The 110,717-nt window shown below is 71.2% G+C and carries 113 protein-coding genes and 3 pseudogenes (2 of these 116 running past the window's edge); 71 read left to right on the top strand and 45 right to left on the bottom strand.

Annotated features, from left to right (window positions below):
- On the top strand, positions 1–550 hold the final stretch of the coding sequence (locus tag JAP66_RS04300) for an MFS transporter (protein ID WP_307849430.1). The gene continues 920 nt to the left of window position 1, outside the view; only the last 550 of its 1,470 coding nucleotides appear in the window; the start codon falls outside the window, past its left edge; it ends in the stop codon at positions 548–550.
- Between the two features lie 392 nt (positions 551–942).
- On the opposite strand, the gene JAP66_RS04295 is transcribed toward JAP66_RS04300, so the two are convergent.
- Positions 943–1,695, bottom strand: coding sequence for an SIR2 family NAD-dependent protein deacylase (locus JAP66_RS04295; protein WP_199430231.1), 753 nt, complete (start codon positions 1,693–1,695; stop codon positions 943–945).
- 103 nt (positions 1,696–1,798) lie between these two features.
- Here JAP66_RS04295 and JAP66_RS04290 point away from each other — a divergent pair, with 103 nt between their 5' ends.
- Positions 1,799–3,733, top strand: a complete 1,935-nt coding sequence (locus tag JAP66_RS04290; protein ID WP_199430230.1) for an acyl-CoA dehydrogenase family protein — start codon at positions 1,799–1,801, stop codon at positions 3,731–3,733.
- Positions 3,734–3,800: 67 nt separating this feature from the next.
- Here JAP66_RS04290 and JAP66_RS04285 read toward each other — a convergent pair whose 3' ends face one another.
- The 4 genes from JAP66_RS04285 to JAP66_RS04270 form a co-directional block, all read right to left on the bottom strand.
- Entirely contained in the window at positions 3,801–4,460 is a 660-nt protein-coding gene (locus JAP66_RS04285; protein ID WP_199430611.1) for a DedA family protein, read from the bottom strand.
- A 135-nt stretch (positions 4,461–4,595) separates the two neighbouring features.
- Positions 4,596–5,603: a lipoyl synthase gene (lipA, locus tag JAP66_RS04280; protein WP_199430229.1), complete on the bottom strand. Its 1,008-nt coding sequence runs from the start codon at positions 5,601–5,603 to the stop codon at positions 4,596–4,598.
- Between the two features lie 37 nt (positions 5,604–5,640).
- The gene (locus tag JAP66_RS04275; protein ID WP_199430228.1) at positions 5,641–6,597 is read right to left on the bottom strand and encodes an oxidoreductase; all 957 of its coding nucleotides are present in this window, start codon (positions 6,595–6,597) and stop codon (positions 5,641–5,643) included.
- 40 nt (positions 6,598–6,637) lie between these two features.
- Entirely contained in the window at positions 6,638–7,180 is a 543-nt protein-coding gene (locus JAP66_RS04270) for a hypothetical protein (protein ID WP_199430227.1), read from the bottom strand.
- Between the two features lie 129 nt (positions 7,181–7,309).
- On the opposite strand from JAP66_RS04270, the gene JAP66_RS04265 reads away from it, so the two are divergent.
- A complete protein-coding gene (locus JAP66_RS04265; protein ID WP_199430226.1) occupies positions 7,310–7,900 on the top strand; it encodes a TetR/AcrR family transcriptional regulator in 591 nt (196 codons plus the stop codon).
- Between the two features lie 9 nt (positions 7,901–7,909).
- Positions 7,910–8,845 carry an LLM class F420-dependent oxidoreductase gene (locus tag JAP66_RS04260; protein ID WP_199430225.1) on the top strand — a complete coding sequence of 312 codons (936 nt, stop codon included), beginning with the start codon at positions 7,910–7,912 and terminating at the stop codon, positions 8,843–8,845.
- Positions 8,846–8,860: 15 nt separating this feature from the next.
- Here the strand turns inward: JAP66_RS04260 and lipB are convergent, their stop codons facing one another.
- The 5 genes from lipB to lpdA (JAP66_RS04235) all read right to left on the bottom strand — a co-directional run bounded on the left by lipB (position 8,861) and on the right by lpdA (JAP66_RS04235) (position 14,567).
- Positions 8,861–9,601 carry a lipoyl(octanoyl) transferase LipB gene (gene lipB, locus JAP66_RS04255; RefSeq protein WP_199430224.1) on the bottom strand — a complete coding sequence of 247 codons (741 nt, stop codon included), beginning with the start codon at positions 9,599–9,601 and terminating at the stop codon, positions 8,861–8,863.
- Between the two features lie 10 nt (positions 9,602–9,611).
- On the bottom strand, positions 9,612–10,247 hold the full coding sequence (locus JAP66_RS04250) for a phosphatase PAP2 family protein (protein WP_199430223.1): 636 nt from the start codon (positions 10,245–10,247) through the stop codon (positions 9,612–9,614).
- Complete coding sequence (locus tag JAP66_RS04245) at positions 10,244–11,128, bottom strand: TIGR01777 family oxidoreductase (RefSeq protein ID WP_199430222.1); 885 nt, start codon at positions 11,126–11,128, stop codon at positions 10,244–10,246. Before JAP66_RS04245 ends, JAP66_RS04250 begins: the two co-directional genes overlap by 4 nt.
- A 67-nt stretch (positions 11,129–11,195) precedes the next feature.
- Positions 11,196–13,139 (bottom strand): 2-oxoglutarate dehydrogenase, E2 component, dihydrolipoamide succinyltransferase, encoded by a 1,944-nt coding sequence (gene sucB, locus JAP66_RS04240; RefSeq protein ID WP_199430221.1) that lies wholly within the window; start codon positions 13,137–13,139, stop codon positions 11,196–11,198.
- A gap of 54 nt (positions 13,140–13,193) precedes the next feature.
- The gene (lpdA, locus tag JAP66_RS04235) at positions 13,194–14,567 is read right to left on the bottom strand and encodes a dihydrolipoyl dehydrogenase (protein ID WP_199430220.1); all 1,374 of its coding nucleotides are present in this window, start codon (positions 14,565–14,567) and stop codon (positions 13,194–13,196) included.
- A gap of 179 nt (positions 14,568–14,746) precedes the next feature.
- On the opposite strand from lpdA (JAP66_RS04235), the gene JAP66_RS04230 reads away from it, so the two are divergent.
- Entirely contained in the window at positions 14,747–15,130 is a 384-nt protein-coding gene (locus tag JAP66_RS04230; protein ID WP_199430610.1) for an oxidoreductase, read from the top strand.
- Positions 15,131–15,134: 4 nt separating this feature from the next.
- On the opposite strand, the gene JAP66_RS04225 is transcribed toward JAP66_RS04230, so the two are convergent.
- A complete protein-coding gene (locus JAP66_RS04225) occupies positions 15,135–16,202 on the bottom strand; it encodes an SMI1/KNR4 family protein (protein ID WP_199430219.1) in 1,068 nt (355 codons plus the stop codon).
- Entirely contained in the window at positions 16,199–17,704 is a 1,506-nt protein-coding gene (locus JAP66_RS04220) for a leucyl aminopeptidase (RefSeq protein ID WP_199430218.1), read from the bottom strand. The genes JAP66_RS04225 and JAP66_RS04220 overlap by 4 nt, the downstream gene beginning before the upstream one ends.
- Before the next feature lie 108 nt (positions 17,705–17,812).
- Here JAP66_RS04220 and JAP66_RS04215 point away from each other — a divergent pair, with 108 nt between their 5' ends.
- The gene (locus tag JAP66_RS04215; protein WP_199430217.1) at positions 17,813–18,751 is read left to right on the top strand and encodes a hypothetical protein; all 939 of its coding nucleotides are present in this window, start codon (positions 17,813–17,815) and stop codon (positions 18,749–18,751) included.
- On the opposite strand, the gene JAP66_RS04210 is transcribed toward JAP66_RS04215, so the two are convergent.
- Positions 18,736–19,047, bottom strand: coding sequence for a hypothetical protein (locus tag JAP66_RS04210; RefSeq protein ID WP_199430216.1), 312 nt, complete (start codon positions 19,045–19,047; stop codon positions 18,736–18,738). The genes JAP66_RS04215 and JAP66_RS04210 overlap by 16 nt on opposite strands.
- Positions 19,048–19,168: 121 nt before the next feature.
- On the opposite strand from JAP66_RS04210, the gene JAP66_RS04205 reads away from it, so the two are divergent.
- Complete coding sequence (locus tag JAP66_RS04205; protein WP_199430215.1) at positions 19,169–20,287, top strand: branched-chain amino acid aminotransferase; 1,119 nt, start codon at positions 19,169–19,171, stop codon at positions 20,285–20,287.
- 49 nt (positions 20,288–20,336) lie between these two features.
- Here JAP66_RS04205 and cobT read toward each other — a convergent pair whose 3' ends face one another.
- Genes cobT through JAP66_RS04190 form a run of 3 tightly spaced genes read right to left on the bottom strand, consistent with a single transcriptional unit; the run spans position 20,337 to position 22,600 of the window.
- Positions 20,337–21,371 (bottom strand): nicotinate-nucleotide--dimethylbenzimidazole phosphoribosyltransferase, encoded by a 1,035-nt coding sequence (gene cobT, locus JAP66_RS04200; protein WP_199430214.1) that lies wholly within the window; start codon positions 21,369–21,371, stop codon positions 20,337–20,339.
- A gap of 9 nt (positions 21,372–21,380) precedes the next feature.
- Positions 21,381–22,334 carry a sugar-binding transcriptional regulator gene (locus JAP66_RS04195; protein WP_199430213.1) on the bottom strand — a complete coding sequence of 318 codons (954 nt, stop codon included), beginning with the start codon at positions 22,332–22,334 and terminating at the stop codon, positions 21,381–21,383.
- Complete coding sequence (locus tag JAP66_RS04190; RefSeq protein WP_199430212.1) at positions 22,334–22,600, bottom strand: HPr family phosphocarrier protein; 267 nt, start codon at positions 22,598–22,600, stop codon at positions 22,334–22,336. Before JAP66_RS04190 ends, JAP66_RS04195 begins: the two co-directional genes overlap by 1 nt.
- Before the next feature lie 130 nt (positions 22,601–22,730).
- On the opposite strand from JAP66_RS04190, the gene srlA reads away from it, so the two are divergent.
- The 10 genes from srlA to JAP66_RS04140 all read left to right on the top strand — a co-directional run bounded on the left by srlA (position 22,731) and on the right by JAP66_RS04140 (position 30,894).
- Positions 22,731–23,378 carry a PTS glucitol/sorbitol transporter subunit IIC gene (gene srlA, locus JAP66_RS04185; RefSeq protein ID WP_235998750.1) on the top strand — a complete coding sequence of 216 codons (648 nt, stop codon included), beginning with the start codon at positions 22,731–22,733 and terminating at the stop codon, positions 23,376–23,378.
- Positions 23,375–24,427 (top strand): PTS glucitol/sorbitol transporter subunit IIB, encoded by a 1,053-nt coding sequence (gene srlE / locus JAP66_RS04180; RefSeq protein ID WP_199430211.1) that lies wholly within the window; start codon positions 23,375–23,377, stop codon positions 24,425–24,427. The genes srlA and srlE overlap by 4 nt, the downstream gene beginning before the upstream one ends.
- Positions 24,428–24,435: 8 nt before the next feature.
- Positions 24,436–24,810 carry a PTS glucitol/sorbitol transporter subunit IIA gene (locus tag JAP66_RS04175; protein ID WP_199430210.1) on the top strand — a complete coding sequence of 125 codons (375 nt, stop codon included), beginning with the start codon at positions 24,436–24,438 and terminating at the stop codon, positions 24,808–24,810.
- Positions 24,807–25,202 carry a transcriptional regulator GutM gene (locus JAP66_RS04170; protein WP_199430209.1) on the top strand — a complete coding sequence of 132 codons (396 nt, stop codon included), beginning with the start codon at positions 24,807–24,809 and terminating at the stop codon, positions 25,200–25,202. The genes JAP66_RS04175 and JAP66_RS04170 overlap by 4 nt, the downstream gene beginning before the upstream one ends.
- Positions 25,203–25,377: 175 nt before the next feature.
- Positions 25,378–26,685: an NAD(P)H-dependent oxidoreductase gene (locus tag JAP66_RS04165; protein ID WP_199430208.1), complete on the top strand. Its 1,308-nt coding sequence runs from the start codon at positions 25,378–25,380 to the stop codon at positions 26,683–26,685.
- Positions 26,685–27,653, top strand: a complete 969-nt coding sequence (locus JAP66_RS04160; protein ID WP_199430608.1) for a thiamine pyrophosphate-dependent dehydrogenase E1 component subunit alpha — start codon at positions 26,685–26,687, stop codon at positions 27,651–27,653. The genes JAP66_RS04165 and JAP66_RS04160 overlap by 1 nt, the downstream gene beginning before the upstream one ends.
- The gene (locus JAP66_RS04155) at positions 27,653–28,666 is read left to right on the top strand and encodes an alpha-ketoacid dehydrogenase subunit beta (RefSeq protein WP_199430207.1); all 1,014 of its coding nucleotides are present in this window, start codon (positions 27,653–27,655) and stop codon (positions 28,664–28,666) included. Before JAP66_RS04160 ends, JAP66_RS04155 begins: the two co-directional genes overlap by 1 nt.
- A complete protein-coding gene (locus JAP66_RS04150; protein WP_199430206.1) occupies positions 28,660–29,778 on the top strand; it encodes a dihydrolipoamide acetyltransferase family protein in 1,119 nt (372 codons plus the stop codon). The genes JAP66_RS04155 and JAP66_RS04150 overlap by 7 nt, the downstream gene beginning before the upstream one ends.
- Before the next feature lie 7 nt (positions 29,779–29,785).
- Positions 29,786–30,547, top strand: coding sequence for an IspD/TarI family cytidylyltransferase (locus JAP66_RS04145; RefSeq protein ID WP_307849428.1), 762 nt, complete (start codon positions 29,786–29,788; stop codon positions 30,545–30,547).
- Positions 30,548–30,555: 8 nt separating this feature from the next.
- Positions 30,556–30,894: a hypothetical protein gene (locus JAP66_RS04140; protein WP_199430205.1), complete on the top strand. Its 339-nt coding sequence runs from the start codon at positions 30,556–30,558 to the stop codon at positions 30,892–30,894.
- A 51-nt stretch (positions 30,895–30,945) separates the two neighbouring features.
- On the opposite strand, the gene JAP66_RS04135 is transcribed toward JAP66_RS04140, so the two are convergent.
- Both JAP66_RS04135 and JAP66_RS04130 read right to left on the bottom strand, forming a co-directional pair.
- The gene (locus JAP66_RS04135) at positions 30,946–31,941 is read right to left on the bottom strand and encodes an aldo/keto reductase family protein (RefSeq protein ID WP_199430204.1); all 996 of its coding nucleotides are present in this window, start codon (positions 31,939–31,941) and stop codon (positions 30,946–30,948) included.
- A gap of 67 nt (positions 31,942–32,008) precedes the next feature.
- On the bottom strand, positions 32,009–32,668 hold the full coding sequence (locus JAP66_RS04130; protein WP_199430203.1) for a DUF3043 domain-containing protein: 660 nt from the start codon (positions 32,666–32,668) through the stop codon (positions 32,009–32,011).
- 171 nt (positions 32,669–32,839) lie between these two features.
- Between JAP66_RS04130 and JAP66_RS04125 the strand changes: the two genes are divergently transcribed.
- The gene (locus tag JAP66_RS04125; protein WP_199430202.1) at positions 32,840–33,217 is read left to right on the top strand and encodes a HesB/IscA family protein; all 378 of its coding nucleotides are present in this window, start codon (positions 32,840–32,842) and stop codon (positions 33,215–33,217) included.
- Positions 33,218–33,277: 60 nt separating this feature from the next.
- Here JAP66_RS04125 and JAP66_RS04120 read toward each other — a convergent pair whose 3' ends face one another.
- Positions 33,278–33,445: a hypothetical protein gene (locus JAP66_RS04120; RefSeq protein ID WP_199430201.1), complete on the bottom strand. Its 168-nt coding sequence runs from the start codon at positions 33,443–33,445 to the stop codon at positions 33,278–33,280.
- 109 nt (positions 33,446–33,554) lie between these two features.
- Between JAP66_RS04120 and JAP66_RS04115 the strand changes: the two genes are divergently transcribed.
- The 3 genes from JAP66_RS04115 to JAP66_RS04105 all read left to right on the top strand — a co-directional run bounded on the left by JAP66_RS04115 (position 33,555) and on the right by JAP66_RS04105 (position 35,970).
- Positions 33,555–34,544 carry a carbohydrate kinase family protein gene (locus tag JAP66_RS04115; protein ID WP_199430200.1) on the top strand — a complete coding sequence of 330 codons (990 nt, stop codon included), beginning with the start codon at positions 33,555–33,557 and terminating at the stop codon, positions 34,542–34,544.
- 150 nt (positions 34,545–34,694) lie between these two features.
- The gene (locus JAP66_RS04110; protein ID WP_199430199.1) at positions 34,695–35,480 is read left to right on the top strand and encodes an IclR family transcriptional regulator; all 786 of its coding nucleotides are present in this window, start codon (positions 34,695–34,697) and stop codon (positions 35,478–35,480) included.
- A gap of 37 nt (positions 35,481–35,517) precedes the next feature.
- Positions 35,518–35,970, top strand: coding sequence for a CoA transferase (locus JAP66_RS04105; RefSeq protein ID WP_199430606.1), 453 nt, complete (start codon positions 35,518–35,520; stop codon positions 35,968–35,970).
- Between the two features lie 9 nt (positions 35,971–35,979).
- On the opposite strand, the gene asnB is transcribed toward JAP66_RS04105, so the two are convergent.
- On the bottom strand, positions 35,980–37,908 hold the full coding sequence (gene asnB / locus JAP66_RS04100) for an asparagine synthase (glutamine-hydrolyzing) (RefSeq protein WP_199430198.1): 1,929 nt from the start codon (positions 37,906–37,908) through the stop codon (positions 35,980–35,982).
- 168 nt (positions 37,909–38,076) lie between these two features.
- Here asnB and ctaC point away from each other — a divergent pair, with 168 nt between their 5' ends.
- On the top strand, positions 38,077–39,024 hold the full coding sequence (gene ctaC / locus JAP66_RS04095) for an aa3-type cytochrome oxidase subunit II (protein WP_199430197.1): 948 nt from the start codon (positions 38,077–38,079) through the stop codon (positions 39,022–39,024).
- A gap of 68 nt (positions 39,025–39,092) precedes the next feature.
- Complete coding sequence (locus JAP66_RS04090; RefSeq protein WP_199430196.1) at positions 39,093–39,512, top strand: cytochrome c oxidase subunit 4; 420 nt, start codon at positions 39,093–39,095, stop codon at positions 39,510–39,512.
- Here the strand turns inward: JAP66_RS04090 and JAP66_RS04085 are convergent.
- On the bottom strand, positions 39,509–40,345 hold the full coding sequence (locus JAP66_RS04085) for a DMT family transporter (RefSeq protein ID WP_199430605.1): 837 nt from the start codon (positions 40,343–40,345) through the stop codon (positions 39,509–39,511). The genes JAP66_RS04090 and JAP66_RS04085 overlap by 4 nt on opposite strands.
- 181 nt (positions 40,346–40,526) lie before the next feature.
- On the opposite strand from JAP66_RS04085, the gene JAP66_RS04080 reads away from it, so the two are divergent.
- Positions 40,527–41,489, top strand: coding sequence for a GlxA family transcriptional regulator (locus JAP66_RS04080; protein WP_199430195.1), 963 nt, complete (start codon positions 40,527–40,529; stop codon positions 41,487–41,489).
- A gap of 32 nt (positions 41,490–41,521) precedes the next feature.
- On the opposite strand, the gene trpD is transcribed toward JAP66_RS04080, so the two are convergent.
- The 3 genes from trpD to JAP66_RS04065 form a co-directional block, all read right to left on the bottom strand.
- Positions 41,522–42,574, bottom strand: coding sequence for an anthranilate phosphoribosyltransferase (gene trpD, locus JAP66_RS04075; protein ID WP_199430194.1), 1,053 nt, complete (start codon positions 42,572–42,574; stop codon positions 41,522–41,524).
- Between the two features lie 2 nt (positions 42,575–42,576).
- Positions 42,577–42,987: a hypothetical protein gene (locus tag JAP66_RS04070; RefSeq protein ID WP_199430193.1), complete on the bottom strand. Its 411-nt coding sequence runs from the start codon at positions 42,985–42,987 to the stop codon at positions 42,577–42,579.
- 65 nt (positions 42,988–43,052) lie between these two features.
- On the bottom strand, positions 43,053–43,487 hold the full coding sequence (locus tag JAP66_RS04065) for a ribonuclease E inhibitor RraB (RefSeq protein WP_372448938.1): 435 nt from the start codon (positions 43,485–43,487) through the stop codon (positions 43,053–43,055).
- Between the two features lie 65 nt (positions 43,488–43,552).
- Here JAP66_RS04065 and ctaE point away from each other — a divergent pair, with 65 nt between their 5' ends.
- The 4 genes from ctaE to qcrB are packed head-to-tail and all read left to right on the top strand — an operon-like array spanning position 43,553 to position 47,889.
- The gene (ctaE, locus tag JAP66_RS04060; protein WP_199430192.1) at positions 43,553–44,182 is read left to right on the top strand and encodes an aa3-type cytochrome oxidase subunit III; all 630 of its coding nucleotides are present in this window, start codon (positions 43,553–43,555) and stop codon (positions 44,180–44,182) included.
- A 56-nt stretch (positions 44,183–44,238) separates the two neighbouring features.
- Positions 44,239–45,066: a cytochrome bc1 complex diheme cytochrome c subunit gene (gene qcrC, locus JAP66_RS04055; protein ID WP_199430191.1), complete on the top strand. Its 828-nt coding sequence runs from the start codon at positions 44,239–44,241 to the stop codon at positions 45,064–45,066.
- Positions 45,067–45,070: 4 nt separating this feature from the next.
- Complete coding sequence (gene qcrA, locus JAP66_RS04050) at positions 45,071–46,225, top strand: cytochrome bc1 complex Rieske iron-sulfur subunit (protein ID WP_199430190.1); 1,155 nt, start codon at positions 45,071–45,073, stop codon at positions 46,223–46,225.
- Positions 46,222–47,889 carry a cytochrome bc1 complex cytochrome b subunit gene (gene qcrB, locus JAP66_RS04045; RefSeq protein WP_199430189.1) on the top strand — a complete coding sequence of 556 codons (1,668 nt, stop codon included), beginning with the start codon at positions 46,222–46,224 and terminating at the stop codon, positions 47,887–47,889. Before qcrA ends, qcrB begins: the two co-directional genes overlap by 4 nt.
- Before the next feature lie 79 nt (positions 47,890–47,968).
- Here the strand turns inward: qcrB and JAP66_RS04040 are convergent, their stop codons facing one another.
- Both JAP66_RS04040 and JAP66_RS04035 read right to left on the bottom strand, forming a co-directional pair.
- Positions 47,969–48,253, bottom strand: a complete 285-nt coding sequence (locus JAP66_RS04040; protein ID WP_199430188.1) for an Lrp/AsnC family transcriptional regulator — start codon at positions 48,251–48,253, stop codon at positions 47,969–47,971.
- Between the two features lie 80 nt (positions 48,254–48,333).
- Entirely contained in the window at positions 48,334–50,037 is a 1,704-nt protein-coding gene (locus tag JAP66_RS04035; RefSeq protein WP_199430187.1) for a DEDD exonuclease domain-containing protein, read from the bottom strand.
- 125 nt (positions 50,038–50,162) lie between these two features.
- Between JAP66_RS04035 and JAP66_RS04030 the strand changes: the two genes are divergently transcribed.
- The 6 genes from JAP66_RS04030 to JAP66_RS04005 all read left to right on the top strand — a co-directional run bounded on the left by JAP66_RS04030 (position 50,163) and on the right by JAP66_RS04005 (position 57,485).
- Entirely contained in the window at positions 50,163–51,002 is an 840-nt protein-coding gene (locus JAP66_RS04030) for an endonuclease/exonuclease/phosphatase family protein (protein ID WP_235998749.1), read from the top strand.
- A gap of 68 nt (positions 51,003–51,070) precedes the next feature.
- Entirely contained in the window at positions 51,071–52,447 is a 1,377-nt protein-coding gene (locus tag JAP66_RS04025; protein WP_199430186.1) for an NYN domain-containing protein, read from the top strand.
- 155 nt (positions 52,448–52,602) lie between these two features.
- On the top strand, positions 52,603–54,420 hold the full coding sequence (locus tag JAP66_RS04020) for a D-alanyl-D-alanine carboxypeptidase family protein (protein ID WP_199430185.1): 1,818 nt from the start codon (positions 52,603–52,605) through the stop codon (positions 54,418–54,420).
- Positions 54,421–54,494: 74 nt separating this feature from the next.
- On the top strand, positions 54,495–54,737 hold the full coding sequence (locus JAP66_RS04015) for a hypothetical protein (RefSeq protein WP_372448937.1): 243 nt from the start codon (positions 54,495–54,497) through the stop codon (positions 54,735–54,737).
- A gap of 460 nt (positions 54,738–55,197) precedes the next feature.
- On the top strand, positions 55,198–56,250 hold the full coding sequence (locus JAP66_RS04010) for an NlpC/P60 family protein (RefSeq protein ID WP_199430184.1): 1,053 nt from the start codon (positions 55,198–55,200) through the stop codon (positions 56,248–56,250).
- Positions 56,251–56,324: 74 nt separating this feature from the next.
- Positions 56,325–57,485, top strand: a complete 1,161-nt coding sequence (locus JAP66_RS04005; protein ID WP_199430183.1) for a glycosyltransferase family 4 protein — start codon at positions 56,325–56,327, stop codon at positions 57,483–57,485.
- 25 nt (positions 57,486–57,510) lie between these two features.
- Here the strand turns inward: JAP66_RS04005 and JAP66_RS04000 are convergent, their stop codons facing one another.
- A complete protein-coding gene (locus tag JAP66_RS04000) occupies positions 57,511–58,167 on the bottom strand; it encodes a nucleoside/nucleotide kinase family protein (protein ID WP_199430182.1) in 657 nt (218 codons plus the stop codon).
- 78 nt (positions 58,168–58,245) lie between these two features.
- Between JAP66_RS04000 and JAP66_RS03995 the strand changes: the two genes are divergently transcribed.
- The 7 genes from JAP66_RS03995 (at position 58,246) to JAP66_RS03970 (ending at position 66,028) form a co-directional block, all read left to right on the top strand.
- Positions 58,246–59,472: a cytochrome P450 family protein gene (locus JAP66_RS03995; RefSeq protein WP_199430601.1), complete on the top strand. Its 1,227-nt coding sequence runs from the start codon at positions 58,246–58,248 to the stop codon at positions 59,470–59,472.
- Positions 59,473–59,482: 10 nt separating this feature from the next.
- Positions 59,483–60,763: an adenosylmethionine--8-amino-7-oxononanoate transaminase gene (locus JAP66_RS03990; RefSeq protein WP_199430181.1), complete on the top strand. Its 1,281-nt coding sequence runs from the start codon at positions 59,483–59,485 to the stop codon at positions 60,761–60,763.
- Positions 60,764–61,055: 292 nt separating this feature from the next.
- Entirely contained in the window at positions 61,056–63,338 is a 2,283-nt protein-coding gene (locus JAP66_RS03985; protein WP_199430180.1) for a bifunctional SulP family inorganic anion transporter/carbonic anhydrase, read from the top strand.
- A 45-nt stretch (positions 63,339–63,383) separates the two neighbouring features.
- Positions 63,384–64,106, top strand: coding sequence for a dethiobiotin synthase (gene bioD / locus JAP66_RS03980; protein WP_199430179.1), 723 nt, complete (start codon positions 63,384–63,386; stop codon positions 64,104–64,106).
- A 79-nt stretch (positions 64,107–64,185) separates the two neighbouring features.
- Entirely contained in the window at positions 64,186–65,214 is a 1,029-nt protein-coding gene (bioB, locus tag JAP66_RS03975; RefSeq protein ID WP_199430178.1) for a biotin synthase BioB, read from the top strand.
- Positions 65,211–65,432 (top strand): biotin synthase auxiliary protein BsaP, encoded by a 222-nt coding sequence (gene bsaP / locus JAP66_RS31980; RefSeq protein ID WP_235998748.1) that lies wholly within the window; start codon positions 65,211–65,213, stop codon positions 65,430–65,432. The genes bioB and bsaP overlap by 4 nt, the downstream gene beginning before the upstream one ends.
- A 44-nt stretch (positions 65,433–65,476) precedes the next feature.
- Entirely contained in the window at positions 65,477–66,028 is a 552-nt protein-coding gene (locus JAP66_RS03970) for a DUF2567 domain-containing protein (RefSeq protein WP_307849427.1), read from the top strand.
- A gap of 68 nt (positions 66,029–66,096) precedes the next feature.
- Here JAP66_RS03970 and JAP66_RS03965 read toward each other — a convergent pair whose 3' ends face one another.
- Entirely contained in the window at positions 66,097–66,810 is a 714-nt protein-coding gene (locus JAP66_RS03965) for an LON peptidase substrate-binding domain-containing protein (RefSeq protein WP_199430177.1), read from the bottom strand.
- A 9-nt stretch (positions 66,811–66,819) separates the two neighbouring features.
- A complete protein-coding gene (locus JAP66_RS03960) occupies positions 66,820–67,527 on the bottom strand; it encodes an NUDIX hydrolase (RefSeq protein WP_210769708.1) in 708 nt (235 codons plus the stop codon).
- 80 nt (positions 67,528–67,607) lie between these two features.
- Between JAP66_RS03960 and nadA the strand changes: the two genes are divergently transcribed.
- The 3 genes from nadA to nadC are packed head-to-tail and all read left to right on the top strand — an operon-like array spanning position 67,608 to position 71,106.
- Entirely contained in the window at positions 67,608–68,615 is a 1,008-nt protein-coding gene (nadA, locus tag JAP66_RS03955; protein WP_199430175.1) for a quinolinate synthase NadA, read from the top strand.
- A complete protein-coding gene (locus JAP66_RS03950; RefSeq protein WP_199430174.1) occupies positions 68,612–70,255 on the top strand; it encodes an L-aspartate oxidase in 1,644 nt (547 codons plus the stop codon). The genes nadA and JAP66_RS03950 overlap by 4 nt, the downstream gene beginning before the upstream one ends.
- The gene (gene nadC, locus JAP66_RS03945) at positions 70,252–71,106 is read left to right on the top strand and encodes a carboxylating nicotinate-nucleotide diphosphorylase (protein ID WP_307849426.1); all 855 of its coding nucleotides are present in this window, start codon (positions 70,252–70,254) and stop codon (positions 71,104–71,106) included. Before JAP66_RS03950 ends, nadC begins: the two co-directional genes overlap by 4 nt.
- Positions 71,107–71,112: 6 nt before the next feature.
- Here nadC and JAP66_RS03940 read toward each other — a convergent pair whose 3' ends face one another.
- Complete coding sequence (locus JAP66_RS03940) at positions 71,113–71,994, bottom strand: type VII secretion protein EccE (protein ID WP_199430173.1); 882 nt, start codon at positions 71,992–71,994, stop codon at positions 71,113–71,115.
- 135 nt (positions 71,995–72,129) lie between these two features.
- On the opposite strand from JAP66_RS03940, the gene JAP66_RS03935 reads away from it, so the two are divergent.
- A complete protein-coding gene (locus JAP66_RS03935; protein WP_235998747.1) occupies positions 72,130–72,768 on the top strand; it encodes a LuxR C-terminal-related transcriptional regulator in 639 nt (212 codons plus the stop codon).
- A 32-nt stretch (positions 72,769–72,800) separates the two neighbouring features.
- On the opposite strand, the gene JAP66_RS03930 is transcribed toward JAP66_RS03935, so the two are convergent.
- The gene (locus JAP66_RS03930; protein WP_199430171.1) at positions 72,801–73,607 is read right to left on the bottom strand and encodes a carbon-nitrogen hydrolase family protein; all 807 of its coding nucleotides are present in this window, start codon (positions 73,605–73,607) and stop codon (positions 72,801–72,803) included.
- A 48-nt stretch (positions 73,608–73,655) separates the two neighbouring features.
- Between JAP66_RS03930 and hisD the strand changes: the two genes are divergently transcribed.
- From hisD to JAP66_RS03910, 4 genes are read left to right on the top strand one after another with little or no spacing between them, the layout of a single operon-like run.
- Positions 73,656–74,981 carry a histidinol dehydrogenase gene (gene hisD / locus JAP66_RS03925; protein ID WP_199430170.1) on the top strand — a complete coding sequence of 442 codons (1,326 nt, stop codon included), beginning with the start codon at positions 73,656–73,658 and terminating at the stop codon, positions 74,979–74,981.
- Positions 74,978–76,075, top strand: a complete 1,098-nt coding sequence (locus JAP66_RS03920) for a histidinol-phosphate transaminase (protein WP_199430169.1) — start codon at positions 74,978–74,980, stop codon at positions 76,073–76,075. The genes hisD and JAP66_RS03920 overlap by 4 nt, the downstream gene beginning before the upstream one ends.
- On the top strand, positions 76,072–76,674 hold the full coding sequence (gene hisB, locus JAP66_RS03915; RefSeq protein ID WP_199430168.1) for an imidazoleglycerol-phosphate dehydratase HisB: 603 nt from the start codon (positions 76,072–76,074) through the stop codon (positions 76,672–76,674). The genes JAP66_RS03920 and hisB overlap by 4 nt, the downstream gene beginning before the upstream one ends.
- Positions 76,675–76,833 carry a CG2302 family histidine operon protein gene (locus tag JAP66_RS03910; protein ID WP_199430167.1) on the top strand — a complete coding sequence of 53 codons (159 nt, stop codon included), beginning with the start codon at positions 76,675–76,677 and terminating at the stop codon, positions 76,831–76,833.
- A 15-nt stretch (positions 76,834–76,848) separates the two neighbouring features.
- On the opposite strand, the gene JAP66_RS03905 is transcribed toward JAP66_RS03910, so the two are convergent.
- On the bottom strand, positions 76,849–79,026 hold the full coding sequence (locus tag JAP66_RS03905) for an MMPL family transporter (RefSeq protein WP_199430166.1): 2,178 nt from the start codon (positions 79,024–79,026) through the stop codon (positions 76,849–76,851).
- 209 nt (positions 79,027–79,235) lie between these two features.
- On the opposite strand from JAP66_RS03905, the gene JAP66_RS03900 reads away from it, so the two are divergent.
- Entirely contained in the window at positions 79,236–79,808 is a 573-nt protein-coding gene (locus JAP66_RS03900; RefSeq protein WP_199430165.1) for a TetR/AcrR family transcriptional regulator, read from the top strand.
- 132 nt (positions 79,809–79,940) lie between these two features.
- Here the strand turns inward: JAP66_RS03900 and soxR are convergent, their stop codons facing one another.
- From soxR to JAP66_RS03880, 4 genes are all read right to left on the bottom strand, one after another.
- Positions 79,941–80,402: a redox-sensitive transcriptional activator SoxR gene (gene soxR, locus JAP66_RS03895; RefSeq protein ID WP_199430164.1), complete on the bottom strand. Its 462-nt coding sequence runs from the start codon at positions 80,400–80,402 to the stop codon at positions 79,941–79,943.
- A gap of 39 nt (positions 80,403–80,441) precedes the next feature.
- On the bottom strand, positions 80,442–80,636 hold the full coding sequence (locus tag JAP66_RS03890) for a hypothetical protein (protein WP_199430163.1): 195 nt from the start codon (positions 80,634–80,636) through the stop codon (positions 80,442–80,444).
- A gap of 83 nt (positions 80,637–80,719) precedes the next feature.
- A complete protein-coding gene (locus JAP66_RS03885) occupies positions 80,720–81,883 on the bottom strand; it encodes a mandelate racemase/muconate lactonizing enzyme family protein (RefSeq protein ID WP_199430162.1) in 1,164 nt (387 codons plus the stop codon).
- Positions 81,880–82,929 (bottom strand): LacI family DNA-binding transcriptional regulator, encoded by a 1,050-nt coding sequence (locus JAP66_RS03880; protein ID WP_199430161.1) that lies wholly within the window; start codon positions 82,927–82,929, stop codon positions 81,880–81,882. Before JAP66_RS03880 ends, JAP66_RS03885 begins: the two co-directional genes overlap by 4 nt.
- 142 nt (positions 82,930–83,071) lie before the next feature.
- Here JAP66_RS03880 and JAP66_RS03875 point away from each other — a divergent pair, with 142 nt between their 5' ends.
- The 11 genes from JAP66_RS03875 (at position 83,072) to lpdA (JAP66_RS03830) (ending at position 94,947) form a co-directional block, all read left to right on the top strand.
- Positions 83,072–83,956, top strand: a complete 885-nt coding sequence (locus tag JAP66_RS03875; RefSeq protein WP_199430160.1) for an ABC transporter permease — start codon at positions 83,072–83,074, stop codon at positions 83,954–83,956.
- Between the two features lie 21 nt (positions 83,957–83,977).
- Entirely contained in the window at positions 83,978–84,997 is a 1,020-nt protein-coding gene (locus tag JAP66_RS03870) for an ABC transporter substrate-binding protein (RefSeq protein ID WP_199430159.1), read from the top strand.
- A gap of 47 nt (positions 84,998–85,044) precedes the next feature.
- Complete coding sequence (locus tag JAP66_RS03865; RefSeq protein WP_199430598.1) at positions 85,045–85,839, top strand: ABC transporter ATP-binding protein; 795 nt, start codon at positions 85,045–85,047, stop codon at positions 85,837–85,839.
- 20 nt (positions 85,840–85,859) lie between these two features.
- On the top strand, positions 85,860–87,020 hold the full coding sequence (locus tag JAP66_RS03860) for a Gfo/Idh/MocA family protein (RefSeq protein ID WP_199430158.1): 1,161 nt from the start codon (positions 85,860–85,862) through the stop codon (positions 87,018–87,020).
- Between the two features lie 151 nt (positions 87,021–87,171).
- Positions 87,172–90,306 (top strand): ThuA domain-containing protein, encoded by a 3,135-nt coding sequence (locus tag JAP66_RS03855; protein ID WP_235998745.1) that lies wholly within the window; start codon positions 87,172–87,174, stop codon positions 90,304–90,306.
- Entirely contained in the window at positions 90,303–91,148 is an 846-nt protein-coding gene (locus JAP66_RS03850; protein ID WP_199430156.1) for a sugar phosphate isomerase/epimerase family protein, read from the top strand. Before JAP66_RS03855 ends, JAP66_RS03850 begins: the two co-directional genes overlap by 4 nt.
- A 39-nt stretch (positions 91,149–91,187) precedes the next feature.
- On the top strand, positions 91,188–92,147 hold the full coding sequence (gene pip, locus JAP66_RS03845; RefSeq protein ID WP_235998744.1) for a prolyl aminopeptidase: 960 nt from the start codon (positions 91,188–91,190) through the stop codon (positions 92,145–92,147).
- 78 nt (positions 92,148–92,225) lie between these two features.
- The gene (locus JAP66_RS31975; RefSeq protein WP_235998743.1) at positions 92,226–92,633 is read left to right on the top strand and encodes a nitroreductase family deazaflavin-dependent oxidoreductase; all 408 of its coding nucleotides are present in this window, start codon (positions 92,226–92,228) and stop codon (positions 92,631–92,633) included.
- Between the two features lie 21 nt (positions 92,634–92,654).
- On the top strand, positions 92,655–92,828 hold the full coding sequence (locus tag JAP66_RS03840; protein ID WP_199430643.1) for a hypothetical protein: 174 nt from the start codon (positions 92,655–92,657) through the stop codon (positions 92,826–92,828).
- Entirely contained in the window at positions 92,798–93,526 is a 729-nt protein-coding gene (locus tag JAP66_RS03835) for a lysophospholipid acyltransferase family protein (protein WP_199430597.1), read from the top strand. Before JAP66_RS03840 ends, JAP66_RS03835 begins: the two co-directional genes overlap by 31 nt.
- Before the next feature lie 20 nt (positions 93,527–93,546).
- Positions 93,547–94,947 (top strand): dihydrolipoyl dehydrogenase, encoded by a 1,401-nt coding sequence (gene lpdA / locus JAP66_RS03830; protein WP_199430155.1) that lies wholly within the window; start codon positions 93,547–93,549, stop codon positions 94,945–94,947.
- A gap of 143 nt (positions 94,948–95,090) precedes the next feature.
- Here the strand turns inward: lpdA (JAP66_RS03830) and JAP66_RS32875 are convergent, their stop codons facing one another.
- The 4 genes from JAP66_RS32875 to JAP66_RS31965 all read right to left on the bottom strand — a co-directional run bounded on the left by JAP66_RS32875 (position 95,091) and on the right by JAP66_RS31965 (position 96,007).
- Entirely contained in the window at positions 95,091–95,210 is a 120-nt protein-coding gene (locus JAP66_RS32875; protein ID WP_307849425.1) for an AMED_5909 family protein, read from the bottom strand.
- Between the two features lie 210 nt (positions 95,211–95,420).
- Positions 95,421–95,639 (bottom strand): hypothetical protein, encoded by a 219-nt coding sequence (locus tag JAP66_RS03820; RefSeq protein WP_199430154.1) that lies wholly within the window; start codon positions 95,637–95,639, stop codon positions 95,421–95,423.
- 6 nt (positions 95,640–95,645) lie between these two features.
- Positions 95,646–95,864: a hypothetical protein gene (locus tag JAP66_RS31970; RefSeq protein ID WP_235998742.1), complete on the bottom strand. Its 219-nt coding sequence runs from the start codon at positions 95,862–95,864 to the stop codon at positions 95,646–95,648.
- Positions 95,858–96,007 carry a hypothetical protein gene (locus JAP66_RS31965; RefSeq protein WP_235998741.1) on the bottom strand — a complete coding sequence of 50 codons (150 nt, stop codon included), beginning with the start codon at positions 96,005–96,007 and terminating at the stop codon, positions 95,858–95,860. Before JAP66_RS31965 ends, JAP66_RS31970 begins: the two co-directional genes overlap by 7 nt.
- 138 nt (positions 96,008–96,145) lie before the next feature.
- Between JAP66_RS31965 and JAP66_RS31960 the strand changes: the two are divergent.
- Both JAP66_RS31960 and JAP66_RS03805 read left to right on the top strand, forming a co-directional pair.
- Positions 96,146–96,888, top strand: a pseudogene (locus JAP66_RS31960) (DUF5919 domain-containing protein).
- A gap of 8 nt (positions 96,889–96,896) precedes the next feature.
- Positions 96,897–97,367 carry an NUDIX hydrolase gene (locus JAP66_RS03805; protein WP_199430152.1) on the top strand — a complete coding sequence of 157 codons (471 nt, stop codon included), beginning with the start codon at positions 96,897–96,899 and terminating at the stop codon, positions 97,365–97,367.
- Here JAP66_RS03805 and JAP66_RS03800 read toward each other — a convergent pair.
- Together JAP66_RS03800 and JAP66_RS03795 are read right to left on the bottom strand one after the other, a co-directional pair.
- Complete coding sequence (locus JAP66_RS03800) at positions 97,360–97,722, bottom strand: site-specific integrase (protein ID WP_199430151.1); 363 nt, start codon at positions 97,720–97,722, stop codon at positions 97,360–97,362. The genes JAP66_RS03805 and JAP66_RS03800 overlap by 8 nt on opposite strands.
- Before the next feature lie 591 nt (positions 97,723–98,313).
- Positions 98,314–98,916 carry a GAF and ANTAR domain-containing protein gene (locus tag JAP66_RS03795; protein WP_307849424.1) on the bottom strand — a complete coding sequence of 201 codons (603 nt, stop codon included), beginning with the start codon at positions 98,914–98,916 and terminating at the stop codon, positions 98,314–98,316.
- Positions 98,917–99,524: 608 nt separating this feature from the next.
- On the opposite strand from JAP66_RS03795, the pseudogene JAP66_RS03790 reads away from it, so the two are divergent.
- Positions 99,525–100,216: pseudogene (locus tag JAP66_RS03790) on the top strand (IS5 family transposase).
- An 84-nt stretch (positions 100,217–100,300) separates the two neighbouring features.
- On the opposite strand, the gene JAP66_RS03785 reads toward JAP66_RS03790, so the two are convergent.
- On the bottom strand, positions 100,301–101,575 hold the full coding sequence (locus JAP66_RS03785) for an ATP-grasp domain-containing protein (protein ID WP_199430150.1): 1,275 nt from the start codon (positions 101,573–101,575) through the stop codon (positions 100,301–100,303).
- A 975-nt stretch (positions 101,576–102,550) separates the two neighbouring features.
- Between JAP66_RS03785 and JAP66_RS03780 the strand changes: the two genes are divergently transcribed.
- From JAP66_RS03780 to JAP66_RS03760, 5 genes and pseudogenes are all read left to right on the top strand, one after another.
- Positions 102,551–102,793 carry a DUF3311 domain-containing protein gene (locus JAP66_RS03780; protein WP_199430149.1) on the top strand — a complete coding sequence of 81 codons (243 nt, stop codon included), beginning with the start codon at positions 102,551–102,553 and terminating at the stop codon, positions 102,791–102,793.
- Positions 102,793–104,250, top strand: a complete 1,458-nt coding sequence (locus JAP66_RS03775) for a sodium:solute symporter family protein (RefSeq protein ID WP_199430148.1) — start codon at positions 102,793–102,795, stop codon at positions 104,248–104,250. The genes JAP66_RS03780 and JAP66_RS03775 overlap by 1 nt, the downstream gene beginning before the upstream one ends.
- A gap of 93 nt (positions 104,251–104,343) precedes the next feature.
- Positions 104,344–105,108, top strand: a pseudogene (locus JAP66_RS03770) (acyl-CoA carboxylase subunit beta); the annotation flags it as partial.
- A 46-nt stretch (positions 105,109–105,154) separates the two neighbouring features.
- The gene (locus JAP66_RS03765; RefSeq protein ID WP_199430147.1) at positions 105,155–105,739 is read left to right on the top strand and encodes a helix-turn-helix domain-containing protein; all 585 of its coding nucleotides are present in this window, start codon (positions 105,155–105,157) and stop codon (positions 105,737–105,739) included.
- A gap of 53 nt (positions 105,740–105,792) precedes the next feature.
- A complete protein-coding gene (locus tag JAP66_RS03760; protein WP_199430146.1) occupies positions 105,793–106,662 on the top strand; it encodes an LLM class F420-dependent oxidoreductase in 870 nt (289 codons plus the stop codon).
- Here the strand turns inward: JAP66_RS03760 and JAP66_RS03755 are convergent.
- Positions 106,647–107,930 (bottom strand): hypothetical protein, encoded by a 1,284-nt coding sequence (locus JAP66_RS03755; RefSeq protein WP_307849423.1) that lies wholly within the window; start codon positions 107,928–107,930, stop codon positions 106,647–106,649. The two genes, JAP66_RS03760 and JAP66_RS03755, sit on opposite strands and share 16 nt — an antisense overlap.
- The gene (locus tag JAP66_RS03750; RefSeq protein ID WP_199430145.1) at positions 107,897–108,712 is read right to left on the bottom strand and encodes a class I SAM-dependent methyltransferase; all 816 of its coding nucleotides are present in this window, start codon (positions 108,710–108,712) and stop codon (positions 107,897–107,899) included. The genes JAP66_RS03755 and JAP66_RS03750 overlap by 34 nt, the downstream gene beginning before the upstream one ends.
- Positions 108,713–108,930: 218 nt before the next feature.
- Here JAP66_RS03750 and JAP66_RS03745 point away from each other — a divergent pair, with 218 nt between their 5' ends.
- Positions 108,931–110,352, top strand: coding sequence for an ArnT family glycosyltransferase (locus tag JAP66_RS03745; RefSeq protein ID WP_235998778.1), 1,422 nt, complete (start codon positions 108,931–108,933; stop codon positions 110,350–110,352).
- 196 nt (positions 110,353–110,548) lie between these two features.
- Positions 110,549–110,717 carry the 5' end (the start) of a sugar ABC transporter ATP-binding protein gene (locus tag JAP66_RS03740; protein ID WP_199430595.1) on the top strand. 1,319 nt of this gene lie beyond the right edge of the window, so only the first 169 of its 1,488 coding nucleotides appear in the window; it begins with the start codon at positions 110,549–110,551; its stop codon lies off the right edge, out of view.

Raw genomic sequence — 110,717 nt, 5'->3', positions numbered from 1 at the left:
TTACACACCCCTGCAGTCGGGGCTCGCGGTGACGCCGTTCGCCCTCGGCTCGGCCATTTCCGCCGTGATCGCGGGCAGGCTGGTCGCGCGCTGGGGCCGCCGGATCACCGTGGCCGGGCTCTGCCTCGTCGCACTCGGCCTCGGCGCCGTGGCCACGGTGGTGCTGTTCGTGCCTGCCGGCAACATCGGCTTCGCGGTGGCCGGGCCGCTGCTCGTCGCCGGCGTGGGCGGCGGGATGGTCATCTCGCCGAACACCACGCTGACGCTGAACCGGGTGCCGACCCGGATGGCCGGGGTGGCGGGCGGCGCGCTGCAGACCGGCCAGCGGATCGGCACCGCGATCGGCGTCGCCGTACTCGCCTCCGTGTTCCACGCTCGTGTCGCCGGTGCGGCACAGGACTACCGGGCGGCGCTGTCACTGGCCATGCTGTGCTCGGTGGGTTTCGTCGCCGTCGCGCTCGTTCTCGCCGCCCAGGATGCCCGCCGCATCACCCGGCGAATCGCAGCCGATTCGTCACGAGGAGTGACAGCGGTTGGTCCATTAGAGTGACGTTGTCGCGAAACAACTGGCGCTACGCAGAGCGACCGAGTAGACCTGGTAATTGCCTTCGATGAGGGATTTTCGCTACCGAGCGTGGCGATACGGTGAAGATTTCGGGGATGGAGTCGGCAACCGTAGCGTCGCGTGTCGTATCTGAAAGCCGAGCGGGCCAGATACCCAGCGTCACCCTCACGAGTGTATTGCCGACGGCCGCGGGGGATCGATCGGTGAGGCCGTGAGCGTGGTGCCGGACGCGGCGCCGCGCCATCGGGGGCGCCACCCGGGTGGGTCCGGAAGGCAGGGGCCGGACCCTCCCGGGTTTCTTTCCTGGGCACGCGCCCGAATGTGGCATCGGGTGCGCTGAACGCGACGAATGCCGCTTCGGGTGCGCTGGACCGGGCTCACACGAGTGCGGGAAGGACCTCACCGAGCGGGCCGCGCAGGACGGCGGCCGCCTGGTCGTCGTACGGGGTCTCGGATGCGTTGCACACCACCACGGTCGCGCCCGCGCTCGCGGCAAGGCCGACCAGGCCGGCCGCCGGGTGCACGGTGAGCGAGCTGCCCGCGACGAGCATGAGGTCACAGGCCTGCGCGTGCTCCTTCGCGCGGTGCAGCACCTTGGCGTCGAGCGCCTGGCCGAACGAGATCGTGGCCGACTTGAGGATGCCGCCGCAGAGCAGGCACGGCGGGTCGGTCTCGCCCGCGGCCACCCGGTCGAGGGCCTCCCGCATGTCGCGCCGGTCGCCGCAGCCCAGGCACACCGTGTCGAACATCGTGCCGTGCAGCTCGACGACCCTTTCCGGAGCGGAACCGGCCCGCTGGTGCAGTCCGTCGATGTTCTGCGTGACGATCGCGGCGAGCCGGCCCGACCGCTCCAGCTCGGCGAGCGCGTGGTGTGCCGCGTTCGGCCGGGCCGCCCAGCCAGGATGCCGTACGCGTGCCTGCCAAACCTCCTCCCGGACCTGCCTGCTGCCGACATAGGCGCTCAGGTTGGACATGCGCTCGGCGCCGGGGTTCTTCGTCCACACGCCGTTCGGCCCGCGGAAGTCCGGGATACCCGAGTCGGTCGACACGCCGGCGCCGGTCATCGCCACGATGTGCCCGGCGCCGGTGACCAGCTCGCGGGCGCGGCGCAGCTCCTCGGCGGAATCCATGCCTCCATGATGCAGCGGACCGCGATGGGTTTCGGATCCCCTACCGTTGAGTAACACTGGTCACATGGCCGTGTGAAGCCGAGCCGACTCGAGGAGGAGTCCGATGGCGGACCAACCGCAGGTAACGGAGAAGGAAGCCAGGGCGGTCGCCGAGGAGGCGAGGGAGAGCGGCTGGCAGAAGCCCTCGTTCGCCAAGGAGCTCTACCTCGGCCGCTTCCGGATGGATCTGGTGCATCCCCATCCCCGCTCGACCGCCGAGGACTCGGGCAGGGCCGAGAAGTTCCTCACACGGCTGCGGGAGTACTGCGAGACCCTCGACCCGGCCGTGATCGAGCGCGAGGCACGCATCCCGGACTCCTACGTGAAGGGGCTCGCTGAGCTGGGCTGCTTCGGCATCAAGATCCCCGAGGAGTACGGCGGGCTGGGGCTCACGCAGGTCGCGTACAACCAGGCGCTGATGCTGGTCGGCTCGGTGCACTCGACGCTGAGCGTGCTGCTGTCGGCGCACCAGTCGATCGGGGTTCCCGAGCCGCTGAAACTGGCCGGCACGCCGGAGCAGAAGGCGAGGTTCCTGCCGCGCTGCGCGAAGGGCGCGGTGTCGGCTTTCCTGCTCACCGAGCCCGACGTCGGCTCCGATCCCGCGCGGCTGGCGAGCACCGCCGTGCCGACCGAGGACGGCGGGGCGTACGAGCTGGACGGCGTGAAGCTGTGGACCACCAACGGTGTCGTCGCCGAACTGCTCGTCGTGATGGCCCGGGTGCCGAAGAGCGAGGACCACCGTGGCGGCGTCACCGCGTTCGTGGTCGAGGCCGACTCGCCGGGCATCACCGTCGAGCGGCGCAACGAGTTCATGGGCCTGCGCGGCATCGAGAACGGCGTGACGCGGTTCCACAAGGTGCGGGTGCCCAAGGAGAACGTCGTCGGCGGCGAGGGCAAGGGCCTCAGGATCGCGCTCGCCACGCTGAACACCGGCCGCCTCTCGGTGCCCGCCGCGTGCGCGGGGGCCGCCAAGTGGTGCCTGAAGATCGCCAGGGAGTGGTCCGCCGAGCGGGTCCAGTGGGGCAGGCCCGTCGGGCGGCACGAGGCGGTGTCGAACAAGATCTCGTTCATCGCGGCCACGGCGTACGCACTGGAGAGCGTGGTTGAGCTTTCCGGGCACATGGCCGACCAGGGGCGCAACGACATCCGGATCGAGGCCGCGCTCGCGAAGCTGTGGGCCAGCGAGATGTCCTCTCTCGTCGCGGACGAGCTGCTGCAGATCCGCGGCGGCCGTGGGTACGAGACGGCGGCGTCGCTCGCCGCGCGCGGGGAACGGGCCGTGCCCGCCGAGCAGGTGGTCCGGGACCTGCGGATCAACCGGATCTTCGAGGGCTCCACCGAGATCATGCACCTGCTCATCGCCCGGGAGGCCGTGGACGCGCATCTGTCGGCCGCCGGTGAGCTCGCCGACACCGAGGCCGACGTCCGGAGCAAGGCACGGGCGGCGGTCAAGGCCAGCGGGTTCTACGCGAAGTGGCTGCCGCAGCTCGTCACCGGCAAGGGCCAGGTGCCCACGAACTACCGCGAGTTCGGGCCGCTCGGCACGCACCTGCGCTACGTCGAGCGCGCCGCGCGCAAGCTGGCTCGCTCCACGTTCTACGGGATGGCCCGCTGGCAGGCCGGTCTCGAACGGCGGCAGGGCTTCCTGTCGAGGATCGTGGACATCGGTGCGGAGCTGTTCGCGATGTCGGCGAGCTGTGTGCGCGCCGAGATGCAGCGCGGCGACGACGCCAGGGAAGGGGAGGCGGCCTACGAGCTCGCCGACGCGTTCTGCCGCCAGTCGCGGCTGCGGGTGGAGGCGCTGTTCGAGGCGCTGTGGAACAACACCGACGACGTCGACCGCAAGGTCGCCGGCCGCGCGCTCGACGGCCGCTACACCTGGCTGGAGCAGGGCATCCTCGATCCGAGCGAGGGCACCGGCCCGTGGATCGGGGACTGGCGCGAGGGCGCCTCGGACGTCGAGAACGTCGCCCGCCGCTACCTGCCGTCCACGAAGTAGCGGAAACCGCAGGTCAGACCTCGTGAGTGCGTAGCCGAGTCAGAACTCGGGTACGCACTCACGAGCGTCAGCCGTGCGGGGTGAGGGGTTCGGACCCGGCCTCCTCGTCGTCGCCCCGGCCGAGCGTCTTCTTGCGCTTGTAGCGGACCAGGAGGTAGACGGCGACCGCGGCGAGCAGCCCGACCACGATCATGCCGCCGGTGTTCAGGACACCCTCGACACGCCGGGCGGCCTCGCCGAGCGCGGCACCGATGCTGATGTGCAGCAGCGACCAGCTCGCCGCCCCGGCCACCACCGCGGGCAGGAACTTGCGGTAGGGCAGCCCGGACGTGCCCGCGGCCGCCGGGGTTAGTGTCCGCACCACCGGCAGGAACCGGGCGAAGAACACCGCCCACGCGCCTCGCCGGCGCAGGATGCCCGTCGCCTTGTCCCAGGCGTCGGTGCCGTAGCGCTGGATCAGCCGGGTCTCGCGCAGGCGCGGGCCGAACCTCCTGCCGATCGCGTACCCGATCGAGTCACCGACCCCCGCGCAGACGGTGACCACCGCCCACAGCACGAGGAACCGCGGCACGCTGGTGGCGGTGGTCGCGGCGATCAGCAGACCCGACTCGCCCGGCGCGATGAACCCGAGCCCGATGGTGCATTCGAGCAGCACCAACGTGCCGGTCGCGCCCACAAGCGCGGGCTGCGGCAGGCTCTGCAACCAGTCGAGCACATCCGTCACCAGTGCCACGAGCGTCCCCTTGCTCCTCGTCCCCCGTGGCCGAACCGGACCACGCCGAAGACCACGCTACGACGGACACTAGCGGCCGCGCACCGCCCGGACGTCAGGGCTCACCCCTGACTTTCGTCGCCGCGGCGCTCACGCCTGCCGGGCGAGCACGCTGCTGGCCTCCTGTGCGGCCGGCGCCGCGGCGGCGAGGTGGGAGAGGTTCTCCGGCAGCGGCTCGCCACGGTGCGCCTTGGTCTGGGCGAAGAGCTTGCCTGCGCGGTAGGAGGAGCGGACCAGCGGCCCGGCCATCACCCCGGCGAACCCGAGTGCCTCCGCGGCCTGGGAATGCTCGACGAACTCCTCGGGCTTGACCCACCGGTCCACCGGGTGGTGCCGCACCGAGGGGCGCAGGTACTGCGTGATGGTCAGGATCTCGCAGCCCGCCTCGACCAGGTCGCGCATCGCGGGCTCGACCTCGTCCGGCGTCTCGCCCATGCCGAGGATCAGGTTCGACTTGGTCACCAGCCCGGCCTCGCGGGCGCGGGTGAGCACGTCCAGCGAGCGCTGGTAGCGGAAACCGGGCCGGATCCGCTTGAAGATCCGGGGCACCGTCTCGACGTTGTGCGCCAGTACCTCCGGGCGGGCGCCGAACACCTCGGCGAGCTGGGCCGGGTCGGCGTTGAAGTCCGGGATCAGCAGCTCCACGCCGGTGCCCGGGTTCAGCGCGTGGATCTGGCGGACGGTCTCGGCGTAGAGCCACGCGCCACCGTCGTCGAGGTCGTCGCGCGCGACACCGGTGACGGTCGAGTAGCGCAGCCCCATCGCCTGCACGCTCTCGGCGACCTTGCGCGGCTCACTGGTGTCGAGCGCGGCCGGCTTGCCGGTGTCGATCTGGCAGAAGTCGCAGCGCCGGGTGCATTGGTCGCCACCGATGAGGAAGGTCGCCTCCCGGTCCTCCCAGCATTCGTAGATGTTGGGACAGCCGGCCTCCTCGCACACGGTGTGCAGACCCTCGCGCCGCACCAGTCCCTTGAGCTCGGTGAACTCGGGGCCCATGCGCGCGCGCGTCTTGATCCACGACGGCTTCTTCTCGATCGGTGTCTCGCTGTTGCGGACCTCGAGCCGCAGCAGCTTCCGACCATCAGGCGCAACAGTCACGGGCCCCAGCCTACGCCCGGGCGCTCGCGGAACGACACTACGCGGGATTGGGGGTGATCCCGGTCAACTTCGCGGTCAGCTCCCACAGGCGGGCGCCGAGCTCGGCGTCCAGCGCCGGCGGCAGCGGCCGGGTGACGACCGGGTGACCGCGCGCACCGCCGAACGCGCCCGGCCCGATGTAGTCGCCACCACCGACGCCGGGCGCGGTGGCGGCGAAGAGCTGGGGCAGGGTGCCCATCCGGGTGCTCTGGGCGAACAGCAGCTCGCCCATCCGGGTGCCCGCGATCATCGCGCCCCGCAGTAGCGGATTGCCGTACGAGCGCGCCATGGCCGCGGCCAGCCCGGACTCGGTGTAGCCGGGATGGGCGGCGACGCTGATCAGCGGCTCGTGCGCGGCCCGCAGCCGCCGGTCCAGTTCGAGGGCGAACACCTGGTTGGCCAGCTTGGACTGGCCGTACGCCGCGACGGGGTTGTAGGGACGGCGTTCGAAGTTCGGGTCGTCCGGGTCGAGCCTGCCCGCGCGGGCGGCCATGCTCGACACGGTGACGACGCGGGCACCGCTGCCGCCTCGCAGAGCGGACATGAGCAGCCAGGTCAGCGCGGCGTGCCCGAGATGGTTGGTGCCGAACTGGGTCTCGAAGCCGTCCTTCGTGGTGCCCTTCGGTGTGCCCATGAGCCCGGCGTTGTTGACCAGGATGTCGAGTGAGTCGCCGGTGAGCTCGCGCACCCTGCTTGCCGCGTCGAGCACCGACGCCAGGTCGGCGAGGTCGAGCCGGACGAGCTCGGGCCGGGTTCCCGCCCGTTCGGCGACCTCGCGCAGGGCCCGCTCGCCCCGTTCGGCCGACCGGCAGGCCAGCAGCACCCTGGCGCCCTTCTCCGCCAGCACCCGCGCGGTGCGCAGGCCCAGTCCGGAGTTCGCGCCCGTGACCAGCACCGTGCGGCGCGTCTGGTCGGCGATGTCGCTCTCGGTCCAGTTACCTGTGCGCGCAGCCATGCCGTCAGCTAACTACACGTGTGTGGCCGGTGCCAGTGGCTCAGCCCGTCGGCGCCAGCCGCCGCAGCAGCTGCCCGACCGGGTTCGCCCGCCTGTCCGGGGCGTGCCGGGCGGTCTGGTTGCGCAGCAGTGCCTCGAACGCCTCGCCGATCCTGGTCACCTCGTCGCGCGGCTCGTTCGGCTCGGCGAGGCCCGCCGTGACGGCGAGCATCCGCAGCTCCGCATCGTGCATCGGCCGCAGTGCCGGGTGGTGCGGCAGGTGCGCCTCGAGCACGGCGTGCAGCGTCGGGTGGTCGCGGACGGCGCCGTGCCATGCCCGGGCCACCGCGTCGACGTGGTCGCTCTCCCCGCCGCCCGGCACGTCGTCGGCGTCCTCCGGGCCCGCGACCTCGGCGCGCAGGTACCCGCCGAGCACCTGGGTCCACTTGTAGTGCAGTGCGCGCAGCAGGTTCTCCTCGGTGCCGAAGGCCCGTTCGGCCCCCTCGACCTCGGCGAACGGCAGTGGGGCGCCGGGTGCGCGCCGCGCCTGCCGCAGTACGGCTTCGATGATGTCGCGCCGCTGATAGTAGTCGTTCCAGCTCATGGCCTGATCCCCTTCCGTGACCCGGGTCATACCAACGGTTTGCGGCATACTCCCGGTACGGACCTGACACGCCAAACATACCACCGGTATGGCCGGTGCAAACGGCGTAGAGTTGTGAGGGTGGTGACAATGAGGTCCAGGCGAGAGGACTATTCCGAGTCCACGCGTTCCGCCTTGGTCGACAGCGCTGTCAAGCTGTTCACCAAACGTGGCTACGCCGGCACTTCCCTCGACGAGATTGCCAGGCGAGCAAGAGTCACAAAAGGTGCGCTCTATCACCACTTCAGCGGCAAGCAGGCGCTGTTCGAGGCGGCGTTCGACGCGGTGGAAAGCCGGGTTTACGGTCGCCTGGACAAGATCCTGCGCGGGGATGAACCACCCTGGGATCGCGCATTGCGGGGACTGCGGGAATTCATCTCCAGCTGTCTGGATCCCGCTTATCAGCGGATTGCCGTGCACGAGGCGCCCGTCGTGATGGGCTGGCAACGGTGGCGGGAGGCGGAGGACAGGTACAGCTTCGGGCTGATCCGGTCGAGCCTGCAGGACCTGATCGACGCGGGCGAGGTGGACAGCGTGCCGGTCGAGGTCACCTCCCGGCTGCTGTTCGGCGCGCTCTCCAGCGCGGCCACCGAGATCGCCAGCTCGTCCGAGCCGGAGAAGGTGGGCGCGCAGATCGAGGAGGTCATCGTGCACCTGCTGCACCAGGTGCGCCGCCGGTAGGCTGCCGGCGTGGAACTGAGGATCTTCACCGAGCCCCAGCAAGGGGCGGGCTACGACGACCTGCTGCGGGTGGCGAAGGCCACCGAGGACGCCGGCTTCGACGCGTTCTTCCGCTCCGACCACTTCCTGAAGATGGGATCGGTGACGGGCCTGCCGGGCCCGACCGATGCCTGGATCACGCTGGCGGGCCTCGCCAGGGAGACCTCGCGGATCCGGCTCGGCACGCTCGTGACGGCTGCGACCTTCCGGCACCCTTCGGTGCTGGCCATCTCCGTGGCTCAGGTGGACCAGATGTCCGGCGGCCGGATCGAGTTCGGCCTCGGCACGGGCTGGTTCGCCGACGAGCACACCGCCTACGGCCTGCCGATGCCCGAGCTGCGCGAGCGCTTCGACCTCTTCACCGAGCAGCTGGAGATCATCACCGGGCTGTGGGCAACGCCGGAGGGGCAGGCGTTCTCCTTCGACGGCGAGCACTACCGGCTGGCCGAGGCGCCCGGGCTGCCGAAGCCCGCGCAGCGGCCGCGGCCGCCGGTGATCATCGGGGGCACGGGCAGGAAGCGCACGCCGGAGCTCACCGCGCGGTTCGCCGACGAGATCAACGTGCCGTTCAACGACATGGACACCGCGCTCGCCCAGTACGAGCGGGTCGCCGACGCCGCAAGGGCGGCCGGGCGGAACCCGGACGAGATCACCCGCTCGGCCGCGCAGGTGGTGGCCATCGGCCGGGACGAGCCGGAGCTGGCCCGGCGGGCGGCCGCGATCGGGCGGGACGTGGCGGAACTGCGGGAGAACGGCATCGCGGGCACCCCCGCGGAGGCTGTCGACAAGATCGGCCGATGGCGCGAGAAGACCGGTATCTCACGCCTGTACCTGCAGGTCCTCGACCTGGCCGACCTCGACCACCTCGACCTCATCGCCGCCGAGGTCGCCCCCCACCTCCGCTAGCCGCGAGAAGCGAGGTCAGGTCTGGAGGGCGAAGGTGACACCGGGGGCGGCGGGCTGCTCCGGGCGGGGTAGCCAGCGGTCCTCGGTCACCGGCAGCTCGCCGTCCAGCGCGGCCAGCACGGCGTCGCGGGCGAGCGGCAGCACGTCGGCCACCGTGACGTCGCGACCGAGCTCGGCCGCCAGCGACGTCACCCCCGCGTCCCGGATCCCGCACGGCACGATCTTGTCGAACGCCGTGAGGTCGGCGTCGCAGTTGAGCTCGAAGCCGTGCATGGTGACCCCCCGCTGCACGCGGATGCCGATCGCGGCGATCTTGCGCTCCGGGCCGCGGTCGTCGGCGGGCAGCCAGACGCCGCTGCGGCCCTCGACGCGCCCGGTGTGCACGCCCAGCCGCCCGCACACGCTGATCAGCGCCTCCTCCAGCCGCCGCACGTACTGCACCACGTCGATCGGGTCGCCGAGCTTCACGATCGGGTAGCCGACCAGCTGGCCGGGCCCGTGCCAGGTGATCTTGCCGCCGCGGTCCACGTCGATCACCGGGGTGCCGTCGGCCGGCCGGTCACCCGGCTCGGTGCGCTTGCCCGCCGTGTACACGGAAGGGTGTTCCAGCAGCAGCATGGTGTCCGGCCCGTGGCCGTCCGCGCGGGCGTCGACGTAGCGGCGTTGCAGGTCCCATGCTTCGAGGTAGTCGATGACCCCGATCTCGCGGACATCGACGGGATCGGCGGTGGCACGGCAGGAAGCGGTCGCAGTCACGTCCCCGAGGTTACGCCGCGCGGCGACCGGCCGGAACCGGATCCGGCGCGGGCAGTAGCCGCAGCGCGGCGCCGGCGAGCAGGCCGACGCCACCGACGGCGAGCACCGCGCCGACCGTGTCCGTCAGCCAGTGCACCCCCAGCGCCATCCGGCTGACGGCGCACAGGGCCGTCGCCACGCACGCGGCCCATGCGGCCCGCCGGACGAGCCGGCGGGCCAGCCACAGGCACAGCACGACCACGACGAACCCGGTGCTCGCCACGGACACCACATGCCCGCTCGGGTAGGCGAAGTCCACGTACTCGCGGGGCCGCTCCCGTTCGAACAGCGGCTTGAACGTGAAGCTGGTGCTCCGGCACAGCGCCAGCAGGAGCAGCAGCCGCAGCAGCAGGCCCGCCCTGGCCCGCGCGGCGCGCCGCCACAGTAGCCAGGCCACCACCAGCAGGCTCACCCCGAGCAGTACCGGCAGTACCGGCCCGAGCACGGCGCTCACCCCCGCGGCGACATCGCCCAATGGGCCTCGCCAGCGGTCCTCCAGCGTGCCGGCGACCGCGGCATCCGGCCGGGCGGGCGCACCGTGCACGACCAGGCCGAGTGCGACGAACGCGCTGAGCAGCAGCCCGCCGAGCAGCACGTACCGCTTCACAGCACCGCGGCCAGCGCCTTGTCGAGGTCGGTGTGGGCGAAGGTGAACCCGGCGCCCGGCAGCGCGCGCGGAACCGCCCTCGGTCCGCTCAGGATCATCTCCTCGGCCGCCTCGCCGAGCACCACCCGCAGCGCAGGGCCCGGCACCCACCACGGGGCCGGCCGGTGCAGGGCCCGTCCCAGCGCACGGGTGAACTCCGCGTTGGTGACCGGGTTCGGCGTCGCGAGATTGACCGGCCCGGAGACCGCTTCGTGCTCCAGCGCGAACCGGATGGCGGCCACCTGGTCGGGCAGGCTGATCCACGGGAAGTACTGCCTGCCGTCGCCGAGCCTGCCGCCGAGGCCGAGCCGGAACAGCGGTTTGAGCGGCCCGAGCAGGCCGCCCCTGCCGGAGAGGACGGGTGCGGTCCGCAGCAGCACCACACGCGCGCCGCCCCGCGCCGCGGAGGTGGCGGCCTCCTCCCACGCGACGCACAGCTCGGCGAGGAAGCCCTCGCCGGCCGGGGCGGACTCGTCGACCTCGCGGTCGCCGGTGTCGCCGTAGTAGTTGATGCCCGACGCGCTCAGGAACACCGGCACGCCGTGCTCGGCGGCCGCCTCGGCGAGCACTTCCGTGGGCTCCAGCCTGCTGTCGGTGAGCACCTGTTTGCGGGCACCGCTCCAGCGCCCTGACGCCAGTGCCGCGCCGCACAGGTTGACGACCGCGTCCACGCCGTCGAACGCGCCGTCGTCGATCCGGCCGGCCGGCGGGTCCCAGCCGCGCTCGTCACCCCCGCGCGGTGCCCGGCGCACCAGGCGGCGCACCTCGTGGCCCGACTCCCGCAGCCCGGACACGAGCGCATTGCCGATGAGACCGCTGGAGCCGGCGATGAGGACCCGCATGGCGACACTCTATGTGCGCGAAGGGGCGCCCGCCGTCCGGCGGGCGCCCCTTGCGTTTTGCCGGTGCCTACAGGCCCAGCTCGTCCTCGAAGTTGCCCTCTTCGAGCCGGTTCTTGATCGTGGTGAGGAACCGGCCCGCGTCGGCACCGTCGACCAGCCGGTGGTCGTAGGTGAGTGGCAGGTAGGCCATCGAGCGGATGGCGATGGTGTCGCCGTCGCCGTCGCTGATCACCACCGGCCGCTTCACGACCGCGCCGGTGCCGAGCATCCCGGCCTGCGGCTGCACGATGATCGGGGTGTCGAACAGCGCGCCGTTGCTGCCGATGTTGGTCACCGTGAACGTGCCGCCGGTGAGCTCCTCCGGCTTGACCCTGTTGGTGCGCGCCCGCTCCGCGAGGTCGGCGATGCGGTGCGCGAGCCCGGCGAGGCTGAGCTCGCCCGCGTCGTGGATCACCACGGAGAGCAGCCCGCGCTCGGTGTCCACGGCGATGCCCAGGTGCACGGCGCCGTGGTAGGTGATCTCCTTGGTCTCCTCGTTGTAGGACGCGTTGACGTTCGGGTGCTGCTTGAGCGCCTCGACCGTCGCCTTCGCGAAGAACGGCAGGAACGTGAGGTTGACGCCCTCGCGTTCGCGGAACGCCGCCTTCGCCCGCTGGCGCATCCGGGCGATCTTGGTGACGTCCACCTCGTGCACCTGCGTCAGCTGCGCGGAGACCTGCAGCGACTCCTTGGTCTTCTGCGCGGTGATCTGCCGGATCCGGCTGGCCTTCTGGACGGTGCCGCGCAGGGCCGCCTTCTCCGAGTCCGACACGGCGGGCCGGGCGCTGGGGGCGGACGGCGCGGAAGGTGCGGAAGGTGCGGACGGCGCCTCGGCCGGCCGCTCGGCGGCGGCCGGTGCGGGCTCCTGCTCCTTCTTCTGCTTCTCCTCGACCGCCGCGAGCACGTCCTGCTTCCGGATGCGGCCGCCGACGCCCGTGCCCCGCAAGGTGCCGAGGTCGATGTCGTGTTCCGACGCCAGCTTGCGCACCAGCGGTGTCACGTACGGGGCACCCGCACCGTCCTGAGCGGACGGCTCGGCCGCGGCGGCGGGCTCCGGCTGCTGCTGGGGCTGCTCCTGAGGCTGCCGCTGTTGCGGCGGCTGCTGCTGGGGCTGAGCCTGGGCCGGCGCGGGGGCCGGTTCCGGCTGCTGCGTCTGCTGCTGGGGAGGGGCCTGCGGCGCGGGCTCCTCGGCCGGTGCCTGCGGCTGCGGCTGCTGCTGGGGCTGCTGGGGCTGTTGCGGCTGTGCCGGCGCGGCCGCCTGCGCCCCGGGCTGGCCGATCACGGCGAGCCTGCCGCCGACCTCGACGGTCTCGTCCTCGCTCGCGCTGATCTCCAGGATCGTGCCGGCGACGGGGGAGGGCACCTCGGTGTCGACCTTGTCGGTGGAGATCTCGAGCAGTGGCTCGTCCACCTCCACGGTGTCGCCGACCTGCTTCAGCCAGCGGGTGACGGTGCCCTCGGTGACGCTCTCCCCGAGTTCGGGCAGGTTCACCGGGGTGCCCTCGGCCTGGCCGCCGCCCTCGGCAGGCGCCTGCTGCTGCGCCGCGGGCTCCGGCTGCTGCTGGGGCTGAGCCTGGGGCTGGGGCTGGGGTTCGGCCTGCGGCTGCTGCTGGGGCTGCTGGGGCTGCTGCTGCTCCGGCTGGGCCTGCTGCTCCGGCTGCTGCTGGGGCTGGGCCTGCTCCTGGGACGGTGCGGGGGCGGCCGGTTGCGCGCTCGCGCCACCGCCACCACCGGACCCGTCGTCGATCACGGCGAGTTCCGCGCCGACCTCGACCGTGTCGTCTTCGCGTGCCACGATCTTCTGCACCGTGCCGGCGACGGGGGAGGGCACCTCGGTGTCGACCTTGTCGGTGGAGATCTCGAGCAGTGGCTCGTCCACCTCCACCGTGTCACCCTCCTGCTTCAACCACCGGGTGACGGTGCCCTCCGTGACGCTCTCACCGAGCTCCGGCAATGTGACGGAGTACGCCATCGTTCGCTGACTCCCTTGACTGTGTCTGGTGTGGTCTGGTTCTGCGCCGCGCTGCTAGCCGTGCACGTGCAGCGGCTTGCCGGCCAGCGCGAGGTGCGCTTCGCCGAGAGCCTCGGTCTGGGTCGGATGGGCGTGGACAAGCGGGGCGACATCCTCGGGGAAGGCCTCCCAGTTGTAGATGAGCTGCGCCTCGCCGATCAGCTCGCCGACGCGGTCGCCGACGAGATGCAGACCGACGACCGGCCCGTCCGGTGCCTTGACCAGCTTCACCCCACCGGAGGTCTTCAGGATCTGGCTCTTGCCGTTGCCGGCCAGGTCGTAGGTGAACGTGGTGACGTCCGAGCCGTACTTCTCCTTGGCCGCGGTCTCGGTGAGCCCCACGGAGGCGACCTCCGGGTGCGAGTAGGTGACCCTGGGGATCCCCGCCTCGTCGATCGGGGTCGGGTTCAGTCCCGCGATCTCCTCGGCCACGAAGATGCCCTGCTGGAAGCCGCGGTGCGCGAGCTGCAGGCCGGGCACGATGTCGCCGACCGCGTAGACGTTGTCCAGGTTCGTGCGCAGCCGCTCGTCGGTGGGCACGAACCCGCGGTCCATCCGCAGCCCGGCCTCGTCGTAGCCGTGGCCCGCGGTGTTCGGGCCGCGGCCGACGGCGACCAGCATCAGGTCGGCCTCCAGCGTCTCGCCGGATTCCAGCGACACGCTCACGCCCTTGTCGTCCTGCTTGGCGCCGGTGAACCGCACACCTGTCTTGAAGGCGATCTTGCGCTTGCGGAACGCGCGTTCGAGCTGCTTGGACGCGAACTCGTCCTCGTTGGGCACGAGCCGCGGCAGTGCCTCGACGATCGTGACCTCGGCACCGAAGGAGGCCCAGACGCTGGCGAACTCGACGCCGATCACGCCGCCGCCGAGCACGACGACCTTCTCCGGGATGTAGTCGAGGTTGAGGGCGTCCTCGCTGGCGATGATCCGGCCGCCCAGGTCGAGGCCGGGCAGCGTCTTCGAGTACGAGCCCGTGGCCAGCAGGACGTTCTTGCCGGTGTACCGGGTGCCGTCGACGTCCACCGAGGTGCCGCCGGCGAAGGTGCCGGTGCCCTCGACGTAGTTGATCTTGTGCGCCTTGGTCAGTCCCTGCAGCCCCTTGTAGAGGCGCGAGACGATCGTGTCCTTGTACTTGTTGACCCCGGCGATGTCCACACCCTCGAGGACGGTCTTGACACCGAACTGCTCGCCGTCGCGGGCCGAGTCGGCGACCTCGGCCGCGTGCAGGAGCGCCTTGGTCGGGATGCAACCTCGGTGCAGGCAGGTGCCGCCCAGCTTGTCCTTCTCGATCAGGGTGACGGAAAGGCCCAGCTCGGCCGCGCGGAACGCCGCGGCATAGCCGCCCGATCCGCCACCGAGGATCACTAGGTCGGCGGAGGTGTCGGTCACTTGTCAAACTCCTCGGCTGGCAGTGGCGATCGTGTACACGGGCGCCGTGGGTGCGCTCATCACACCTCATCTTGTCACTACGTCTGACAGGCTTGCGACCTAGTGCTCGTGTGCGGGCACACACGCCGCCGGTCCCCGGGATAATGATCGGGAAGCCCGTGAGAGGAGACGTGATCGACGTGGGGTTGTTCGACGCGCTGCGAGGCAGACGCAAGGGCGGCCGTAAGGGTAGCGGCAAAGGTGGCGGCAAGCCGGGGACGCTGCGGCAGGCGAGCGACGCCGACACCCGGCATCTGGACGAATGGGCAGGTCAGCGCCGGGGTGTCGAGGCATTCGTCGAGCCGCGCACCGCGGTCACCGAGACCACCGTGGTGCTGGTCGCCCACGACGGTGAGTGGACGCGGCGGCGGATCGGCAGCCTGGAGGCCGCCCAGCGCTTCGGCAAGAAGAGGTCGATGCCGGTCTACGAGGTCGCCAAGACCGGTTACCCACAGCGGATGCGCGACTACACCGAACGGCAGCGGATCCTGGAGCGCAGGCGCAGGGCCGAGCGCGACTCGTGACCGGTCACCGGGCGGCCTCCAGCAACCTGCGGTGCTCTTCGAGGACGGCCCGGACGCCCGCGTAGCTGGTGCTGCCGAAGAGCGGATCGTGTTCGGTGACCCGGCCGCTTCCCGGATGCAGCACGAGCACGGGAGGGTCGCTGATCGCGATCCCCGCTGCCGTGCCGCCGGTGCCGAGTTCGCTCGCGGCGAGCAGGCGAGGGAAGACGACGTCGGCCGGCAGCCCGTCACAGGCGAGCAGGAACTCCCGGTACTCACCCGGCAGAGGGACGCCGAGCCGCATCTGCGCGGCCGTGACCTCGGCGGGCGCGGCGGGTGGTGGCACCGCGTCCGGCTCGTCGCGCAGCCGCATGATCTCGGTGACCAGTCCCAGCCAGTCCCCGTGCCGGGTGTGCTCGGTGACCGGCCGGTAGCGCGTGTGCAGCGCGGCGACCAGCGCCCCCGCGCAGTCGCCCGGCCATTCGTCCGGCACCGGCAGCGCCCCTCCCGCCAGCAGCGGCGCGACGTGCCGGCAGGCGGCGAGCGTCGCGACGTCCGGCCGGGGCCGCCGCCACGCTAGCTCGGCCCAGCGCCGCAGCGCGTCCTTCGCCGCGTCCTGCTCGCCCGCCCGCGCGCACGACTCCGCCTCGGCGGCGAGCGCACGCAGCGGGTCCGGAGCGCGGGGCTCGTCCAGCCGGTCGGCCACGCCGGTGACGATCCGCGCGACGGTGGAGTCGCCGAGCAGGTCGGACGGCAACGCCGGCTCGGTGCGCTCCAAGTGGGCCCGGTGCGCCGCCTCCTCCTCGTCGAGATCCAGCGGAGGCAGCTCGGCGGCCCAGTCCGGTGCGCCGCCGCTCCGGGTGGCGAAGAGCATGGCCCACGCCCTCGCCTGCACGGGGCCGGCGACCAGCGCGGTCAGCGGCCGTTCGGTGGCCGCGCGCCAGCGGCGCACCAGCCGGTCGGCCTCCTCGGCGGCACCCGCGGCGGCGATGAGCAGCGCCGCGTGTCCGACCGCCGCGTCGACGCCCGGGTCGGCGGCCGTGAGCACCTCGCGCACGGCCGCCTCGGTGTAGGTCGGCTGCTCCCCGGTCACCCGTTGTCGGCGATGTCCGCGAGCGTCGCGGCGATCGTGCGCACCGGCACGCCGGTGCCGCCCTTGCCGGTGTAGCCCCACGGGGAGCCGGTGTTGTAGGACGGCCCCGCGATGTCGATGTGCGCCCACGGCAGGCCGTCGGCGACGAACTCGCGAAGGAAGACACCGGCCGCGAGCATGCCGCCCCAGCGGTGCCCGGTGATGTTGGCGAGGTCGGCGAGCCGGGAGTCGAGGTCGCCGCGCAGCTCCTCCGGCAGCGGCATCGCCCAGCCGTGCTCGCCGGTGGCCCGCGCGATCGCGGCGACGCGGTCGCGGAAGGTGTCGGAGCCCATGATCCCGGCCGTCCGGGTGCCGAGTGCGACGATCTGGGCGCCGGTCAGGGTCGACGTCTCGATCAGGTAGTCGGGGTCGTCCTCGGCCGCGCGCACGATCGCGTCGGCGAGCACGAGCCTGCCCTCGGCGTCGGTGTTGAGCACCTCGACGGTCTTGCCGCCGTACATGGTCAGGACGTCACCGGGCCGGTAGGAGGTGCCCGAAGGCATGTTCTCCGCGAGCGGGATGTGCGCCGTCACCTCGAGCGGGTACTTGAGCTTCGCGGCGAGCACCACCGAGGCGAGTACCGCGGCGGCCCCGGACATGTCCGAGGTCATGTTGTCCATGCTCGCGGCGGGCTTGATCGAGATGCCGCCGGTGTCGAACGTGATGCCCTTGCCGACGAGCGCGACCTTCGTCCGCGCCTTCGCGCCCCGATAGCCGATGCGCAGCAGGCGCGGCGGGCGGGAGGAGCCGCTGCCGACGCCGAGGATGCCGCCGAACCCCTTGCGCTTGAGCGCTTTCTCGTCCAGCACCTCGAACTCGAGCCCGGCCGACTCGGCGAGCTTGCGCGCGCGCTCGGCGAACGAGGCGGGGAACAGGTCGTTCGGCGGCGTGTTGATCAGGTCCCTGGCGATGATCACCGACTCGGCGATCGCGGTCGCGGCCTTCAGCGTCGCGCGGTGCTCCCGCTGGCTGCCCTCCGCCGGGCTCGCGACGTCCATTGTGGACACCGGCGCGTCGCCGGGCTCCGACTTGTACTCGGTGAAGCTGTAGGCGCCGAGCACGGTGCCCTCCACGGCGCCCTGCAGGTCCACGGCCGAAAGGGTGGTCAGCGCGCGGCCGGTGCCGGCGAGCGCGCGGCCGGACGCCCCGGCGGCGCGGCGCACCTGGTCCTGGCCGAAGGTTCCGTCGGCCTCCGGCTTGCCGAGTCCGGCGGCCAGCACGAACCCCGCGGGCAGCTTGCCCAGGGTCGGCAGCTTGACGATCTCCTCGGCCTTGCCGGTGGCCCCCAGCGTGCGGAGCACCTCGGCGAGCGTCCCGCCGAGCGCCTCGTCGACCGCCTCGGTGCCCGGCGCGAGCTCGACGCCGTCCCGGCCCTGCACGGTGCCGACGACGACGGCCTCGGCCCGGGTCTTGCCCAGCGCCGTCCTGGTGTTCTCGGTAAGGGCAAGCTTCGGCAGGCTCACGTCTGGCTCCTGGCTTCCGGTTGCTGGTGCACGCCGGGCGGTTACCCGGGCTGATCGTGGGCCATGCTATTGACCCACCCGGCGCGCGATGAGAGGGAGGTGGCGGGGATGCGGCTCGGCGCGGGCCTTCCCGTCGCGCTCGCCGTGGCCTCCGCCGCTGCGGGCTGGGGGCTGCTCGGCGGGCTCGTGCTGGCGGCCGCGCTCGCCGCGTGCACGCCGTGGACGGTGGCGGCGGGCCGGGCGCCGCGGCTGCTCGCCTGCACGCGCGCGGCGGCCCGGCTGGGCGTGCTCGCGCTGTGCGGAACGGTGTTCGCGGCCTACCTGGTGCCGGAACGCCCGGCGCTCGCGGCGGCCGGGTTCGTCGCGGTGGTCACCGCCGTGGCGGTCGCGGGACTGCGCACGGTCCCGTACCGGCGCTGGGTGGCCGGTGCGCTGCTCGTCGCGGCGGCCGCGTTCGTGGCGCTGTGCGTGGCGGTCCCGCCGGCCGCCTCGCCCGCGCGGGCCGGACTGGACGCCCGGGGTGTGCTGCTCGCCGGTGCCGTGCTGTTCCCGCTGCTGAGCGGCTTGCCGCGGCTCCGGCTGGCGGTGGGGTCCGTGGTCGCGGCAGCCGTCGCGGCGGCGGCGCTGTACCAGCTCGGGCCGGTCCGGCTCGGCCTTTCGCCGACCTCGCTGCGGGACGTCCTCGGAGCCGCCGACGCCGCGGCGCTGCAACCGTTGCTCAGTGCTGTGGTCGTGCTCGCGACCGCGACGGCCGGGCTGGCCGCCCTCGGCGGCGCGCACGCCGAGGGCGTGCCCGCTATCGGACCCGGCCGCAGCGGGACCACGGTGGCGCTCGGACTGGGAGCGGCGCTGGCCGCGGCCGTGCTCGGTCCTGTCGGCGCGTTGTTGCTGGCGGCGGCGCTCACGCTGGCCGGTGCGGCTGCCGCGGCCGGTGTCGTGCTCCGGCACGAGCGGCGCGCCGGTGCCACCTTGGCCACCTTGGCCACCGTGCTCTCCGTCGTGCTGCTCGCCGGGCTGGTTTCCGCGGGCGCTCAGGCCATCATGTAGGCAAGACCCAGCAGCACCAGGGCGGCGACGGCCAGCCCGGCCATCGAGGCGCCGGGCAGGTCGCGCGGGAACACCTTCTCGTGCAGACCCTTCCACCACACGACGCCGAACACGGCGCCGATGATGCCGAGGAAGCCGCCGAAGCCGCCTGCCATGATGTAGCCGATCAGCACGAGCATGCCCGCCGCGAAGGTGAGCAGCGCGGCGGCGGCGAAGGTCTTGGCGTCGGACGCCGGGCCGGCCGAGACGCCGTTACCGGGGGGCGGCCGCGAAGGCTGGTAGGTCACGGCATCCATGCTAGGTGCCGAGCCCAGGCCTCGTGAGTGCGCACACGAGTTCTAACTCGCGTGCGCGCTCACGAGCGCAGTCGGGACCGCGGAATGTTCTGACGTCCAACTAAGCGATATCCTCCTCGGCATGACGACGACGAACCTCTTCACCAGGACCCTCAGCACGACCCCCGCCACGGCGGAGCGGGTCGCGGAGGTACTGGCGAAGCCCGGGTTCGGAACGAACTTCACCGACCACATGGTGACCGTGCGCTGGACCGCCGAGCGCGGCTGGCACGACGCGGGCGTCCGGCCCTACGAGGCGCTGACCCTCGATCCGGCCACGTCGGTGCTGCACTACGGCCAGGCCGTCTTCGAGGGGCTCAAGGCGTACCGGCAGCCGGACGGCTCGATCGGCGCCTTCCGCCCGGACGCCAACGCCGCCCGCTTCCGCCGCTCCGCGCGCAGGCTCGCGATGCCGGAACTGCCCGACGAGCTGTTCCTCGGCTCGCTCGGTGAGCTGATGACGGTGGACGGCCACTGGGTGCCGACCAAGCAGGGCGACTCGCTGTACCTGCGCCCGTTCATGATCTCCACGGAGGCCGGGCTTGGCGTGAACCGGCCGGCGGGCTCGTACCTGTACTCGCTGATCGCCTCCCCCGCGGGCTCCTACTTCGCGGGCGGAGTGCAGCCGGTGAGCGTGTGGCTGTCCACGGAGTACGTGCGGGCGGCGCCGGGCGGGACCGGCGAAGCCAAGTGTGCGGGGAACTACGCCGCCGCGTTCGTGGCGCAGGCCCAGGCCGTGGAGCAGGGCTGCGACCAGGTGGTCTGGCTGGACGCGGCGGAGCGCCGGTGGGTCGAGGAGATGGGCGGGATGAACCTGTTCTTCGTCTTCGGCTCCGGCGAGGGCGCGCGGCTGGTGACTCCCGAGCTGAGCGGTTCGCTGCTGCCCGGCATCACCCGGGACTCGCTGCTCACGCTCGCGGCGGATTTCGGCTACCGCGTCGAGGAGCGCCGCATCTCCACCGACGAGTGGGAGAAGGCCGCGAGGTCCGGGGAGCTGACCGAGGTGTTCGCGTGCGGCACGGCCGCGGTGATCACGCCGGTGGGCCGCGTCAAGCACACGGGCGGCGAGTTCCTGGTCGCGGGCGGGCAGCCCGGCGAGGTGACCATGCGCCTGCGCGAGGAGCTGACCGGCATCCAGGAGGGCACCCGGCAAGACCCGCACGGCTGGATGCACACCCTCGCCCCACCCCCCGCCGCGTAAGTCCCGTCCCCTCGTGAGTGGCCACGCGAGTTCTAACTCGCGTGGCCACTCACGAGGGGTCTTGGGGGGTGGCCTCGGCGAGCACGCGCACCGCCATCGACAGCAGCGGTAGCGCCGCGACCGCGCCCGCGGCGCCGCCCACGCGGATGCCCAGGTCGACGAGCGGTTCCAGATCCAGGTGTTCCAGCGCGAGCACGTGTGCCGGCTCGCCCGAGCGGTGCGCCGCCTGCCACCACGACCGGGCCCCCGGCGCGAGCTCCTCGGCGACCAGGGCGGCGGCCCCCGCCGAGAGCCCGTCCAGCAGGACCGGCGTGCGCCGCACCGCAGCCTGTGCGAGGAAACCGGTCATCGCGGCCAGGTCCGCGCCGCCCGCCGTTCGCAGCAGCGCCACGGGATCGCCCAGCACCGGCTTGGCCCTGCGCAGCGCGTCGCGCACGGCGAGCGTCTTGCGCATCCAGGTCCGGTCGTCGATGCCCGAGCCGCGGCCGGCCACGGCCACCGGTTCCGTACCGGTCAGCGCGGCCACCAGCACCGCGGCCGGCGTGCTGCCCGCCACCCCCAGCTCGGCGGGCACGAGCAGGTTCGCGCCGCCGTCCACCTCCGCGTCGGCGATCCGCGCACCCGCTTCGAGCGCTTCCTGCACCTCCTGCTCGGTCAGCGCGTCCTCGACGTCGATCGAGCCGGAGCCACGGCACACCTTGAACTCTTCGTCCGCCCCGCCCGGCTCGCCGTCCACCGCGACGTCGACCACGCGCACGCTCGCGCCCGCCGTGTCGGCGAGCACGCTGAGCGGCGCGGCACCGGCGAGCACCGCGTCCACCAGCCGCACCGTGGTCCCCGGCGGGTGGGCGGACACGCCCCTGGCCGCGACGCCGTGATCGGCGGCGAACACGACCACGCGGGGCCGGGTGAGCGGGCGCGGCGGCGACTTACCCTGGCAGGCGGCGACCCACGCACCGAGGTCCTCGAGCCTGCCGAGCGCGCCGGCCGGCCTGCCGAGCGCGCCGTGCCGCCGGTACGCCTCCGCCCTGGCGTTCTCGTCGGGCTGGGGTACGTCGCGGATGCCGGCGAACTCTGTGCGCACGGGCACAAGCTACCGGGCGTCCCACGTGAGCAGTGCCCTGGCCAGCGAACTGTCGCAGACGAGCACGTCGAGCACCCGGGTGCGCAGCGCGCCGAGCGCGCCGCTCGCCTTCTCCGGGCCCGCCGCCACCCCGGCGACCGTGCCGATGGCCGCGAGGTCGGCGAGCGAGAGACCGAGTACGCGGTCGTCGGCCGGGCCGGTCAGCGGTGAGCCGTCGGCGTCGAAGAACCGGGCGCACAGGTCGCCGACCGGCCCGGCGGCGTCGAACCTGGCCTGTTCCTCCGCGGTCAGGTTCATGGCCTTGACCAGCGCCGCCGAGGAACCATGGCCGACGCTGCCGATGCCGACGATCGCCACCTGCGCGCGCCGGGCGGCCTCCAGCGTGCGCTGGACCGTCGGCTCGGCGAGCAGCACGTCCCGGCCCGCCTTCGAGGTGAGCAGCGCGGGGGCGTGCAACCGCTGGAAGCTGCCGCCGACCCGGCCCGCGAGGTCGCGGACGAGTTCCTCCCCGGTGATCGCGGAGTCCACGGCGGACAGCCCGCCGACGAGCGGCAGCACCTCGACGTCCAGCCCGCCCTCGTCCGGGATGTGCTGCACCACGGCCTGTAGCCCGTGGCCCCAGGACACGCCGACCTGCTGGCCCGGCTGCAGGGTCTCCAGCAGCCAGCGGGCGCCGAGGTCGCCGACCCTGGCCAGCGGCCGGTCGCCGCTGTGGATCTCCGCGACGCGGCAGTCGCGCAGCCCGAACCGCCCGGCGAGCTCGCTCTCCAGCCCCAGGTCGCGGCCGGTCGGGTCGTTGATCTGGATCCGGACGATGCCGCGTTCGCGGGCCGCCGTGAGCATCCGGGAGACACTCGACCGGCTCACCTCCAGCGCGGTGGCGACCTCGTTCTGCGAGCGCCCCTCCTCGTAGTACAGGCGCGCGGCTCTGACCAGGAGTTGCTGGTCGCGGGGCGGTGGCATCACGCCTCCGGGTCGCTGGCCAGGAGCGTCGATAGTTCGGACAGCGCACTGTCGGCACCTTCGCCGTCGGTCCGCAGGATCACCTCTTCCCCGTGCCCGATCGCGAGGCTCAGCACGGACAGCATGCTGCGCGCGTCCACGGGCTCCGTGCCGGGGCGGCCGATCGACACCAGGCCCGGATGTTTCGCCGCCGCCTTGACGAACAGGCTGGCCGGCCGGGCGTGCAGGCCGACCGGGGACGCGATCTTCACGCGGATCTCCGGCATGCGTGCTCCTTCGATGTTGGGTCTTGTCGCCGTCGGAGCGGCATGTTACACACATCACTGTCAAACGTGAAGAACGTGCGCACATAAGTGCAAACAAGCGGTGTCAGGGGGCCGGAAGAAGGAGGCCATGATGCAAGCGTCTGCTGTAATGGCGCAGCAGCCACCACCGTCGGAGAGTGAGTCGAGCGGCGGTGTGCTCGGCGTCTTCGAATGGCTGGGCACCCATTTCATCGGGCTGTTCAACAAGTCCGGGGAACAGTTCGTCGGGCTGGTGACGGGAATCCTGCCCACCCTGATCGTGCTGCTCACCTTCATGTACGCGCTCACCACGTTCATCGGTGAGCAGCGCGTGACCAGGGCGGTGCAGTGGTCGGCGAGGTGGTGGATCACCCGCTACACGGTGATGCCGATCATCGCGGTGCTGATGCTGACCAACCCGATGTGCTACTCGTTCGGCCGGTTCCTGCCGGAGCGGCACAAGCCCGCGTTCTACGACTCGGCCGTGTCGTTCGTGCACCCGGTGACCACGTTCTTCCCCTACGCCAACGCCGGCGAGCTGTTCGTCTGGCTGGGCATCGCCAACGGTGTGATGCAGCTCGGGGAGTCCACCGTGCCGCTGGCGCTGCGGTACCTCCTCGTCGGGATCCTGGTGATCTTCATCCGGGGCATCGTCACCGAGAAGCTCACCGCTTTCATGATCAAGCGAACCGGCCGCACCGAGGTGTTCGCCGATTTCGACCGTGAGTTCGAGGCAGCGAGGGCGGGTGGCAAGGCATGAGCGAGATCGACGCGGAGACCCACGTTTCCCGGGCGGTGTTCGTGCGGCCCGGCGCGGGCGGCTGGGGAAGGGGCCTGCTGCTGCGGCCCGGGGCGGGGCGCACGAAGGTGCTCTCGGTGACCGGCGGCGGCATCCACCCGGTGGCGGCGCGCATCGCGGAGCTCACCGGCGCCGAGGCCGTGGACGGCTTCACCACCAGCGTGCCCGACGAGGAGGTGCTGGCGGCGGTCATCAACTGCGGTGGCACCGCGCGGATCGGGGTGTACCCGCGCAAGGGCATCCCCACCGTCGACGTCTACGCGGGAGCACCCGGCGGGCCGCTCGCCCGGTTCATCACCGAGGACCTGTTCGTCTCCGCGGTGGGTGTCGGCGACGTCGCGCCGTCGGCCGACCCCGGAGACGGGCCGCGGGAGCCCGCGCCCGAGGTCACCGGCACCGTCCCGCCCCGCTCCGAACGACCGTCCACCCGCGACGTCGCGGCCACCGTCACCGGCGGCGGCCGCTTCGGCGAGGCCTTCAACTCGGTCACCGGCGTGTTCGTCCGGTTCGGTTCCGGCGTCGGGTCGTTCGTCAACACGATGCTCTCCGCCGGGCGGCAGACGATCGATCTGACGCTGAAGACGATCCTGCCGTTCATGGCCTACGTCAGCCTGCTGCTGGGCATCGTGATGTACACGGGGGTCGCGCAGTGGATGGGGCAGGTCCTCTCGCCCATCGCGAGCAACCCGATCGGGCTGGTGGCGATCAGCCTCGTCGTGGCGCTGCCGTTCCTGTCCCCGATCCTCGGACCGGGCGCGGCGATCGCGCAGGTGATCGGCACGCTGATGGGCAGCCAGATCGCCATCGGCGCGCTGCCCGTGCAGTACGCGCTGCCCACGCTGTTCGCGATCAACGGGCAGGTGGGGTGCGACTTCGTGCCGGTGGGGCTCGCGCTCGGGGAGGCCAAGCCGGAGACGGTCGCGGTCGGCACCCCGGCCGTGCTCATCAGCAGAATGATCACCTCCCCGCTCGCGGTCGTGATTGCCTGGGCAGCGAGCTTCGGTCTGTAGGAGGACGCATGACTGTGTACTACGAGAGCACGGTGCTCCGCTCCGGTGCGGAGGCCGGGGAGATGGTCGAGGGTGGCGTGGTGATCCTCTACGCCGACCCGATCCCGGACGCGCTGGAGAGCGTGAGCGTCGTGCACGGCCCGGCGAAGGGCCCGGCGCGGGAGATCCGCCCCGGCGACGTCTTCGCGCTGGGCGAGCAGCGGCTGGATCTCGTCGCGGTGGGGGAACGCGCCCACGAGAACCTGCGCAGCCTCGGCCACATCGTCGTCTACCTCAACCCGGATGAGGGGACGTCCCTGCTGCCGGGTGCCGTGCACGCCAGGGGGACGCTGACCGTTCCCGCGGCTGGCGCGCGGCTCTCGCTGAGCGGGGGCGGATCATGAGCTGGCAGGTGGCGGTGCTGCTGGTGGCGGGCTTCGTGGTCGCCGGGGTGCTCAGCTACCGGCAGCACCTCGCGTACCAGCGGGCGGTGAACCGGCTCGCCACCGAGGAGAACCGCAGCGGGGTCCTGCTGGTGAGCGGGCGGGCGAAGGGTCGCTTGAGGGGGGCGGTCGTGCTGCTCTGCATCGACCGGCGGCGGGCGGAGGTCACCAGGGCGGTAGCGATGCAGGGCGCGTCGGTGTTCGCCGGGTTCCGGGACTGCCCGGATCTCGTCGGCCCGGTGGCCGGGGCGGAGGAGCGGGCCGGTTCCCGGGCGCTGGCGCGGGCGGTGCACGACGCCCTCGGTACCGCCGCGCGGCTGAACGCCGGTGCACTCCGGAGCCGCACCGCCTGACCGCTCTTTCCGAGGCGCCCCACGGGAACTCGCGTGGGGCGCCTCGTCGTGTCTGCACATCTGTGCAGGTCAGCGCCGCGAGGAGGGCTTGTGTGCGGCGATCCGCCGTGCTAACAAGGAGAGCACGGCGGTGCATACTAAATGCACATATGTGCAGACCGAAGGGTGTTGCGGGATGAGTTATGTCGATCGGCTGCGGGCGCGCGAGCGGGAGCTCGGCCGCCCGGTCCGGGTGGGACTCGTCGGCGCCGGCCAGATGGGGCTCGGCTTCGTCGTGCAGGCCGGCCGCATCGCGGGCATGGAGGTCGCGGCCATCGCCGACATCGCGCCGGAACGCGGGCGGCAGGCGTTCGCGCGGGCAGGCCGGGACGGTGTCGTCACCGCGGGCAGCCGGGCCGAGCTCGGCCGTGCCGTCGAGCTCGGCAGGCCGGTCGTCACCGACGACGCGATGACCCTCACCGGGCTGCCGGTCGACGTGCTCGTCGACGCCAGCGGCGTCCCCGAGGTCGGCGCGCGGGTGGCCTTCGCCGGGCTCCTCGCAGGCAAGGACATCGCGCTGCTCAACGTCGAGTGCGACGTCACCGTCGGCTTCCTGCTGGCCACGCTCGCGCGCGGCTTCGGCCGCGTCTACACCGTGTGCCGCGGCGACGAGCCGGTCGAGTGCAAGGCGCTCGTCGACCACGTGCGCGACATCGGCTTCGACATCGTGTGCGCGGGAAAGGGCAAGAACAACCCGCTCGACCCGGCCGCGACCCCGGCCTCGGTCGCCGAGCGCGCCGTGGCGAAGGGCATGAACCCGCACATGCTCGCGAGCTTCGTCGACGGGTCGAAGACCATGATCGAGATGGCGGCGCTGGCCAACGGGGCGAACCTGCGCGTCGCGAGCCGCGGGATGACCGGCCCGCACTGCACCGTGGACGGGCTGGCCGAGACGTTCCGGCCGGCCGCCGAAGGGGGAGTGCTGCCGGAGAGCGGCGTCGTGGACTACTGCACCGGGCCGGTGGCGCCCGGCGTGTTCGTGATCGGGCGCAGCGACCACCCCGTGGTCGTCGAGGAGATGGCCTACCTCGGCATGGGCAAGGGCCCGTACTACTCGTTCTACCGGCCCTACCACCTGGCGAGCGTGGAGGCGCCGCTCTCGGTCGCCGAGGCGGTGCTCGACCGCAGGCCGAGCCTCGCGCCGCGGGCGTGGAACGCCGAGGTGCTCGCCGTCGCCAAGCGGGACCTGCGGCCGGGTGAGCTCCTCGACGGCATCGGCGGCGACACCGTCTACGGCCTCACCGACAGCGCGGCCAACGCGCGTGCGGGCGGCCACGTGCCGCTCGGCCTCGCCGAGGGCGCCCGGGTGCTGCGCGAGGTGCCCGCTGGCACGGTGCTGACGTCCGGTGACGTGGCCGTCGACGAGACCACCACGATCGCCACCCTCCGCCGGCTGCAGGAGCGCCTGCTCGCCGGGGAGCCGGTCGAGTCGCTGGTCGCATGATGGATCTGCACAAGGACGCCGGTGCGGCGACGGAGATCCTCCGCACGATGTGGACCATCCGCCGGTTCGAGGAGGCGGTCGACGACATGTTCGCGCGCGGGCTCATGCACGGGACGATGCACCTCTCGATCGGGCAGGAGGCCGTGCCGGCCGGGGCGTGCCACGCGCTGGCGGAGGGCGACTACATCACCTCCACCCACCGCGGCCACGGGCACTGCATCGCGCGCGGCGCCCGGCTCGACGCGATGATGGCGGAACTGCTCGCCAAGGAGACCGGCTACTGCCGCGGGCGGGGCGGCTCGATGCACATCGCCGATGTCGCAACCGGGAACCTCGGCGCGAACGGCATCGTCGCCGGGGGCGTGCCGATCGCCGCGGGCGCCGGGCTCGCCATCCGGCTGCGCGGCCAGGACCGGGTGGCGGTGAGCTTCTTCGGTGACGGCGCGGTCAACGAGGGTGCCTGGCACGAGGGCGTGAACCTCGCCGCGATCTGGGACCTGCCGGTGGTGTTCGTCTGCGAGAACAACCAGTACGGCATGTCGATGTCCGTCGGGAAGGCGGCCAAGGTCGAGCGGCTGGCCGAGCGCGCGGCGGCGTACGGCATCCCGGGCAGCACCGTGGACGGCAACGACCCGCAGGCCGTGTACGACGCGGTGGCCGAGGCGGTGCACCGCGCCCGTGCGGGGCTGGGTCCCTCGCTCGTCGAGGCGCTGACCTACCGCTGGAAGGGACATTCCAAGAGCGACAAGAACCTCTACCGCACCCGCGAGGAGATCGAGGGCTGGCGTGAGCGGGACCCGATCACGCGGTTCGAGCGGGCGGTGGCCGGCACGCTCACCGACTCGGAGATCGCAGGCTGCCGGGAGCAGGCCCGCGACCGGGTACGCGCGGCGATCCGGACCGCGCACGCGGCCCCGGACGCCGAGGCCGCCACGCTGACCGACGCCGTCTACGCGAGGAGCGAGTGATGACCGCGGTGACGGAGGCGGCGACGGCCACCCGCACCCTGACCTACGCCGAGGCGGTGCGCGAGGCGCTCGCCCAGGCCATGACCGCCGACGAGCGGGTGTTCCTGCTCGGCGAGGACATCGGCACCTACGGCGGCGCGTTCGGCGTCACGGGCGACCTTGTGCACTCCTTCGGTGCCGAACGGGTGCGTGACACCCCGATCAGCGAGCTGGGCATCGTGGGCGCGGCGGTCGGTGCCGCCCTGGCCGGGATGCGGCCGGTGGTGGAGATCCAGTTCTCCGACTTCACCGCGCAGGCCATGGACCAGATCGCCAACCAGGCCGCCAAGATCCATTTCATGCTGGGTGGCGCGGCGAACGTACCGCTCGTGCTGCGCGCGCCGGGCGGCTCCGGGACCGGCGCGGCGGCGCAGCACTCGCAGAGCCTCGAGGCCTGGTTCGCCCACGTGCCCGGCCTGAAGGTGGTTATGCCGAGCACGCCGGCCGACGCGAAGGCGCTGCTGCTCGCGGCGATCGACGACCCGAACCCGGTGGTCGTGCTGGAACACAAGCTGCTCTACAAGGAGCGCGGCCCCGTGCCCGAGGCCGGGACGCGTGCCCGGCTCGGCGAGACGGCGGTGCGGCGCACTGGCGAGGACCTGACGATCGTGGCGACCGGAGTCATGGTGTCGCGGGCGCTGGAGGCCGCCGACCAGCTCGCGGGGCAGGGCATCCAGGCGAGCGTGCTCGACCCGCGCACGCTGAGCCCGCTCGACGACGGGACCATTGTGAACAGTGTGGTGACCACCGGTCGCGCGCTGCTGGTGCAGGAGGCGCCGAAGACGGCGGGCTTCATGGCCGAGGTCGCCGCGCGGATCGGTGAGTCGCGGGCGTTCGGCCATCTGCGCGCGCCGATCGGCAGGCTGTGCGGGCTCGACGTGCCGATCCCGTACGCGCCGCAACTCGAACGCGCCGCCGTGCCGCAAGTGGCCGACATCGTCCGCGAGGCCGGTGAGCTGGTGCGGCGATGGTGAACGGGGACAGGGAGATCCCGCTGGTCATGCCGAAGATGTCGATGACTATGACGGAGGGCACGTTCGTCGCCTGGCGCAAGTCGGTGGGCGAGGCGGTCCGGCAGGGCGAGGTCGTCTGCGAGGTGACCACCGACAAGGTCGACATGGAGGTCGAGGCGCCGGTGGAGGGCACCCTCACGCGGCTCGTCGCGGAGCCGGAGGACGTGATCGCGGTCGGCGAGCCGATCGCCTACGTCACGTCGGCGGCCGACGACCTGCTCGAAGGGCTGTTCGACGACGGGCCCGTGCCGGAACCGGAACCGGACCGCCGGCCCGAGCCCGAACCGGTGTCGGCACCGGCGTCCGCGCCCCGGGTCGCGGCCGTGCCCGCGGCCCGGCGGCTGGCTGCCGAGCGCGGGGTCGACCTCGCGACGGTCACGCCGACGGGACCGTGGCGCACGGTCCGGCTGGCCGACCTGGACGCCGCGGAAGCGCCCGCCCGCAAAGCCGGGAACGGGCGGGCGGTCGTGGCGCGGCGCATGTCCGCCAGCGCCGGGATCCCCCAGTTCGTCCTCTATCGCGACGTCGACCTGGAGGCTGCGGATACGGCCCGGCGAGGGCACGGCTGGACGGCCGTGCTCACCGCGGTGCTCGCCACCGCGCTGCGCCGGCATCCGGAACTCAACGCCACCTGGACCGAAGGACGGCCGCGGCGGCGGGAACACGTGGGCGTCGCGATCGCGGTCGACACCGAACGGGGCCTGCTGGCGCCCGTGCTCACCGACCCCGACCGGTCGGCTCTCGGCGAGCTCGCCGGCCGGATCGGCGACGTCGTGAGCCGCGCGCGGGCGGGCAGGCTGGAGCTCGCCGAGCTGTCGGCCACCGCGACGACCACGCTGTCCAACCTGGGCGGGTTCGGTGTCGAGTCGTTCCAGGCGCTGCTGACACCGCCACAGGCGACGGCGCTTTCGGTGGGCACCGTGGCGCCGAAGGCCGTTCCGGTGCCCGGCGGGATCGGTGTCCGGCTGCGCTGCACCCTCGGCCTGAGCGTGGACCACCGGGTCGCCGACGGTGCGGCCGGCGCACGGCTGCTCGCCACGGTGCAGGAGCTGCTCGACGGTGGGCTCGTATGATTTCCGCGTGGTGGAACGGAGAGGGCGCCGCCGCCGTCGTGGGCCGGACACCCCGTCCGCGGCCGGTGTGGTGCTGGCCAGCGGCGCCGGGACCCGGGTGGGGGCCGGGATGAACAAGGTCTACCTGCCGCTCGCGGGCCGCCGCCTCGTGTCCTGGTCGCTGGCCGCGTTCGGTCGCGTGCCGGAGATCGGCGTGCTCGTGCTCGTGGCGCGGCCGGAGGACGGCGAGCTCGTCGAGTGGGTGCTGGACCGCGAGGTCGACGGTTCGGCCGCCGAGGTCGTCTACGGCGGTGACACCCGGCAGGAGTCGGAGCTGCGGGCGCTGCGCCACCTCTCGGGCCGCATCGACCGTGGCGAGATCGACACCGTGCTGCTGCACGACGCCGCCCGCCCGCTGATCAGCACGGCACTGATCTCCGGCGTGCTGCACGCCGCGCGCAGGCACGGCGGGGCGATCCCCGGCCTGCCCGCCGAGGACATCGTGACCGTCGGCAGCGGTGACGGTGACGGCGCGCTGGCCGCGCGGCCGCCCGGGCAGCTCATCCGGGCGCAGACGCCGCAGGGTTTCCGGGCGGCCCCGTTGCTGGCGGCCTACGAGCGGGCCGCGCAGGAGGAGTTCCTCGGCACCGACACCGCCTCGTGCATGGAGCGCTTCTCCGAGCTGCCCGTGCGCTGGGTGCGGGGGGAACAGCACAACTTCAAGATCACTTATCCGCACGATCTCGTGGTCGCCGAGCAGGTGCTGGCGGCGGCGGAATACCAGACGTGAGGACCGCTATGGGTAACGTCGAGCACGCCACGCTGCGCTGCCACCACTGTGGCCAGGAGACGCGGCACGAGCTGGCCTACGCCGGCAGGCTGCTGGTCGTGACCTCGTGCACGCGCTGCGGCGAGAGCATCGAGCGCGATGTGCGCGGGCGCTACCTCGCCGACCTGCGGCAACGGATGCTGAGCAAACCGCGCCGCATGCTGCGCCGCTTCCGCAGGCATCCGGTCGGCTTCACCACCTCGCTGCCGCGCACGACCGTGCTCAAGCCGTGGGAGCTGGTCGAGGAGGTGCGCCTGGTGTGGCGGGCAGCGGCGGACGCCCGCAGGCACGACGACCCCACCTCGTGAGTGCGCACACGAGTTCTAACTCGCGTAGGCACTCACGAGGCGGGGCGGCGGTTACAGCACGGGGCTCTGCGTCAGCCGCGGGTCGTCCTCGACGACGCCGAGCAACTCGGCGTCGATGGCGGTCATCAGGTCCGCCTCCAGCTTGGCCCCGGCGGCCTTGACGTTCTCGTGCACCTGCTCGGGCCGGGAGGCGCCGGTGATGGCGGAGGCGACGTTGGGGTTCTGCAGGACCCACGCCACCGCGAGCTGGGAGAGGGTGAGCCCCGCCTGCTTGGCGAGCGGTTCCAGCCGCTGCACCCGGTCCAGCACCTCGTCGCGCAGGAAGCGCTTGACGAAGTTCGCGCCGCCCTTCTCGTCGGTGGCGCGGGAACCCTCGGGCAGCGGCTGGCCGGGCTTGTACTTGCCGGTGAGCACGCCCTGCGCGATCGGCGACCAGACGATCTGGCTCATGCCCTCCCGCTCGCAGGCTGGCACGACCTGCTGCTCGATGATCCGCCACAGCATGTTGTACTGCGGCTGGTTGGACACGAACGGCACGCCCAGCTCGCGGGCGATCGCCGCGCCCCTGGTGATCTGCTCGGCGGACCACTCGGACACGCCGACGTAGAGCACCTTCCCCTGCCGGACCAGGTCCGCGAAGGCCTGCATGGTCTCCTCGAGCGGCACGGTGTGGTCGAAGCGGTGCGCCTGGTAGAGGTCGACGTAGTCGGTCTGCAGGCGCTTCAGCGACGCGTGCGCCGACTCCATGATGTGCTTGCGGCCGAGGCCCTTGTCGTTCGGCCCGCCGGGCCCGGTGGGCCAGAACACCTTGGTGAAGATCTCCAGGCTCTCCCGCCGCTGCCCCGCGAGGCCGCGGCCGAGCACCGACTCCGCCGCCGTGTTGGCGTAGACGTCGGCGGTGTCGAACGTGCTGATCCCGGCGTCCAGTGCCGCCTTGATGCAGGCGTGCGCCTGTTCCTCCTCCACCTGGGACCCGTGGGTGAGCCAGTTGCCGTACGAGATCTCACTGACGGAAAGGCCGCTGCGGCCGAGACGACGAAACTCCATGGCCCCGAGCCTAGTCGCAGATGCTTCGCAAGGCTAACGACCTGGAGTGGCTCCAGCCGGAACCGCGTCAGCTCACCGGGTCGCCGGGCTTCACCCGCGGCTTGGGCACCCGGAACCGGCGGAGCTGGCTCGCCCGGACGAACGCGTACCAGCCGATGGACAGGCCCTTGACGTTCTCGTTCGGGAACTTCTGCCGCACCTGGTTGGTCACCCGGCGGCCGTTCAGGAAGCCCTCCAGCACCATCCCGAGCAGCAGCACCGTGGTCAGCAGCGTCGCGTACTGCTGCACCGCGGGGACCGGCACCAGCAGCGACACGAACACGAGCAGGGCCAGCGGCATGAACAGGCCGAGCACGTGCCGCCGCGAGTCCACCAGGTCACGCACGTACGCCTTCACCGGACCGCGGTCACGGGGGAGCAGGTAACGATCGTCGCCCGCCATCATCCGCTCCCGCCGCTCCTTCGCGGCTGCGCGGCGGTCCTCCTTGCTCACCGGGTTCTGCTTGCGCAGCTCGCGGTTGCGCCGGATCGCCTCCCGGGTGCTCCGCGGCGGCGGGGCCACCGGGCCGCGGCGTTTGCCCTCGGCCTCCCGGCGGCGGGGCGTGGCCCTGCCCTTACCCGGCGTGTAGCCGCGGGGCGTGCGGGCCTCGCCGTTCGAGTCGAGCTCGACGGCGTCGGCGTCGGTGACGTCGGCCTCTTCAGCGGTGTTACGGCGCAGGAACCTCACCTCGTCAGGGTATGGCAGCGCCGTCCGCTGATGTTCAGCCGGTCGGAAGATGTGTCACCATGGAGTAAGCGCCACGGCGTGGGAACAGAATGGGTACCAGCCCGTGTTGGCAGTGTTAGCACGTCAGCACGTCAGCACCGGTACCTGTGCAAAAAACCTTGAGGGAGAGTCATGACGACCGCTGAGCAGACCGGCAACACTCCGGCCGACGCCGGCGAGGCCACGCACGGCGTCAACCTGACCGACGCCGCGGCCGGCAAGGCGAAGGCACTGCTCGAACAAGAGGGCCGCGACGACATGCACCTGCGCATCGCCGTTCAGCCCGGTGGCTGTGCCGGCTTGCGCTACCAGCTGTTCTTCGACGAGCGCACGCTCGACGGCGACCTGTACCGCGACTTCAACGGCCTGCGGGTGGCCGTCGACCGGATGAGCGCTCCGTACGTCCAGGGCGCTGAGATCGACTTCGTCGACACCATCGAGAAGCAGGGCTTCACCATCGACAACCCGAACGCCGGCGGATCCTGCGCCTGCGGCGACTCTTTCCACTGATCCCGAACAGCACACAGGGCCGCGATCCTCGTTGATCGCGGCCCTGTGTCGTTTCCGGGGTCAGACGTACTCGTCGAGCTCGGCGACCTGGGCGTGGCAGGCGTCGTCGACCCGCCACGGCGTCGCGGCCTCGTGCTCCCGGCGGGCCGAGGGCACCTCGGGCCGTGGTATGCCGCGGCAGTCCGCGATGAGTTCGTCCATGGACTCGGGTTCTGTGGCGATGCTCACCTGCCCGAAAGTAGGGGCCTTCGTCCGTGTCCGACAGTCTTACCGCTCGGTAGTCTCGTGGTGACCGGCTGGACCACCCGACCGGGTCAGGACACGAACAGGAGCCCCGGTGGCAGCCAACGGACGAATCGCCGTGTGCGGCAGCATCGCGACCGATCACCTGATGCACTTTCCCGGCCGGTTCGCGGAGCAGCTCGTCGCCGAGCAGCTGCACCGCATCTCGCTGAGCTTCCTCGCCGATGACCTGGTGGTGCGCCGGGGCGGCATCGGCGCCAACGTCGCCTTCGGCCTCGGCGTGCTCGGCGTCTCCCCGGTACTGGTGGGTGCCGTCGGTGACGACTTCGCCGACTACCGTTCGTGGCTGCAACGGCACGGTGTCGACACCTCGGGTGTGCACGTCTCCGAGGTCGCGCACACCGCGCGGTTCGTGTGCACGACGGACGACGACCTGTGCCAGATCGCGACGTTCTACGCCGGTGCGATGGCCGAGGCCCGCAACATCGAGCTCGCCCCGATCGCGGCGCGGACCGGGGGTCTCGGCCTGGTCCTGATCAGCCCGGACGACCCGGACGCCATGCTGCGGCATGCCGAGGAGTGCAGGCAGCTCGGCTACACCTTCGCCGCCGACCCGTCCCAGCAGCTGGCCCGCATGGACGGCGCGCAGGCGCGGGAGTTCGTGGCAGGCGCGTCGTACCTGTTCAGCAACGGCTACGAATGGGAGCTGCTGCTGCAGAAGGCCGGCTGGTCGGAGGCCGAGGTGCTGGAGAGGGTCGGCACCCGCGTGACCACGCTGGGCGACAAGGGCGTGGAGATCGTCCGCGCCGACGGCCCGGCACTGCACGTCGCCGCGGTTCCCGAGACCACGAAGGCGGACCCGACGGGCGTCGGCGACGGCTTCCGGGCCGGTTTCCTCGCCGGCCTGCACTACGGGCTGAGCGTCGAGCGTGCCGCCCAGCTCGGCTCGCTCGTCGCGGTGCTCGTACTGGAGACGATCGGCCCCCAGGAATGGACGTTCGAGCGGGAGAACGCGCTCGAACGGCTGGCTGGCGCCTTCGGGGCCGAGGCCGCCGAGGAGGCTGGGGCCGTGCTGCCCGCCTGACGCCCGGCCCCCTGGCCGCAGCGATCACATACCGCGACGGCGGCCGGAAAGGATCTCACTCACTGGGATGACGGTTGTTGTCCGGGTCACATTCGGCTTACAGTGCTGGCCACATTACGGAACACGTTTCCACATTGTGGAGAGATCAGCGTGGGCAACGACGTCCGGCCGCCGAGCCAGCCCATCCTCGTGCTGGGCAAGCTGCGGCGCGTCATGGACGCCGTGGCCGGTGATCCGGCCGGCCTGACCTCCCGCCAGGTGCAGCAGGCCACCGGCCTGCCGACGAGCACCACGATCCGGCTGCTGCAGAACCTGGCCGCCGAGGGATTCCTCGACGTCGACGACGGTCGCTACGTCGTCGGCCTCCGGGTGCTGCGCTGGGCGCACACCCGGCGTGTGGACTCCCGCCTCGCGGAGCGGGCGCAGCCGGAACTGAACCTGCTGCGTGACCAGACCGGCGAGACCGCCGTCCTGTTCGTCCGCCAGGGCCTGCAGCGCGTGCTGGTCGCGCTCGCCGAGACCCGGCACGAGGTGGTGCGGCTGGTGAGCCTCGGCCAGGTGATGCCGCTGCACGCCGGGTCGGCGGGCAAGGTGTTCCTCGCCTTCGGCGAGCAGGCCCGTGAACTGGCACTGGCCGCCCCGCTGCCCGCCTGGACACCGGCCACCATCACCGACCCCGCCCGGCTGCGCAGGCACTGCGCCGCGATCCGCGACCGCGGCTGGGCCGAGAGCGTCGCGGAGCGCGACTCGGGTACCGCGTCGATCAGCGCGCCGATCTACGACCACGCCGGCAGGCTGGCCGCGGCCATCGGCATCGGCGTCCCGCAGCAGCGCTTCACCGAGGACAAGCGCGTGCGCTGGGCCGGCGCCGTCGCCGCAGCCGCGCGGCGGCTCTCCGCCGGTCTCGGGCACGACCAGAACAGCACCGCCGGTTAGGAGGCCGACCCATGCCCGGTCCAGCACGGTCCACAGGATCGGCGGGAACGGCGACGCGATCTTTCCCCGGCTGCTGCGGGCCGTCGGGCGCCCGGACCTCGCCGCCGACCCGGAGCTCGCCGGGAACGCGGCGCGCGTGCGGCGGCAGGACGAGCTCGACGGCGCGATCGCGGCGTGGACGTCGGCCCGGCCGGTGGCCGACGTGCTGGCCCGGATGGCGGAGCACTCGGTGCCGGCCGGGCCGATCGCCACCGCGGCCGACATCGTGGCGGACCCGCACTACGCGGCACGCGGCATGGTGCGGCGGCACCGGGTGGACGGGCGGGAGGTCGCCTTCCCCGGGGTGGTGCCGTCGCTGTCCCGGAGGCCGGGCGCGACCCGGTGGCTCGGTCCCGACCTCGGAGCCCACACCGACGAGGTGCTGTGCGGCCTGTTGGGCCTCGGCACCGGCGAGATCGCCGCACTGCGCGAGAGCGGCGTCGGCGCCTGACCGACCGGGTCAGAGCTTGACGGGGTACTGCGGCTCCGGGATGTCGGGCTTGATGCGGTGCTCCACGAAGATGCCGTGCCACAGCATGAACAGCAGCAGTGCCCACAGGCGCCTGCTGTGGTCGATCGTGCCGTCCCGGTGCTCGTCGAGCAGCGCCTGCACGGCCCGCTTGTCGAGCAGGTCGCCGGTCTGCGAGTCGGCGATGATGCCCCGGGCCCAGTCGTACATCTCGTCGCGCAGCCACAGCCGGATCGGCACCGGGAAGCCCAGCTTGCGCCGGTTGAGCACGTGCGCGGGCACGATGCCGTCCAGCGCGCGGCGCAGCGCGAACTTGGTGGTCTCGCGCGTGATCTTCTGGTCGAGCGGGATGCCCGACGCGATGCGGAACACCTCCGGGTCGAGGAACGGCACCCGCAACTCCAGCGAGTTCGCCATCGTCATCTTGTCGGCCTTGACGAGGATGTCACCGCGCAGCCACGTGAACAGGTCGACATGCTGCATCCGCGCCACCGGGTCCCACGCCGCCGAGGCGCGGTAGCAGGCCTCGGTGATGTCCCGGTGCCCGACGCCCTCGGTGAACGTCCGCAGCACGCCCCGCAGCTGGTCGTCCCGGAAGATCCGGGCGTTGCCGTAGTAGCGCTCCTCCAGCGACAGCGCCCCGCGGCGCAGCAGGTCCTTGCCACGCGTGCCCTCGGGGATCCGGGCCGACAGGCTGCCGAGCAGCTTCCGCACCGCACCGGGCACCTTCTCGAACGGCGCCAGCGACAGCGGTTCGCGGTAGATCGTGTACCCGCCGAACAGCTCGTCCGCGCCCTCGCCGGACAGCACCACCTTCACGTGCCTGCGGGCCTCCCTGGCGATGAACCACAGCGGTACGAGCGCCGGGTCGGCCACCGGATCGTCGAGATACCACACGATCAGCGGGAGGACGTCCATCATCTCGTCGGGAGACACGGTGCGCACCACGTGCTTCACCCCGATCGCGGCCGCCGACTCGGCGGCGACGTCGACCTCGGAGTAGCCCTCCCGCTCGAACCCGGTGGTGAACGTGATCAGGTTCGGGTTGTGCTCCTTGGCCAGCGCGGCGATCGCCGTCGAGTCGATGCCGCCGGAGAGGAACGCCCCCACGGTGACGTCCGCGCGCATGTGCTTGGCCACCGAGTCGCGCATGACCTCGGCGATCTCCTCGTGCAGCGACGCGACCTGCGCGGGACCCGACACCGGCCGCGCGTGGAACTCGGGGGAGAAGTACCGCTCGGTCTTCACGTCCCCGCCCGGCGCCACGGTGAACGACGTACCCGACTCGATCCGGCGGATCCCGGCGTGCAGCGTCTCCGGCTCCGGCACGTACTGCATCACCAGGTAGTGCTGCAGCGCCGTGCGGTCCAGCTCCTCGGCCACGTCGAGGGTCGCCGAGAGCTCCAGCAGGCTCTTCTTCTCACTGGCGAAGGCCACTCCGCCCGGCCCGGCCGAGCAGAACAGCGGCTTGATCCCGAACGGGTCACGTGCCCCGAAGACGACCTTGCGCTCGGAGTCCCAGATCAGGAACGCGAACATGCCCCGCAGCCGGCCCACCGCGGCCGGGCCGAGGTGGTGGTAGGCCGCGACGATCGCCTCCGTGTCGCCTTCTGTGGCGAACGTCGCACCGTGCTCGGCGGCCAGCTCCTCGCGCAGCTCGAGATAGTTGTAGATCTCGCCGTTGAAGTTGATCGTGTAGCGCCGCGGGTTCTCCGGGGGACCCCAGGTCAGCGGCTGGTGCGAGTGCTCGACGTCGATGATGGCGAGCCGGTTGAAGCCGTAGACCACCTCACCGTCGGCCCAGGTATCGGTCTCGTCGGGGCCGCGGTGCCGCTGGCAGCGCAGCGCCCGGCCGACCGCGTCCCGGGCCTTCGCCGCGTCGTTCTCGCTGGCACAGACCAGTCCAAGCAGGCCGCACACGCGTCTTCACACACCTTTTGCTCGTCGCCGCCGTTCGAAGGGGCAAGTATGCCGGTCCCGGAACCGGCGCCGGGGCGCTGGGTCGCGACGCACCCCTTGGACAGCGAAGCGGGGCAACTCGGCTAGGCTCCCGGCTGTCAGGAAGATCGGGCGAGGAGGCATCGCGCAGTGGGCGTTGCAAAGCGCACCCGGGCAACCCGGCCCGCCAGGGCCGCGAAGGTTGCCGCGCTCGCCGGGCTCGTCGCCGTCACGGCGACCGGTTGCTCGGGCGAGGAAGTTCTGCGGTTCGGCTGGCCGGAAGGCGTCACGCCGGAAGCGGAAAGCATGCGCCTGCTCTGGACGTGGTCCGTCATCGCGGCGCTGGTGGTCGGTGTCATCGTCTGGGGCCTGATCTTCTGGACCGTCGCGTTCCACCGGAAGAAGAAGCACGAGACCGAGCCGCTGCCGCGCCAGTTCCAGTACAACGTTCCGCTGGAACTGTTCACCGTGGTGGTGCCGGTGATCATGGTCTGCGTCCTGTTCTTCTTCACCGCCACCACCGAGAGCTCGATCCTCGACAAGAAGGACGACCCGGACGTCACCGTCGACGTGACCGCGTTCCAGTGGAACTGGGAGTTCCAGTACCCGGAGGAAGCGCCTGCCCCCGACGGTGAGCCGGTGAGCACGGTCGGCAGCTCCACGGAGGTTCCGCTGCTAGTGCTCCCCACCGACCGCGTCGTCCAGTACAACCTCCGCTCGACCGACGTGATCCACTCGTTCTGGGTCCCGGAGTTCAACTTCAAGCGGGACGTCATGCCGTACCCGGAGAAGAACAACCAGGACAACGTGTTCCAGAACACCATCGATCGTGAGGGCTCGTTCGTCGGCCGCTGCGCCGAGCTGTGCGGCACCTACCACGCGATGATGAACTTCGAGGTGCGTGCCCTCTCGCCGGACAGGTACGACCGGTACCTGGACCTGCGCAGGCAGATCAACCCTGCGACCGGCAGGCCGAACACCGCCGCCGAGGCACTGGGCGCCATGCAGGACGAGGGCTGCGGCGAGCTGTGCAGCCCGACCGCGGTGACCACGGAGCCGTTCGCCACCGACCGCAGGCTGCGCACCGCGTCCGGCTGAACCGCCCATCCGCCGGCCAAGGCGACTGAGTGAATCCAGTGAGGCAGTGACATTGTGAGGACAGGTCCATGAAGGTCGAAGCCCGGATTTTCGACATCGTCACGGTCTTTGCCTTTCTCGTGGCCGCGGTCTACGGGGTGATGACCGCCTACATGACCGAGGACGGCGTCGAGCCGATCGGCACCGTGGCGCTGATCCTCACCGGTGGCCTGGCGCTGCTGGTCGGCAGCTACTTCCGCTTCATCGCGCGGCGCATCGAGCCGCGGCCGGAGGACACCGAGGAAGCCGAGATCAGCGACGGCGCCGGCGAGCTCGGCTTCTTCAGCCCCGGTAGCTACTGGCCGGTCGCCCTCGCCGCCGCGGCCGCCATCGCCGGTGTCGCGCTCGCGTTCTTCCAGGTCTGGCTGCTCATCATGGCCATCGTCGCGCTGCTCATCGCCATCGGCGGGCTCGTCTTCGAGTACCACACGGGCCAGGAGCACCACTAGGTGCTCCGCTTCGCGCGGAGCGCCGCCGGGCTCATCGCGGCGGCCAGCACGGCGAGCATCCCGGCGAGTTCCGGCACGGTCAGCCGGTGCCCGTAGGCGAGAACGTCGACGATCACCGCCACCACCGGGTACAGGTACGACAGCAGCGCCACCGTGCCGGTGGGCAGCCTGCCGATGCTGCCGTACATGAGCACGTACAGCAGCGCCGTGTGCACGCCGCCCAGCAGCAGCAACCACAGCAGCCCGCCGGCCGAGGCGGGCAGCGGCGTGACCGCCAGCACGGGTGCGAGCAGCACGGCGCCGATCGTCAGCTGGGTGGCCGCGAGCAGGTGCGGCCGGACGTGCGAGAGCCGCTTCGCGACCAGTGACGCGCCCGCGTAGAGCACGGCGGCGCCCAGCGCGAGCGCGATGCCGCCAAGGCGCACCGGCTCTCCGCCCGCCCCCTGCGCGCCCAGTGAGATCAGCGCCACGCCACCGAACGCCACCACGGCACGTACGAGATGCCCGCGGGTCACGGTCTCGCCGAGCAGCACGGCGGCCAGGCCGACCAGCAGCAGCGGCTGCGTGTGGTAGACGACGGTGCTCACCGAGATCGACGAGAGCGTGTACGCGGTGAACAGCAGTACCCAGTTGCCCACCAGCAGCACGCCACCGAGCGCGGCCAGGCCGACGTCTCGCCTGCTCAGCGCGAGCCTGCCCGGGCGCAGCCAGCCGCGCGCGGCACACCACACCAGGAGCAGCAGCCCGCCGACGAGGCAGCGGGCGAACGCCACGGCGGGTGCCTGTGCCCCGCTCTCCAGCACGACCGCCCCGATCGTTCCCGACAGTGCCATCGCCGCCGCCCACTTGGTGAGCGCGCTCCGATCGCCAGGGACCCCGGGTGCGCCGCCCGCCGCCTGCGTCCCGATCGTCTTCGCCGTGAGCTTCGTCATGAGCACAGCCTCCGGTCGCGGCGCCGGACCGGCGAGTGGCAGAAGTGACGCCGACCGCAAAACTTGTGACAGACTGCCCGTCATGCGGGTGGATCGGGTCGCGGTCGTGGTTGCGGAGGCGGTGTCGCCGTTCGAGCTCGGCGTGGCGTGCGAGGTCTTCGGCACCGACCGCGCCGCCGACGGTATGGCCGGGTGGGACTTCGCAGTGTGCTCGCCCGGCGGCGCGCCGGTGCGGAGCTGGTCGGGGTTCGAGCTGGGCGGGCTGTCCACACTCGATGTGGCCGCGGCCGCCGACCTGCTGGTGGTGCCGACGTGTGCGCCGCGCAGCGCTCCGCCACCCGCGCCGGTGCTCGACGTGCTGAGGGCGGCGGCGGAGCGGGGTGCCTGGGTGGCCGGATTCTGCGCCGGAGTGTTCTCGCTCGGCTACGCGGGCCTGCTCGACGGCAGGCGGTGCACCGTGCACTGGGTGTACGAGAACGAGTTCGGCCGCCGCTTCCCGGCAGCCCGGGTCGATGCGCAGGCGCTCTACACCGAGGACGACGGCGTGTTCACCAGCGCGGGCACGGTCGCCGCCGTGGACCTGTGCCTGCATCTCGTGCGCAGGCTGCGTGGCGTGGCGGCGGCGACCGCGCTCGCGCGGCGCATGGTCACCTCTCCCCATCGCGCCGGCGGGCAGGCGCAGTTCGTGGAGGCGCCCGTGCCCGCCACCGGCGCACCGGACGACGCCGTGGTCGCCGAGGTGCTCGAGTGGATCGAGCGCAGGCTCGACCAGCCCGTCGGCGTCGCCGAACTCGCCCGCCGCGCGGGGCTGGGGGAGCGGACGTTCCTGCGCCGGTTCGCCACGGCCACCGGCACGACCCCGCACCGGTGGCTCACCGAGCGGCGGCTGGACCGCGCGCAGGGGCTGCTGGAGGAGGGCCGGTACCCGGTCGAGGACATCGCGCTGGCGTGCGGCTACTCGTCGGCGGCCGCGCTGCGGCACCAGTTCAAGCGCCTGCGCGGCACGTCGCCCAGTGAGTACCGGAAGACCTTCACCGGCTCGTGAGTGCCTGCGCGAGTTCTAACTCGGGTAGGCACTCACGAGGTGAAACGGGACCAGCGGGCCAGCAGGTCGGCGGCGGCACCGGAGTCGATGGCGTCGGTGGCCGACCGGAGCCCGGCGCCGAGGTCGGCCGTGAGGTCGGCGGAGAAGCCGTTGAACGCCGCGAGTGCGCCCGCGGCGTTGAGCAGCACGGCGTCGCGCACGGCACCCGGCTTCCCGTGCACCAGCTCCCGCAGCACCTCGGCGTTGGTGGCCGCGTCACCGCCACGCAGGCCCTCGGCGGTCCCGCGCGGCACGTCCAGCGCGGCCGGGTCGATGCGCTCCTGGCGGATCTCGCCACCAGACACGACCCAGGCCGAGCTCGTCGTCGTGGTGGTGATCTCGTCGAGCCCGTCGTCGCCGCGGACGAGCAGCACGCTGGCACCCCGCCGGGCGAACACCTCGGCGAGCACCCGCATCTTGTCCGGATAGGCGCAGCCGACCAGTCCCGCGCCCGGCTGCGCCGGGTTGGTCAGCGGTCCGAGCAGGTTGAACGTCGTCGGCACGCCGAGCTCCCGGCGCGGGGCGCCCGCGTGGCGGAAGCCGGGATGGAACACCGGTGCGAAGCAGAACCCGATCCCGAGCTCGCGGACGGACCGCTGCACGCCATCGGGTTGGAGATCGATCGCCACGCCGAGGGCTTCGAGCACGTCGGCGGCGCCGGACCTGGAGGAGGCCGCCCGGTTGCCGTGCTTGACCACCGGTACCCCGGCCGCCGCGACGACCACCGCCGTCATCGTGGAGATGTTCACCGAGCCGGACCGGTCGCCGCCGGTACCGACGATGTCGACCGCCCGCAGCTCGCCGAGGTCGACCCGGCGGGCGTGGGTGAGCATCGCCTCCGCCATGCCGGCGATCTCGGCGGCCGTCTCGCCCTTCGCGCGCAACGCGACGGCGAACCCGGCGATCTGCGCCGGCGTGGCCTCGCCCGACATGACCTGGTCCATCGCCCAGGCGGTGTCCGCCTCGGAGAGGTCGGTGCCGTCGACGAGCCGGTGCAGCAGGGCAGGCCAGGTGAGTGCGGCCCTGTCGGCGCTGTTTTCGGCCATGCTCACCCGCCGACGACGGGCACGCGCCGCGTGCGCAGCACGTCCGCGACGGTGCCGGCGGCGGTCAGCGGGTCCAGCGGGTGCACCAGCACCGCGTCCGCCTGCGACCAGGTCGCCAGCCAGCGGTCGTCCTTGCGCCGCACCGCCACCACGATCGGCGGGCAGTCGTCGATCTCGTTCTTGAGCTGCCGGGCGAGTCCCATGCCCCCGGTCGGCTGGGCCTCGCCGTCGAAAATGGCGAGATCGATCTCACCCGAGTCCATCTCGGTGAGCACCTCGCCGACACCGGCGGTCTCGACATAGTCGACCTTGCCGATGTCGGTGGCCGGCCTGCGGCCGACGGCGTTGATGATCGACTCGCGTACCTCGGGCCGGTGGCTGAAAACCAGGATCCTCATCGCCTGCTCGGTCATGGTGACGCGTCCTCCGGGCCCTCGGTGGTCGTGGATGTCTTGATGCTATCCGGCAACCCCCTCGCCTACCCAGGGGGTTGCAGCGCATCCCAGCCCTCCGCGTCGCCGCCGAGGCGCTGCGCGAGACCGGCCATCCGTGCTCGCTCCCGCGCGCAGGCGAGCGCGTCGAGCCGCTGGACCCGCAGTGCGTGCAGCCGCACCCGCCCGGCCTCGTGGGAGACCTCGCGCAGGTCCCAGCCGTCCTGCGCGAGCAGGGTGGCCGCCTCGGGCACGCGCTCGGCGGGCAGCAGCAGGTGGTGCCTCAGTACGGCCGGCCGTTCGGGTACCCAGTCACCCGCCCTGGCGAGGGCGGCGGAGTCGGCCTCCCCGACGGCGAACGACCCGGCGACGACGGCCAGCGCCGGATCGTCGACCTCCAGCGCCGGCACGGAAGGACGGCCGAGCCGCTCCCGGAGCCGGCGGAGCCGACCGAGCCAGCCGCCCTGCCGCCGCTCCCGCACGTCATCACTCCTTCAACGACTCACCGTAGGACCCGATCTGCGGTGCCCGTCCCGGAGAGGACATAATGCGACTCGTGACAACGGCAGCTCCCACCATCAGCCAGCGGGTGCACTCGCTGAACCGGCCGAACATGGTCAGCGTCGGCACGATCGTGTGGTTGTCCAGCGAGCTCATGTTCTTCGCTGGGCTGTTCGCCATGTTCTTCACGGTCAAGGCGCAGAACGACACGGGCCACTGGCCGCCGGTCAACCCCGCCACCGGCGAACTGATCCACCTGAACGTCCCGTACGCGCTGCCGTTCACGATCATCCTGGTGGCGTCCTCGTTCACCTGCCAGTTCGGCGTGTTCGCCGCCGAGCGGGGCGACGTCTACGGGTTGCGCCGGTGGTACCTGATCACCCTGCTGATGGGGACGATCTTCGTCGGCGGCCAGGGTTACGAGTACCTGAACCTGATCGACGAGGGTGTGACCATTCCCTCGGGTGCCTACGGCACCGTCTTCTACCTGACCACCGGGTTCCACGGGCTGCACGTGATCGGTGGCCTCGTCGCGTTCGTCTACCTGCTGATGCGAACGAGGCTGAGCAAGTTCACTCCCGCGCAGGCGACGTCGGCGATCGTCGTCTCCTACTACTGGCACTTCGTCGACATCGTGTGGATCGGCCTGTTCGCGGTGATCTACATCATTCCGTGATGTCCATTACCGCCTGCCACCGTCGGCCGGACTGACAGCAAGGGTTGCCGATAAAGATGACCACCAGCAAGAACGCCGCCACCGCATCGACGCGGCGGGCCACGCGCCGATCGAAGTTCCGCAGGCGCGTCGCCGGCCTGCTCACGCTCGGTCTCGCGCTGCTGAGCGCAGGCGCCCTGTACGCCGTGTTCGCGCCGGAACCGCAGACCGCGCAGGCGCAGACCGATCCCGCGCTGCTGCGCAAGGGCGCGGAGATCTACAACAACACGTGCATCAGCTGTCACGGCTCGAACCTGCAGGGTGTCGAGGACCGGGGGCCGAGCCTGATCGGCATCGGCGAGGCCGCGGTGTACTTCCAGACCTCCACCGGCCGCATGCCGATGGTGCGCCAGGAGGCACAGGCGCAGCGCAAGCCCGTGAAGCTGACACCCGAGGAGATCGACGCGCTGAGCGCCTACGTCCAGGCGCACGGCGGCGGCCCGGAGCGGCCCGCCGAGAGCGGCGAGGCGCTGCAGGGCTCCAACCCGGCACGCGGCGGCGAGCTGTTCCGGCTGAACTGTGCGTCCTGCCACAACTTCACCGGCCAGGGTGGCGCGCTGTCCTCCGGCAAGTTCGCCCCGCACCTGGAGCCGGCCAACGAGGAGCAGATCTACACCGCGATGCTCACCGGGCCGCAGAATATGCCGAAGTTCTCCGACCGGCAGCTCACCCCGGACGAGAAGGAAGACATCATCGCGTTCGTCAAGTCGGTGTCGGAGGGCAGCAACGCTCCTGGCGGTAACCCGCTCGGCGGGCTGGGACCGGCCTCCGAGGGCGTCATCGCGTGGGTCGTGGGGATCGGCGCCTTGATCGGCGTGACGTTGTGGATTGGATCGAGGGCATAGGCACATGAGTAGCGGTAACGAGCCAGGAGCTACGCCGCCGCCCAGCGAGGCGGAGCTCGAGGCGATGGACCGGGACCAGCTCGTCAAGCTGGGCACGAACCTCGACGGTGTCGAGATCGTCAACTACCCCCAGCCATGGCCGGTCGCGGGAACCAGGGCGGAGAAGCGCGCCGAGCGTGCGGTGGCGCTGTCGTTCACCATCTCCGCGCTGGCCGGGCTGGCCTTCGTCGCTGCGCTGATCTGGTGGCCGTGGGAGTACGAGCGGTCGGTCGGGGACGAAGGCTTCTCCTGGTACAGCCTCTACACTCCGGTGCTCGGCGTGACCATGGGCGTCTCGATCCTCGCGCTCGCGGCAGGCGCCCTGCTCTACACCAAGCGGTTCATCCCGGACGAGCTGGCGGTCCAGCAGCGCAGCGACAACATGGGCAAGGGCTCCGCCGAGGTCGATCGCAAGACGATCCTCGCTCAGCTCTCCGACGCGGGCAGCCGCAGCACCATCGCGCGCCGCTCGTTGATCAAGCGCAGTGCGGGGCTCAGCGCGGGTGTGCTCGGGCTCGGCGCGGTCGCGCTGCCGCTGGCCTCGTTCATCAAGAACCCGTGGGCCGAGGCCAACACCAAGGAGTCGCTCAAGCACACCGGCTGGACGAAGCAGTTCCCGGGCGAGGTGGTGTACCTGCGCCGCAACACCGGCCGGCCGGAGGAGGTCTCGCTGGTGCGGCCCGAGGACCTGGACGCGGGCGGCATGGAGACGGTGTTCCCGTTCCGCGAGTCCGAGCGCGGGGACCACGAGGCCCTCTCGCACGCGCTGCGCCGCGCCGACAACCCGGTGATGCTGATCCGCCTGCGTCCCGGCGACGCCGACCGCGTGGTCAAGCGCAAGGGCCAGGAGGACTTCAACTACGGCGACTACTACGCCTACACGAAGGTCTGCAGCCATGTCGGATGCCCGACCTCGCTGTACGAGCAGCGGACCAACCGCATCCTCTGCCCGTGTCACCAGTCGCAGTTCGACGCACTGCAGTACGCCAAGCCTGTGTTCGGGCCGGCCACCCGTGCTCTCGCGCAGCTGCCGATCACGGTGCACACTGACGGGTACTTGATTGCACGGCACGATTTCATCGAGCCGGTCGGTCCGGGTTACTGGGAGCGCAGCTCATGAGTTCACTTACGACGCCGACCAGGGGATCCGGCGCGCTGGAGAAGCAGGCCGCCGAGGCCGCGGAGAACGCCGACTCGCGCTACGTCCTCGCGAAGGGCATGCGGCACCAGCTCAACAAGGTGTTCCCCACGCACTGGTCGTTCCTGCTCGGCGAGATCGCGCTCTACAGCTTCATCATCCTGATCCTGTCCGGGGTGTACCTGACCTTCTTCTTCGACCCCTCCATGGAGGAGGTCGTCTACACCGGGCCGTACCAGAACCTCGCCGGCGTCGAGATGTCGCGGGCGTTCGAGAGCACGCTGGAGATCTCCTTCGAGGTCCGTGGCGGGCTCTTCGTGCGGCAGGTGCACCACTGGGCGGCGCTGATCTTCGTGGCCGCGATGATGGTCCACATGTTCCGGATCTTCTTCACCGGAGCGTTCCGCAGGCCGCGTGAGGCCAACTGGGTCATCGGCGCGCTGCTGCTGATCCTGGGCATGTTCGAGGGCTTCTTCGGCTACTCGCTGCCGGACGACCTGCTCTCCGGTACCGGTATCCGGGCCACGCTGTCCGGCATCACGCTCTCCGTGCCGGTGATCGGGACCTGGGCGCACTGGGCGCTCTTCGGCGGGGAGTTCCCCGGCACGCTGATCGTGCCGCGCATGTACACCCTGCACATCCTGATCATTCCGGGCATCATGCTGGCGCTCATCGCCGTGCACCTCGCGCTGGTCTGGTACCAGAAGCACACCCAGTTCCCCGGCGTGCGGCGCAAGGAGACCAACGTCGTCGGCGTCCGGATCATGCCGGTGTTCGCGCTCAAGGGCGGTGCGTTCTTCGCGCTGGTCACCGGTGTGATCGCCCTGATGTCCGGGTTGTTCCAGATCAACGCGGTGTGGAACCTCGGCCCGTACATCCCGTCGATGGTGTCGGCGGGCTCGCAACCGGACTGGTATCTGGCCTGGGCGGACGGCATCCTGCGGATCTGGCCCGCGTGGGAGCTCTATCTGGGCAACTACACGGTGCCGCCGGTGTTCTTCGCCGGCGCGATCGGGATGGGTGTGCTGTTCACGGCGCTGATCATCTATCCGATGGTCGAGCGCAAGCTGTCGAAGGACACAGCGCACCACAACCTGCTGCAGCGGCCGCGGGACGCGCCGGTACGCACGAGCCTCGGCGTGATGGCCCTGACGTTCTTCATGGTCATCGAGGCGTCCGGCTTCAACGACATCATCGCCTACGCGTTCGACATCTCGCTGAACGCGACCGTGTGGGCGGGGAGGATCTTGGTGCTGCTGGCGCCGCCACTGGCGTACTTCATCACCTACCGCATCTGCCTCGGCCTGCAGCGGGCCGACCGCGAGGTGCTGGAGCACGGGGTGGAGACCGGCATCATCAAGCGGCTCCCGCACGGTGAGTTCATCGAGATCCACCAGCCGCTGGGCCCGGTGGACGAGCACGGCCACCCGGTGGCGCTGGAGTACCAGGGCGCTCCGGTGCCGAAGAAGATGAACAAGCTGGGCTCCGCGGGCAAGCCCGTACCCGGTTCGCTCATCTCGCCGGACCCGGCGGAGGAGACCGCCGCGCTGGAGCGTGCCGGTGCCGACCAGCCGGACTACTCGGGCGGCGAGCTGGAGGCCCCGCAGCCGGAGGAGGCCGCCGCGGGTCCCACTCGCGAGACCTGAGTCGCGCCGACCGCCGAGCGGGCGCCGTCACCCCGGGGTGACGGCGCCCGCTCCGCGTCGGGCGCTGTGGCGCCCGTGCTCAGTCGCCGTCGACGCCGATGGCGAAGGCCGTCTCGGTGTCGGCGCTGGAGTAGGAACGGAACGCGATGTGGGTGTCGGTGTCGAGAACGCCGGGCACCCTGCCGATCCTGCCCGGGATCAGGTCCGCCAGCTCCTCGTGAGCGGAGACCCGGATGATCGCGATGAGGTCGACGTCTCCGGCGCACGAGTACACCTCGGACACTCCTTCGATGTCCGCGATCGCCTGTGCGGTCTCGGGGATGGTGTCCGCAGCGGCGTGAATCAGCACGATCGCGGTGATCACCGGGTGGCCTCCTCGGAAGAGTTCTGTGTGGCCCGGCGATCGTATCCCGGGCCCCGGTCGCGTTCCGCCGCCGCGCTCACTCAGCTCAGGTTCTCCAGCGCCGTCGCCGTCGCGGCCCGGTCGAGCCACGGGCGCCAGCCGCCCGCCCCGCGCGCGGGCTCAGCCCAGGGCACCGCGGTGCGGACCAGGCGCACGCCGGGCCGCACCAGCCAGCGCAGCAGCACGCCGACCTCCTCGGCGTTCGCGCCGTACAGCGGCCCGGTGCCCGGCGCGACCGTCTCGGCCGACGCCACCAGCGCCTCGACCACCGGCATCGGTGGCACGCCACGACGGGCCACCCCGGCCGAGGCGAGCCTGCCGTGCCTGGTGACGGCGAACTCCCATCCCCCCGAACCGTCCGGTGCCGCCGCCACCAGCTCCGGAATCGCGGCCAGCGCGGACATCCGGTGTCCCCGGTCGACCGCCCGCACCAGCACCGCCAGCTCGTCGCGCCGCCGCGCGGCCTGCTCGAAATGCTGCGCCAGCGCCAGCTCGTCCAGATGGCGCCGCGCTGCCCGCAGGGCCGAGTCGTCGTGGCCTGCGACCAGCCCGGCGACCTGCCGCACGGCGGGTGAGTACTCGGCCACGGCCTGCCTGCCCGCACACGGCGCCCCGCAGCGTCCCAGCTCCGCGAGGACGCACGGCGTGCCGTCGGCACCGGAGGCCGGGATCCGCTGGGTGCAGGTGCGCAACCCCGTGGCGCCGGACAGCGTGTCGGCGGCCAGCTTCGCCGCCGCCTGCGACCGGAACGGCCCCAGCGCGCCGTCCCTCGGCACGCGCACCACGGACAGCCGGGGAAACGCCTCATCGGTGAGCACCACCCACCACTGCTTGCGCGGGTTCTTGGAACGGCGGTTGTAGGTGGGCCGGTGCGCGGCGAGCAGGCGCAGCTCCCGAACCTCGGCCTCGAGCGGGTGGGCGCACTCGATGCCGTCCACGCGGTCCGCGAGCGCCACCATCTCCCGCATCCGGCCCCGGTTCTCCGAGCTGGTGAAGTACTGGCGCGCCCGCCGCCGCAGGTTGCGTGCCGTGCCCACGTAGAGCACCTCCTCGCGCGGGCCGCGGAACAGGTAGACGCCCGGACGTTCCGGCAGGTGCGCCACCATGCCGCGTTTGCGCCGCTGTTCCGGTGTCACGTCGGGGAGGTAGTCCAGCAGTTCCTCGAGCGAGTGCACGCCCACCGAACCGACCCGCTCCAGCAGGGCGTGCAGCACGTCCACCGTCGCCCGCGCATCGTCCAGCGCGCGGTGGGTCGGCGCCGTCCGAGCCCCGAACAGCGCCGCGAGCGCGGAGAGCTTGAAGCTCGGTGTGTCCTGCCGCGTCAGTACCCGGCGCGCGAGTCGCAGCGTGCACACGACGGCCGTGCGTGGCCAGGCGTAGCCGTGCGCCCGGCACGCCGCGCGCAGGTGGCCGGTGTCGAAGCCGGCGTTGTGCGCGACGAGCACGGCGCCGGAGGCGAACTCCAGGAACGCGGGCAGCACCCGCTCCACGGGCGGTGCCGAGGAGACCATCGCCGTGGTGATCCCGGTGAGCTCCACGATCTGCGGCGGGATCGGCGCTCCGGGGTCGACCAGCGTGCCGAACTCGCCGAGTATCTCGCCTCCGCGCACCTTCACCGCGCCGATCTCGGTGATGCCGTCCGTGCCGGGCCCGCCGCCGGTGGTTTCCAGGTCCACGATCACGAAAGTGGTGTCACGTAAGGGAGTGCCCAGTTCGTCGAAGGCGAGCTGCGACGCCGAAGTCATGATCGGCACCCTAGGTAGGCCCACCGACAATCTTCGCCCGCGGTTCACCGGTGCGTCGCCCGCGCGGTGCTTCCTGCCGCGATGATCGCCGGGACACGTACACGGACCGAGGTCGGAGGCTGGTCATGTCGCGGATGTCGCGCCGGGTGTTGGCGCTCGTACTCGCGGTGGTGTGCGCGCTCGCCATCACCGCCGCGCCGGCGGGGGCGGCCACGCACCGGGTGCTGACCGCGCTGTCGTACAACATCCATCACGCCGCGGGTACCGACGGCGTGCTGGATCTCGGCCGGATCGCGCGGGTGATCCGGGCCTCCCGCGCCGACGTGGTCGGCCTGCAGGAGGTCGACCGGCACTTCTCCGGGCGCAGCGACTGGGCCGACCAGGCGACCGAGCTGGCGCGGCGGCTGGGATTCCACGTGGTGTTCGGGGCCAACATCGATCGCGACCCGCCCGCTCCTGGCAGGCCGCGGATCCAGTACGGCACCGCGATCCTCTCGCGGCACCCGATAGTCGAGTCCCGGAACACGTACCTGTTCCGCTCGCCGGACCAGGAACAGCGTGGCCTGCTGCACGCGGAGCTCAACGTGCACGGCGTGCCCGTGCACGTCTACGACACCCACCTGGCCGCGAGCTCGGCGCTCGACCGTGCCGAGCAGGCGCGGGAGATCGTGGACCTCGTCGGCGGCACCGGCACAGCCGTGCTGCTCGGCGACCTGAACGCGATCCCCGGCGCGCCCGAGATCAGGACGATCGGCGCGGAGCTCACCGACGCCTGGCCGGTGTCCGGCCAGGATGACGGGAGCGGCGGAGCCACGTACCCGGCCGAGGACCCGGACCGCCGGATCGACTACGTGTTCACCGGCTCGTCGGTGCGGCCACTGTGGAGCCGGGTCCTCCGGACCGATCCGGTGGCCTCCGACCACCTGCCGCTCGTCAGCCGCCTGCTGGTGCGCGGCGGCCGCTGACGGCACCGGAAGGCGGTCTTCGCCGCCCGCGGGGCGCGCGTTCACCCAGTGGAACCTAAGCTTGACGGATGTTGCCGTCCGCGCACCCGGACCGGCCCGAGGACGAGCCGTCCGGGCCGGGCGCAGGAGGCGAGCCCGGGGACACCGGCGAGCCGTTCGACTGGCTCGCCCTGCCCGAGCCGGTGCGGGAGCGCGTCGCCGAGCTGGCGGCTTCGGCGCTCGGCAAGCTATCCCCGGACGACGTACCGCGCCAGCTACGACCCGTGGCGCGGTTCGCGCCTGCCAAACGAGCCCGGCTCGGCGCCGGGGCGCTGCTCACCGGCCTGCGGGACTCTGCCCGCTTCCGCACGGCGGTGCTCGAATGGCTGCGGGAGCACCGCCAGGATGCGCTGGACCCGAACGCGCCCGACTCCGTCGCCGCCGCGGCCGCGGCCGTGCTGCTGGGCGAGTCGAGTGCCTCCACGCGGGTGCGGCTGGTCGCCAAGGCGGCCGAGGAGACCGTGTTGCGGGCGGAGCGGGACGCGGCGGTGGCGAGGGCGCGGCGGCTGGAGAACGAGGTCGCCCGGTTGCGGGAGGAACTGGACGAGGCGCGCGGCGCGGCCGAACGGGCCCGCGGGGAACGTGAGGCGGAGCTCGACCGGCTGCGCGGCAGGCTGCGCGAGCAGGGCGTCGTGCTGCGCCAGGCGAGGGACGAGGCCGAGCGGGCAAGGGCCGAGGCGGACCGTGCGGGTGCCGAGAAGGGTGCGGAGCTGGAGTCGGTCACCGCCCAGCTCGACCGTGAACGCCAGCGGGCCGCGGCCGAGCGCGCACGGGCCGAGCGGGCGGCGGCCGACGCCGCGATCGCCCGGCAGTCGGCGCGGGAGGCGCGTGAGGCCGACGAGGTCCGGCTCGCCCTGCTGCTCGACACGCTGGGCGGCGCGGTCGACGGGCTGCGGCGCGAGCTGTCCGTCGGCAGCGCCGCCCAGACGCGGCGCCGGCCCGCCGACACCGTGCGCGGGGCGAGCACGGGCGCGGCGGGGGGCGGCCGGGTGCCCGACGCCGCGGCGCTCGACCGGCTGCTCACCTTGCCCGGCACGCATCTCGTCGTCGACGGCTACAACGTCAGCAAGACCGGTTACCCCGAGCTGACGCTCGCCGACCAGCGCGAGCGCCTCGTCGGGCAGCTCTCGGCGCTGGGTGCGCGCACCGGCGCCGAGGTCACGGTGGTGTTCGACGGGGCCGCGGTGACCTCCGTGCCCGCGGCGGCGCCCCGTGGCGTCCGGGTGCTGTTCTCGGATCCGGGAGTGCAGGCCGACGACGTGATCAGATCGCTCGTCGCCGCCGAACCCGGTGGCCGGGCCGTCGTCGTCGCCACCTCGGACCGGGCCGTCGCCGATTCGGTGCTCGCCGCGGGCGCACACGCCGTGGCCTCCGCTGTGCTGCTCACCCGGCTCGGCCGGGTCTGACAGCCTGTCCCCGACCCTGCCGGAACGAACCAGGTCGTGAGTGCGTAACAGTGTTCTAACTCGCGTGCGCACTCACGAGAGGTCACCCGTTCGGTGCGTCACGAACGGGCCGGTCCGTCGTTGTTACCGACGAGTCGGCCAGCGTGGAGGTGCGGATGCGGATCGCCGGTGTGCTGGCGCCGATGTTGCTGGCGGGTTCCCTTCTCGTGGCGCCGGCCGCGCGGGCTCAGGACACCCCGCCGACTGTTCCCGCTGACCCGGGTGACCTCCGGGTCGAGGCGGGTGTCGCGCCAGGCGCCGTCGTGCCCGATCCGCGGCCGGGTGAGGCGTTCGCCGACCCCGCGGTCGCGGCGCTGCAGCGCACGGCCGGGCAGGTGCAGCGCGAGCTCGGTGAGCTGAGCGCCAGGATCGAGACGGCACAGGGTGCGCTCGCCGCGGCGACCGCGGACCTGGAACGCGCCAGGGCGGAGCGGCGGGCCGCGGACGCCGCCGTGGCGGCGCAGCAGGAGGAGGTCGACGAGTTCTCCCGGTCGGTGTTCACCGCGATGGGCCGGCCGGACGAGTTCCAGTTGCTGGTGACCGCGGCCAGCTCGAAGGACCTGCTCGACGGAACCTCGATGATCAACCGGTTGCGGGCGGCGCAGGACGAGCGGCTTACCGGCGCCCTGCGGCGGCAGCGGGACGCGCGAGCGGCGGAGCGCACCGCCGGGGAGGTCGAGCGGGCGGCCACCGAGCAAAAGGCGCGGCTCGACCGGTTCAGCGAGGACGCCACCAACCGGGCCGACGCCGTCTCCGCCGAGTTGCGCGACCCGATCGAGGCCGCGAACGCCGCCGTGGTCGCGCAACAGCGGGCGCAGCGCGACCGCAACGCCACCACCGCCGCCAACTGGGACGACTACACCGGCAGGCTGGCCGCGGCCGGGATCACGCCACCGCCCGCGGCGGCGTTGCGGGACCCGGAGCGGTTGCCCGCCGGGCTCGCGCCGCTGCCCGGCGCCGACGGTGGCGACCAGGCCGGCGTGGCGCAGGCGACGGTGGACGGCGAGCGGCTGCTCGTGCTGCCCGCGGAGACGATCGACGCGGTGTCGGCGGCGGTGGAGGCGCTCGGCAGTCCGTACGTCCCGCACGGCGGCGGCACGGGTCCCGTGGCCTACTCCTGTGACGGCCTGGTGCGGTCGGTGTTCGGCGGGGCCGGTCTCGACCTGCCCGCGACCGCCGCCCGGCAGCTGGCCACCGGCAGGCCGGTCCCCTCCGCCGACGCCCAGCCAGGTGACCTGGTGTTCGTCGGTCCTGCGAAGTACGGCGTGCAGTCGGTCGGCATCGTGCTGGACGACCGCAGCATGCTGGCCGCGGATGCCCGCCTCGCCGGTGTCGTGGTGGCCGACATGCCCGCGGGCGAGAGCGTGCTCGGTGTCGTACGCCCGGCCCTCGGCCCGCGCCCCGCCGGGGACGTCGCGGACGTTCCGCGGCGTGCGGACGGCGAGTTGACGTGGCGGTGCGGCGGCGTCGAGGTGCCGCGGCGATCCGGTGCCGGGAACGCGGCCGGTGCCGGGCAGGCGGCCGGTGCGTGGGGTGGCTACCCGAACGGTCTGATCCCCACCGCGGCACTGTGCCCGATCGGTGTCGGCTCGCATGTCCTGCGCTGTGACGCCGCGCAGATGTTCGGGGCGCTCTCGCAGGCGTTCGCGGACTCCTTCGGCAGGCCGCTGTGCGTCACCGACTCCTACCGCCCGTTCGACGCGCAGGTCGATCTGTACCGCCGGAAACCGGCGCTGGCCGCCGTGCCGGGCACCAGCAACCACGGCTGGGGTCTGGCCCTCGACATGTGCGGTGGGGTGCAGTCCTTCGGCACGCCGGAGTACGGCTGGCTCGCGGCCAACGCCCCCAGGTTCGGCTGGGTGAACCCGGGCTGGGCGCGGCAGGGGCAGGGCCGCGAGGAGCCGTGGCACTGGGAGTTCACCGGCCAGGCGTGACAGCCGGCCGGAAAATGTCGGTGGGAGTACCTAGCGTTCGGTCCAGATGCCGATGACGTGGCGAGGAGCGAACCGTGGAGCACATCGACGAGGACACGCTGATCATCGACTGCGACCGCTGTGAGGTCCGTGGCGATGCCTGCGGCGACTGCGTGGTGAGCGTGCTGCTGGGTGCGCCGCCCGCCGTGGAATGGGACGGCGACGAGCAGCGTGCGGTCAACGCGCTCGCCGACGCGGGCATGGTTCCGCGGCTGCGGCTGGTCCCGGCGGCTGCCGGAGAGCCGTCTCCGGAGCGACCGCGGCGATGCGCAGGGTGACGACGACGCAAACGGCGTGCGGCGAGCGGTCCATCCGATCAGGTGAACGGTAGCCGTGTATTCGGCCCTCCATTGTTAGACGAGTCACACCCTGCGATTAGTCGCTGGTCCAAAGGTGGCTCGGCGCACGGTGACCGATTTATGGCGTGGCGCCGGTGGACGGGGCGGCGGCTCTTTCGTAACCTTGCCGAGACCTCGCGTCAGGCAGTCGTTCCACCAGGGTCGGCGACGCGGGGTTGCCGCCGAGACAGCTTTGTCGGGGAGCTGTGCCGGACCCACTGCGCAACATCAGGCAGCAACGCGGGAGTACCTGCGGTACTTCTGTGCCTGGGGCAGCGGGAAGCGCCGTCTGGCCGGAACGGGTGTTGTGTCGACCCGGCCGGCATTCGCGCGGAGGGCCCCCGACCTCCCGCGGACGGCGACCGGTAGGCGGCCGAGAGGCAAAGGAGACACGCGCGACGTGCAGTCGCATCCAGTGAAGCGCGTGGTGTCCGGAGCGTTGGCGGCGTCCGCCGTGATCGCGGCCGTCACCTTCACCCAGTCACCAGTCGCCGCATCCCCCATCCCCGCCCCCCAACAACCCCCGAGCAGCTCCTCCGACGCGCTCAGCAAGTACCGCGAGCTGGCCGGGCAGGCCGAGAAGCTGAACCAGGAGTACCTGCAGGCGAAGGAAGACCTGGCCGCCAAGCAGGGCGAACTCGAGTCGGCCAACTCGGAGCTCAAGGACGCGCAGCGGAGCCAGCGTCAGGCCAAGCAGGCCGAGGAGCGCTACCGCGCCGAGGTGGACAAGTTCGCCGGCGCGTCGTTCACCAGCGGAGCGCAGCTGAACAAGCTTTCCGCGCTGCTCACGGGTAACTCTGCGCAGGACTTCCTCGAACGCTCCTCGGCGCTGGACGTCCTCGCCACCGACAAGAACGCCGCACTGAGCAAGCTCTCCGACGCGGTCGCCCAGGCGGCCTCGGCCGAGCAGCAGGCGGCCGACGCGCAGCGGCGGGCCCAGGACGCCAAGGACGCCGCGGCCCGGCTCAAGTCCGACATCGAGGCCCGCAAGGACACGCTGGACGACCAGCTCGCCGAGTTGGAGGAGCAGGCGGGCCTGCTCAGCGACGAGGACCAGGCGGCGCAGCAGGACATCGGCGCCGAGGTCGGTGAGATCCAGGCACCCGGCCCGGCCGCCGAGACCGCCATCAACGCGGCGCTCGGCAAGCGCGGCAGCCCGTATTCCTGGGGTGCCACCGGGCCGAGCTCGTTCGACTGCTCGGGCCTGACGCAGTGGGCGTACTCGCAGGCCGGGATCAGCATCCCGCGGACGAGCAGCGCGCAGTCCACGCACGGCACGCCGGTGTCGCGCAGCCAGCTGCAACCGGGCGACCTGGTGTTCTTCTACTCACCGGTGTCGCACGTGGGCATCTACATCGGCAACGGCCAGATGGTGCACGCCCCGACCTCGGGCGACGTCGTCAAGGTCTCGCCGCTGCAGGACCAGTTCAGCGGCGCGCGGCGCGTCGCGTGACGCTGACCACCGGGGCGGTTCCACGAGCGTGGAGCCGCCCCGGTGGCGTGTCCGGCTCCCGATAGTCTCGCGCCATGCGCCGCACCCTTCTGGTGACCAACGACTTCCCGCCCCGCCCCGGCGGTATCCAGTCGTATCTGCACGCGCTGGCGGGCCAGGTGCCCGCCGACGACCTGGTTGTCTATGCACCGTCGTGGGAGCGTGACTCCGGCTCGCACCACGAGTTCGATGCCGAGGCTCCCTTCGAGGTGGTGCGGCACCCGACCTCCCTCATGCTGCCCACGCCCGCGGTACTGCGCCGGGCGAGGCAGCTGCTGCGCTCGCGTGGTTGCGAGGCGGTGTGGTTCGGCGCGGCCGCCCCGCTCGCACTGCTCGGCGGCGCGCTCCGGGACGCGGGCGCGCAGCGGGTGCTCGCGTGCACGCACGGCCACGAGGTGGGCTGGTCGATGCTGCCGGGGGCGCGCCAGGCGCTGCGGCGCATCGGTGACGGCGCCGACGTGATCACCTACGTCAGCGAGTACACGCGCAGCCGGTTCGCGTCGGCGTTCGGGCCGATGGCGGGCCTGGAGCACCTGCCGTCCGGCGTGGATCCCGAGCAGTTCCGGCCGGACGCGGGCGCGCGCGATGAGATCCGGCGGCGGCACGGGCTCGGTGAGCGGCCCACGGTGGTCTGCGTGTCCCGGCTGGTGCCGCGCAAGGGACAGGACATGCTGGTGCGGGCCCTGCCCGGCCTCCGCGAGCGGGTGTCCGGTGTCACGCTGCTCCTGGTCGGCGGTGGCCCCTACCGCGAGCGGCTGACGGCCCTCGCCCGCGAGCTCGGGGTCGCCGAGCATGTCGTGTTCACCGGCTCGGTGCCGTGGCCGGAGCTGCCCGCGCACTACGCGGCGGGCGACGTGTTCGCGATGCCGGCGCGGACCCGGGGCGGGGGTCTCGACGTCGAAGGTCTCGGGATCGTCTACCTGGAGGCGTCGGCGACCGGACTGCCCGTGGTCGCCGGGAACTCCGGTGGCGCGCCGGAGACGGTGCTGGACGAGGTCACCGGGCACGTCGTCGACGGCCGCAGGCTCGGCCAGCTGACGGACACCCTCGCCGCGCTGCTGGCCGACCCCGTCCGGGCGCACCGGATGGGCGAGGCGGGCAGGCAGTGGGTCAGCGAGCACTGGCGCTGGGACATCCTCGGCCGCCGGCTCGCCGCGATGCTGAACGGCGACCCGGTACCCGCTCGTGAGTGCTGACACGAGTTAGAACTCGTGTGCACACTCACGAGTGGTGAGGCGGCGCTTCGCGGAGGGCGGGGCTCGCCGGGTGGTCGGCGCGGACGACGACGTTGGCCGTCTCGGCGGGCGTGGCCTCCCGCTCGTAGCGCTCGTAGGCTGGCAACGCCCAGCGGCTCTCCTCCGGAACCCGCCGGTCGAGCGCGGCGGGGGAGAGCCACAGGTGCACGGTGAGGTCGAAGGCCAGCCCACGGCCCAGCAGCAGCTCCCCGTCGAGCAACAGCACCGCTCCCACGGGCAGCGCGACGCGAGCGAGCCGGTGCGCGCGGTCGCGTTCGCGGTCCCACAGCGCGGGCAGCACCACACCGGTGCCGCCGGGTGCGAGCGGGTCGAGCACCTCGCGGCGCAGCGCTCCCGTGTCGAGCCAGTCGTCGTAACGGGCGTCCGGATCGTGCCTGCCGCGTTCGAGGCGCAGCGAAGCCGGCCGCAGGAAGTCCCACGCCGATACCCGCAGCACCTGCCTGCCCCGGACGCGCAGCGGGTCGACCAGCGCGTCGGCGAGGCCCGCGGCGTCGGCCGCGCCCGCGGTGCCGTCGACGGCCACCCGCGCCCACTGCTCGCCCGGCGTGGCAGCGATCCGGTCGGCGAGCTCGCCGACGAGCCGTTCCCACGTGATCGGCCGGTAGCGGGCGCTCGACGGCATGCCCGGCACGCTAGCAACTACCCGCCCGGCGGTGGCATCGTGGAGATCACCGGCGCGACGAACAACTGGGGGCAAGCGATGCAGACGACCGGAACCGAGGACGAGCCGCTCCAGCTCGGCGCGGAGTTCCTGCAGGACCCGCACGAGGTCTCGCGCCTGCTGCGAGCGGAGGCCCCGGTGCGGCCGGTGATCATGCCGCGGGGCCTGCGAGTGTGGCTGGTCACCGGGTACGCCGATGCCAGGACGCTGCTCGCCGATCACCGGCTGAGCAAGGACAGCGCCCGGGCGAGTGCGGTCTTCGAGCGCAGGCTCACCACGACCGGAGACCGATCGACGCCGCTGTCCCGTTCACTGGCCGCGCACATGCTGAACTCCGATCCGCCGGATCACACGCGGCTGCGCAAGCTGGTCGGGAAGGCCTTCACCGCGAGGACCGTCGCGCGGCTGCGGCCGCGTATCGAGGAGATCGCCGACCGCCTGCTCGACGACATGGCCGGTGCCCGCGAGGTGGACCTGCTGGAGGCGTTCGCGTTCCCGCTGCCGATCACGGTGATCTGCGAGCTGCTCGGCGTCCCGGACGACGCGCGAGGCGACTTCCGGGCGTGGTCTGGCACGCTCCTCGACACGGCGACGCCGGAGCAGTTCGACCACGCGGCCGGGCACATGGCCGCCTACCTCGCCGAGCTCGTCGCGCGCAAGCGCGCGGCACCGACCGACGACCTGCTCTCGGCCCTCGTGCACGCGACCGACGAGGGGGACGCGCTCTCCGAGGAGGAGCTCGTCTCGATGGCGTTCCTGCTCCTGGTCGCCGGGCACGAGACGACGGTGAACCTCATCGGCAACGGCGTGCTTGCGCTGCTGCGCGAGCCCGGCCAGCTCGCCGCGCTGCGGGCCGACCCGGCGCTGCTGCCGAACGCGGTCGAGGAGTTCCTCCGCTACGAGGGGCCGGTGCACATCGCGACACTGCGGTTCACCACCGAACCGGTGCCGGTGGGCGGCACCGAGATCCCGGCGGAGGAGTTCGTCATGATCTCGCTGCTGGCCGCCGACCGCGATCCGGCGCGGTTCGGCGATCCGGACCGCCTCGACATCACCCGCCCGGCGGGCGGGCACCTCGCGTTCGGGCACGGCATCCACTACTGCCTCGGCGCGCCGCTGGCCCGGCTGGAGGGCGAGATCGCCATCGGCCGCCTGCTCGCTCGCTACGGCGGCCTGCGGCTGGTCGCGGAACCGGAGACGCTGCGCTGGCGGGACAGCACCCTCATCCGCGGCCTGCAGGAGTTGCCGGTGCGCCTGCAGACGTAGAGTGCCAGGCATGGCCGCGGACGACCTCCTCGCGCTCGACGCCGAACACGTGTGGCACCCGTACGGACCCATGCCCGGCCAGGTCCCGCCCCTGCTGGTCAGCGAGGCGTCCGGGGTGCGGCTGCGGCTCGCCGACGGGCGGGAGCTGGTCGACGGCATGTCGTCGTGGTGGTCGGCGATCCACGGCTACCGGCACCCCGTGCTGGATGCTGCGCTGACCGACCAGGCCGGGCGGATGAGCCACGTCATGTTCGGCGGGCTGACCCACGAACCGGCGATCCGGCTGGCGAGCACGCTCGCCGACATCACGCCGGAGGGGTTGCGGCACGTGTTCCTGTGCGACTCCGGGTCGGTCTCGGTCGAGGTCGCCGTCAAGATGTGCCTGCAGTACTGGCGCTCGCTGGGACGTGGCGGCAAGCGCAGGCTGCTCACCTGGCGGGGCGGCTACCACGGCGACACGTTCCACCCGATGAGCGTGTGCGATCCCGACGGCGGCATGCACTCGCTGTGGCGCGGTGTCCTGCCCGAGCAGCTGTTCGTGCCCGCACCCCCGGCCGACTTCGGTGCCACCCCCGACGAGTCCTATGTGGAGATGCTGGCCGAAACCGTCGAGCGGCACGCGGACGAGCTGGCAGCCGTTGTCGTCGAGCCGGTGGTCCAGGGCGCCGGTGGCATGCGGTTCCACCACCCGGCGTACCTGCGGGCGCTGCGCGAGATCACCGAACGGCACGGGGTGCTGCTGGTCTTCGACGAGATCGCGACCGGGTTCGGGCGAACCGGACGGCTGTTCGCCGCCGAGCACGCCGGGGTGACGCCGGACGTGCTGTGCGTGGGCAAGGCGCTCACCGGCGGCTACCTCACGATGGCCGCGGCGCTGTGCACCGGGGAGGTCGCGCGCGGTATCTCCACCGGCGAGGTGCCGGTGCTCGCGCACGGACCGACGTTCATGGGCAACCCGCTGGCTTCCGCGGTGGCGAACGCCTCGATCGGCCTGCTGCTCGAACGGGACTGGCAGGCCGACGTGCGCCGGATCGAGGACGCGCTGCGGCAGGGGCTCGCGCCCGCGGCCGAGCTGCCCGGTGTGGTGGACGTGCGCGTGCTCGGCGCCATCGGCGTGGTGCAGCTCGACCACGACGTCGACATGGCCGAGGCCACCCGCGTGGTCACCGGGCTCGGGGTGTGGCTGCGGCCGTTCCGGGACATGCTCTACACGATGCCGCCGTACGTGACCGGCGACGCCGACCTCGCGCTGGTCACGCGCGCCATCGTCGAGGCCGCGCGAACGGCGTGATCGCGCGGCCCGGAGGGGTCACGGACCAAAATCACCTGATCCAGTTCGGTCCCCGCGTTACCGGGTTCGCACGTCGTGGGTTGACCACCCAGTGCCACGATTCGCCTCATGTCCTATATGGATCGAGTGAGACCCCGCACACGTTTCGTGGCTCGGGCGCGCCTGGTGATGGGCCCTTCGTGATCACGGCGCGTTCGCCGAAACATGAGGGGTTTTCTGGGTAGCGGACATTTCACACGACCTCCGGTTATCTGGTGATCAAGAACCGCACCGGACGACGAGGAGGTTCAGCATGACGGGGGAGGTCGGCCCCGACCGGGCCGGCAGGCCACGTACGAGGCCAAGGCTGGCGCTGGCGAGCGTGCTGCGACACGACCTGCCCGCGTCGCTCGTGGTCTTCCTCGTGGCGGTGCCACTGTCGCTGGGCATCGCGCTCGCCTCGGGCGCCCCGATCGTCGCGGGGCTGGTCGCGGCCATCGTCGGCGGTGTCGTCGCCGGTTTGCTCGGCGGCTCGGTGCTGCAGGTCAGCGGGCCCGCCGCCGGGCTCACCGTGGTGCTCGCCGAGACCATCGACCGGTTCGGCTGGGCGGCCACCTGCGCCATCACCGTGGTGGCCGGTGCGCTGCAGATCCTGCTCGGGCTCAGCCGGGTGGCCCGCGCCGCGCTCGCGATCTCGCCCGCGATCGTGCACGGCATGCTCGCCGGTATCGGGGTGACGCTGGTGCTGGGGCAGCTGCACATCGTGCTCGGCGGTGCTCCGCAGAGTTCCGCGATCGACAACATCGCCGCGCTGCCGGGCCAGGTGGTCGGCCACCACGACACGGCCGCGCTGATCGGTCTGCTGACGATCGCGATCCTGCTCGGCTGGGGCAGGCTGCCCGCCCCGATGCGCCGGGTTCCCGGACCGCTCGCCGCGATCACCGCCGTCACCGTGCTGGCGAGCGTCACCGGCATGGCACTGGACCGCGTCAGCCTGCCCGGCGACCTGCTCGCGATCGAGTTCGCGCCGGAGCTGCCGGACGCGGGCTGGTTCGAGGTCGGGCTGGCGATCGTGACCATCGCGCTCATCGCGAGCGTGGAGTCACTGCTCTGCGCGGTGGCGGTCGACCGGATGCACACCGGGCCGCGGTCCAACCTCAACCGGGAGCTCGTCGGCCAGGGTGTGGCCAACATGGTGTCCGGTGCCGCCGGCGGGCTGCCCGTCACCGGCGTGATCGTGCGCAGCTCGACCAACGTCGCCGCGGGCGCCCGCAGCCGGGCCTCGGCCGTGTTGCACGGCGCGTGGGTACTGCTGTTCACCGTCGTGCTCGCCGGTCTCATCGAGAGCATCCCGCTGGCCGCGCTGGCCGGGCTCCTCGTCTACGTCGGCGCCAAGCTGGTCGACGTGCAGCACATCCGGCAGGTGCTCAAGCACGGCGATCTGCCGCTGTACCTGGTGACCCTTGCCGGGGTGGTGGCGATCGACCTGCTCACCGGCGTCCTGATCGGCATCGCTCTCTCGCTCGCGCTGATGCTGCGCAGGACGATGTGGTCCGGCATCCACGCGGAGGGCTCGGGGCAGCGGCGCAGGATCATCATCCACGGTGCGCTGACGTTCCTCTCCGTGCCGCGTCTGTCCACAGTGCTCAGTTCGATGCCGCGAGGCGGCACGGTGACGCTGGAGCTGGTGGTCGACTACCTGGACCACGCGGCGTTCGACTGCCTCTCCGACTGGCAGCATGCGCACGAGCGCGCGGGTGGCACCGTGGTGGTCGACGAGATCGGGCACCCGTGGTTCGAACGCGGCAAGTCCGCCGAGCCCACCGTGCGCCGGGGCGCGGCCAAGCCGGTACTGCCCCGCTGGCTCGCGCCGTGGTCGGAGTGGCAGGCGAAGGACGCGGGCGTGCCCGTGCCCGACCAGCGCACCGGGCCGCCCGGCACCGGGCCGATGCGCCGGGGAACCTCGGAGTTCCAGTGGCGCACCGCGCCGCTGATGCAGGAGACCATGAGCCGGCTCGCCACGGGCCAGCGGCCGCACACCCTGTTCATCACCTGCGCCGACGCCCGCATCGTGCCGAACATGATCACCACCAGCGGTCCGGGGGACCTGTTCACCGTCCGCAACATTGGCAACTTCGTGCCGGACGCCGGCGACCCGGCGCGGCCGGACACGTCGGTGAGCGCGCCGATCGAGTACGCGGTGCACGTGCTCGGCGTGCGCGAGATCGTGGTGTGCGGCCACTCCGGTTGCGGCGCGATGCACGCGCTGCTGGCGGGGGCGCCGGAGGGCCTGCCCGCGGTCGAGACCTGGCTCGGGCACGGTGCGCCGACCCTGCACCGGCAGGCGACGGCCGGCGCGCTCACCCTCGGCGGCCGGGAGCCGGACGCTGACGCCGACCGGCTGGCGCTGCACAACGTCCTGCAGCAACTGGAACACCTGCGGGCTCATCCGGTGGTCGCGCAGGCGCGGCACCGGGATGCGCTGCACCTCACCGGCATGTACTTCGACGTCGGTCGCGCGCAGGTGTACCTGTTCGACGCCGAGTCCGGCACCTTCCTGCCCGCCGGTGAGCAGCGTCCCGCCGACCTGGTGTGAAACCCGGGTGAGGGTGCGCGGGTGGGCCGGGACTAGTGTCGAGCCGTGACCGTGCTGGTGATCTCTGGAACGGGGACCGGCGTCGGCAAGACCGTGGTGACCGCGGCCATCGCCGCGCTCGCCAGGGAACGCGGCGACTCGGTCGCGGTGCTCAAGCCCGCGCAGACCGGGGTGGCGCCGGAAGAGCCCGGCGACCTCGCCGAGGTGCGCAGGCTCGCCGGTGCCGTGCCGACCCGCGAGCTGCGCCGCTACCCCGACCCGCTGTCCCCGGAGGCAGCGGCCCGTAACAGCGGGCTGCCCCCGGTGACCCCCTCCGACGCTGCGCGGGCGGCCGCCGAGCTGCACTCGTCGCACGATCTCGTGCTGGTCGAGGGGGCAGGCGGGCTGCTCGTCCGGTTCGACTCGTCCGGCGGAACGCTGGCCGACGTCGCGTGGTCGCTCGGTGCCCCGCTGCTGATCGTCGCGCAGGCCGGCCTCGGCACGCTCAACGCCACCGCGCTCACCGCGGAGGTGGCCACGCGGCGCGGGCTCAACGTGCTCGGCGTGGTCATCGGCTCGTGGCCGGCCGGGCCCGACCTGGCAGCCCGCTCCAACGTCGCCGACCTGCCGGTCGCCGCCGGGGCACCGCTGCTGGGCGTGCTGCCCGAGCGGCTCGGCCACGCGAGCAGGGACGAGTTCCTCGAGGAGGCGCGGCGCGGGCTGTCCCCCTGGTTCGGGGGCCAGTTCGACCCGGACTGCTTCGCGGGCAGCGCTTCCGCGTCGACGTGACGCACATCGCTGTGTCAGGCTCGATCGGTCAGTCACACTGCACCGAGCACGCGAACGACCCCGCACCGAAGGAGATGCCGTGACGGTCGCACCCCAGGAGACCTCCACCGAGGCGGACATTCTCACGGTGGCCCGTGAGCAGGTTCTCGAACGAGGCACCGGGCTGTCCGAACGGCAGATCCTCGACGTGTTGCGGCTCGGCGACGATCAGGTGCCCGACCTGCTCGCTCTCGCCCACGAGGTGCGCATGCGCTGGTGCGGGCCCGAGGTCGAGGTCGAGGGCATCGTCAGCGTGAAGACCGGTGGCTGTCCCGAGGACTGCCACTTCTGTTCGCAGTCCGGCCGGTTCCCGACGCCGGTCCGCTCCGCGTGGCTCGACATCCCGGGCCTGGTCAAGGCCGCAGCCGAGACGGCGGAGACCGGGGCCACCGAGTTCTGCATCGTGGCCGCCGTGCGGGGGCCCGACGCCCGGCTGCTGTCCCAGGTACGCGAGGGCATCAGGGCGATCCGCGAGTCCGGCAACGACATCCAGATCGCCTGCTCGCTGGGCATGCTCACGCAGGAACAGGTCGACGAGCTCGTCGAGATGGGCGTGCACCGGTACAACCACAACCTGGAGACCGCCCGGTCGCACTTCCCCGCGGTGGTCACCACCCACACGTGGGAGGAGCGCTGGGAGACGCTGCGGATGGTCCGCGAGGCGGGCATGGAGGTCTGCTGCGGCGGCATCGTGGGCATGGGGGAGAACGACGAGCAGCGCGCCGAGTTCGCCGCGCAGCTCGCCGACCTCGGCCCCCACGAGGTGCCGATGAACTTCCTCATCCCGCAGCCGGGTACGCCGTACGAGCACTACGAGGTGATCGAGGGCAAGGACGCGTTGCGGATCGTCGCGGCGTTCCGGCTCGCCATGCCGCGCACGATGCTGCGCTTCGCGGGAGGCCGTGAGCTGACCCTCGGCGACCTCGGTGCCGAGCAGGGCATGCTCGGCGGGGTCAACGCGATCATCGTCGGCAACTACCTGACCAACCTCGGCCGTCCCGCCGAACAGGACCTGGAGATGCTGTCCGGCCTGAAGATGCCGATCAAGGCACTGAGCGAGACGATATGACCGGTCCTGCCCGCAACGACTCCTTCTGTGTCCACTGCGGACAGCCGGCGGACACCGGGCACGTGTCGTGCCACAACTCCCGCACGGCACTGGAGCCGCCGCGGTTCTGCCCGCGGTGCGCGCGCAGGATGGTCGTCCAGGTCACCCCGAGTGGGTGGCAGGCCCGCTGCAGCCGCCACGGCGAAGCCTCCTCGGCGGACGCTCCCGCGACCAACTAGGCTCGCCCGGAAACCCGGGGGAGAGTCGCGGACGGAGGCTGGTAGTGGGTGAGTCGGTGTTCACCGCGGTCGGGTCGCGGCGGCCGAAGGTCGTCGTCAAGGCCGACGTGCTGCCCGCGCTCAGCGTGTTCTCCATGGTGGCGCTACTCGGCATCCCGCTCGGCTGGATCTGGGCGCAGCTCGCGCCGCCGCAACGCCTGCGGGTGGTCTCCGCCGACCGCGATCCGGTGCCGCTGCAACTGGAGAGCTGGCACCGCTTCGACGACCTCGCGATCTTCCTGCTGCTCGGATTGGCGGCGGGTCTGCTCACCGGCGCCGCCGTGTGGCTACTGCGCGAGCGGCGCGGGCCCGTCGTGCTGCTCGCCGCGGTCGCCGGCGCGCTCTTCGCCGCCTGGCTCGCGGCACGGATGGGAATCGCGTTCGCCGAGAGCCGCTACGCGGTCGCCGAGCCGCCCGGGCTCGGGGACGTGGTGGAGCGGGCGCCCGTGCTGGAGACCGGCTGGGGCCTGCTCGCGCAGCCGCTGGCCACCGCGCTCGGCTACGGCGTGCTCGCCGCGTGGAACGGCCGCGAGGACCTCGGCCGCCGCCTGGGCTGACGCCACACCCGCCACCTCTCGTGAGTGGCTACGCGAGTTAGAACTCGCGTAGCCACTCACGAGGCGGGCTAGTTGAGGTGGGCCGGTTTGACGGGTTCGGCGAGCTCGCCGGGCGGCGGCGGCACGGCGTGCAGTGCGGACAGGAAACCCGCCTCCCTTTTCAGCAGCCGGCACGCGAGGCTGAGCCTGCGCAGCGGCTGGCGTTCTTCGAGCAGCGCCTGCCGGTCCGGCAGCGGGAGCAGGCAGTCGGTGGCGAGCAGGTAGGCCAGTCGCGCGGTATCGGTGTCCTCCGGAGGCAACTGCCAGTCGTCGTGCTCCCACGCCGCGGCGCAGTACCGCCGGTGCGCGGCCTTGACCGCCTCGCCGAGCTGGGCGGCCGCCTCGGCGCTGCCTGCCGGGAGCGCGACGTCGTCGAGCCACTCGACGGTGCCGAGCAGGTACGGGGCCGACCTGCTGTCGATCGAGAGCAGCCTGAACCGCCGGTGCCCGGTGCTGATGATGTCGAACCGGCCGTCCGGCAGACGCTCCGCCTCCCGCAGCCGCGCCGCGCAGCCGATCTCGTGGACGTGTTCGAGCTCCTCGACCTCGCGCACCATCGACGTCTTGATCGCGAGCACGCCGAACAGCCGGTCGGGGACCGTTTCGGTGATCAGGTCCACGATGAGCTGCCGGTAACGGGGCTCGAAGATGTGCAGGGGCAGGTGCGCGCCCGGCAGCAGCACCGTCTGCAGCGGGAACAACGGCAACGTCGTCCGCTCGCTTTCCGGTGTCGTGTCGGCCACGCCCACACGTTACGGCGTTCGCCGCCGGTTCGCCCGTTCGCGTGGTGACGGTGGCCGGAAGACCGCGAACGGGTCGGTCACCTGCATGCCGTCCTGGACGAAGGAGTACAGCGCGGCCGGCCTGCCGCCCGCCCGGCCCGAGGGTGCCGTGCCGCCGGTGGGTTCGAGGAGTCCGCGGCGGGCCAGCACCCGTTGCAGGTTGGTCGCCGATACCCGGTAGCCGAGCGCCGCCGAGTAGAGCTCGCGCAGTGCCGAGATCGTGAACTCCGCGGGGGCGAGCGCGAAGCCGATGTTGGTGTAGCTCAGCTTCGCGCGCAGCCGCTCGCGCGCCCGCAGCACGATCGCCTCGTGGTCGAACGCGGTGCGGGGGAGCGCGTCCACCGGGTGCCACGCGGTGTCCTCGGGCACCTCGGGATCGGCCCCGTAGGGCACCAGGCCGAGGAACGCCGTGGCGACCACACGCGGGCCGGGCACCCGGTCCGGCGCGCTGAACACCGCGAGCTGCTCGACGTGCGAGAGCTGCTTGACGTCCACCTTCTCGGCGAGCTGGCGCCGGATCGACGTCTCGACGTCCTCGTCCGGCCGCAGCCGGCCACCCGGCAGCGACCAGCGCCCGATGTGCGGGTCCAGGGCGCGGCGCCACAGCAGGACGTGCAGCGTGGCGGGGCGTGTGTCGTAACGCACCTGCAGGACGGCCGCAAGGACCTCGTGTGCCAGGGGGGCGCTGCTGTTAATATGAGAACGCACGGTTTTCGATTATAAGGCGAAAACCCCTGCGACAGCCAGGAGGGGCGCACATGACCTTGCAGGCCGAGGACCTCGTTCCGTACGGCGGCGTCGAGGCGGACGCGGCGTGGGCCGAGGAGGTGCGCAGGCTCGCCCGCGAACGCGACGCTGTGCTGCTCGCGCACAACTACCAGGTGCCGGAGATCCAGGAGATCGCCGACCACACCGGTGACTCGCTCGCGCTCAGCCGCATCGCCGCGGCCAGCGAGGCGAGCACGATCGTCTTCTGCGGCGTCCACTTCATGGCCGAGACCGCGAAGATCCTGGCGCCGGAGAAGACGGTGCTCATCCCGGACGCGCGGGCCGGCTGCTCGCTCGCCGACTCGATCACCGGTGCGCAGCTGCGCGAGTGGAAGGCCGAGCACCCCGGCGCGGTGGTGGTCTCCTACGTCAACACCACCGCCGAGGTGAAGGCCGAGACCGACATCTGCTGCACCTCCTCGAACGCGGTGGACGTGGTGGCCTCGATTCCCGCCGGTCGGGACGTGCTGTTCTGCCCGGACCAGTTCCTCGGTGCGCACGTCAAGCGCGAGACCGGCAGGGAGAACCTGTACATCTGGGCGGGCGAGTGCCACGTGCACGCCGGGATCAACGGGCCCGAGCTGGCGGAGCGCGCCGCGGCGGACCCGGACGCCGACCTGTTCATCCATCCCGAGTGCGGCTGTGCCACCTCGGCGCTCTACCTCGCCGGTGAGGGCGCCGTGCCGAAGGACAAGGTGAAGATCCTCTCCACGGGGGACATGCTGCACGCCGCCCGCGACACCAAGGCGCGCTCGGTGCTGGTCGCCACCGAGATCGGCATGCTGCACCAGCTGCGCAAGGCCGCTCCGGAGATCGACTTCCGCGCGGTCAACGACCGTGCTTCCTGCCGCTACATGAAGATGATCACCCCGGCGGCGCTGCTGCGCTCGCTGCGCGAAGGCGCCGACGAGGTGCACGTCGACACCGAGACGGCCGCCAGGGCGCGGGCGTCGGTGCGGCGGATGATCGAGATCGGCAAGCCGGGCGGCGGCGAATGACCGGACCGGTTTTTACCTCACAGTCGAAAACCTGCGCGCAGTGGGAGGCCCGCGCCGATCTGGTCGTGCTCGGCAGCGGGGTCGCCGGGCTCACGGCGGCCCTGCGGGCCAGGCAGCTCGGGCTGCGGGTGCTCGTGGTGACCAAGGCCGCCGTCGACGACGGCAACACCAGGTGGGCGCAGGGTGGTGTCGCCGTCGTGCTCGACGGCGAGCACGACGACGGTGACTCGGTGGCCGCACACGCGGCGGACACCGTCACCGCCGGTGCCGGGCTCTGCGACGCCGCCGCCGTCCGCGACATCGTCGGGGCCGGACCGGCCGCCGTAGCCAGGCTGCGCGCGCTCGGCGCACGGTTCGACGCGAGCTCCACCGGGCTCGCCCGCACCCGGGAGGGCGGGCACAGCGCGTTGCGTGTGGTGCACGCGGGTGGCGACGCGACCGGAGCCGAGGTCGAGCGCGCGCTCGTCGCCGAGGCCGGGGGCCGCCGGGTTCCCGTGCTGGAGCGGCACGTGGCCGTCGACGCCCTGCGCACCCCGCTCGGCGAGGTGGCCGGCGTGACGGTGCTCGACCCGCACGGCGTGCCGGGCGTGCTGCGCGCGCCCGCGGTGCTGGTCGCCACGGGCGGGCTGGGCCAGCTCTACCAGGCCACGTCCAACCCGGAGGTCGCCACCGGCGACGGGCTGGCGCTCGCGCTGCGGGCCGGGGCGCTCGCCGCGGACGTCGAGTTCGTGCAGTTTCATCCCACCGTGCTCTACACGCGCGGTGCGCGGGGACGCTGCCCGCTCGTCACGGAGGCCGTGCGCGGGGAGGGTGCCGTGCTCGTCGACGCGACCGGCGCGCCGGTGATGCGCGGGGTCCACCCGCTCGGTGACCTGGCCCCGCGCGACGTCGTTTCGGCGGCGATCACCCGCCGGATGGCACAGGCACCGGGCGGCGTGGACGACCACGTCTATCTCGATGCCACCGCCGTCCCCGGCTTCGCGCGGCGGTTCCCGACGGTGCACGCGGCCTGCGCCGCGGCCGGGGTCGACCCGGCGCGGCAGCCGATTCCGGTGACCCCGGCCGCGCACTTCGCCTGCGGCGGCGTGGTGACCGGCATCGACGGGCGCACCACCGTGACCGGCCTGTACGCGGCCGGCGAGGTGGCCCGCACCGGCCTGCACGGAGCGAACCGGCTGGCGTCGAACAGCCTGCTGGAAGGGCTCGTGCTGGGGGAGCGAGCGGCCGAGGCGGTCGCCGCCGACCTGGCGGCCGGTGCGTGTGCCGATCCACGCCTCGGGCAGCCGCCGGAGACCGACGTCGCCCCGGTGGCCGAACGTGACTCGCTGCAACGGGTGATGAGCCGCTACGCCGCCATCGGCCGGGACGCCGAAGGGCTGGCCGTGGCCGGTTCGGTGCTCGACCTGTCGAGCGTGGACAGTCCGTTGTGGACGCAGGAGGCGGTCGAGGACGCGGCGCTGACGCTGGTGGCCGCGGCGCTGATCGCGGCCGCGGCGCGGCGCACCGAGTCCAGGGGCTGCCACGTGCGCACGGACCATCCGGGGCGCGACGACGCGGCCTGGCGGCACAGCCAGCCGCTCCGGCTGAGCCCGTCCGGGCAGCCGGTGCTCGCCGAGAAGATCGTGGAGGCGGCCTCGTGAACGGCGAGCTCGATCCGGCGGACCTGCGCCGGGTGGTCGGCACCGCACTGGAGGAGGACCTGCGCTACGGGCCGGACGCCACCACCGAGGCGACCGTGCCCGCCGACGCCACGGCGACGGCCGAGCTGACCCCGCGCACCCCGGGTGTCCTCGCGGGCGTCCCGGTGGCGCGCGCGGTGTTCGACGCGGTGCTGGCCGAGCGGTACACGGTGCTGGCCGAACGGGCCGACGGCAGCGCGCTCGACGCCGGGGAGCCCGCCCTGGTGGTGCGCGGCAGCGTGCGCGGCCTGCTCACCGCCGAGCGGACGGCGCTCAACCTGCTCTGTCACCTCTCCGGCGTCGCGACCGCCACGGCGGCCTGGGTGCACGCCGTGGCGGGCACCGGCTGCTCTGTCCGGGACTCCCGCAAGACCCTGCCCGGCCTGCGGCTGCTCGAGAAGTACGCGGTCCGCTGCGGCGGCGGGGTCAACCACCGGCTCGGGCTCGGCGACGCGGTGCTGATCAAGGACAACCACGTGGTCGCGGCCGGGTCGGTCACCGAGGCGCTGCGGCTGGCCAGGGAGCACGCGGCCGGGCTGGCCTGCGAGGTCGAGGTGGACGATCTCGACCAGCTCGCGGAGGCGCTCGCCGCCGGAGCCGACGAGGTGCTGCTCGACAACTTCACCCCCGCGGAGTGCGCGCGGGCGGTCCGGCTGCGGGACTCCTCGTCGGCGAAGACACGGCTGGAGGCCTCGGGCGGCCTTCGCCTGGAGAACGCGCGGGCCTACGCCGAGTCCGGTGTCGACTACCTCGCGGTCGGCGCGCTCACGCACTCGGCGCCGGCGCTCGACATCGGGATGGACCTGCGGTAGCCACGCTCACAGCGCGAGCGGCAGCGTCCGGCGCACGTACGGGCGGTGCCTGCCGTGCAGCGGCACGAGCGGCACGCCGATCCCCGCGACCGCGCCTTCGTCCCCCGCCGCAGGGCGCAGGCCGAGCCGCAGGAGCAGTTCCTCGCGTACCGCACCCGAATGCAGGCGGCGCAGGGTGAGCGAGGTCGTGGTGAACGCGGCGCCCGGCACGACGGTGCCGAGCAGTCGTACCGGGTCGAGGCCGGACGGCGGCCGGAAGCACACCTGGGGAACGCCACCGCCCGCCCAGTGCCGCCAGCTCTCGACCGGCTCGCCGGTACCGGCCGGCTCCTCCGGCGCACCGAGCGCCAGTACCAGATCGGCGGAGAGCTCATCGGCCGTCAGCACGGTGTTCGGGCACCCCGCCTCGGTGAGTGCGCAGGAGACGGCGAGTGCGGCCGCGACCGTCGCGCGCTGGGCACCGCGCTCACCGCCGCCCCTGACGAGCGTGGCCAGCGGCGCGTCCGCCGTCCGGTAGCGGACGGCGAGCCAGCACACCCGCTCGCCCGTGCCCGTCCACACCACCAGCTGCGCGCTCACCAGCGGGATGTCGGACTGCCCGTACGCCGCGCGCAGCGCTCGCAGGGCGGTGCCGAGGTCCGTGGCCGGCCCGGTCAGCCGCACCACGGCCGTCCAGGTGTCCCCGATCGCGGCCATCCCGAGCGGCGCGCCGAGCGCACCGGTGTGCGACCGGATCCGCACGGTGCTCAGCGGCGCCCGGTCGTCGTGCTGGCGCAGGCGGTAGCCGACCCACGTGACGACCCAGTGCGCCACCCGCTGCCCGGTCACCCGGATCGACGCGGCCGCGGCCAGCAGAGCCACCAGTGGGGCCAGCACGTCGACATCCACGGCGACTCCTGGTCCTTGCCTGGTTTCCTCCGCCACCGTAGACGACGGCCACGTGCCGCACTGCCGGAGGAATTCCCCACAGACCGGGTGGTCGGTTAGCCTTTCCGGCACGCGTGAGGTGGGATGAGGGAGTCGATGAGCGGCAGGGTCACGGTCGGCGTGATCGAGGATCACCCGCTGTACCGCGCGGCGGTCGCACGGGTGCTCGCGGAGGCCGACGATATCGAACTGGGCGCGGTGGCCGAGTCGGTGGACGAGTTCGCCACGCTCGCGCAGCCGCCGGGCGGTGTGGTGGTGCTGGACCTGAAGCTGCGCGGGGTGACCGACGCGGCCGCGGTGCTGCGCGTGGCCGGGATGGGCCACAAGGTGCTGGTCGTGTCAGCGCACGCCGGGAGGGCGGAGGTGCTCGGCGCGATCTCCGCGGGCGCGCGCGGCTACCTCTCGAAGGACGCCGACGGCGACGACATCCTGCGCGCGGTCCGGGAGATCGCCGCGGACCGGTCGTACGTCTCGCCGGTGCTGGCGTCGTTCGTGCTGGACGACGACCGGGAGCGGTTCGCGGAGCCGCAGGCGACGCTCTCCGAGCGGGAGCGGGAGGTGCTCGCGCACGTCGCGGCGGGGGAGCGGGACCAGGACATCGCGGACATGATGGCGATCAGTGTCCGGACCGTGCGGTCCTACCTCGACCGGATCCGGGACAAGACCGGCCGCAGGCGCAGGCCCGAGCTGACCAGGCTGGCCATCGAGCAGGGAATCGCGCTGCCCCGCTCGTGAGTGCGCACGCGAGTTCTAACTCGCGTGCGCACTCACGAGCGGGACGTGCCCAGCCTGCGGTTGGCGAGTACGGCCGTGGAGTCGCGGGACTTCTCGGCCACGGCCGGATCGACGTCCACCACCAGCAGGTCGGGCGCCGCGCCGAGCTGGGCGTGGACCTGGCCGAACGGATCGGCGACCGTCGAGTAGCCGATGCCGGTGGGCGCCTTCGGGTTGACCTCGACGCCGCTCGCGGCGGGATCGGCCTGCCCGCAGCCGAGCACCCACGTGCCCGAGTCGAGGGCCCGCGCCCGCACCAGCAGCTCCCACTGCTCACGCTTGCCCCTGCCCGCGCCCCAGGACGCGGGCAGCAGCACCGCGCTCGCCCCGGCGTCGGCCAGCGCCTGGAACAGCTCGGGGAAGCGCACGTCGTAGCACGTCGCCAGGCCGAGCCGCACGTCGCCGACGTCGACCGTGACGATGTCGGAGCCGCCCGCCACCGTGTCGGACTCGCGGAAGCCGAAGGCGTCGTAGAGGTGGATCTTGTCGTAGCCGCGGTGCTCGCCGAGCCCGGTGGCCAGCAGCGTGTTGCGCACCCGCTCGCCGTCCGGCGTGAACATCCCGGCCAGCACCAGCACGTCGTGCTCCTGGGCGATCTCGCCCACCGCCCGCGCCCACGGCCCGTCGACCGGTTCCGCCAGCGGCGCGAGCCGCACCCCGAACCGGGCCATCGCCGCCTCGGGGAACACGACCACGCGGGCGCCCGCACCCGCGGCCTTGGCGACCCACTCGCGGATGAGCTCCAGGTTCTCCGCGGGGTCTGCACTGGACGTGAGCTGGCACAAGGCGGCTCGCAGCACGGCTACCTCCCGGTCGCGGACGCTCTCCCGCCTCGTACCCTAGTCCCTATGTTGAACCGCACCGACCTGCGAGGTCGCGTCCCTTCACCGGTCGAGCTGCGCGCCACGCTGCCGCGCGCCGAGATCGACGTGGACGCGGTGCTGCATCAGGTGCGCCCGCTCGTCGAGGCGGTCCGCGACCGCGGCGCCGAGGCCGCGCTGGAGTACACCGAGCGGTTCGACCGGGTCCGTCCCGAGCGCGTCCGGGTGCCGGCCGCCGAGCTCGGCCGCGCGCTCGCCGAGCTGGACCCGGCCGTCCGGGAGGCGCTGGAGGAGTCCATCACCAGGGCGCGCGCGGTGCACGCCGACCAGCGGCGTGCCGATGTCACCACGCGGGTCGCCGACGGCGGCACGGTGACCGAGCGCTGGGTGCCGGTCGCCAGGGTGGGGCTGTACGCCCCCGGCGGGCTGGCCGTCTACCCGTCCAGCGTCGTCATGAACGTCGTGCCTGCGCAGGCCGCGGGCGTCGGCTCGCTGGTCGTCTGCTCACCGCCGCAGGCGGAGTTCGGCGGGCTGCCGCACCCGACCATCCTGGCCGCGGCCGCGCTGCTCGGCGTGGACGAGGTGTGGGCGGTCGGCGGCGCGCAGGCCGTCGCGCTGCTCGGCTATGGCGGCACCGACACCGACGGTGAGCCGCTCGAACCGGTCGACATGGTGACCGGACCGGGCAACATCTACCTCACCGCGGCGAAGCGGATGCTGCGCGGCGTCATCGGCATCGACTCGGAGGCCGGGCCCACCGAGATCGCGATCCTCGCCGACGACACCGCGGACCCGGCGCACGTGGCGGCGGACCTGGTCAGCCAGGCCGAGCACGACACGCTCGCCGCGAGCGTGCTGGTCACCACATCGGAGGCGCTCGCCGACGCCGTCGACGCGGAGCTCGAGCGTCGCGTCGCCGCGACGAAGCACACCGAACGGGTGAGCGAGGCACTGCGCGGGAAGCAGTCCGGCACCGTGCTGGTGGCCACGGTCGACGACGGCCTGCGGGTCGTCGACGCCTACGCCGCCGAGCACCTGGAGATCCAGACCACCGACGCCCGCACGGTGGCGGCGCGGGTGCGCAATGCGGGGGCGGTGTTCGTCGGCCCGTACGCGCCGGTGTCGCTCGGCGACTACTGCGCGGGGTCCAACCACGTGCTGCCGACCGGCGGGTCCGCCCGGCACTCCGCGGGGCTTTCCGTGCAGAGCTTCCTGCGCGGCATCCACGTGGTCGACTACAGCGCCGGCGCGCTGCGCGAGGTGGCGGGCAAGGTGGTGTCGCTGGCGGAGGCCGAGGACCTGCCCGCGCACGGCGAGGCCGTGACTGCACGCTTTCCCGAGGCCGCCCGGTGACCGCGGACGAGGTGGCGCTGGAGCAGTTGCCACTGCGCGAGGACCTGCGCGGCCGCAGCCCGTACGGCGCACCCCAGCTCGACGTCCCCGTGCGGCTCAACACCAACGAGAACCCGTACCCGCCGCCGGACGCGCTGGTCGACGACGTGGCCGGGGCGGTCCGGCAGGCGGCGGCCGGCCTGCACCGCTACCCGGACCGCGACGCCGTCGAGCTGCGCCGGGACCTCGCCGGTTACCTCTCGGCGTCCACGGGGGTGCCGCTGGCCGAGCGCAACCTGTGGGCCGCCAACGGTTCCAACGAGATCCTGCAACAGCTCCTGCAGGCGTTCGGCGGACCGGGCCGTACGGCGCTGGGCTTCGAGCCGTCGTACTCCATGCATCCGATCATCGCGGCGGGCACCCGCACCGAATGGCTGCCCGCGCCCCGTCGTGCGGACTTCTCCCTCGACACGGCGCGTGCCGCCGAGGTGATCGCCGAACGTGCTCCCGATGTCGTCTTCGTGACCAGCCCGAACAACCCGACGGGCGGCTCGATCCCGGCTGCGGAGCTGGAGCCGGTGCTGCGCGCCGCCCCCGGGATCGTCGTGGTGGACGAGGCGTACGCGGAGTTCTCCGCGCAGCCCAGCGCGGTGCACCTGCTGGCCGAGTACCCGGCCAAGCTGGTGGTCTCGCGCACGATGAGCAAGGCGTTCGCGTTCGCTGGCGGCCGGCTCGGCTACCTCGCCGCGGCGCCCGCCGTCGTGGACGCGCTGCAACTCGTCCGGCTGCCGTACCACCTCTCGGTGCTCACGCAGGCGGCCGCCCGCGCGGCGCTGCGGCATGCCGACGAGACGCTGGCCTCGGTGGCGAAGCTCGCGGCGGAACGCGACCGTGTCGCCGAATCCCTGCTCGGGCTCGGTTTCACACCCGTTCCCAGCGACGCCAACTTCATCCTCTTCGGACGGTTCGCCGACGCGCCCGCCACCTGGAGGTCCTATGTGGACCAGGGTGTGCTGATCCGTGACGTCGGCATCGAAGGACATCTCCGCGTCACCATCGGCACGCCGGAGGAGAACGACGCCTTCCTGGAGGCGAGCAAGGAGGTCCCGCGGTGACCAGCCGGGTAGGCAAGGTGGAGCGCACCACCAAGGAGTCCTCGATCCGGGTCGAGGTCGACCTGGACGGCACCGGGCAGGTCGAGGTGGCCACCGGGGTGCCGTTCTACGACCACATGCTGCACTCCTTCGGCGTGCACGGCTCGCTCGACCTGAAGGTCGCGGCCGAGGGGGACGTGCACATCGACGCGCACCACACGGTCGAGGACACCGCGATCGTGCTCGGCCAGGCGATCCGGGAGGCACTCGGCGACAAGAGGGGTATCCGCCGCTTCGGTGACGCCTGGATCCCGATGGACGAGACGCTCGCGCACGCGGCGATCGACGTCTCCGGCCGGCCGTACTGCGTGCACGTCGGCGAGCCCGCGGAGTTCAACACGTTCACGATCGGCGGCAACTACCCGTTCGTGCTGACCCGGCACGTGTTCGACTCGCTGTCCTTCCACGCGGGGATCGCGCTGCACGTGCGGGTGCTCCACGGCCGCGACCCGCACCACATCGCGGAGGCGCAGTACAAAGCCGTCGCGCGTGCGCTGCGGGCGGCGACCGAGGCCGACCCGAGAGCGGGCGGGGTTCCCTCCACGAAGGGTGTGCTCTAGGTGTCCGCCGAGTGGGTCGCGGTCCTGCTGCTCGCACTCGCCGGCTTCCTCGCCGGCGGTGTCTACAGCACGTGGAAGACCTCGCGCCCCCTCGCCGTCACCCTCGGCGTCGGCGCGGCCCTCGCCGTCGGCGGCGCGATCGCCTGGCTCGCCGGCTGACCCGGCGGCCGGTCGCTAGACGGGTTGCAGGGTGCGGTCGGCGCCGTCCCGGGCGGCCAGGCGCTCGCCCTCGACGTCGACGTTCGGCAACAGCCGGTCCAGCCACGCGGGCAGCCACCAGGCACGCTTGCCGAGCAGCGACATCACCGCCGGCACGATCGTCATGCGGATCACGAACGCGTCCACCGCGACGCCGAACGCGAGCGCGAAGCCGATCGACTGGATGAGCGAGTCCTGTGCGAGCACGAAGCCGGCGAACACGCTGATCATGATCAGCGCGGCGGCGACCACCACGCGGGAGCCGTGCCGGAAGCCGGTGATCATCGCCGTGTCGGCGTCGGCGCCGTGCACGTGCTCCTCGCGCATGCGGGTGACCAGGAAGACCTGGTAGTCCATCGCCAGGCCGAAGAGCACGCCGATCAGCAGGATCGGCAGCATGCTCATGATCGGGCCGGTCGTGTCCACCCCGAGCAGGTCGCTGAGCCAGCCCCACTGGAACACCGCGACGACCGCGCCGAACGTGGCCGCCACCGAGCCGAGGAAGCCCAGCGTGGCCTTCAGCGGCACGATCAGCGAGCGGAACACGAGCGTCAGCAGGATGAAGGCCAGCCCGACGATCAGCGCGAGGTAGGGCAGCAGCGCGTCGGCCATCTTCTGGGAGACGTCGATGTTCATGGCCGTCTGGCCGGTGACGGCGACGTCGGCGCCGGTCTCGCCGCGCAGCTGTCCGGCGTCGTCGCGGATCGCGTTCACCAGGTCCTCCGTGGCCTGGCTGCTGGGACCGCTCGCGGGGATGACCGTGAGCAGCGCCGTATCGCCGGCCGGGCTGACCTGCGGGGGTGTCACCGCGGCGACGTCGTCCATCGTGCTGAGCCGCTGCGCGGTCGCCTGTGCCGCGGCCTGCGTGTCGGCGCCGCCGTCGACGACCACGATCAGCGGCCCGTTGGCGCCGGGGCCGAAGCCCGAGCTGATCAGGTTGTACGCCTTGTGCTGGGTGGAGTCCGGTGCGGCGGTGCTGTCGTCGGGCAGGCCGAGTTGCATGCCGGCCGCGGGGATCGCGACGACGGCAAGCGCCGCGACCGCCGCCACGAGCACGGAACCGCGATGCCGCGCGACGAAGGCCGCCCAGCGCTTGCCCGCGCCCGGCCGGTCGTCACTGTCGGACCTGCGCAGGCCCGGGATCCGCCCGCCGAGCACCTTCGCGCCGGTGAAGCCCAGCAGCGCCGGCAGCAGCGTGACGGCGATGACGACGGCGACCGCGACCGTCGCCGAGGCGGCGATGCCCATCTCGCCGAGCATCGGGATGCCGACGACGGTCAGCCCGGTGAGCGCGATGATCACGGTGAGTCCCGCGAACACCACGGCGGAGCCTGCCGTGCCCACGGCGTATGCCGCCGCGGCCTCGGGCGCTCGCCCGCGACGCAGCTCGTGCCGGTAGCGGGAGACGATGAACAGCGCGTAGTCGATCCCCACGGCGAGCCCGATCATCAGAGCCAGCACCGGGGTGTTGGTGTTCAGCTCGAGCGGCCCTGACGCGACGGAGATGCCTGCCATGCCGACGCCGACCCCCACGAGCGCGGTGAGCAGCGGCAGTCCGGCGGCGATGAGCGAGCCGAACGTGATGACCAGCACAAGGGCGGCGACCGCGACTCCGATACCCTCCGTCGGCTCGGTCTGCGGCATCGCGCGCACCGCGTCGCCGCCGAACTCGACCTGGAGTCCGGCCGCGTGTCCCGCCTCGGCCGCCGACTGCAGCGCCTCCCGGTCCTGCGCGGTCAGTTCGAACGCCTTGACCTGGTAGCTCACCTGCGCGAGCGCGACCCGCCCGTCGGGGGAGACCGAGCGTGTCTCGAACGGGTCCGCGACGTCGACCACCTTCGGCGCGTCCCGCAGCGCGCCGACGACCTCACCGACGGCCGCCCGGTTGGCGGGCTCGGCGAGCGTCTCGCCCTCCGGCGCGGCGATCGCGACCCGAGCCGTGGCGCCGCCGACCGCTGCCTGGGGGAACTCCTCGTTCAGCTGGTCGATGGCCTGCTGCGACTCGGTGCCCGGGATGCTCACCGAGTTGGTCATCTGGCCGGACAGCGTCAGCGCGCCGATCCCGAGCAGGACGAGCAGGACGGCCCACACGCCGGCGACGAGCTTGCGCCGCAGGAACGAGAACCGGCCGAGCCGGGAGAGGAGTATCGCCACGCGAGGCTCCGTTTCTGGGTGTGGTTTCTTGGTGCGGTTCCGGAGGGGGACTGCATCCGAAGCTAGCCGATCGGCTAGGACACGCCAAGCCGATCGGCAAGTATGTGACTTGCCGAACAGCTAGTGGCGTGCTAGCCGGTCGGCTAGTAGTAGGTTTGTCGTTCGGCCCACGGCGCGCGTACTGTCGTGCCGCTCGGGAGGAGGGATCCATGACTGCCGGCACCGTCGCCGAGGACACCAGGTCGCGCCTGCTTGCCACGGCACTGCGGCTGTTCAGCGAGCACGGCGTGGAAGGCACGTCGTTGCAGATGATCGCCGACGAACTGGGCGTCACGAAGGCCGCCGTCTACTACCACTTCAAAACCAAGGACGAGATCACCGAGGCGGTCGCGGCTCCGGCGCTGCGGGAGCTGGACGCGATCGTCGACGCCGCGGCCACACATCGCAGGCGCGGCGCCCAGGTGGACCACGCGCTCGCCGGGTTCGTCGACATCGTGGTGCGGCACCGGGCACTGGTGGCGATGTTCAACAGCGATCCGGGCATCGTGCGGGCGGTCGAGCGTTCACTGCACGGTGTCGAGAACTTCAAGGCCCGGATGGTCGCGCTGCTCGCCGGACCGGAGCCGGACCTCGGGGCCACCGTCACCGTGCACGTGGCTCTTGCCGGGATCGCGCTGACCGGCGGCGCGCCCGACCTCGCCGACGTCGACGACGACACCCTGCGCGAGCACCTGGTCGACGTGGGCAGGCGGCTGCTCGGCCGCCCGCGCCGCCGTACCTGACGCCGTGTCCGCATTCTGCGCGCACGTGTCCGCGCTCGGCGACGGTTGACGGAGCCCTGCGGCGGCATTGCCAGATCGCCCTGTCCACCAACCGCGGACATGTGTCCATGAGCCGCGGACACGCGTCCGCGGCTAGATGCCGCCCTCGGCGGCCGGTTTGAGCAGAGGCGCGCCGGGGCCGAAGCGGGCCAGGCGGTCGTCCACGTTGTGCAACCCACACGTGCGCAGCGAGAGGCAGCCGCAGCCGACGCAGCCCGTCAGCTGGTCCCGCAGGCGCTGGAGCGCGTCGATCCGCGCGTCCAGCTCCTCCCGCCAGTTGCGCGAGAGCTTGGCCCAGTCCGCCTTGGTCGGCGCGTGGTCGCGCGGCAGCGTGGCCAGCGCGTCGCCGATCTGTTCGAGACTGAGCCCGACCCGCTGCGCCGCCCGGATGAACGCGATGCGCCGCAGCACTGTCCGCGGGTATCGGCGCTGGTTGCCCGCGGACCGCTCGGACGTGATGAGCCCGCGCTCCTCGTAGAAGCGCAGTGCGGTGTGCGGCACACCACTGCGCTCGGATACCTGTCCGATGCTGAGATGGTCGGCAAGCTTGGTCACGCCGCCAACCCTACCTTGACTTATATCAAGGTCGAGGTTCTAGCGGCGCGGCTCGGCGCCGCCGGCGGGCGTACTGTCCGCGCCGGGCCGGTCGTCGGGTCCGCCGTACTCGCCGCGCATGTGCCGCCGTGTCTGAACAGGAAGCACCACGTCGGCGATGACCGGAAAGGGTTCGCTGTCTATTTCTTCCCGCCATGCCCTGAACAGACGGTCCAGAAGATCTTCGCGGGCCATACCGGCCTCCCGAGGCAGCGGATCAAGACCATAGTACTACCCCGCGGAGGGTTTCCTAAACCTCGATTTCAGGTGCCGGCGGCTCAGGAAGCCCGCCGGGCCAGCACGTCCACCGCGCGTTCGCGCACGACCCGCTCGTCCACCTCGACGCCGAGCCCTGGCCCGGCGGGCACCTCGGCCACGCCGTCGTGCACCCGCACGCCCTCGCCGGTCGCGTACACGGAGTCGACGAACTGCCTGCCGTTGAGGTCCACCGGGGTGTCGATCCCGAACGCGGCGAACAGGTGCAGCGACGCCGCCAGGCCGAGATCCGAGTCGGTCAGCCCGGAGCCCATGAGCCGCACGCCGCTTTCCTGGGCGAGCGAGCAGAGCCGCTTCGACAGGGTCAGCCCGCCGCTGCGCTGCACCTTCGCGATGGCGACGTCGACCGCGTCGAGCCGGACGAAAGTGGCCAGGTCACTCGGATGGCGCAGGCTCTCGTCGAGCGCCACGGGGACGGGCGACTCGCCACGCAGCCGGCGCAGCCCGACGATGTCGTTGGCGGGCAACGGCTGTTCGAACGCGCTCACGCCCAGCCCGGCCAGCTCCCTCGACACCCGCAGCGCCGCGTCGACGCTGAACGCCTGGTTCGCGTCCACCCACAGCGGGGCGTCCCCGGCGGCCTCCCGCACCGCGCGCACGACGGCGAGATCCGCTCGCTCGCCGTGCAGGCCGATCTTCACCTTGAAGGCCCCGTAGCCGAGTTGCCTGCCCTCGGCCACACAGTCGGCCACCTCGGCCGCGGTCTGCCCGGAGACCATCCAGCCCAGCGTGATCTCCCGTAGCCTGCGCCTGCCCCACAGCACGCCCACCGGAACGCCGAGCGCCCGCCCGAGAAGGTCGTGCAGCGCCATGTCGACGGCCGCCTTCGCCAGCGGAGCGCCGATCGTGAAGCCGCGGTTGATCGCGCGGTCGAACGCGGCCGTCACGCCGTCGAGGTCCCAGCACGGGTGGCCCAGCACCGCCGGTGCGAGGTAACGGTCGATCGTGCTGACGATCGACTCGGCCGTCTCGTAGGTCCACGCCGGAATGGGGGTGGCCTCGCCCCAGCCGCTCACGCCGTCGGCGCTCACCTTCACCAGCACGCGGATGCTCGGCTCACCGGCGACCGCCACCGCACCGCCCGACACGCCGAACGAGCGCAGCGTTGGCAGCGCGACCGCGAACGTCTCGATCCGCTCGATGGTGAGTCCCTGCAACGTATTCATCGTGCTCCCTTCGCATCGGCGGGCGGCGCCGTGCTCGCCCGCACCACCACCTCGCCGGATATCCGGAGCACCCTGCTGCGGGTGCCGCGGTTGCCGCGGAACGCCAGCTCCATCGCGCGCTCGCCAATCTGCTCAAGGGGCAGCGCCACCGTCGTCAGTGGCGGGGTCAGGTCCCGCACCACGGGGATGTCGTCGAAACCGGCCAGCGACACGTCGCCCGGCACCGAAAACCCGGCCTCCCGCGCGGCGGTGAGGGCACCGATCGCCATCACGTCGGTCACCGCGAAGACGCATGTCGCGTCGATCCCGCGCTCGATCAGCTCGGACATCGCCGCGTACCCGCCGTCCCGGGTGAACGAGGACTCGACGACATGGCTCTCCGGCAGCTCGATCCCGGCCTCGGCCAGCGCGTCGCGGAAACCGCCGAGCCGGTCGATCACCGTGGTGAGCGAGCGCGGCCCGGCGAGCACGGCGAAGCTGCGATGCCCCATCCCGAGCAGTGTCCGGGCCAGCGCGGCCGCACCCTCCCGGTTCTCCGGCTGCACGCAGTCCACCCGCAGGCTGCGGTGCCTGCTGACCACCGCCACCTGGCCGCCGCCGCGCCGGTACGGATCGATCTCCGCGGCCAGTGCTCGCTCCCACGCCCGGTCCTCGAAGCCGGAGCCGATCAGCAGGATCGCCGACGCCCGCTGGGCCCGCAGGGTCGAGACATACGCGATCTCCTTCTGCGGATCGCGGAAGGTACTGGCGAGCATCACCAGCAGCCCGTTGTCCCCGGCCACCCGCATCACCCCACGCGCCACCGAAGCGAAGTAGGGGTCGCTGACGTCGTGACAGATCACGCCCACCGTCCGATGTGACGCCCCGGCCAGCGCCTGCGCGTGCGCATTCGGCGTATACGCCAGTTCCTCCGCGGCAGCCAGCACCCGCTCGCGGAGATCGGACCGGACCTTCGTGGTGCCGTTCAGTGCCCGCGAAGCGGTCGCCAGTGACACCTCGGCGACGCGAGCGACGTCTTCCAACGTCACATGGGGCCTGCCATCCATAGCGAGCTCCTGGGGTAAAGAGACCTTGACCGAGTTCCCAGCCGTGCTTACTCTACCTGAAAGCGCATTCAGAAAGCGCATTCAGACGCGCCGAACGATCTCGATCGGGTGTTTTCCGGCAGCGGCCGGCGAGCGGAGGGTCATGGTCACGCACAGTCAGTCGGAACGGGCGGGCAGCGCACCGTCCCCGGCTTCCCCGCCGGACGGCGTCGTCGAACGCTCGCGACCCGGTCTCGGTGAACGCCTGGCCGGGTTCGCCGAGCGCTCGTGGCGGCCGTTCGTGCTGCTGGCGGCCATCGTCGTCGCGTGGTGGGCTGTCACGGCGGCCGAGCTGGTGGAGCCGTATCTCGTTCCGTCGCCGGGGGACACCTTCGACGCCATCGCCTCCCGGCCCGAGTACTTCTGGGAACACACCTGGACCACCGGCTACGAGACGCTGCTCGGTTTCGTCATCGCCGCGGCCATCGGCGTCTTCGCGGCCGTGGTGATGGTGAACTCGCCGACGGTCGAGAAGACGCTGTACCCGCTGCTGCTCTTCGCCCAGGTGATCCCGAAGATCGCGATCGCCCCGCTGTTCGTGGTCTGGCTCGGCTTCGGCCTCGGGCCGAAGATCGTGGTCGCGGTGCTGATGGCCTTCTTTCCCGTGGTCATCTCCATGGTCACCGGGCTCAAGTCGGTCGACCCGGAGATGCTGCAGCTCTCCGCGACGATGGGGGCGAAGCGGGGGCAGACGTTCTGGAAGATCCGGTTCCCCGCCTCGCTGCCGCACCTGTTCTCCGGCCTGAAGGTCGCCGCGACGATGGCCGTCACCGGCGCTGTCGTCGGCGAGTTCGTCGGCGCCGACGCGGGGCTCGGCTTCGTCATCCTGCAGGCCAACGGCAACCTCGACACCCCGGTGCTCTTCGCGGGCCTGCTCATCATGTCGCTGCTCGGCGTCCTGCTGTTCGTGCTCGTGGAATGGCTGGAGTACCTGGTGCTGCCGTGGCACGCGAGCCGCCGCGGCGAAGGCACCACCACCAACCTGTAGAGAAGGAAAGGCCCTTCACCCATGAAGTTACGCGCACTCGCCGCCAGCGCTGTCGCGGTGCTCCTCCTCGCCGCGGGCTGCGGCGGTTCCGAACCGGAGACCACCACCAACGCCGAAGGCAAGCAGCTCGACAAGGTCACGCTGACCCTCAACTGGTATCCCTACGGCGAGCACGCGCCGTTCTACTACGGCAAGGCGCAGGGGATCTACGAGGAACACGGGATCGACCTGCAGATCCGGGCCGGCCAGGGCTCGCAGAAGACGGTGCAGGCCACGGCGGCCGGGCAGACCGACTTCGGCTGGGCCGACACACCGGCGCTGATGGCCGGTGTCGGGCAGGGGCTCGACGTCAAGAGCATCGGCGTGTTCCTGCAGACGACCCCGGCGGCCGCGCAGTTCTTCAGCGAGCAGAACATCTCCTCCCCGCAGGACCTCAAGGGCAAGACGATCGCGAGCACGGCGGGTGACGCGCTGAGCAAGACCTTCCCCGCGTTCCTGCGCGCGAACGGCATGGCCGAGGGCGACGTCGAGCTCCGGAACACCGACGCGGCAGGCAAGATGGCCGCCGTCATGTCGGGACAGACCGACGCCCTGCTGGGCTACGCCACCGACCAGGGCCCGACGATGCAGGAGAAGGCAGGCAAGGAGGTCTCCTACCTCCGCTTCGCCGACTACGGGCTGAACTTCTACTCCAACGGCCTGCTCACCTCGCAGCGCAACATCACCGAGAACCGCGACCTGGTGCAGCGGATGGTCACCGCGACCAGCGCGGCCTGGAGCGCGGCGCAGGAGGACCAGGACGCCGCGGTCGCGGCGATGGAGGGCGCCTCGGAGCAGCTGCCTTCGGCGGAGGTGGTCTCCGAGCAGTTCGCCGCGACGCTCGAACTGCTGCACACGGAGGCGACCACCGGCGAGCGGCCCGGCGTGAACACCGAGCAGGACTGGCAGGAGACCATCCAGATCTTCGCCGACGCCGGTGTGATCGAAAGTGCCGAGGACCCCGGCACCTACTGGGAAAGCGGACTGGCTCCCAAGGAATGAGGGAAGAACCCATGCCCCCTGGCAGCACGGCCGAACGCGTGGCCCCGATGGAGCGGCCGCTCACGGACCCCGGACACGCGGTGGAACTCGACGAGGTCGCGGTGCGGTTTCGCACCAAGCGCAAGGACGTGACCGCGTTGCAGGACGTCACCCTGCGCGTGCGGCCGGGAGAGTTCGTCGCGATCGTCGGGCCCTCCGGTTGCGGGAAGTCCACTCTGCTGAAGCTGGCCTCCGGGCTGCTCGCGCCGTCGTCCGGGACGGCGCGGCTGCTCGGCGAGGAGGTCACCGCGCCCCGGCCCGACGTGGGCTACGTCTTCCAGAAGGCGGCGCTGCTGGAGTGGCGCTCGGCCCGGAAGAACATCCTGCTGCAGGCCGAGATGCGGCGGATGCCTGCTCGGCAGGCCAGGGAGCGGGCCGACGAGCTGATCGCCATGACCGGGCTGACCGGCTTCGAGGACGCCTATCCGCACGAGCTCTCCGGTGGGATGCAGCAGCGGGTGGCGCTGTGCCGGGCGCTGCTGCACCGCCCGCCCGTCCTGCTCATGGACGAGCCCTTCGGTGCGCTCGACGCGCTCACCCGCGAGCAGATGAACGTCGAGCTGCGGCGGATCTGGCAGGAGACCGGGACCACGGTGCTGCTGGTGACCCACTCGATCGCCGAGGCGGTGTACCTGGCCGACCGCGTCGTGATGATGACCGCGCGGCCGGGAACGGTCGCCGGTGTGATCGAGATCGGACTGCCCGCGGACCGCGACTACGGCACGACGATGGCGGAGCCGGAGTTCGCGAGGGCCACCCGGCACATCCGGGACCACCTCGGCGCCGCGGTCGCGGCGGACTGAAGCGGACGGAAGAGGTGCACATGGCGGTGAACGAGGACCGGTCCATCGGGATCGTGATGAACGGTGTCACGGGCCGGATGGGCTACCGGCAGCACCTGCTGCGCTCGATACTGGCGATCCGGGAGCAGGGCGGGCTGCCGCTGCCGGACGGGACCGTGCTGCGCCCCGAGCCGGTGCTGGTGGGACGCAACGAGAACAAGCTCGCCACGCTCGCCAAGGAGCACGGCCTCGACCGGTGGACGACCGACCTCGGCGAGGCGCTGCGTGCTCCGGACGCGGCGATCTACTTCGACGCGCAGGTGACCAGCCGCCGTGAGGAGTGCGTCCGCGAGGCGATCGCCGCGGGCCTGCACGTCTACACGGAGAAGCCGATCGCCGAGAACGCCGCGGCCGCGCTGGAACTGGGCAGGCTGGCACGCGATGCCGGGGTCAAGGTCGGCGTCGTGCAGGACAAGCTGTTCCTGCCCGGGCTGCGCAAGCTGAAGCGTCTCGTCGACGGCGGCTTCTTCGGCCGCGTGCTCTCGGTGCGCGGGGAGTTCGGCTACTGGGTCTTCGAGGGCGACTGGCAGGAGTCCCAGCGCCCGTCGTGGAACTACCGCGCCGAGGACGGTGGCGGGATCATCGTCGACATGTTCTGCCACTGGCGGTACGTGCTCGAGGAGATCTTCGGCCCGGTCAGATCGGTGCAGGCGCACGCAGCGACGCACATCCCGCAACGGGTGGACGAGGCCGGTGCGGCCTACGTGTGTACCGCCGACGACGCCGCCTACGGCATCTTCGAGCTGGACGGCGGTGTCGTGGCACAGATCAACTCGTCGTGGGCGACGCGGGTCTTCCGCGACGAGCTGGTGGAGTTCCAGGTGGACGGAACCGAGGGCAGCGCGGTGGCGGGCCTGCGCCGCTGCCGCGTGCAGCACCGCGCGAGCACGCCGAAACCGGTGTGGAATCCCGACCTGCCCGCGACCGAGGACTTCCGCGCGCAGTGGCAGGAGGTGCCCGACAACGACGAGTTCGACAACGGATTCAAGGCGCAGTGGGAGCTCTTCCTGCGGCACGTCGCCTGCGGCGAGCCGTTCCCGTGGGACTTCCTGGCCGGTGCCCGCGGTGTGCAGCTGGCCGAGCTCGGGCTGCTCTCGGCCAGGGAGGGCCGCAAGGTGGCGGTACCCGAGCTGCGTCTTTAGAACAACAACCCCACGATCCCGGCACGACAACCGAATAACACCCGGCATGTAGTGAAAGCGTTTTCCCGACTGTTCAGACTACTCAACGGAGAGGGTCCACATGTCCGGTCACAGACGTGTCCGAAGCCGGAGCGTGGCGGCGGTGCTCGCCATGTTGCTGACACTCGGGTTGGCGGCGGCGCTGCCCGCCGCCGCCCAGTCCCGGTTCAGCGTGCTCGTGTTCTCCAAGGTCACGAACTTCTACCACGAATCGATCCCGGCCGGGATCGCGGCGATCGAACAGCTCGGTGCCGAGCACGGGTTCGACGTGGAGGCCACCGACGACGCGGCGGCGTTCACCGATGACAACCTGGCGCGGTTCGACGCGGTCGTCTTCAACAACACCAACTCCACGCCGCAGTCGGGTGATCTGCTCGACGCAGGCCAGCGCGAGGCGTTCCAGCGCTACATCCGCGGCGGGGGCGGCTGGACGGGCCTGCACGCCGCATCGGCCAGTGAACGGGACTGGGCCTGGTACGAGGGGCTGGTCGGCGCGATCTTCGACTACCACCCGGCGCCACAGGTCGGCCGGGTCAAGGTGCTCGACCGCGCACATCCATCCACAAAGGACCTGCCCGAGCTATGGGAGCAGCACGAGGAGTGGTACAACTGGCGCGCCAACCCCACGGGCAAGGTGCACACGCTCGCGCAGATCAAGGTCCGTGACGGCATCAACGGGCTCGACGAGGGGGTCGACCATCCCTACTCGTGGTGCCAGAACTACGACGGCGGCCGGTCCTGGTTCACCGCGGGCGGGCACGCCGCGGAGAAGTTCTCCGACGCACTGTTCCTGGAGCACCTGCTCGGCGGCATCGAGTGGGCGGCGGGCGCCGCGCCCGGCGACTGCTCGGCGACGCAGACCGGCAACTTCCAGCGGGTCGCGCTGGCCGAGGAGGGGCTCGCCGACCCGTTCGAACTCGCCGTGGCACCCGATCGGCGGGTGTTCTACATCCAGCGCACCGGCGCGCTCAAGGTGATCGACCAGGAGACCCGGCAGGTGACCACCGCGCTGGACTTCCAGTACACGCCGGAGATGACCAGCCAGTCGGACGGGCTGCTAGGGCTCACCCTCGACCCCGGCTTCGCCGAGAACAACCACCTCTACCTGCTCTACTCGGACCAGGCCGAACCGAGGATGAACCTGTCCCGGTTCACGGTGTCCGCGGACAGCACGGTGGACCCGGCGTCGGAGAAGGTGCTGCTGGAGATCCCGACCTACCGGGGTGAGGGCCGCGCCAACTCGCACATGGCCGGCTCGATCACCTTCGACTCGAAGGGCAACCTCTACGTCGCCACCGGCGACAACACCGACCCGTTCGCCTCGGACGGCTTCGCACCGATCGACGAACGGGACGGCAGGCGCGCGTGGGACGCGCAGGGCACGTCGGGCAACACCAACGACCTGCGCGGCAAGGTCCTCCGCATCACGCCGCAGCCGGACGGGACGTACACGGTCCCGGAGGGCAACCTGTTCCCGCCGGGTACCGACCTGACGCGGCCGGAGATCTACGTGATGGGTCTGCGCAACCCGTTCCGGATCACCGTCGACCCGCAGACGGACGCGCTGCTCGTCGGCGACTACGGTCCGGACGCCCGGCAGGCCGACCCCGAGCGCGGCCCGGAGGGGACGGTCGAGTTCCTGCGCATCACGGAGGCGGGCAACCACGGCTGGCCGTACTGCACGGGCGTCAACACGCCGTTCAACGACTACGACTTCGCCACCGGCGAGTCCGGCCCGGTGTTCGACTGCGGAAACCTGGTCAACGACTCGCCGAACAACACCGGCCTGACCGAGCTTCCGCCCGCGACGCCGGCGTGGATGTGGTACGCGTACTCGCAGTCGCCGCAGTTCCCCGAGCTGGGCACCGGTGGCGGTGGCCCGATGGCCGGGCCGGTCTACGACTACGACCCCGACAACCCCCTGGTCACGAAGTTCCCCGAGTACTTCGACGGCAAGTGGTTCAACTACGAGCTGACCCGCAAGTGGTTCAAGGTGATGTCGGTGCAGCAGCGGGACCAGACGTTCACCGACCCGAGATTCGCCCCCGCACGTGCGGGGGAGCTGCTCTCGATCAACGGCATCTTCCAGGACATGACGTGGATCCAGCCGTTCGAGGCGCAGTTCGGGCCGGACGGCTCGCTCTACGTCATCGACTTCGGTGAGGGCAGCGGCACCGGGCGCGGTGGCAGCAACGACGGCGCGGGTATCTACCGCATCGACTACGTGGCCGAGGGAAGGCCACCGACAGCCAAGGTCGACGTCTCGGCCGATTCGGGCCGGGCACCGCTGACCGTCGAGTTCTCCAGCGCGGGCTCGGCCGGGGGAGACGGTGAGCCGCTCACCTACGCATGGGACTTCGACAACGACGGGACGGTCGACTCCACGGAGGCGAACCCGACGCACACGTTCACCGAGCGGGGGCAGTACACCGTGCGGCTCACGGTCGCCAGCACGACGAACCCCGAGCTGACCGGTGTGGCGACCACCGAGATCACGGCGGGCAACACCAGGCCCGATGTGCGGATCGTGCTGCCGAAGGACGGCGGCATGTTCGACTTCGGTGACACGATCCCGTTCGTGGTGCAGGTGAACGACCGGGAGGACGGCAGCATCGACTGCTCGAAGGTCGTCGTCCAGTCGCAGCTCGGTCATGACGACCACCTGCATCCGATGGACAACGTCACCGGCTGCCGCGGCGAGGTGACCACGGACGCCGGCGACAGCCACGGTCCGGGGCAGAACCTCTACGCGGCCCTGAGTGCCCAGTACACCGACGGTGGCGGCCCCGGTGATGTGCCCGCGCTCACGGGTTCGGCGCACGTCACGCTGGAGCCGAAGTTCAAGGAGGCGGAGCACTTCGAGGACACCGGCGGGGTGCAGGTCCTCAACCGAGGGGACGCCTCGGCGGGCAAGCGGCTCGGTGAGATCGAGCACGGTGACTGGGTGGCCTACGAACCCGTGCACCTGATGGGCATCGACTCGGTGACCCCGGCCGTCGGCTCGGGCGGCATCGGCGGAACCATCGAGTTCCGCGCGGACTCGCCGACCGGTGAGCTGCTCGGCTCGGTCGAGGTGCCGAACACCGGCGGCTGGGGTGAGGTCGTCACGCCGACCGTGCCGCTGACCGATCCGGGCCGCACGGTGAAGCTCCATCTCGTGTTCAGCAATCCGGACTGGTCGCCGGATCAGGCCGACCTGCTGTCGCTGGACTCGCTGCAGTTCAACGGGAAGGGAGTGACCCGATGAGCACCCGGCGCGATTTCCTCCGGCTGGCGGCCGGTTCCGCGGCCGTGGCCGGTACCACCGCCTGGCTCGGCGGTACGGCGGCGGCGGCCCCGCGGCACGTTCCGGCAGGGCATATCGGCATCCAGCTCTACACGGTGCGGTCGCTGATGACCGTGGACCCGCAGGGCACGCTCGATCGCCTCGGCGAGATCGGCTACGCGACGGTCGGGGTGAGCGGCCTGTACGGGCACAGCCCGCAGCGGTTCCGGGAGATGCTGGACCGGGCCGGGCTGCGGGCCGTGCTGACGCACCTTCCGCTGGACGCCGTTCGCGGCGACTGGCAGCGGGAGCTGGACAACGCGCACGTGCTCGGCGTGGAGTCCGTGGTGGTGCCGTGGCTGCCGAGTTCACTGTGGACACCTGAGGGCTACCGTCAGGTGGCCGGTGAGTTCACCGAGGCCGGCCGTGCGGCGCGGGCGGCCGGGTTGCGCTTCCTGTACCACAACCACGACTTCGACTTCCGGTCCGTGGACGGGCAGGTGCTCTACGACATCCTGGCCGGCGAGACCGACCCGCGTTACGTCAACTTCGAGCTGGACCTGTACTGGATCGTGCACGCCGGTTACGACCCCGTGACGTACTTCGAGCGGTACCCGGGGCGGTTCCCGGTGTTCCATGTCAAGGACCGGGCTCCGGACGGGTCGTTCGAGGACGTCGGTTACGGCACGATCGACTTCCGCCGGATCTTCCGGCGGAGGGACGTCTCCGGCGTGAAGGAGTACGTGGTGGAGCACGACCAGCCGGCGGACCCGCTGGCGAGCGCCGAACGCAGTTACGGCTACCTCAGGCGGCTGCGCTTCTAGCAGGTGGCCGGGGTCGCCGGCACGGGCATAGTGGTCGGGATGAACGAGCTGTACCCGGCCGTCGAGCCGGACGAGCACGGCATGCTGCCGGTGGGGGACGGGCACGAGATCTACTGGGAGGTGTGCGGCAACCCGGACGGCAAGCCCGCGGTGTTCCTGCACGGCGGTCCGGGCGGTGGCATCTCGCCTGGCCACCGGCGGCTGTTCGACCCGAGGCGATACCGCATCGTGCTGTTCGACCAGCGTGGCTGCGGCCGCAGCACGCCGCACTGCGGTGAGCCGGACGCCGACCTGAGCACGAACACCACCTGGCATCTCGTCGCGGACATGGAACGGCTGCGCGAGCACCTCGGGATCGAGCGATGGCTCGTGTTCGGCGGCTCGTGGGGCAGCACGCTGGCCCTCACCTACGCGCAGGCGCATCCGCGCAGGACGACCGAACTCGTCCTGCGTGGCATCTTCCTGATGCGGCGCAAGGAGCTGGACTGGTTCTACGGCGGCGGGGCCGCCTTCCTCTTCGCCGAGCAGTGGGAGCGGTTTCTCGATCCGGTGCCGCCCGAGCGGCGCGACGGAGACCTGATCGCCGCCTACCACGACCTGCTGTTCGACCCGGACCCAGCGGTGCACGGCCCGGCCGCGGTCGCGTGGAGCACCTGGGAGGCCCAGACCATCACCCTGCGCCGCCGCCCGGACCTGGTCGAGCGGTTCTCCGATCCCCGGTTCGCCCTGGCGTTCGCACGGATCGAGAACCACTACTTCACGCACCGGGCCTGGCTCTCCGACGACCAGTTGCTGCGGGACGCGGGGAAACTGGCCGGCATTCCGGGCGTGGTGATCCACGGTCGCTACGACGTGTGCACGCCGCCGGTTGGTGCGTGGGAGCTCAAGCGAGCGTGGCCCGCTGCCGAGCTGATCATGGTCGAGGAGGCCGGGCACGCCTATGACGAGCCCGGCATCCTGCGGGAGCTCGTGCGCGCCACCGACCGGCTCGCCGGGTAGGGCAGACTTGGAGCGTGTGGTCCGGGATGCTGGCATCCTGATCACTGATCTTACCGAGTCGTGAGGGAGGAACGCCGGATGCTCTTCGGTGACGAGCACGTACGCCGCTACGAGGAGACCGATGGCGAGGTTGGTCATGACTGGGAGGGCGGCGCGCCCTGCCTCGTGCTGACGACCACGGGCCGCAAGTCCGGGCAGCCGCGCAAGTTCGCGCTGATCTACCAGGAGCACGAGGGCAACTACGTCGTCGTGGCGTCGAAGGGCGGCGCGGACTCCCACCCCGGCTGGTACCTCAACCTCCAGCAGGAGCCGGAGGTCGGCGTGCAGGTCAAGGCGGACAGGTTCAAGGCGAGGGCGCGAACGGCGAGCCCGGAGGAGAAGGCCGAGGTGTGGCCGAAGATGACCAGGGTCTGGCCCGCCTACGACGATTACCAGAAAAAGACCGACAGGGACATTCCTGTTGTCATACTGGAGCGTGTGGCCTGATTCCGGAAGAAGGGGACCACTATGGCGCAGCAGTCCACGGTCGACGTAGCGAGTCTGCTGGCCAAGCTGGCGGAGGCGCAACACCAGGCGGAACGGGGCGAGCTGGACCCGGCCGAGCTGCCGGGGCTGGGTCGGGCCCAGCGCATCGTCCGGGAGGCGGCCGGCTGGCCGGTGGAGGCAGACTCCGACCGCTGACCGCGCTGCGCGGGCTGCCCCGCCGCGGGCGTGGGTTCTGGTTCGGTCTCGCCATCGACGTGTTCTGGCCGCTGCTCACGCTGGGCACCTGGACGCGGGTACGCGGCACGGAACACCTGCCGAACGAGGGCGGTGCGCTCGTGGCGAGCAACCACCTGTCCTACGCCGACCCGGTCACCGTGACGGCGTTCTGCCTCTCCGGTGGCCGGGTGCCGCGCTTTCTGGCCAAGGCGGGGCTGTGGAAGGCGCCGGTGGTCGGCTCGGTGATGAGCTCGGGGCGGCACATTCCGGTGCACCGGGGCAAGGCCAGTGCCCTGGACGCCTACCGGGACACGGTCGCGGCCGTGAACGCCGGTGAGTGCGTCGTGGTGTTCCCGGAGGGCACGTTCTCCGAGCGTCCGGACGGCTGGCCGATGCCGGCCAAGACGGGGCTGGCGCGGATCGCCCTGACCACGGGCGCGCCGGTCGTGCCGCTGGCCAACTGGGGGACGCACGACCTGCTTCCGGCCGGTGCGCGGTTACCGCGGGTGTTCCCCCGGCGACGGATCGATCTGGTCGCCGGACCGCCGGTGGACCTCTCCGATCTGACCGGGCCGAAACCGACGGCGTCGCAGCTCAGGGAGGCCACCACGCGGATCATGGCGGCGATCACGTCGCTACTCGCCGAAGTTCGCGGGGAGGCTCCGCCACCCGAATAGGTGAAGGCATAATCCGGGCCATGAGCGAACACTTCGACGTCGTGGTGCTGGGCGCCGGTCCCGGCGGATACACCGCCGCCGTCCGTGCTGCCCAGCTCGGCCTGGACACCGCCATCATCGAGGAACGGTACTGGGGCGGGGTGTGCCTGAACGTCGGCTGCATCCCGTCCAAGGCGCTGCTGCGCAACGCCGAGCTGGCGCACCTGTTCACGACGGAGGCGCGGACCTTCGGCATCCAGGTCGACGGCGAGGTGACGTTCGACTACCTCGCCGCCTACCAGCGAAGCCGCAAGGTCGCCGACGGCCGTGCCAAGGGCGTTCACTTCCTGATGAAGAAGAACGCGGTCACCCAGTTCGAGGGCAGGGGCACGTTCACCGGCGACAAGGCGATCGAGGTGCGGCGCGCGAACGGCGACACCGAGACCGTCACGTTCGACCACTGCATCGTCGCCGCCGGCGCCACCGCGAAGCTGCTGCCGGGCACGTCGGTGAGCGAACGGGTGGTGACGTACGAGGAGCAGATCCTGGCCGCGGAACTGCCGGAGAGCGTCGTGATCGCCGGTGCGGGTGCCATCGGGGTGGAGTTCGCCTACGTGCTGCACAACTACGGCGTCAAGGTGACGATCGTCGAGTTCCTGGACCGGATGGTGCCGCTGGAGGACGAGGAGGTCTCCGCCGAGCTGGCGCGGCGCTACCGGCGGCTCGGCATCGAGGTACTCACCTCCACGCGAGTCGAGTCTGTTGAGGACAGTGGGGAGACGGTCAGCGTCACCGTGTCCAAGGACGGTGAGCGACGGACCATCGAGGCCGACAAGGTACTGCAGGCGATGGGCTTCCAGCCGAAGGTCGACGGGTACGGCCTGGAGAACACCGGCGTGCGGCTCACCGAGCGGGGTGCCATCGACGTCGACGCCCGGTGCCGCACGAGCGTGCCGCACATCTTCGCGATCGGCGACGTCACGGCCAAGCTGATGCTCGCGCACGCGGCCGAGGCGATGGGCATCGTGGCGGCGGAGACCATCGGCGAGGCCGAGACGATGGAGCTCGACTACCAGATGATCCCGCGCGCGACGTACTGCCAGCCGCAGATCGCCAGTTTCGGCTGGACGGAGGAGCAGGCGCGCGAACAGGGCCACGACGTGCGGGTGTCGAAGTTCCCCTTCACCGCCAACGGAAAGGCCCACGGCCTCGGCGACACGGTCGGCTTCGCCAAGATCATCAGTGATGGCAGGTACGGCGAACTGCTCGGGGCGCACCTGATCGGCCCCGAGGTCACCGAGCTGCTGCCGGAGCTCACCCTGGCCCAGCAGTGGGACCTGACCGTGCACGAGGTGGCACGCAACGTGCACGCGCATCCGACCCTGGGCGAGTCGGTGAAAGAGGCCATCCACGGCCTCGCCGGCCATATGATCAACATGTGAGCGAGATCCCTCGTGAGTGCCTGCGCGAGTTAGAACTCGTGTGCGCACTCACGAGGGTGGGGTAGGCGCTGTTGTTTGTTGCAGTGTCGAGCGCGCCGACACGTGTGCACGCGTCGTTGACTGTGTCTCCGATGGACATTTGGCTACCGGGTCGAGGTGGAACCCTTCCCGCTGATCTGCGCGGCGATCTCGTTCGCCCGGCGGTTCTCCCGGTCGGCCCAGTACAGCGCCTCGTGGTGATGGCCCCGGTCGATCTCGGCCACCCGCGCGCAGGTCGCCGCGCTACGCCGGTAGTACTCCCGCCCAGACCGGCAACGCGGCATCGTCCGGCGGCCGGACCGAGAGCAGCACTTCGTGTGCCTGCATCAGCGTCCGCACCTCACGCCCCTTGCTCACCCTGTTCACCTCCCTTCACGGTCTCGGGCACCGTCACGTCCGGGCTGGGGTTCCAGCTCACGTTCACCGGCACGCGATCACCCCTGCGCCTGTGCCGGGCCGTCGGCGTCGCGCAACTCTTGCCTAGCCGACTCGATGGCCGCGCCGAGCCGGGCGAGTGCCGCCTCATCGACCAGCAGCGCCACCGGGAACGCCTTGCCGAAGCGCAACTCGACGCGGTTGGCGAACGGCAGGGCACGCGCGCGGATCGGGAGATCGGCGGTCACGTGCACCTGCACCAGGTCACGCACACTCATCACGCCCTACGCCGCTGCCTGCTCGGACTGCCCGGACTTGCCGCCACCGCGAGACCCGGCACCGGCACGCGGAGCGCGCATCTCCTTGGCACGCAAGCTGAACTGCATGCGCCCGTTCTGCTCGTACGCCGTCGCCGTCAGCGCCTCGGACACCACCGGGCGAAACGGCAGGCCCGGCAGAGCCTCCGGTGGGACCGGCTGCACCTCGGCCGCGATCTTCACCACGACACCGGTGTTCTTGCCCTTGGCCGGGTCTTGTTGCCGTTGCGGTCCCAGTCGAGCGCCTGCTCGACACCCGGCACGAACGCACCTTCCGGGAACACGTCGTCGAACGGGACCGCGAATCGGTATCCACCCGGGATCGCCATGGAAACTTCCTCCTTGGGGTTCTGCCGCCGGGCTTATCCCGGCAACCTGCCCTCCAATGTCAGCGAAATCGCCGGACGGGAGCACCACGCGGCGGGACATCTATGGTTGAAGACGTCCCTATAAGTCCCCGGGTGGACATGCCGAACGAGCGGCTACGAGACGCGCTGATGCGCAACGGCCTGACGCTGGACCAAGTGGCCAAGGCCCTGAACGTCGACCCGAAGACGGTCGAGCGCTGGATCACCAAGGGCCGGATCCCGTACCCGAAGCACCGGCACAAGATTGCCGCGATGGCACGCGAGTCCGAAAGCTACCTCTGGCCGCGAGCGATTGCGCCCGAGCGCAACGCAGAGATCGCCGCCGCCGAGGTGGTGTGCGTGTTCCCGCACCGCAACGCGATCCCGGTCGAGCTGTGGGACCGGCTCATCGACGAGTCCGAGCACACCGTCGAGATCCTCGTCCACGCCGCGCTGTTCCTGGTCGAGCGCCCGCGTTTCGTCAAAGACCTGGCCCACAAGGCCGAAGCCGGAGCGACCATCCGGCTGCTCTTCGGTGACCCGGACAGCGACAGCGTGGCCCTGCGCAGCGAGGAAGAACAACTCGGGCAAGGCACACTCGCCGCGCGCATCCGCAACGCACTGGCCTTCTACCGGCTGTTGCAGGACGTCAACGGCGTCGAGATGCGGTTCCACAACACCACGCTGTACAACTCGATCTTCCGCTTCGACGACGAGATGATCATCAACACCCACGTGTACGGCTTCCAGGCGCACACGCCCCATCACTGCACCTGCGCAGGCTCTCCGCCGGGGACCTCTTCCAGACCTACTCCGAAAGCTTCGAGGCCGCCTGGAACCTCTCCCGCCCCGCCACCTTCTAGGAGCCAGCATGGCCCGCCAGGACTACTACAACGACCCGAACGCCCCTGCCGCCAACAGCATCGCCATCGCCGTGAGCGCGTTCATCCAGGACGAACAAGACCGGATACTCATGATCCGCCGCACCGACAACGACTACTACGCCATCCCCGGCGGGCAGTTGGAACTAGGGGAGACGCTGAGCCAAGCCGCCGTGCGCGAAGTCCGCGAAGAAACCGGCATCGAATGCGAGGTCACCGGCCTCATCGGACTCTACTCCAACCCCAACCACGTCATCGCCTACGACGACGGCGAAGTCCGCCAGGAATTCTCCATCTGCTTCCGCGCCAAGCCGCTCGGCGAGGAGCTACGGACGAGCAGCGAGAGCAAGGAAGCGCACTGGGTACAACCACGCAGGCTAAGTGACTTAAATATCCACCCGTCCATCCGATTATGGATTGAACATGCGCGTCAGGGCAGCAGCGATCCCTACTTCACATAATCTGGGCGCCGATCGGGACCTCCCGTATCTTGCCGCCCTTGGGGACTGCGAACACCGGGCGGCCATGTATCAGGCGAACTTGCCGGTCAATGCGCGCGATTCCGCGATCCCGGTCGACGTCGGCGAGCGAGCACCCGAACAGCTCGCCTTTGCGTACGCCGATACCAGTGGGCACGTCAACGGCAGGCTTGTACCGCTCGGACAGTTTCTCCCGGACCTCCCGGGCTCGTTCATGTGGCCACACGACCACTTGCGCTCGATTGATGTTGGTGGTGATTAGCCTGTCTTCGATGGCGAAGCTGAAAATCGAGACGAGGTGGCCGAAGTACAGCGCACGACGTCCCCGAAACTTCATCGTCCTACATGACGCGGAGCCAACGCTGCACATCGCTCGGACGTATCGCGCCGATGGGCTTCCTGCCGAGTTGGGTGAGTACTCGGCAGCCTGGTGACCTACCCGTGCCTGTCCGAGGGTTTGGCCGCGTTATCTCCTCCGGAACAGCCTCAACAGGATGGAGCAGTGACTTGTATGCCGAGTGACGGTGTGGAAGAACACGCCGGGTGGGCCTGCGTCGCTACGTGCAGCGCGTCGCATGCGGGCTCGGAGTCGGGCTGGAAAGCGTCAGTTGCGAGGCGGCCACTCCCGCCACCGTCTACCTGGCGTTGACGGACGCCTAGCTGACATCCCATGGCGTGATGTCGCGCTGTTCTAGGATCCCACCCACGGGTCGGCCATGGGCATCGAGACTGGAGCCGGCGAGGACATCATCGTTGTGTGCTACCTCGGCGGCGACGTTCTGCTGGCCGAACCCGAAACGGTGGTGACCTTCGCCAAGACGGTGCTGGCTGGCCAAGACGCCGGTCAGTCAGCTCCACCAGCGCATAGGTGCAACGCTCTCCCCGGTCATCTGGCCGACTTCGCGCGTCCCCGGGGCCGTCTAGCTAGTCAACGCCGGGGGACCTCGCCCGTGCGGTTGATGATGGCCGCCAATTCCCGGATCTTGACGTTCCGGTCCTGCGAGACCTTCGTGAGCCGCGCGAGCGCCTCCTGCTCACCGACTTGGTGCCGTTCCATGAGAATGCCGAGGGCCTCACCGATCTCCTGGCGAGTACCGATCGCCTCGACCAGTTGAGCGTGGGTGCGGGCGCTGGACAACGCCACAGCCGCGTGCGAGGCCAGCATCCAGCCCACCTGTTCGGAGCGTTCGGTGAACGCCCCCGGCCGTGAGGAATAGAGGTTCAGGGCTCCCAGATCGTTGTCCCCATTGGTGAACAGCAGGAAGCCCATCATGCTGCCCACCCCGATCTCGCGGGCCTTCGGCGCGTAAAGCGGCCACCTCTCCTCGGTGGTGGTCATATCGGCGACTCGGAAGACCTCTTGCTTGTAGTAGGCGGCGTCGAAACACGGCCCCTCGCGCAGCTCACCCTGAAGCCGGTCCGAAACCCGGGCCACGTGATCGGTGACCGCCAGAGTCATCACTCGGCTGTCGCGGACCACGAGGATCCCGGAAGCCTCGCAGCCATCCACCAGGTCCACCGCGTGCGCCACGATCCGATCCAGCGTCTTTGCACCGAGCCCTGAGCCAGCAGGTCACGAGCCATTAGCGCCAGCGCCGCGGCCAGTTCTTCCCACTCCCGCGCATCCGTCACAGCGCAACCACCTCCCGATCACCGTCGCACTGGCCAACTTTGCCACAGCCAACTTACGAGATCGAGATACCCTTGAGTTCCGGAGGTTTGACGCCCACTGTTTCCGGGTACAGCCCTCTCCAGGCTGCCAGCGTGCCCGGGAACGCTAGGCCGGCTCAGATTCCGTCGGTTGAGCGCAACAGCCGACGGAATCGGCGCTACCTTCCGACACCGTCTACGAAGAAGCGGCCCAGCCGCTCTGCGAGAGCTGCCTTTTTCGTGGGAGGCAACGCGAAGTGGTCTATCACGCGCATTAACGGACGCGGTTCGGGGTAGGTCATTGTGCGTGACGGTCGTGGCCTGCCAGTCGAGAAGCTCACCCTGTCGCGGCCCACGCCGCAATCCGCCGAGTCCCTAGACGTGCACGAATCGGCGATGCCGGTCGGGCGCGCGCAGTGCCGAATGGACCGGAACTGGCTAGGGCGTGTCTGCTAAAAGATTGGGTGGTCGGTGCGCGATGCTCAACGAGTGCTGCGTACGGACGAGATCTCTGACGAGTTATGGGCGTTGATCGAGCCGGTCCTACCTGTGGGGGACATCAGGGGCGGCCATGGAATGATCACCGGTTGACGCTGGAACGGGTCATCTGGCGCTCCCGCACCGGGTCACCGCGGCGGGACGTTCCTGATCATTTCGGGGCGTGGCAGTCGACTGGGAACGGCACCGTCGCTGGGCCGATGACGGCACCTATGTGCGGATTTTCGCGGCGGTGCGGGCTGCCGCTCCCGAGCGTGATGAACAGTTACGCAATCTTCTGTCCATCGATTCCACCGTTGCTCGCGCAAATCAACATGCCGCCGGTGCGCTGCGCGATGCCCACACGGGGGGTCGATCGAATGACACGAATCTCGCCACCGAGTCAGCTGGCCATGCCTTGGGTCGCTCCCGGGGCGGGATGAGCACCAAGATCCACGCGCTGACCGACGAGTTCTGTTGCCGGTTGACCGTGCTGCTCTCACCCGGCCAGGCCGGCGACAACCCCTATCTGAAGCCACTGCTGGCAGCACACCAGCACGGTGATACCGAGGCGTTTCGGTTGCTGGCGGACAAACCGCAACACCGTCGAACACGGTTTCGGTCGGCTCAAACGATGGCGCGCCATCGCCACGTGCTACGACAAGCACGCCACCACCTACCTCGTCGGGATCCTCCCAGCATGACCCGAAGCGGGTCATAGTTCTGAGATGCCATGCGCAGACAGTGAATGTCGTCCAAAACGATCCGCTGTCGTGGGTGTCGCAAACCTACTCGTCGAACTCGAACAGAAGCCTCTCGGCACACTGCTCGAACTTGACCCTTAGGTCGCAGTCGTCTTCACCGCCAATGTAGATGTTGGCGATCTTGTAGCTGTAACTGTCCTGGTCGCCGAGTTCGGAGAGCCGGTCGCCTTCATGAGCGATGACGTCGATAGTGACGCCGTCGAGGTCCCGTTCCACGGTGGCGATTTCGTCATCGGTGGGGTGACGGCGGACGACGCCGTCCTCCCAACGCCGCAGGAACCACTTGGCTGCCACCGGGTAGGGGCCCGCGCGGTGCGGCGTGCCCGGGTCGAGGCCGAGCGCGAGCAGCACCATGGTCCGGTGGTTGGATGCCCCGTCGACCTGCTCGAACAGCTCGGCGTGGCTTTGCGAGTGCCGGGGGTTGACCTCTAGGACGGATAGGTTGTCTGTGCCCTCGTCCCAGAAAAACTCGATGTTGAAGGTCGTGTTATCCAGCTCAACCTGATTGAGGATGCGTGCCGAGATATCGGCCATCTCGTCACTGACCCGGTCGGGCACCGCGGCGGGGTACTGGAAGCGGACGAAGCTGGGGTTGTCGTCGTGGGTGACCGAGTCGACTACGCCGTAGACGTGCGTGCGGCCCTGATAGCGGTAGCCCTCGACGGTCAGCTGCCGCCCGGTGGCACTCTCTTCGGCGACGCACGACTGGCCGCCAGCATCCGCGATCGCGGGCGGCAGCTCAAGATGTTCGAGCAGGATGTCGAACGGCTCCCCGACCCGCCAGATGCCCTCGCGGATCTGTTCCAGCGCATCCCGGAACTCATCGATGTTCGCGACGCCGAAGGCGAGGTCGGAGGAGAAGGACTTGACTGGTTTGACCCACATCGGGAAGCCCACACCCTGCGGCGGGCTGGTGTCGTGTTCGAGGTCGATCAGGCCGAAGCGGGGGTATGCGTCGATCACCTTCTGCTGTTCAAGACGGCTCCAGTACTTGTGCTCACACTTGACCACTGATTCCAGGTTCGCGCCGGGAAGCCCGCCATGCCGCTTGCACAGAATTGGGACCATGGTGCTGACCGGGAAGTCCCAGAAGCCGATGATCGCGTCGACCGGTTCATCGAAGTTTTCTAGCTGCATCTGGGCCTTTTCCAGCAACGCGCGCAACGGGATGTCCTCGCCGTGCTGCAACTCGTCGATGGTCAGCAACGGGTGGAACCGGTACTGATCGGCATCGGGTAGGTCCTCCAAGACTCGCTGATTGTGCTCGTCAAAGCCCAGCACGAACACGTTGTAAGGCATCACATCACCTCTCCGACCCTCAATGGCGACGACGCGACAGGATTCCCCTACCGCATCCGCCGGAAACCCAGGCCTGGAGCCCTGATAAGTTCACACGAGCCGGTGCGAGGACGGACAGAGATCATGGTCAGTTGACTGACGCTCGCCCGGAACATGGCGTGGATTCCCCATGTCCGAAATCGATCGTATCGTGTCATGTCTCTAGCGTGCGCAGTCCGGTGATGACTTTCTGTACGTCTTCAAGCCGGTCCCGCAGGTCGCGGAGCGGAGCGCCCGCCGAACGGGCGCAACCCACCCGGACGCTCGTGCCTCGCTGGGTGGGCTGCCAGAGCATGTCGGCGTAGGCGTTGCCGGACGTGTGGTCGCGGTATCAAGTTGTGTGGGTTCGGCGGTCACATCCCCGCTCGCCGCGAGTGTCTTACGGGGCCACTGGCGTCAACCCCGCTTCGGGCCCGATCGCGCTGTTGTGACGTCGCGTAGGTGCCTTCCGTCAGTGAACACCGCGCCAAGCGCGATCGGGGTTCCGGGATGACTCGAGCCGGCCCCGCACAGGCTCGGCAACGATCGCGGGGATTGTCCGTGGGCGATCGTGACCTTCGCGCAAGATCACGCATTAGGCCCTCTGACGTCAGGTGAGGCCGGAAACGGCTGAGAACTACAGTGATGTAATTCCACAGGTCAAGCCGGGAACAGGCGCCGAACGACCACCTCACGAAGACCAGCCTGGACAAGACCAACATGTGAGCCCTCCCCTCGTGAGTGCCTGCGCGAGTTAGAACTCGTGTGTGCACTCACGAGGGTGGGGCGGGGAGATACTTAGGGGTTGAAACGAATCGGACGGCGTGTCACCCTCACGACGTGTTCGGCTCGACTGTGCTCGTCGCCCGGCGTCACGTTCGTCGGCGCGCGAGAACAACAACGGCATGACCCACCTCGATCGCTAACTCCGCGTAGCCGTCCGAAGGAGTCAGACCGATGCCCAAGTCAAGCTCCGATATCCCCACAGGTCGTTGGACACAGGCCGAGAAGGTCGTGGGCATCACGTGGCTCACCCTGGCGGTCGTCCTCAGCTTTCCCGTATACGCCGTCGCGAACCGCGTCGAACCGATCGTGCTCGGGCTGCCGCTGGCACTGTGGTGGATCGTGCTCTGGACCCTGGCGGCTACCGTCGCCCTCTTTCTGGTCTACCGGCGTGAGTACCGCAAGGGGGCACGCTGATGTCGGCGGGAAACACGGCCCTGGTCCTGATGCTCGGCTACCTGGCCGTCGCGCTCGTCGTCGGCCTTCTCGCCGGCCGTGGCCGTTCGAAACTGTCGCTTTCGGAGTACGCCGTTGCCGAACGCGGCCTCGGGCTCGTGGTCATGTGGTTCCTCATGGGCGGGACGATCTTCAGCGCGTTCGCGTTCCTGGGTGGACCCGGCTGGGCGTTCTCCCGTGGCGCGGCGGCGTTCTACATCGTCGGCTACGTCGCGCTCGGCATGATCCCGTGGTACATCATCGGGCCCCGGCTGGCCAGGCTGGGCAAGGAGCGCGGCTACCTCACGATGGGCGACTTCGTCCGCGACCACTACCGTTCCAAGACGCTGGTGATCGTGATGGGCCTCGTCGCCGTCGCCGCGTTCATCCAGTACCTTACGCTGCAACTCACCGGTGTCGCGTACGTCTTCAACGTGATGACACAGGGCACGGTCCCGCTGTGGGCGGGTGCGCTCATCGCCTATGGAATCGTCATCGTCTACGTGGTGACCGGAGGCGTGCGCGCGGCCGCGTGGAGCGACGTCATCCAGGGTGCGCTGATGCTCATCGTGGCCTGGGTCATCGGCCTGTGGGTCGTCGACTATCTCCACGGTTCTCCGGGGGAGATGTTCCGCGCCATCGACGCCGAGCGTCCGGGCTTCCTCGCGATCGGCGAGACCGGTTCCACGATGGGGGCCGTGGAGTTCACCACGATCCTGCTCGTCTCGGGGATCGGCTTCCTGATGTGGCCGCACCTGTTCACGAAGTCGTTCAGTACCACCGAGCGGCGCATCAAGCAGGTTGTCATCTCCTATCCGCTCTTCGCGCTTTTCCTGATCCCGGTCCTGTTCATCGGGTTCGCGGCGGTGACCCAGGTTTCCGAAGCCGACGTCGGCAATCCCGACCAGATCCTGCCGTATCTCGTCAGCAACGTCCTTCCCATGGGCGCGTTCGCCTTCGGCCTGATCGGGGCCGGTGCGCTCGCGGCCGCGATGTCGTCGGCCGACGCCATCACCCACGGCGCCTCGGTGACGTTCACACGCGACGTCGTCCGGCCACTCCGTCCGGCGATCTCCGAGCGCGCACAGGTCTGGACGATGCGAGGCGCGGTCATCGGAGTGGGCGCCGTCGCCTACTACCTGGCCATCGTCGGTGTCGAATCGCTCGTCGGCCTGCTCGCGGGGGCGTACGGCGCCATCGTTCAGTTCGCACCGGCGGTCTACGGCGCCCTGTTCTGGCGCCGTGCCTCGGCGGCCGGCGCGATCGCCGGGCTCGCCGTGGGGATTGCGATCAACTTCTACTACCAGCTCTGGGCGGAGGCGAACCCGCTCGACATCCACGAGGGAATCCTCGGACTCATCGCCAACCTCGTCGTCTTCGTCGTCGTGAGCTTGCTGGTGCCCGCACGGCAACGCAGTCCCGAGGAGTCTGCGGTGTGAGACCTCGTGAGTGCCTACACGAGTTAGAACTCGCGTAGGCACTCACGAGGGGGCGGTGGCGGTAATGAGGCGGAATCCGGCGTCCACCTCCTCCCGGCACAGGATCCGGTGGAGCGACGTCGTGGCCGAGATCGAGCGGGACCGGCAGCGCTCGACGACATGCGGTCGGTGCTGGCGGAGCTGGTCGACGACGGCGACCTCTTCGAGATCCACGAGAGCTGGGCACGCAACGTCGTCTGCGCGCTGGCTCGCATCGACGGTGAGGTAGTCGGGGTGGTGGGCAACCAGCCGGTGGTGCTCGCGGGCGTCCTGGACTGTGCCGCCGCACAGAAGGCCGCGAGGTTCGTACGGTTCTGCGACGCCTTCGGCATCCCGCTGGTGACTCTGGTCGACGTGCCGGGATTCCTGCCCGGCGTGGAGCAGGAGCACGCGGGCATCATCCGGCACGGGGCACAGCTGCTCTACGCCTACTGCGAGGCGACGGTGCCACGCATCCAGGTGGTCCTGCGCAAGGCCTACGGCGGTGCCTACATCGCGATGGACTCGCGCTCCATCGGCGCCGACCTTTCGCTGGCGTGGCCGACCAACGAGATCGCGGTCATGGGGGCCGAAGGCGCGGTCAACGTCCTGCACCGCAAGAGACTCGCCGCCGCCGAGGACCCGGACCGGGTGCGGCGGGAGCTGGTGGCCGAGTACACCGACCGGCTCGCGCGTCCGCTTTTCGCCGCCGAGCGTGGCCTGGTCGACGATGTGATCGACCCGACGCAGACCAGGTCGGCAGTGGCGCGGGGGCTGGCGATGCTCCGGGACAAGCGCAAGCGCGCACCGCAGCGCAAGCACGGGAACGTGCCGCTGTAACCCGGGCCGAGTTGACAAGTCCGATTGCCGAACCTGCAATAGCCGGATGGCGGACGACCTGGATGACGTGCTCAGTGCGGTAGGACCGCGGCTGCGGGCGCTGCGCAAGCAGCGGGGAACCACGCTCGCCGCGCTGTCCGAGGCAACCGGAATCTCGATCAGCACGCTGTCGCGGCTGGAGTCGGGCAGCCGCCGTCCGAGCCTGGAACTGCTGCTGCCGCTGGCCAAGGCACACCGGGTCGCCCTGGACGAACTCGTCGACGCCCCGCCCACCGGCGATCCGCGCGTGCGGACCCGGGCGATCACCCGGCACGGCATGACCTACGTGCCGCTGACCAGGCAGCCGGGTGGCCTGCAGGCGTTCAAGATGATCATTCCGGCGGGGCCGGAGCAGGCGGAGCCGGATCCACGCTCGCACGAGGGCTACGAATGGCTCTACGTGCTCAGTGGCAGGCTGCGGATCGTGCTCGGCGAGCACGACCTGGTGTTGCGCAAGGGCGAGGCGGCCGAGTTCGACACCCACGTGCCGCACTGGTTCGGCCGCGCCGACACGCGGCCGGTCGAGTTCCTCAGCCTGTTCGGCCCGCAGGGGGAGCGGGTCCACGTCAAGGCCCGGCCGCGATCGGGCTGACCGGCGCCCGCATGGCGTACGCTATCTAGAACTGGTTCTAGTTTGGAGGTCGTATGCGGTCCGGCGTCGTCTTGTTCACCAGCGATCGCGGGGCCGCACCGGCCACGGTGGCACGGGCGGCCGAGGAGGCCGGTTTCGACTCCTTCGCCGTCCCCGAGCACAGCCACATCCCGGTGCGGCGGGACGCGGCCCACCCGGGGACCGGGGACGGGAGCCTGCCCGACGACCGCTACCTGCGCACCCTTGACCCGTGGGTCGCCCTCGGCACCGCGGCTTCGGTGACGGAGCGGATCGGCCTGTCCACCGCCGTGGCGCTGCCGGTGCAGCACGATCCCATCACGCTTGCCAAGACGATCGCCTCGCTGGACCACCTCTCCGGCGGGCGCGTGGTGCTGGGCGTCGGCTTCGGCTGGAACCTCGACGAGCTGGGCGATCACGGCGTCCCCGCGGGCAGGCGGCGGACGATGCTGCGCGAGTACCTGGAGGCGATGCAGGCCCTGTGGTCGGCGGAGCAGGCGTCCTACGACGGCGAGTTCGTCCGGTTCGGCCCGAGCTGGGCCTGGCCGAAGCCGGTACAGCAGCCGCGGGTGCCCGTCCTGGTCGGCGCGGGCGGCACCGAGCGGACGTTCGCCTGGATCGCGCGCTCCGCCGACGGCTGGATCACCACGCCGCTGGAGCGGGACATCGAGGAGAAGGTGGGCGTGCTCCGCCGGACGTGGCACGAGCACGGCCGCACCGGGACGCCCGCGGTCACGGTGCTCGCAGGCAGGCCCGACCCCGGGGCGCTGGCGCACTGGGCCGCCGCGGGGGTGAGCGAGGTGCTGTTCGGGTTGCCGGACCGGTCCGAGGAGGAGGTCGTGGGCTACATCGGCAGGCTGGCGGAGCGGCTCGGGCTCGGCGCGGGCGCTCAGCCGGCTCCGTAGACGATCTGCAGGACGCCGAGGACGATCGTGATCACCGTGAGCCCGACCGCCACCCACGTCAGCCGGGTGACCAGCGCGTTGACGCTGCTCTCGTACGCGTACCGGGTCTCGTCGTCGATCGCCTCCGCGTGCCGGTCGAGCTGCTGGATGATCCGGTCGATGCCCATGCGGCCTGCCAGCCGCTGTTCGAGGAGGTTCACCTCGGCGGGCAGTGCCGAGTTCGCCATTTCCAGGATGTCCAGCGACCCGCGGAGCAGGTGCTTGTCGTTCACCGACCGCGTGCCCGCCAGCAGCCCGGCCGATTCCTCCTGCGCCCTATGCAGCCACTGGATCGCCAGCGCCATGCGGATCAGCACGCGCTCGAGCACGAGCAGCATGCCGTGGTCGAGTCCCGCCACCGCACTGTCGATGTCGAAGTACGGCTCCGCCGCACCGAAGTAGCGCATCGCGAGCGCCCGCTGAGCCTCGGCGTACTCCGCCCCCTTGTTGTTCAGGCAGATGATTCCGGAGGCCATCGCGTACGCGGAGACGAACTCGCGAGTGCCCCATGGCTCGCCGAGCGCTTCGCGCGCCACCTGCCGTGGCACGAAACGCCAGCCCTCGTCGCTCGTGGCGAGACCGTAGAACGGGCGGGGATCGACACCGACCGCCTTGCCCGGCGGGCTCCCGTCGTAACCGCGTATCTCGACGCACCACGCCTTGCGGTCGGGTAGCTCGGATATCCCGCAGTCGCGGGTCAGCTCGTCGAACGCGGCCAGGACGCAGTGCCAGCCGGATGTCTGCACCTTCCCCCGGTACAGGGCCCGCACGCCGTGCTCACCACTGCTGTCCACTGCGGAGGGACGCCCCTGCAGGCAGTGCAGGACGGCGATCGTCAGGTCGACGTCGGCATGCCAGCCGTCATTCTGCTCGCCCACCGCATTCGTAGTGACGATCAGCGTCATCGAACTGTAGGCCGGATGCCAGGTCACAATGACCGAGCACGGGACGATCCGCTCGCCGATGCCCAGCGTGAACTGGCTTCCGCCCGCCCCGTCGACCAGCAGGTGACGCGCGGGCGGCTCGGGGTAGGTGGCCAGGAATCGCTCGACGGTCCGCCACTCGGTGCCGAGCCGGCCGTCGAGCGGCTTCAGCAGCCCGTTCGCGCGGGCCCGGTCGAAGACGGTGGCCGATTCGCCGACGGAGAGCGGGACCGCGGATGCGAACGACAGCAGCAGGGTGCGCTCGGCGGCCGTCATGCGGACGGGTTCGTGCCGTCTCGCCGCCACAGGGTCATGATGTCGCGGCCGTGAGTCCGCCGCATCGACGTGGTGCTGTTGACCAGCTCGTCGCGATCCACGCCCTCGTCCGTGCCACTGAGATCCTCCAGTACGTGGTAGGTCCACGCCCACGTGCCCGTCCAGCCCGCACGGGCGGCCTCGGCGGCCAGCATCTCGGGATCGATGTGCCGTACCGGCAGGATCTCCGGCGTCCAGCCGTCGGTGAGTGCGTGGTCGAACTGATCCCGGCCGACCGGCCGCGACTGCACCGTTCCGTCCACCAGCGAGTCGAGGCTGAATCCGCCCTGACCGACGGGCGCCCGGCTGAACGAGAGCACGAGCTGCCCGCCGGGCGCCGCCACGTCGTGCAGCCGTCGCAGGCTCGGCACGAGCGCGCTGGTCGGCACGTGCTGAATGACGTGGCTGCAGACCAGCAGGTCGAAGGGACCGCCCCGGACCTCCGTGATCGGCGTGGCCTGGAACGACACGTCCGTTCCCCCGGGTAGCGCGACCGTGCGGGCGCGCTCGAGCCGGCCGGCGTCCGGGTCCGCGGCGGTGATGGTCGCCGCGAAGCGCGCGATCCACGGCAGCAGCCTGCCGTCGCCACAGCCCGCGTCCAGCGCACGCACCCGCGACCGTCGGCCGAGTTCGGCCGACAGCCGCTCGGCCAGCAGCTCAAGAGCCCGCTGCTCGCTCGCCGCCCAGTAGCCCGGATAGGGCTCGTGCTCGCGGACGAACGAGCTCGTCAGCCGATCGTCGCTGTCCGGGTAGCGGTACGTCCCAGCGATCACCAGGCGGAATATACCCGAGTCGGCGCTGGTGGCAGGCGGGTCGCCGTCCGGCCCTCCGGAACACTTCCGAGCACGTCGCCTAAGGTCGCGGCATGGTCGAACAGCAGCCGGCCCAGCGGCCAGCGGCTGCGGGTGAGCCCGCCGCGCCGGAGCCGTCCGGCGCGGCCGTGCTCGCCCCGTTCGCCCGGTTCCCGGTGCTCGCCGTCGCCGGGGCGGCGATGGCGGTGCTGCTCGCCTTCGCCGGCCGCTACGGCTACCACGGCGACGAGCTCTACTTCGTCTCCGCGGGCAGGCATCTGGCCTGGGGATACGCCGACCAGCCGCCGTTGGTGCCGCTGCTCGCGCTGCTGATGGACACGCTGTTCCCGAACTCGGTCGTCGGGCTGCGCCTGCCTGCCGTCCTGTTCACCGGCCTCGGCATCGTCGTCGCCGCGCTCACCGCCCGCGAGCTCGGCGGTGGGCGCCGGGCCCAGGTGCTCACCGCGGGCGCCTTCGCCTGCTCGCCGTTCCTGCTCGCGGGCGCCGGGCACATCCTGGCCACGCACATGGTCGACGCGTTCCTCTGGACGGTGATCGTCTGGCTGGTGGTGCGCTGGGTGCGTGTGCGCCAGGACCGGCTGCTGCTGGCGACCGGCGTGCTGACCGCCGTGACACTCCAGGTCAAGTTCCTCATCCCGGTGTTCTGGATCGCGCTCGCCATCGCCACGCTCGCGTTCGGGCCGCGCACGTTGCTGCGCGCGCCGCTGCTGTGGGCGGGTGCGGCGTTCGCCGTGCTCGTCACCGTGCCGACCCTGCTGTGGCAGGCCGGCCACGGCTGGCCACAGCTGGAGATGGACAGGACGGTCGCCGCCGAGGTCGCCTACGCGGGCGGGCGCCTGACCTTCCTGCCGATGGCGCTGCAGCAGGCGGGCATCGTCGTCGGCGCGCCGCTGTTCGTACTCGGCGTGTGGTGGTTGCTGCGCTCCCCACGGCTGCGGCCGTACCGGTTCCTCGGCGTGACGGTGGTCCTGGTGACCGCCGTCTTCTGGCTGAACGCCGGGCGGCCCTACTACGTCGGCGGGCTGTTCGCGCTGTGCTTCGCGGCCGCCGCGGTGGAGCTGGACCGCAGGCTGCCCGCACGGTGGCGCTGGCTGTACGTACCCGCGTACGCCGTCTCCGCGGCGATCGCGATCAGCGGGCTGCCGGTGCAGCCGATCTCGTCCTACGCCGACCGGCCCTACAGTCCGATGAACATGGAGCTGGAGGAGTTCGGCTGGCCGGAGGTGGCCGCCGACGTCGCGCGCGCCTACCGCGCGCTGCCTGCGGAGGAGCGTGAGCGCGCCGCGATCGTCACCGACAGCTACTGGCAGGCCTCGGCGATCGAGCAGTTCGAGCCGCGGCTGCCGCCGGTACACAGCGGCAGCCGCGGCTACTGGTACTTCGGTGCGCCGCCCGACTCGGCCACCAGCGCGCTGTTCGTCGGCGCCGACCAGGAGCGGCTGCTCGGCTACTTCGCGAGCGTGCGACAGGTCGCCACGATCGACAACGAGCACCGGGTGAACAACGCGAACCAGGGTGAGCCGATCTGGTTCTGCGAGGACATCAGGGCGCCGTGGTCGCAACTGTGGCCGGAGTTCCGGCACATGACTTTCCGCTGGTAGCGGCCGGGTCGCAGGGCCGTCGACGACGTGCCGTACGAGCATGATCACCCAAAGTTCTCGGTTGCGGAACGGAACTTCGTCTTGACGGGTGTCGGGCCTCGCTCTACTTTTGCATGTCACAGGACGAAGTGGGGCTGATGTGAATTTAAGTCTGCACACGCCGAGCGAAGAAGCCGGAAGTGCACCCCTGCTGCGGATGCAGGGGATCGTCAAGCTCTTCCCGGGCGTCCGAGCTCTCGACGGCGTCGATCTCGAGGTCCGCGAGGGTGAGGTGCACTGCCTGCTCGGCCAGAACGGCGCCGGCAAGTCGACGCTGATCAAGACGCTCGCGGGTGCCCACCAGCCGGACGCGGGCGAGATCATCT

The organism is Qaidamihabitans albus, from assembly GCF_016464705.1.
Taxonomy (GTDB): Bacteria; Actinomycetota; Actinomycetes; order Mycobacteriales; family Pseudonocardiaceae; genus Qaidamihabitans; species Qaidamihabitans albus.
This window is presented reverse-complemented; position numbering and strand designations above follow the sequence as displayed.

Excerpts from the sequence above, each read along its gene's own strand:
- JAP66_RS04295 (WP_199430231.1), bottom strand. The coding sequence starts at position 1,695 with ATGGATTCCGCCGAGGAGCTGCGCCGCGCCCGCGAGCTGGTCACCGGC.
- JAP66_RS04290 (WP_199430230.1), top strand. The coding sequence starts at position 1,799 with ATGGCGGACCAACCGCAGGTAACGGAGAAGGAAGCCAGGGCGGTCGCC.
- JAP66_RS04275 (WP_199430228.1), bottom strand. The coding sequence starts at position 6,597 with ATGGCTGCGCGCACAGGTAACTGGACCGAGAGCGACATCGCCGACCAG.
- JAP66_RS04270 (WP_199430227.1), bottom strand. The coding sequence starts at position 7,180 with ATGAGCTGGAACGACTACTATCAGCGGCGCGACATCATCGAAGCCGTA.
- JAP66_RS04265 (WP_199430226.1), top strand. The coding sequence starts at position 7,310 with ATGAGGTCCAGGCGAGAGGACTATTCCGAGTCCACGCGTTCCGCCTTG.
- JAP66_RS04245 (WP_199430222.1), bottom strand. The coding sequence starts at position 11,128 with ATGCGGGTCCTCATCGCCGGCTCCAGCGGTCTCATCGGCAATGCGCTC.
- sucB (WP_199430221.1), bottom strand. The coding sequence starts at position 13,139 with ATGGCGTACTCCGTCACATTGCCGGAGCTCGGTGAGAGCGTCACGGAG.
- JAP66_RS04215 (WP_199430217.1), top strand. The coding sequence starts at position 17,813 with ATGCGGCTCGGCGCGGGCCTTCCCGTCGCGCTCGCCGTGGCCTCCGCC.
- JAP66_RS04210 (WP_199430216.1), bottom strand. The coding sequence starts at position 19,047 with ATGGATGCCGTGACCTACCAGCCTTCGCGGCCGCCCCCCGGTAACGGC.
- JAP66_RS04205 (WP_199430215.1), top strand. The coding sequence starts at position 19,169 with ATGACGACGACGAACCTCTTCACCAGGACCCTCAGCACGACCCCCGCC.
- JAP66_RS04195 (WP_199430213.1), bottom strand. The coding sequence starts at position 22,334 with ATGCCACCGCCCCGCGACCAGCAACTCCTGGTCAGAGCCGCGCGCCTG.
- JAP66_RS04190 (WP_199430212.1), bottom strand. The coding sequence starts at position 22,600 with ATGCCGGAGATCCGCGTGAAGATCGCGTCCCCGGTCGGCCTGCACGCC.
- srlA (WP_235998750.1), top strand. The coding sequence starts at position 22,731 with ATGCAAGCGTCTGCTGTAATGGCGCAGCAGCCACCACCGTCGGAGAGT.
- srlE (WP_199430211.1), top strand. The coding sequence starts at position 23,375 with ATGAGCGAGATCGACGCGGAGACCCACGTTTCCCGGGCGGTGTTCGTG.
- JAP66_RS04175 (WP_199430210.1), top strand. The coding sequence starts at position 24,436 with ATGACTGTGTACTACGAGAGCACGGTGCTCCGCTCCGGTGCGGAGGCC.
- JAP66_RS04170 (WP_199430209.1), top strand. The coding sequence starts at position 24,807 with ATGAGCTGGCAGGTGGCGGTGCTGCTGGTGGCGGGCTTCGTGGTCGCC.
- JAP66_RS04165 (WP_199430208.1), top strand. The coding sequence starts at position 25,378 with ATGAGTTATGTCGATCGGCTGCGGGCGCGCGAGCGGGAGCTCGGCCGC.
- JAP66_RS04160 (WP_199430608.1), top strand. The coding sequence starts at position 26,685 with ATGGATCTGCACAAGGACGCCGGTGCGGCGACGGAGATCCTCCGCACG.
- JAP66_RS04155 (WP_199430207.1), top strand. The coding sequence starts at position 27,653 with ATGACCGCGGTGACGGAGGCGGCGACGGCCACCCGCACCCTGACCTAC.
- JAP66_RS04150 (WP_199430206.1), top strand. The coding sequence starts at position 28,660 with ATGGTGAACGGGGACAGGGAGATCCCGCTGGTCATGCCGAAGATGTCG.
- JAP66_RS04140 (WP_199430205.1), top strand. The coding sequence starts at position 30,556 with ATGGGTAACGTCGAGCACGCCACGCTGCGCTGCCACCACTGTGGCCAG.
- JAP66_RS04135 (WP_199430204.1), bottom strand. The coding sequence starts at position 31,941 with ATGGAGTTTCGTCGTCTCGGCCGCAGCGGCCTTTCCGTCAGTGAGATC.
- JAP66_RS04125 (WP_199430202.1), top strand. The coding sequence starts at position 32,840 with ATGACGACCGCTGAGCAGACCGGCAACACTCCGGCCGACGCCGGCGAG.
- JAP66_RS04090 (WP_199430196.1), top strand. The coding sequence starts at position 39,093 with ATGAAGGTCGAAGCCCGGATTTTCGACATCGTCACGGTCTTTGCCTTT.
- JAP66_RS04085 (WP_199430605.1), bottom strand. The coding sequence starts at position 40,345 with ATGGCACTGTCGGGAACGATCGGGGCGGTCGTGCTGGAGAGCGGGGCA.
- JAP66_RS04080 (WP_199430195.1), top strand. The coding sequence starts at position 40,527 with ATGCGGGTGGATCGGGTCGCGGTCGTGGTTGCGGAGGCGGTGTCGCCG.
- trpD (WP_199430194.1), bottom strand. The coding sequence starts at position 42,574 with ATGGCCGAAAACAGCGCCGACAGGGCCGCACTCACCTGGCCTGCCCTG.
- JAP66_RS04070 (WP_199430193.1), bottom strand. The coding sequence starts at position 42,987 with ATGACCGAGCAGGCGATGAGGATCCTGGTTTTCAGCCACCGGCCCGAG.
- ctaE (WP_199430192.1), top strand. The coding sequence starts at position 43,553 with ATGCGACTCGTGACAACGGCAGCTCCCACCATCAGCCAGCGGGTGCAC.
- qcrC (WP_199430191.1), top strand. The coding sequence starts at position 44,239 with ATGACCACCAGCAAGAACGCCGCCACCGCATCGACGCGGCGGGCCACG.
- qcrA (WP_199430190.1), top strand. The coding sequence starts at position 45,071 with ATGAGTAGCGGTAACGAGCCAGGAGCTACGCCGCCGCCCAGCGAGGCG.
- qcrB (WP_199430189.1), top strand. The coding sequence starts at position 46,222 with ATGAGTTCACTTACGACGCCGACCAGGGGATCCGGCGCGCTGGAGAAG.
- JAP66_RS04035 (WP_199430187.1), bottom strand. The coding sequence starts at position 50,037 with ATGACTTCGGCGTCGCAGCTCGCCTTCGACGAACTGGGCACTCCCTTA.
- JAP66_RS04030 (WP_235998749.1), top strand. The coding sequence starts at position 50,163 with ATGTCGCGGATGTCGCGCCGGGTGTTGGCGCTCGTACTCGCGGTGGTG.
- JAP66_RS04025 (WP_199430186.1), top strand. The coding sequence starts at position 51,071 with ATGTTGCCGTCCGCGCACCCGGACCGGCCCGAGGACGAGCCGTCCGGG.
- JAP66_RS04020 (WP_199430185.1), top strand. The coding sequence starts at position 52,603 with ATGCGGATCGCCGGTGTGCTGGCGCCGATGTTGCTGGCGGGTTCCCTT.
- JAP66_RS04005 (WP_199430183.1), top strand. The coding sequence starts at position 56,325 with ATGCGCCGCACCCTTCTGGTGACCAACGACTTCCCGCCCCGCCCCGGC.
- JAP66_RS04000 (WP_199430182.1), bottom strand. The coding sequence starts at position 58,167 with ATGCCGTCGAGCGCCCGCTACCGGCCGATCACGTGGGAACGGCTCGTC.
- JAP66_RS03995 (WP_199430601.1), top strand. The coding sequence starts at position 58,246 with ATGCAGACGACCGGAACCGAGGACGAGCCGCTCCAGCTCGGCGCGGAG.
- JAP66_RS03990 (WP_199430181.1), top strand. The coding sequence starts at position 59,483 with ATGGCCGCGGACGACCTCCTCGCGCTCGACGCCGAACACGTGTGGCAC.
- JAP66_RS03985 (WP_199430180.1), top strand. The coding sequence starts at position 61,056 with ATGACGGGGGAGGTCGGCCCCGACCGGGCCGGCAGGCCACGTACGAGG.
- bsaP (WP_235998748.1), top strand. The coding sequence starts at position 65,211 with ATGACCGGTCCTGCCCGCAACGACTCCTTCTGTGTCCACTGCGGACAG.
- nadA (WP_199430175.1), top strand. The coding sequence starts at position 67,608 with ATGACCTTGCAGGCCGAGGACCTCGTTCCGTACGGCGGCGTCGAGGCG.
- JAP66_RS03950 (WP_199430174.1), top strand. The coding sequence starts at position 68,612 with ATGACCGGACCGGTTTTTACCTCACAGTCGAAAACCTGCGCGCAGTGG.
- JAP66_RS03935 (WP_235998747.1), top strand. The coding sequence starts at position 72,130 with ATGAGCGGCAGGGTCACGGTCGGCGTGATCGAGGATCACCCGCTGTAC.
- hisD (WP_199430170.1), top strand. The coding sequence starts at position 73,656 with ATGTTGAACCGCACCGACCTGCGAGGTCGCGTCCCTTCACCGGTCGAG.
- JAP66_RS03900 (WP_199430165.1), top strand. The coding sequence starts at position 79,236 with ATGACTGCCGGCACCGTCGCCGAGGACACCAGGTCGCGCCTGCTTGCC.
- JAP66_RS03890 (WP_199430163.1), bottom strand. The coding sequence starts at position 80,636 with ATGGCCCGCGAAGATCTTCTGGACCGTCTGTTCAGGGCATGGCGGGAA.
- JAP66_RS03885 (WP_199430162.1), bottom strand. The coding sequence starts at position 81,883 with ATGAATACGTTGCAGGGACTCACCATCGAGCGGATCGAGACGTTCGCG.
- JAP66_RS03880 (WP_199430161.1), bottom strand. The coding sequence starts at position 82,929 with ATGGATGGCAGGCCCCATGTGACGTTGGAAGACGTCGCTCGCGTCGCC.
- JAP66_RS03875 (WP_199430160.1), top strand. The coding sequence starts at position 83,072 with ATGGTCACGCACAGTCAGTCGGAACGGGCGGGCAGCGCACCGTCCCCG.
- JAP66_RS03870 (WP_199430159.1), top strand. The coding sequence starts at position 83,978 with ATGAAGTTACGCGCACTCGCCGCCAGCGCTGTCGCGGTGCTCCTCCTC.
- JAP66_RS03865 (WP_199430598.1), top strand. The coding sequence starts at position 85,045 with ATGGAGCGGCCGCTCACGGACCCCGGACACGCGGTGGAACTCGACGAG.
- JAP66_RS03860 (WP_199430158.1), top strand. The coding sequence starts at position 85,860 with ATGGCGGTGAACGAGGACCGGTCCATCGGGATCGTGATGAACGGTGTC.
- JAP66_RS03855 (WP_235998745.1), top strand. The coding sequence starts at position 87,172 with ATGTTGCTGACACTCGGGTTGGCGGCGGCGCTGCCCGCCGCCGCCCAG.
- JAP66_RS03850 (WP_199430156.1), top strand. The coding sequence starts at position 90,303 with ATGAGCACCCGGCGCGATTTCCTCCGGCTGGCGGCCGGTTCCGCGGCC.
- pip (WP_235998744.1), top strand. The coding sequence starts at position 91,188 with ATGAACGAGCTGTACCCGGCCGTCGAGCCGGACGAGCACGGCATGCTG.
- JAP66_RS31975 (WP_235998743.1), top strand. The coding sequence starts at position 92,226 with ATGCTCTTCGGTGACGAGCACGTACGCCGCTACGAGGAGACCGATGGC.
- JAP66_RS03840 (WP_199430643.1), top strand. The coding sequence starts at position 92,655 with ATGGCGCAGCAGTCCACGGTCGACGTAGCGAGTCTGCTGGCCAAGCTG.
- lpdA (WP_199430155.1), top strand. The coding sequence starts at position 93,547 with ATGAGCGAACACTTCGACGTCGTGGTGCTGGGCGCCGGTCCCGGCGGA.
- JAP66_RS03820 (WP_199430154.1), bottom strand. The coding sequence starts at position 95,639 with ATGAGTGTGCGTGACCTGGTGCAGGTGCACGTGACCGCCGATCTCCCG.
- JAP66_RS31965 (WP_235998741.1), bottom strand. The coding sequence starts at position 96,007 with ATGGCGATCCCGGGTGGATACCGATTCGCGGTCCCGTTCGACGACGTG.
- JAP66_RS03805 (WP_199430152.1), top strand. The coding sequence starts at position 96,897 with ATGGCCCGCCAGGACTACTACAACGACCCGAACGCCCCTGCCGCCAAC.
- JAP66_RS03800 (WP_199430151.1), bottom strand. The coding sequence starts at position 97,722 with ATGAAGTTTCGGGGACGTCGTGCGCTGTACTTCGGCCACCTCGTCTCG.
- JAP66_RS03785 (WP_199430150.1), bottom strand. The coding sequence starts at position 101,575 with ATGCCTTACAACGTGTTCGTGCTGGGCTTTGACGAGCACAATCAGCGA.
- JAP66_RS03780 (WP_199430149.1), top strand. The coding sequence starts at position 102,551 with ATGCCCAAGTCAAGCTCCGATATCCCCACAGGTCGTTGGACACAGGCC.
- JAP66_RS03775 (WP_199430148.1), top strand. The coding sequence starts at position 102,793 with ATGTCGGCGGGAAACACGGCCCTGGTCCTGATGCTCGGCTACCTGGCC.
- JAP66_RS03765 (WP_199430147.1), top strand. The coding sequence starts at position 105,155 with ATGGCGGACGACCTGGATGACGTGCTCAGTGCGGTAGGACCGCGGCTG.
- JAP66_RS03760 (WP_199430146.1), top strand. The coding sequence starts at position 105,793 with ATGCGGTCCGGCGTCGTCTTGTTCACCAGCGATCGCGGGGCCGCACCG.
- JAP66_RS03745 (WP_235998778.1), top strand. The coding sequence starts at position 108,931 with ATGGCGGTGCTGCTCGCCTTCGCCGGCCGCTACGGCTACCACGGCGAC.